Source organism: Ruegeria sp. CDSB029 (genome assembly GCF_059611125.1).
The window spans coordinates 55,390-166,567 of sequence record NZ_JBXWOX010000007.1; the positions used below are offsets into that span (position 1 = coordinate 55,390).

Annotated in this window: 116 protein-coding genes and 1 pseudogene (2 of these 117 running past the window's edge); 56 read left to right on the top strand and 61 right to left on the bottom strand. The window is 57.9% G+C overall.

Going from position 1 to position 111,178, the window contains the following annotated elements; translation table 11 throughout:
* The 6 genes from AC2FI8_RS10335 to AC2FI8_RS10360 all read right to left on the bottom strand — a co-directional run.
* Window positions 1-558: the 5' portion of a M3 family metallopeptidase gene (locus AC2FI8_RS10335; protein ID WP_496778889.1), read on the bottom strand. The gene continues 1,458 nt to the left of window position 1, outside the view; 558 of the gene's 2,016 nt are visible here — the first part of the coding sequence; it begins with the start codon at window positions 556-558; its stop codon lies off the left edge, out of view.
* 105 nt (window positions 559-663) lie between these two features.
* The gene (locus tag AC2FI8_RS10340) at window positions 664-1,713 is read right to left on the bottom strand and encodes a HesA/MoeB/ThiF family protein (RefSeq protein WP_496767451.1); all 1,050 of its coding nucleotides are present in this window, start codon (window positions 1,711-1,713) and stop codon (window positions 664-666) included.
* Entirely contained in the window at window positions 1,713-2,168 is a 456-nt protein-coding gene (gene dut / locus AC2FI8_RS10345) for a dUTP diphosphatase (RefSeq protein ID WP_496767453.1), read from the bottom strand. The genes AC2FI8_RS10340 and dut overlap by 1 nt, the downstream gene beginning before the upstream one ends.
* Before the next feature lie 15 nt (window positions 2,169-2,183).
* The gene (gene coaBC / locus AC2FI8_RS10350) at window positions 2,184-3,380 is read right to left on the bottom strand and encodes a bifunctional phosphopantothenoylcysteine decarboxylase/phosphopantothenate--cysteine ligase CoaBC (RefSeq protein WP_496767456.1); all 1,197 of its coding nucleotides are present in this window, start codon (window positions 3,378-3,380) and stop codon (window positions 2,184-2,186) included.
* Window positions 3,381-3,442: 62 nt separating this feature from the next.
* The gene (locus AC2FI8_RS10355) at window positions 3,443-4,258 is read right to left on the bottom strand and encodes a ChaN family lipoprotein (RefSeq protein ID WP_496778891.1); all 816 of its coding nucleotides are present in this window, start codon (window positions 4,256-4,258) and stop codon (window positions 3,443-3,445) included.
* Window positions 4,255-5,133: an RNA polymerase factor sigma-32 gene (locus AC2FI8_RS10360; RefSeq protein WP_496738943.1), complete on the bottom strand. Its 879-nt coding sequence runs from the start codon at window positions 5,131-5,133 to the stop codon at window positions 4,255-4,257. Before AC2FI8_RS10360 ends, AC2FI8_RS10355 begins: the two co-directional genes overlap by 4 nt.
* 100 nt (window positions 5,134-5,233) lie before the next feature.
* On the opposite strand from AC2FI8_RS10360, the gene cobU reads away from it, so the two are divergent.
* From cobU to AC2FI8_RS10380, 4 genes are read left to right on the top strand one after another with little or no spacing between them, the layout of a single operon-like run.
* Window positions 5,234-5,755, top strand: coding sequence for a bifunctional adenosylcobinamide kinase/adenosylcobinamide-phosphate guanylyltransferase (gene cobU / locus AC2FI8_RS10365; protein ID WP_496738942.1), 522 nt, complete (start codon window positions 5,234-5,236; stop codon window positions 5,753-5,755).
* Complete coding sequence (locus tag AC2FI8_RS10370) at window positions 5,752-6,330, top strand: histidine phosphatase family protein (RefSeq protein ID WP_496767461.1); 579 nt, start codon at window positions 5,752-5,754, stop codon at window positions 6,328-6,330. Before cobU ends, AC2FI8_RS10370 begins: the two co-directional genes overlap by 4 nt.
* Before the next feature lie 58 nt (window positions 6,331-6,388).
* Complete coding sequence (locus tag AC2FI8_RS10375; protein WP_496767462.1) at window positions 6,389-7,273, top strand: glutathione S-transferase; 885 nt, start codon at window positions 6,389-6,391, stop codon at window positions 7,271-7,273.
* Window positions 7,274-7,318: 45 nt separating this feature from the next.
* The gene (locus AC2FI8_RS10380) at window positions 7,319-8,833 is read left to right on the top strand and encodes a YifB family Mg chelatase-like AAA ATPase (RefSeq protein WP_496767465.1); all 1,515 of its coding nucleotides are present in this window, start codon (window positions 7,319-7,321) and stop codon (window positions 8,831-8,833) included.
* On the opposite strand, the gene gshB is transcribed toward AC2FI8_RS10380, so the two are convergent.
* The 3 genes from gshB to rsmI all read right to left on the bottom strand — a co-directional run bounded on the left by gshB (window position 8,830) and on the right by rsmI (window position 11,054).
* Window positions 8,830-9,762, bottom strand: coding sequence for a glutathione synthase (gene gshB / locus AC2FI8_RS10385; protein WP_496725863.1), 933 nt, complete (start codon window positions 9,760-9,762; stop codon window positions 8,830-8,832). The genes AC2FI8_RS10380 and gshB overlap by 4 nt on opposite strands.
* 61 nt (window positions 9,763-9,823) lie before the next feature.
* On the bottom strand, window positions 9,824-10,195 hold the full coding sequence (locus tag AC2FI8_RS10390) for a YraN family protein (RefSeq protein WP_496725862.1): 372 nt from the start codon (window positions 10,193-10,195) through the stop codon (window positions 9,824-9,826).
* A 1-nt stretch (window position 10,196) separates the two neighbouring features.
* On the bottom strand, window positions 10,197-11,054 hold the full coding sequence (gene rsmI, locus AC2FI8_RS10395; protein WP_496767469.1) for a 16S rRNA (cytidine(1402)-2'-O)-methyltransferase: 858 nt from the start codon (window positions 11,052-11,054) through the stop codon (window positions 10,197-10,199).
* A gap of 88 nt (window positions 11,055-11,142) precedes the next feature.
* Between rsmI and AC2FI8_RS10400 the strand changes: the two genes are divergently transcribed.
* Genes AC2FI8_RS10400 through murJ form a run of 3 tightly spaced genes read left to right on the top strand, consistent with a single transcriptional unit; the run spans window position 11,143 to window position 16,632 of the window.
* The gene (locus tag AC2FI8_RS10400) at window positions 11,143-12,315 is read left to right on the top strand and encodes a penicillin-binding protein activator (protein ID WP_496778893.1); all 1,173 of its coding nucleotides are present in this window, start codon (window positions 11,143-11,145) and stop codon (window positions 12,313-12,315) included.
* Entirely contained in the window at window positions 12,275-15,094 is a 2,820-nt protein-coding gene (locus AC2FI8_RS10405; RefSeq protein WP_496778895.1) for a [protein-PII] uridylyltransferase, read from the top strand. The genes AC2FI8_RS10400 and AC2FI8_RS10405 overlap by 41 nt, the downstream gene beginning before the upstream one ends.
* Window positions 15,091-16,632 (top strand): murein biosynthesis integral membrane protein MurJ, encoded by a 1,542-nt coding sequence (murJ, locus tag AC2FI8_RS10410; protein WP_496778897.1) that lies wholly within the window; start codon window positions 15,091-15,093, stop codon window positions 16,630-16,632. The genes AC2FI8_RS10405 and murJ overlap by 4 nt, the downstream gene beginning before the upstream one ends.
* Here murJ and AC2FI8_RS10415 read toward each other — a convergent pair whose 3' ends face one another.
* On the bottom strand, window positions 16,633-17,319 hold the full coding sequence (locus tag AC2FI8_RS10415; RefSeq protein ID WP_496778899.1) for a rhomboid family intramembrane serine protease: 687 nt from the start codon (window positions 17,317-17,319) through the stop codon (window positions 16,633-16,635).
* A gap of 86 nt (window positions 17,320-17,405) precedes the next feature.
* Here AC2FI8_RS10415 and trpS point away from each other — a divergent pair, with 86 nt between their 5' ends.
* The 13 genes from trpS to AC2FI8_RS10480 all read left to right on the top strand — a co-directional run bounded on the left by trpS (window position 17,406) and on the right by AC2FI8_RS10480 (window position 28,976).
* Window positions 17,406-18,434, top strand: a complete 1,029-nt coding sequence (gene trpS, locus AC2FI8_RS10420; RefSeq protein WP_496778901.1) for a tryptophan--tRNA ligase — start codon at window positions 17,406-17,408, stop codon at window positions 18,432-18,434.
* 59 nt (window positions 18,435-18,493) lie between these two features.
* On the top strand, window positions 18,494-19,357 hold the full coding sequence (locus AC2FI8_RS10425) for a branched-chain amino acid aminotransferase (protein WP_496767480.1): 864 nt from the start codon (window positions 18,494-18,496) through the stop codon (window positions 19,355-19,357).
* Between the two features lie 65 nt (window positions 19,358-19,422).
* Entirely contained in the window at window positions 19,423-19,878 is a 456-nt protein-coding gene (locus tag AC2FI8_RS10430; protein WP_058273504.1) for a universal stress protein, read from the top strand.
* A gap of 9 nt (window positions 19,879-19,887) precedes the next feature.
* Complete coding sequence (locus AC2FI8_RS10435; protein WP_496767483.1) at window positions 19,888-20,481, top strand: 2-hydroxychromene-2-carboxylate isomerase; 594 nt, start codon at window positions 19,888-19,890, stop codon at window positions 20,479-20,481.
* Between the two features lie 69 nt (window positions 20,482-20,550).
* A complete protein-coding gene (locus AC2FI8_RS10440) occupies window positions 20,551-21,114 on the top strand; it encodes a NifU family protein (protein WP_058273506.1) in 564 nt (187 codons plus the stop codon).
* A complete protein-coding gene (gene tsaB / locus AC2FI8_RS10445; RefSeq protein WP_496725852.1) occupies window positions 21,104-21,688 on the top strand; it encodes a tRNA (adenosine(37)-N6)-threonylcarbamoyltransferase complex dimerization subunit type 1 TsaB in 585 nt (194 codons plus the stop codon). The genes AC2FI8_RS10440 and tsaB overlap by 11 nt, the downstream gene beginning before the upstream one ends.
* Window positions 21,688-22,101 (top strand): GNAT family N-acetyltransferase, encoded by a 414-nt coding sequence (locus AC2FI8_RS10450; RefSeq protein WP_496725851.1) that lies wholly within the window; start codon window positions 21,688-21,690, stop codon window positions 22,099-22,101. Before tsaB ends, AC2FI8_RS10450 begins: the two co-directional genes overlap by 1 nt.
* Before the next feature lie 159 nt (window positions 22,102-22,260).
* Entirely contained in the window at window positions 22,261-23,259 is a 999-nt protein-coding gene (locus tag AC2FI8_RS10455; RefSeq protein WP_282152454.1) for a BMP family lipoprotein, read from the top strand.
* Between the two features lie 89 nt (window positions 23,260-23,348).
* Window positions 23,349-24,878, top strand: coding sequence for an ABC transporter ATP-binding protein (locus tag AC2FI8_RS10460; protein WP_496778903.1), 1,530 nt, complete (start codon window positions 23,349-23,351; stop codon window positions 24,876-24,878).
* A gap of 1 nt (window position 24,879) precedes the next feature.
* On the top strand, window positions 24,880-25,974 hold the full coding sequence (locus AC2FI8_RS10465) for an ABC transporter permease (RefSeq protein ID WP_496778905.1): 1,095 nt from the start codon (window positions 24,880-24,882) through the stop codon (window positions 25,972-25,974).
* Window positions 25,974-26,942 carry an ABC transporter permease gene (locus AC2FI8_RS10470; RefSeq protein ID WP_058278769.1) on the top strand — a complete coding sequence of 323 codons (969 nt, stop codon included), beginning with the start codon at window positions 25,974-25,976 and terminating at the stop codon, window positions 26,940-26,942. The genes AC2FI8_RS10465 and AC2FI8_RS10470 overlap by 1 nt, the downstream gene beginning before the upstream one ends.
* Window positions 26,943-27,288: 346 nt before the next feature.
* On the top strand, window positions 27,289-28,209 hold the full coding sequence (locus tag AC2FI8_RS10475) for a sulfite exporter TauE/SafE family protein (protein ID WP_496767492.1): 921 nt from the start codon (window positions 27,289-27,291) through the stop codon (window positions 28,207-28,209).
* A 2-nt stretch (window positions 28,210-28,211) separates the two neighbouring features.
* Window positions 28,212-28,976: a TIGR02186 family protein gene (locus AC2FI8_RS10480; RefSeq protein ID WP_496767494.1), complete on the top strand. Its 765-nt coding sequence runs from the start codon at window positions 28,212-28,214 to the stop codon at window positions 28,974-28,976.
* 7 nt (window positions 28,977-28,983) lie between these two features.
* On the opposite strand, the gene AC2FI8_RS10485 is transcribed toward AC2FI8_RS10480, so the two are convergent.
* The 7 genes from AC2FI8_RS10485 to AC2FI8_RS10515 form a co-directional block, all read right to left on the bottom strand.
* The gene (locus AC2FI8_RS10485) at window positions 28,984-29,712 is read right to left on the bottom strand and encodes an SDR family oxidoreductase (protein WP_496778907.1); all 729 of its coding nucleotides are present in this window, start codon (window positions 29,710-29,712) and stop codon (window positions 28,984-28,986) included.
* Window positions 29,709-31,241: an ATP-dependent DNA helicase gene (locus AC2FI8_RS10490; protein WP_496778909.1), complete on the bottom strand. Its 1,533-nt coding sequence runs from the start codon at window positions 31,239-31,241 to the stop codon at window positions 29,709-29,711. Before AC2FI8_RS10490 ends, AC2FI8_RS10485 begins: the two co-directional genes overlap by 4 nt.
* Before the next feature lie 60 nt (window positions 31,242-31,301).
* Entirely contained in the window at window positions 31,302-31,940 is a 639-nt protein-coding gene (locus tag AC2FI8_RS10495) for an acyl-homoserine-lactone synthase (protein ID WP_496778911.1), read from the bottom strand.
* A gap of 84 nt (window positions 31,941-32,024) precedes the next feature.
* On the bottom strand, window positions 32,025-32,744 hold the full coding sequence (locus tag AC2FI8_RS10500) for a helix-turn-helix transcriptional regulator (protein ID WP_496778913.1): 720 nt from the start codon (window positions 32,742-32,744) through the stop codon (window positions 32,025-32,027).
* Window positions 32,683-32,901, bottom strand: a complete 219-nt coding sequence (locus AC2FI8_RS10505; RefSeq protein WP_058278773.1) for a hypothetical protein — start codon at window positions 32,899-32,901, stop codon at window positions 32,683-32,685. Before AC2FI8_RS10505 ends, AC2FI8_RS10500 begins: the two co-directional genes overlap by 62 nt.
* Before the next feature lie 207 nt (window positions 32,902-33,108).
* Window positions 33,109-34,395 (bottom strand): crotonyl-CoA carboxylase/reductase, encoded by a 1,287-nt coding sequence (ccrA, locus tag AC2FI8_RS10510; RefSeq protein ID WP_496725843.1) that lies wholly within the window; start codon window positions 34,393-34,395, stop codon window positions 33,109-33,111.
* A 113-nt stretch (window positions 34,396-34,508) separates the two neighbouring features.
* Window positions 34,509-35,897: a 1-acyl-sn-glycerol-3-phosphate acyltransferase gene (locus tag AC2FI8_RS10515; protein ID WP_496778915.1), complete on the bottom strand. Its 1,389-nt coding sequence runs from the start codon at window positions 35,895-35,897 to the stop codon at window positions 34,509-34,511.
* Window positions 35,898-36,038: 141 nt separating this feature from the next.
* Between AC2FI8_RS10515 and AC2FI8_RS10520 the strand changes: the two are divergent.
* From AC2FI8_RS10520 to deoD, 3 genes and pseudogenes are all read left to right on the top strand, one after another.
* A pseudogene (locus AC2FI8_RS10520) lies at window positions 36,039-38,009 on the top strand (protein meaA); the annotation flags it as partial.
* A gap of 124 nt (window positions 38,010-38,133) precedes the next feature.
* Window positions 38,134-38,448, top strand: coding sequence for an H-NS histone family protein (locus AC2FI8_RS10525; protein ID WP_496734370.1), 315 nt, complete (start codon window positions 38,134-38,136; stop codon window positions 38,446-38,448).
* Window positions 38,449-38,472: 24 nt separating this feature from the next.
* Entirely contained in the window at window positions 38,473-39,183 is a 711-nt protein-coding gene (deoD, locus tag AC2FI8_RS10530; protein WP_496725840.1) for a purine-nucleoside phosphorylase, read from the top strand.
* 554 nt (window positions 39,184-39,737) lie between these two features.
* Here deoD and AC2FI8_RS10535 read toward each other — a convergent pair.
* Window positions 39,738-40,517: a succinate dehydrogenase iron-sulfur subunit gene (locus tag AC2FI8_RS10535; protein WP_058273522.1), complete on the bottom strand. Its 780-nt coding sequence runs from the start codon at window positions 40,515-40,517 to the stop codon at window positions 39,738-39,740.
* A 163-nt stretch (window positions 40,518-40,680) separates the two neighbouring features.
* Between AC2FI8_RS10535 and AC2FI8_RS10540 the strand changes: the two genes are divergently transcribed.
* A complete protein-coding gene (locus AC2FI8_RS10540; RefSeq protein ID WP_496778917.1) occupies window positions 40,681-41,736 on the top strand; it encodes a glycosyltransferase family 4 protein in 1,056 nt (351 codons plus the stop codon).
* A 646-nt stretch (window positions 41,737-42,382) separates the two neighbouring features.
* On the opposite strand, the gene sdhA is transcribed toward AC2FI8_RS10540, so the two are convergent.
* From sdhA to AC2FI8_RS10580, 8 genes are all read right to left on the bottom strand, one after another.
* Window positions 42,383-44,191, bottom strand: a complete 1,809-nt coding sequence (gene sdhA, locus AC2FI8_RS10545; RefSeq protein WP_496778919.1) for a succinate dehydrogenase flavoprotein subunit — start codon at window positions 44,189-44,191, stop codon at window positions 42,383-42,385.
* Between the two features lie 24 nt (window positions 44,192-44,215).
* The gene (gene sdhD / locus AC2FI8_RS10550; RefSeq protein WP_496778920.1) at window positions 44,216-44,587 is read right to left on the bottom strand and encodes a succinate dehydrogenase, hydrophobic membrane anchor protein; all 372 of its coding nucleotides are present in this window, start codon (window positions 44,585-44,587) and stop codon (window positions 44,216-44,218) included.
* 11 nt (window positions 44,588-44,598) lie between these two features.
* Complete coding sequence (sdhC, locus tag AC2FI8_RS10555) at window positions 44,599-44,982, bottom strand: succinate dehydrogenase, cytochrome b556 subunit (RefSeq protein WP_108860867.1); 384 nt, start codon at window positions 44,980-44,982, stop codon at window positions 44,599-44,601.
* 200 nt (window positions 44,983-45,182) lie between these two features.
* Entirely contained in the window at window positions 45,183-45,845 is a 663-nt protein-coding gene (locus AC2FI8_RS10560) for a DUF1194 domain-containing protein (protein WP_496778922.1), read from the bottom strand.
* Window positions 45,846-45,902: 57 nt separating this feature from the next.
* Entirely contained in the window at window positions 45,903-46,931 is a 1,029-nt protein-coding gene (locus tag AC2FI8_RS10565; protein ID WP_496767526.1) for a MaoC family dehydratase, read from the bottom strand.
* Window positions 46,931-47,137 (bottom strand): DUF1737 domain-containing protein, encoded by a 207-nt coding sequence (locus AC2FI8_RS10570; RefSeq protein WP_496778924.1) that lies wholly within the window; start codon window positions 47,135-47,137, stop codon window positions 46,931-46,933. The genes AC2FI8_RS10565 and AC2FI8_RS10570 overlap by 1 nt, the downstream gene beginning before the upstream one ends.
* 13 nt (window positions 47,138-47,150) lie before the next feature.
* On the bottom strand, window positions 47,151-47,705 hold the full coding sequence (locus AC2FI8_RS10575; RefSeq protein ID WP_496778926.1) for an NnrU family protein: 555 nt from the start codon (window positions 47,703-47,705) through the stop codon (window positions 47,151-47,153).
* A gap of 6 nt (window positions 47,706-47,711) precedes the next feature.
* Window positions 47,712-48,569 (bottom strand): HpcH/HpaI aldolase/citrate lyase family protein, encoded by an 858-nt coding sequence (locus AC2FI8_RS10580; RefSeq protein ID WP_496778928.1) that lies wholly within the window; start codon window positions 48,567-48,569, stop codon window positions 47,712-47,714.
* Between the two features lie 170 nt (window positions 48,570-48,739).
* Between AC2FI8_RS10580 and AC2FI8_RS10585 the strand changes: the two genes are divergently transcribed.
* Window positions 48,740-49,039, top strand: a complete 300-nt coding sequence (locus tag AC2FI8_RS10585; RefSeq protein WP_282120109.1) for a hypothetical protein — start codon at window positions 48,740-48,742, stop codon at window positions 49,037-49,039.
* Here AC2FI8_RS10585 and AC2FI8_RS10590 read toward each other — a convergent pair whose 3' ends face one another.
* Complete coding sequence (locus AC2FI8_RS10590) at window positions 49,040-49,795, bottom strand: sulfite exporter TauE/SafE family protein (protein WP_058273684.1); 756 nt, start codon at window positions 49,793-49,795, stop codon at window positions 49,040-49,042.
* A gap of 160 nt (window positions 49,796-49,955) precedes the next feature.
* On the opposite strand from AC2FI8_RS10590, the gene mdh reads away from it, so the two are divergent.
* The 10 genes from mdh to lpdA all read left to right on the top strand — a co-directional run bounded on the left by mdh (window position 49,956) and on the right by lpdA (window position 61,417).
* Window positions 49,956-50,918: a malate dehydrogenase gene (gene mdh, locus AC2FI8_RS10595; RefSeq protein WP_058273532.1), complete on the top strand. Its 963-nt coding sequence runs from the start codon at window positions 49,956-49,958 to the stop codon at window positions 50,916-50,918.
* A gap of 363 nt (window positions 50,919-51,281) precedes the next feature.
* Window positions 51,282-52,475 carry an ADP-forming succinate--CoA ligase subunit beta gene (sucC, locus tag AC2FI8_RS10600; RefSeq protein WP_058278788.1) on the top strand — a complete coding sequence of 398 codons (1,194 nt, stop codon included), beginning with the start codon at window positions 51,282-51,284 and terminating at the stop codon, window positions 52,473-52,475.
* Window positions 52,476-52,558: 83 nt separating this feature from the next.
* A complete protein-coding gene (sucD, locus tag AC2FI8_RS10605) occupies window positions 52,559-53,440 on the top strand; it encodes a succinate--CoA ligase subunit alpha (RefSeq protein WP_496725829.1) in 882 nt (293 codons plus the stop codon).
* Window positions 53,441-53,443: 3 nt separating this feature from the next.
* A complete protein-coding gene (locus tag AC2FI8_RS10610) occupies window positions 53,444-54,145 on the top strand; it encodes a hypothetical protein (RefSeq protein ID WP_496725828.1) in 702 nt (233 codons plus the stop codon).
* 34 nt (window positions 54,146-54,179) lie between these two features.
* Window positions 54,180-54,722, top strand: coding sequence for a DUF805 domain-containing protein (locus AC2FI8_RS10615; RefSeq protein WP_496725827.1), 543 nt, complete (start codon window positions 54,180-54,182; stop codon window positions 54,720-54,722).
* The gene (locus tag AC2FI8_RS10620) at window positions 54,719-57,676 is read left to right on the top strand and encodes a 2-oxoglutarate dehydrogenase E1 component (RefSeq protein ID WP_496767546.1); all 2,958 of its coding nucleotides are present in this window, start codon (window positions 54,719-54,721) and stop codon (window positions 57,674-57,676) included. The genes AC2FI8_RS10615 and AC2FI8_RS10620 overlap by 4 nt, the downstream gene beginning before the upstream one ends.
* Before the next feature lie 3 nt (window positions 57,677-57,679).
* Window positions 57,680-59,194: a 2-oxoglutarate dehydrogenase complex dihydrolipoyllysine-residue succinyltransferase gene (gene odhB, locus AC2FI8_RS10625; protein ID WP_496767547.1), complete on the top strand. Its 1,515-nt coding sequence runs from the start codon at window positions 57,680-57,682 to the stop codon at window positions 59,192-59,194.
* A 2-nt stretch (window positions 59,195-59,196) separates the two neighbouring features.
* Window positions 59,197-59,466, top strand: a complete 270-nt coding sequence (locus tag AC2FI8_RS10630; protein ID WP_058273540.1) for a hypothetical protein — start codon at window positions 59,197-59,199, stop codon at window positions 59,464-59,466.
* An 83-nt stretch (window positions 59,467-59,549) separates the two neighbouring features.
* Window positions 59,550-59,939: an MAPEG family protein gene (locus AC2FI8_RS10635; protein WP_496767549.1), complete on the top strand. Its 390-nt coding sequence runs from the start codon at window positions 59,550-59,552 to the stop codon at window positions 59,937-59,939.
* An 89-nt stretch (window positions 59,940-60,028) separates the two neighbouring features.
* Complete coding sequence (gene lpdA, locus AC2FI8_RS10640; protein WP_496778931.1) at window positions 60,029-61,417, top strand: dihydrolipoyl dehydrogenase; 1,389 nt, start codon at window positions 60,029-60,031, stop codon at window positions 61,415-61,417.
* 19 nt (window positions 61,418-61,436) lie between these two features.
* On the opposite strand, the gene AC2FI8_RS10645 is transcribed toward lpdA, so the two are convergent.
* Window positions 61,437-62,015, bottom strand: coding sequence for a TetR/AcrR family transcriptional regulator (locus tag AC2FI8_RS10645; protein WP_496767553.1), 579 nt, complete (start codon window positions 62,013-62,015; stop codon window positions 61,437-61,439).
* A gap of 102 nt (window positions 62,016-62,117) precedes the next feature.
* On the opposite strand from AC2FI8_RS10645, the gene AC2FI8_RS10650 reads away from it, so the two are divergent.
* Window positions 62,118-62,711 carry an NAD(P)H-dependent oxidoreductase gene (locus tag AC2FI8_RS10650; protein ID WP_496767555.1) on the top strand — a complete coding sequence of 198 codons (594 nt, stop codon included), beginning with the start codon at window positions 62,118-62,120 and terminating at the stop codon, window positions 62,709-62,711.
* A 126-nt stretch (window positions 62,712-62,837) separates the two neighbouring features.
* Here AC2FI8_RS10650 and AC2FI8_RS10655 read toward each other — a convergent pair whose 3' ends face one another.
* The 5 genes from AC2FI8_RS10655 to AC2FI8_RS10675 all read right to left on the bottom strand — a co-directional run bounded on the left by AC2FI8_RS10655 (window position 62,838) and on the right by AC2FI8_RS10675 (window position 66,868).
* Window positions 62,838-63,875 (bottom strand): sterol desaturase family protein, encoded by a 1,038-nt coding sequence (locus AC2FI8_RS10655; RefSeq protein WP_496778933.1) that lies wholly within the window; start codon window positions 63,873-63,875, stop codon window positions 62,838-62,840.
* Between the two features lie 87 nt (window positions 63,876-63,962).
* Entirely contained in the window at window positions 63,963-64,568 is a 606-nt protein-coding gene (locus AC2FI8_RS10660; RefSeq protein WP_496778935.1) for a pyridoxamine 5'-phosphate oxidase family protein, read from the bottom strand.
* Window positions 64,555-65,295, bottom strand: coding sequence for a lysophospholipid acyltransferase family protein (locus AC2FI8_RS10665; protein ID WP_496778937.1), 741 nt, complete (start codon window positions 65,293-65,295; stop codon window positions 64,555-64,557). The genes AC2FI8_RS10660 and AC2FI8_RS10665 overlap by 14 nt, the downstream gene beginning before the upstream one ends.
* Window positions 65,295-66,194 carry a cell division protein FtsX gene (locus AC2FI8_RS10670; protein ID WP_496725817.1) on the bottom strand — a complete coding sequence of 300 codons (900 nt, stop codon included), beginning with the start codon at window positions 66,192-66,194 and terminating at the stop codon, window positions 65,295-65,297. Before AC2FI8_RS10670 ends, AC2FI8_RS10665 begins: the two co-directional genes overlap by 1 nt.
* Entirely contained in the window at window positions 66,191-66,868 is a 678-nt protein-coding gene (locus AC2FI8_RS10675) for a cell division ATP-binding protein FtsE (protein WP_496725816.1), read from the bottom strand. The genes AC2FI8_RS10670 and AC2FI8_RS10675 overlap by 4 nt, the downstream gene beginning before the upstream one ends.
* Before the next feature lie 184 nt (window positions 66,869-67,052).
* Between AC2FI8_RS10675 and AC2FI8_RS10680 the strand changes: the two genes are divergently transcribed.
* Window positions 67,053-67,772 (top strand): zinc-ribbon domain-containing protein, encoded by a 720-nt coding sequence (locus tag AC2FI8_RS10680; protein ID WP_496778939.1) that lies wholly within the window; start codon window positions 67,053-67,055, stop codon window positions 67,770-67,772.
* Window positions 67,773-67,778: 6 nt separating this feature from the next.
* Here the strand turns inward: AC2FI8_RS10680 and AC2FI8_RS10685 are convergent, their stop codons facing one another.
* From AC2FI8_RS10685 to argH, 5 genes are all read right to left on the bottom strand, one after another.
* The gene (locus AC2FI8_RS10685) at window positions 67,779-70,325 is read right to left on the bottom strand and encodes a TIGR02302 family protein (protein WP_496778941.1); all 2,547 of its coding nucleotides are present in this window, start codon (window positions 70,323-70,325) and stop codon (window positions 67,779-67,781) included.
* A gap of 36 nt (window positions 70,326-70,361) precedes the next feature.
* Window positions 70,362-71,627: a diaminopimelate decarboxylase gene (lysA, locus tag AC2FI8_RS10690; protein ID WP_496778943.1), complete on the bottom strand. Its 1,266-nt coding sequence runs from the start codon at window positions 71,625-71,627 to the stop codon at window positions 70,362-70,364.
* A 53-nt stretch (window positions 71,628-71,680) separates the two neighbouring features.
* The gene (locus AC2FI8_RS10695; protein ID WP_496722927.1) at window positions 71,681-71,830 is read right to left on the bottom strand and encodes a hypothetical protein; all 150 of its coding nucleotides are present in this window, start codon (window positions 71,828-71,830) and stop codon (window positions 71,681-71,683) included.
* An 82-nt stretch (window positions 71,831-71,912) separates the two neighbouring features.
* Entirely contained in the window at window positions 71,913-72,095 is a 183-nt protein-coding gene (locus AC2FI8_RS10700; protein WP_496738898.1) for an argininosuccinate lyase, read from the bottom strand.
* The gene (gene argH / locus AC2FI8_RS10705) at window positions 72,095-73,483 is read right to left on the bottom strand and encodes an argininosuccinate lyase (protein WP_496778945.1); all 1,389 of its coding nucleotides are present in this window, start codon (window positions 73,481-73,483) and stop codon (window positions 72,095-72,097) included. Before argH ends, AC2FI8_RS10700 begins: the two co-directional genes overlap by 1 nt.
* Before the next feature lie 21 nt (window positions 73,484-73,504).
* On the opposite strand from argH, the gene AC2FI8_RS10710 reads away from it, so the two are divergent.
* From AC2FI8_RS10710 to yddG, 10 genes are all read left to right on the top strand, one after another.
* Window positions 73,505-74,071 carry a TlpA disulfide reductase family protein gene (locus AC2FI8_RS10710; RefSeq protein ID WP_058273552.1) on the top strand — a complete coding sequence of 189 codons (567 nt, stop codon included), beginning with the start codon at window positions 73,505-73,507 and terminating at the stop codon, window positions 74,069-74,071.
* Between the two features lie 92 nt (window positions 74,072-74,163).
* On the top strand, window positions 74,164-74,493 hold the full coding sequence (locus AC2FI8_RS10715) for a hypothetical protein (protein WP_058278908.1): 330 nt from the start codon (window positions 74,164-74,166) through the stop codon (window positions 74,491-74,493).
* Window positions 74,494-74,553: 60 nt separating this feature from the next.
* On the top strand, window positions 74,554-74,940 hold the full coding sequence (locus tag AC2FI8_RS10720; RefSeq protein ID WP_496778947.1) for a hypothetical protein: 387 nt from the start codon (window positions 74,554-74,556) through the stop codon (window positions 74,938-74,940).
* Window positions 74,937-75,908 carry a sterol desaturase family protein gene (locus AC2FI8_RS10725; RefSeq protein ID WP_058278810.1) on the top strand — a complete coding sequence of 324 codons (972 nt, stop codon included), beginning with the start codon at window positions 74,937-74,939 and terminating at the stop codon, window positions 75,906-75,908. Before AC2FI8_RS10720 ends, AC2FI8_RS10725 begins: the two co-directional genes overlap by 4 nt.
* A gap of 90 nt (window positions 75,909-75,998) precedes the next feature.
* The gene (locus tag AC2FI8_RS10730) at window positions 75,999-76,187 is read left to right on the top strand and encodes a hypothetical protein (protein WP_113792041.1); all 189 of its coding nucleotides are present in this window, start codon (window positions 75,999-76,001) and stop codon (window positions 76,185-76,187) included.
* 103 nt (window positions 76,188-76,290) lie between these two features.
* The gene (locus AC2FI8_RS10735; RefSeq protein WP_496738892.1) at window positions 76,291-77,124 is read left to right on the top strand and encodes an EAL domain-containing protein; all 834 of its coding nucleotides are present in this window, start codon (window positions 76,291-76,293) and stop codon (window positions 77,122-77,124) included.
* Between the two features lie 183 nt (window positions 77,125-77,307).
* Window positions 77,308-78,483, top strand: coding sequence for an acetyl-CoA C-acetyltransferase (locus AC2FI8_RS10740; RefSeq protein ID WP_496767575.1), 1,176 nt, complete (start codon window positions 77,308-77,310; stop codon window positions 78,481-78,483).
* 187 nt (window positions 78,484-78,670) lie between these two features.
* Window positions 78,671-79,393 (top strand): acetoacetyl-CoA reductase, encoded by a 723-nt coding sequence (gene phbB, locus AC2FI8_RS10745; protein WP_109312925.1) that lies wholly within the window; start codon window positions 78,671-78,673, stop codon window positions 79,391-79,393.
* A 303-nt stretch (window positions 79,394-79,696) separates the two neighbouring features.
* Window positions 79,697-80,644, top strand: coding sequence for a transcriptional regulator GcvA (locus tag AC2FI8_RS10750; RefSeq protein WP_496707309.1), 948 nt, complete (start codon window positions 79,697-79,699; stop codon window positions 80,642-80,644).
* The gene (yddG, locus tag AC2FI8_RS10755) at window positions 80,641-81,507 is read left to right on the top strand and encodes an aromatic amino acid exporter YddG (protein WP_058273561.1); all 867 of its coding nucleotides are present in this window, start codon (window positions 80,641-80,643) and stop codon (window positions 81,505-81,507) included. Before AC2FI8_RS10750 ends, yddG begins: the two co-directional genes overlap by 4 nt.
* On the opposite strand, the gene AC2FI8_RS10760 is transcribed toward yddG, so the two are convergent.
* The 3 genes from AC2FI8_RS10760 to AC2FI8_RS10770 form a co-directional block, all read right to left on the bottom strand.
* Window positions 81,504-81,668, bottom strand: a complete 165-nt coding sequence (locus tag AC2FI8_RS10760; protein ID WP_082649277.1) for a YdcH family protein — start codon at window positions 81,666-81,668, stop codon at window positions 81,504-81,506. The two genes, yddG and AC2FI8_RS10760, sit on opposite strands and share 4 nt — an antisense overlap.
* 121 nt (window positions 81,669-81,789) lie before the next feature.
* Window positions 81,790-82,563 carry a tRNA1(Val) (adenine(37)-N6)-methyltransferase gene (locus AC2FI8_RS10765; protein ID WP_496778950.1) on the bottom strand — a complete coding sequence of 258 codons (774 nt, stop codon included), beginning with the start codon at window positions 82,561-82,563 and terminating at the stop codon, window positions 81,790-81,792.
* Window positions 82,560-82,775 carry a putative signal transducing protein gene (locus AC2FI8_RS10770; protein WP_037316655.1) on the bottom strand — a complete coding sequence of 72 codons (216 nt, stop codon included), beginning with the start codon at window positions 82,773-82,775 and terminating at the stop codon, window positions 82,560-82,562. The genes AC2FI8_RS10765 and AC2FI8_RS10770 overlap by 4 nt, the downstream gene beginning before the upstream one ends.
* Before the next feature lie 56 nt (window positions 82,776-82,831).
* Here AC2FI8_RS10770 and AC2FI8_RS10775 point away from each other — a divergent pair, with 56 nt between their 5' ends.
* Window positions 82,832-83,830 carry a polyprenyl synthetase family protein gene (locus AC2FI8_RS10775; protein ID WP_496778952.1) on the top strand — a complete coding sequence of 333 codons (999 nt, stop codon included), beginning with the start codon at window positions 82,832-82,834 and terminating at the stop codon, window positions 83,828-83,830.
* Here the strand turns inward: AC2FI8_RS10775 and AC2FI8_RS10780 are convergent.
* The 4 genes from AC2FI8_RS10780 to soxR form a co-directional block, all read right to left on the bottom strand.
* The gene (locus tag AC2FI8_RS10780) at window positions 83,823-84,644 is read right to left on the bottom strand and encodes a 4-(cytidine 5'-diphospho)-2-C-methyl-D-erythritol kinase (protein WP_496778954.1); all 822 of its coding nucleotides are present in this window, start codon (window positions 84,642-84,644) and stop codon (window positions 83,823-83,825) included. The genes AC2FI8_RS10775 and AC2FI8_RS10780 overlap by 8 nt on opposite strands.
* The gene (locus AC2FI8_RS10785) at window positions 84,634-86,346 is read right to left on the bottom strand and encodes a tetratricopeptide repeat protein (RefSeq protein ID WP_496778956.1); all 1,713 of its coding nucleotides are present in this window, start codon (window positions 86,344-86,346) and stop codon (window positions 84,634-84,636) included. Before AC2FI8_RS10785 ends, AC2FI8_RS10780 begins: the two co-directional genes overlap by 11 nt.
* Before the next feature lie 104 nt (window positions 86,347-86,450).
* Window positions 86,451-88,097 carry an electron transfer flavoprotein-ubiquinone oxidoreductase gene (locus AC2FI8_RS10790; RefSeq protein ID WP_282152499.1) on the bottom strand — a complete coding sequence of 549 codons (1,647 nt, stop codon included), beginning with the start codon at window positions 88,095-88,097 and terminating at the stop codon, window positions 86,451-86,453.
* Between the two features lie 135 nt (window positions 88,098-88,232).
* Window positions 88,233-88,688, bottom strand: coding sequence for a redox-sensitive transcriptional activator SoxR (gene soxR, locus AC2FI8_RS10795; protein ID WP_496767593.1), 456 nt, complete (start codon window positions 88,686-88,688; stop codon window positions 88,233-88,235).
* Window positions 88,689-88,776: 88 nt separating this feature from the next.
* Between soxR and AC2FI8_RS10800 the strand changes: the two genes are divergently transcribed.
* The 3 genes from AC2FI8_RS10800 to AC2FI8_RS10810 all read left to right on the top strand — a co-directional run bounded on the left by AC2FI8_RS10800 (window position 88,777) and on the right by AC2FI8_RS10810 (window position 90,876).
* On the top strand, window positions 88,777-89,157 hold the full coding sequence (locus AC2FI8_RS10800; protein WP_282152501.1) for a VOC family protein: 381 nt from the start codon (window positions 88,777-88,779) through the stop codon (window positions 89,155-89,157).
* Window positions 89,158-89,398: 241 nt separating this feature from the next.
* Window positions 89,399-89,869, top strand: a complete 471-nt coding sequence (gene greA / locus AC2FI8_RS10805) for a transcription elongation factor GreA (protein WP_496767595.1) — start codon at window positions 89,399-89,401, stop codon at window positions 89,867-89,869.
* Between the two features lie 14 nt (window positions 89,870-89,883).
* Window positions 89,884-90,876 carry a hypothetical protein gene (locus AC2FI8_RS10810; protein WP_496778958.1) on the top strand — a complete coding sequence of 331 codons (993 nt, stop codon included), beginning with the start codon at window positions 89,884-89,886 and terminating at the stop codon, window positions 90,874-90,876.
* Here AC2FI8_RS10810 and AC2FI8_RS10815 read toward each other — a convergent pair whose 3' ends face one another.
* From AC2FI8_RS10815 to AC2FI8_RS10835, 5 genes are all read right to left on the bottom strand, one after another.
* Entirely contained in the window at window positions 90,877-92,142 is a 1,266-nt protein-coding gene (locus AC2FI8_RS10815) for a molybdopterin-binding protein (protein ID WP_496725798.1), read from the bottom strand.
* Window positions 92,139-92,630, bottom strand: a complete 492-nt coding sequence (mobB, locus tag AC2FI8_RS10820) for a molybdopterin-guanine dinucleotide biosynthesis protein B (protein WP_496778960.1) — start codon at window positions 92,628-92,630, stop codon at window positions 92,139-92,141. The genes AC2FI8_RS10815 and mobB overlap by 4 nt, the downstream gene beginning before the upstream one ends.
* The gene (gene mobA, locus AC2FI8_RS10825) at window positions 92,627-93,271 is read right to left on the bottom strand and encodes a molybdenum cofactor guanylyltransferase MobA (RefSeq protein WP_496778962.1); all 645 of its coding nucleotides are present in this window, start codon (window positions 93,269-93,271) and stop codon (window positions 92,627-92,629) included. Before mobA ends, mobB begins: the two co-directional genes overlap by 4 nt.
* A gap of 59 nt (window positions 93,272-93,330) precedes the next feature.
* Window positions 93,331-94,284 (bottom strand): AEC family transporter, encoded by a 954-nt coding sequence (locus AC2FI8_RS10830; RefSeq protein ID WP_496778964.1) that lies wholly within the window; start codon window positions 94,282-94,284, stop codon window positions 93,331-93,333.
* A 111-nt stretch (window positions 94,285-94,395) separates the two neighbouring features.
* Window positions 94,396-95,337 (bottom strand): formate dehydrogenase accessory sulfurtransferase FdhD, encoded by a 942-nt coding sequence (locus AC2FI8_RS10835; protein WP_496778966.1) that lies wholly within the window; start codon window positions 95,335-95,337, stop codon window positions 94,396-94,398.
* Between AC2FI8_RS10835 and AC2FI8_RS10840 the strand changes: the two genes are divergently transcribed.
* Entirely contained in the window at window positions 95,336-96,052 is a 717-nt protein-coding gene (locus AC2FI8_RS10840) for an AzlC family ABC transporter permease (RefSeq protein WP_496778968.1), read from the top strand. The two genes, AC2FI8_RS10835 and AC2FI8_RS10840, sit on opposite strands and share 2 nt — an antisense overlap.
* Window positions 96,049-96,381, top strand: coding sequence for an AzlD domain-containing protein (locus AC2FI8_RS10845; RefSeq protein WP_058273577.1), 333 nt, complete (start codon window positions 96,049-96,051; stop codon window positions 96,379-96,381). The genes AC2FI8_RS10840 and AC2FI8_RS10845 overlap by 4 nt, the downstream gene beginning before the upstream one ends.
* Here AC2FI8_RS10845 and AC2FI8_RS10850 read toward each other — a convergent pair.
* From AC2FI8_RS10850 to AC2FI8_RS10880, 7 genes are all read right to left on the bottom strand, one after another.
* On the bottom strand, window positions 96,370-97,002 hold the full coding sequence (locus tag AC2FI8_RS10850) for a hypothetical protein (protein WP_472722817.1): 633 nt from the start codon (window positions 97,000-97,002) through the stop codon (window positions 96,370-96,372). The genes AC2FI8_RS10845 and AC2FI8_RS10850 overlap by 12 nt on opposite strands.
* Window positions 97,003-97,020: 18 nt before the next feature.
* On the bottom strand, window positions 97,021-97,155 hold the full coding sequence (locus tag AC2FI8_RS10855; RefSeq protein WP_058273578.1) for an aa3-type cytochrome c oxidase subunit IV: 135 nt from the start codon (window positions 97,153-97,155) through the stop codon (window positions 97,021-97,023).
* Window positions 97,156-97,223: 68 nt separating this feature from the next.
* A complete protein-coding gene (locus tag AC2FI8_RS10860; protein ID WP_496767609.1) occupies window positions 97,224-97,784 on the bottom strand; it encodes a hypothetical protein in 561 nt (186 codons plus the stop codon).
* Window positions 97,771-99,609, bottom strand: coding sequence for a glycerophosphodiester phosphodiesterase (locus tag AC2FI8_RS10865; protein WP_496778970.1), 1,839 nt, complete (start codon window positions 99,607-99,609; stop codon window positions 97,771-97,773). The genes AC2FI8_RS10860 and AC2FI8_RS10865 overlap by 14 nt, the downstream gene beginning before the upstream one ends.
* A 64-nt stretch (window positions 99,610-99,673) precedes the next feature.
* Window positions 99,674-100,126, bottom strand: coding sequence for a DUF6173 family protein (locus AC2FI8_RS10870; RefSeq protein ID WP_058273581.1), 453 nt, complete (start codon window positions 100,124-100,126; stop codon window positions 99,674-99,676).
* Between the two features lie 4 nt (window positions 100,127-100,130).
* Window positions 100,131-101,177, bottom strand: coding sequence for an MBL fold metallo-hydrolase (locus tag AC2FI8_RS10875; RefSeq protein ID WP_496778972.1), 1,047 nt, complete (start codon window positions 101,175-101,177; stop codon window positions 100,131-100,133).
* Window positions 101,177-102,880, bottom strand: a complete 1,704-nt coding sequence (locus AC2FI8_RS10880) for an acyl-CoA dehydrogenase family protein (RefSeq protein ID WP_496767617.1) — start codon at window positions 102,878-102,880, stop codon at window positions 101,177-101,179. The genes AC2FI8_RS10875 and AC2FI8_RS10880 overlap by 1 nt, the downstream gene beginning before the upstream one ends.
* Window positions 102,881-103,017: 137 nt before the next feature.
* Between AC2FI8_RS10880 and AC2FI8_RS10885 the strand changes: the two genes are divergently transcribed.
* On the top strand, window positions 103,018-103,968 hold the full coding sequence (locus tag AC2FI8_RS10885) for an L-threonylcarbamoyladenylate synthase (RefSeq protein WP_496778974.1): 951 nt from the start codon (window positions 103,018-103,020) through the stop codon (window positions 103,966-103,968).
* Here the strand turns inward: AC2FI8_RS10885 and AC2FI8_RS10890 are convergent, their stop codons facing one another.
* The gene (locus tag AC2FI8_RS10890; protein ID WP_496778976.1) at window positions 103,969-104,523 is read right to left on the bottom strand and encodes a YqgE/AlgH family protein; all 555 of its coding nucleotides are present in this window, start codon (window positions 104,521-104,523) and stop codon (window positions 103,969-103,971) included.
* Window positions 104,524-104,668: 145 nt separating this feature from the next.
* On the opposite strand from AC2FI8_RS10890, the gene AC2FI8_RS10895 reads away from it, so the two are divergent.
* Window positions 104,669-105,475, top strand: coding sequence for a protein-disulfide reductase DsbD domain-containing protein (locus AC2FI8_RS10895; RefSeq protein WP_496778978.1), 807 nt, complete (start codon window positions 104,669-104,671; stop codon window positions 105,473-105,475).
* Between the two features lie 13 nt (window positions 105,476-105,488).
* On the top strand, window positions 105,489-105,908 hold the full coding sequence (locus AC2FI8_RS10900; RefSeq protein ID WP_496767623.1) for an NUDIX hydrolase: 420 nt from the start codon (window positions 105,489-105,491) through the stop codon (window positions 105,906-105,908).
* Here the strand turns inward: AC2FI8_RS10900 and AC2FI8_RS10905 are convergent.
* The 3 genes from AC2FI8_RS10905 to moaB form a co-directional block, all read right to left on the bottom strand.
* A complete protein-coding gene (locus AC2FI8_RS10905; protein WP_496778980.1) occupies window positions 105,905-109,303 on the bottom strand; it encodes an efflux RND transporter permease subunit in 3,399 nt (1,132 codons plus the stop codon). The two genes, AC2FI8_RS10900 and AC2FI8_RS10905, sit on opposite strands and share 4 nt — an antisense overlap.
* Before the next feature lie 5 nt (window positions 109,304-109,308).
* Window positions 109,309-110,763, bottom strand: coding sequence for an efflux RND transporter periplasmic adaptor subunit (locus tag AC2FI8_RS10910; protein ID WP_496767628.1), 1,455 nt, complete (start codon window positions 110,761-110,763; stop codon window positions 109,309-109,311).
* Window positions 110,764-110,869: 106 nt separating this feature from the next.
* Window positions 110,870-111,178: the 3' portion of a molybdenum cofactor biosynthesis protein B gene (gene moaB, locus AC2FI8_RS10915; protein ID WP_496778982.1), read on the bottom strand. Its footprint extends 234 nt past the window's final position; 309 of the gene's 543 nt are visible here — the last part of the coding sequence; the start codon falls outside the window, past its right edge; it ends in the stop codon at window positions 110,870-110,872.

A 111,178-nucleotide genomic window follows, 5' to 3' on the forward strand; every position in this document is an offset into this window, starting at 1 on the left:
GGACATGTCCATTGACCATTCCCGTTCGTCCGCCAGAAGATTTTGGGTGAACGAAGTCCCCAGCGAGGCAAGGCGCGACTTGATCTCCTGCATGCGGGTGTCATCGTCGCCATCCAATGCGGCACCTGCACGCACGAAACCACGATGCGTTAACATCAGAACGCGGGCTTGTTCGTCGGTCAGCTTCAACTGATCCTTGCGCGCCCACAGGTCCGCGACCCGCTGAAACAGTGCTTTGTTCGAAGAAATCCCTGAAAAATGCGCCGACAGTTTGGGCGAAAATGCACGCTGCAGCTCTTCCCGCGCCGGGTTGCTGTCAGCCCCAGCAACAGTAAAAAAGACAGACAAAACCTTGTCCATCTGCTCTCCGGCCGCTTCAAGTGCCTCGATTGTATTGGCAAAACTGGCCGGTTCGGGGTTGTTTGCAATCGCGTAGATCTGCGCGTTATGGGCTGCCATCGCCTGTTCCAAAGCAGGAGCGAAATCGTCATCCGAAATCCGGGCGAATGGCGCGATTTCAAATGGGGTGGTCCAGTCGGACAGGATCGGATTGGTCATGCGGATCTCCTTTGCTGGTCAAGCTAGGGAGGCGGGGTGGAATGGTCCAGAGGCCGTGCCTGCAATACATCGAAATTCTACTGCAATGCTGGCGCGACGATTGCCCTACGCGTCTTCTGCTCGGCAGATGGGGCAATCTGAGCGTCGGGTCAGTGTGATCTTGCGGCTTTCGCCATAAAGCGCGTCATAGATCAGCATTTCGGCGCGCAGCGCCTGCCCGGCGCCCGTGATTACTTTGATCGCCTCAACCGCCATCATCGAGCCCACCACGCCGGGCAACGGGCCAATGACACCGGCCTCGGCACAAGATGGGGCCAAGCCAGGAGCCGGGGCCTCGGGGAAGATACACTGATAACACGGGGCACCGTTGGCCGGGTCAAAGACGCTCAGTTGGCCTTCCCATTGTGACAGAGCACCCGAAATCAGCGGTTTACCCAGCGCCACCGCAGTGCGATTGGCCAAATAGCGTGTGTCGAAATTGTCGGTCCCGTCGAGGATCAGGTCAAAATCGTCGAACAGGTCCGCTGCGATTTCATCGGTCAGGCGGCGATGGTAAGGCAGGACAACGACGTTTGGGTTCTGGGCCTGCATGGCCTGCTGGGCCGAGAAAACTTTAGGCATCCCGATATCGGCGTCGCGATGGATCACCTGCCGCTGCAGATTGGCGTTTTCAACAATATCGTCGTCGATCACGCCGATGGTGCCCACCCCAGCCGCCGCAAGATACTGCAATGCAGGCGCACCAAGACCGCCCGCGCCGATCACCAGCACACGGGCCTGTTTCATCTTTTTCTGCCCCGGCCCGCCCAGTTCGCGCAGGACGATGTGGCGGGCATACCGCTCCAACTCGGTCTCAGAGAACTTGTCAGACTGCATCGCGGTTTCCTCGGCTGGCTGTGGCGCGGCACGGTTGCGCAGCGTTTTGAGCACCTTGCCATAGCTCAATACCAAAACCGCTGCGCCCCCCAGGATCAACCACAATGCCGCAGACCCGCCGGTTGCCTCGCGCAGCGGGTGCCCACCCGGCAACGTCACTTGGATAACAAGTACTCCGATCAGCAAAACGCTGACCGACACGGAGCGAGCAGTTCGGGACACCCCCGCTACGTACCCAATGCCCCATAGAGCACCGGCAAGGATCAGAACTAGAAGCATCAACCGCGTCCAGTCGAGCCAAAACCGCCTGCGCCGCGATCTGTGTCGCTGAGCACCTCAACGGGTTCAAACGCAGCCTGCACGACTGGGGCGACGACCAGTTGCGCGATGCGTTCACCATGCGCAATCTCAAAACTTTCCTGACCGGCGTTCAGCAGAATCACCCCCAGCGGGCCGCGATAGTCACTGTCGATCGTGCCGGGCGTATTAGGCAGGGTAATCCCGTGTTTCAGCGCAAGGCCAGACCGGGGTCGAACCTGCACCTCGTACCCGTTTGGGATCTCGATCCGTAACCCCGTGGGGACCAAGGCGCGTTGTCCCGCCGCCAGCGTGATAGGCGCGCCATCGGGCAGGTTTGCCCGGACGTCCGCCCCCGCCGCTCCGGTCGTTTCATAAGACGGCAAAGCGATGGCCGGATCAGCCCCGTCTTCGCGGATCACACGAATTGCTACCATCACTGCACCTCTTGTTCAGCTTGCCAAAGCGTCGGCGATCTTTTGCGCCAGACGTTGCGCCACGGCATCCTTGCCCATACGCGGCCATTCTTCAGCCCCATCGTCCGAGATCAGGGTAACCGCGTTTTCCGAGCCCCCCATGATGCCGGTCGCCGGGCTGACATCATTGGCGACGATCCAATCACAACCTTTTCGCGCACGTTTTGCGGTCGCGTGTTCAAGCACGTTGTCAGTTTCTGCGGCAAAGCCAACTACCAACGTCGGCCGCCCCGCATCCAGCCTGGACACGCGTTTGAGGATGTCCGGGTTCTCAGCAAACTCAAGCACCGGAAGACCATCGCGGCTTTTCTTAAGCTTCTTGTCCGAAGCAGCCGCCATGCGCCAATCCGCAACCGCAGCAGCAAACACACCCGCATCTACCGGCAGTGCAGCGTCGACCGCGTCAGACATCTGCTGCGCGGTTTCCACGCGGATCACCTGCACACCTTCGGGCGGCGAAACATCGGCAGGGCCGGTGACAAAAACCACATCAGCACCCAGCGCAGACAACGCCCGTGCCACCGCAGTGCCCTGCGCGCCCGAGGACCGGTTGGCGATGTAGCGCACAGGGTCGATCGGTTCATGTGTCGGGCCGGAGGTGACCAGAATGCGCTTGCCCTTCAGCGGACCGTTGCCAAGTTGCGCCTCGACCGCGGCCACAATCTCAAGAGGCTCCGACATTCGACCTGGGCCGTACTCTCCACAAGCCATGTCGCCTTCATTTGGGCCAACGAACCGGATGCCATCTGCCTGCAGTTGCTTGAGGTTGCGCTGTGTTGACGGATGGTCCCACATGCGAACGTTCATCGCCGGTGCGCACAAAACCGGGGTATCTGTCGCCATCAGCAGGGTCGAGGCCAGATCGTTGGCCAGCCCAGCCGTCATCTTTCCCATCATGTCCGCTGTTGCCGGTGCGACCACGATCAGATCGGCGGACCGCGATAGTTGGATATGGCCCATCTCGGCCTCGTCCGTCAGGTCAAATAGATCGCGATAAACCTTCTCTCCAGCCAGCGCCGAGACCGACAGCGGGGTTACGAACTCTTCTGCCGCGCCTGTTAGAACCGGTGTTACCGAAGCACCACGTTCTTTAAGCCGCCGGATCAGATCCAGCGACTTATAGGCCGCGATTCCAGCGCCGATGATTAGAAGAATGCGTTTCGATGCCAGCATATTGTGCCCTTCCCGTCCCGGTCGGCCCGACATTAGGCAAGGCCGACGGACAGTTCCAGCGGTTAATTCTGTGTCTCAAACGCCAGACAAGGGTCTTCACGTTCGTTGCCGGGGCTGTCGATCACAGCGTCGAACTCACCGTCGATGACGCCATCCTCGGACTGACCCAGTACGAAAACTTTCAAACCGGGGCGTAGTCGGGACAGAAAGGTTGGAATCCCTCTGTCCTTACGGGCATGACCATTGCCGGTGATCACTGCAACAGGTCCGCCCGCATCATCCGAAGCGCGCAAAATGGCCCTTGTCAGAACCGCATCCCGCAACCGTTGGATTGCGACCAGTTGCGGCAGCGCAGTCTCTGGTATTGCGTTGCAATGGGCAGCGAGTTGATCAGCCTCACGCTCGGCCTGCTCATCCTTCGGCAGTGGCACCGTCAATCCATAACGGGCAGCATCAGCACCCAGAGCCGTGGCGGCGCCACGTTCCATTGCCGCGCGGGCCGCCGCACGCGGAACCATGGCACCGTAAACCGGCGCGTCTGAGGCCTGAAAGACCGGGTAGTACATGCTAAGCGGCGGCCAACCGGATTCGAGCCACTTCAGAATTCTGGCAAGCTCTTCCGGATCGGAAATGGCCTTGTCCGCCAATTTCTGAGCACCTTCTTCAGTCACCATTTCCCAGACAACCGCCGAGGGATTGATGGCCTTCAACGCCTCGGCCTGAATGATGTGGTGCTGCGGGTTGTCGTGAATTTCGCCTAATATGACGACGTCCGCAGACGTCATCGCAGACACAACGTCGTCGGGTATCAACTCATCGGCATGGCCAGGGTTGGCCATAACCACCAGTACACAAAGCAGAATCGCAAGATGTTTCATGCGATGAAGTGTTGCACCTCACGCGATTGGGCTTCAAGGTTCTTGCGCATTTTCACAAAAGCCGCAGCCTCAAGCTGACGCACGCGCTCCTTGGACAAACTCAGTTCCTGACCAAGGCTTTCCAGCGTTCGGGCGGGTTCGCGCAACTTGCGTTCGCGGACAATGAACCTCTCGCGATCATTCAAAGCCTGCATTGCCGTCACCAGCCATTCACGCAATTGCTGGGTATCGTGACTGTTTTCGACCGCCTCCGCGGCTTGTTCGCGCTCATCTTCCAGCGCATCGATCCATTCCCGGCCGTCTTCATCTGCCGATTGAACGGCATTCAACGAGAAATCAGAGCCTGACAGGCGGCCTTCCATCATTTCAACGTCCCGCAGCGGCACGCCTATTTCGGCGGCGATCATCTGATGCAGCTGATGCCGGTCCAGATCCATGCCATCGGTTGCGGCCTCACGCTCTAGTCGGGCTTGCACACGTCGCATGTTAAAAAACAGTGATTTTTGCGAAGATGTGGATCCGGTCCGAACCATGGACCAGTTGCGCATCACATAGTCCTGAATGCTCGCCTTGATCCACCAGACCGCGTAGGTCGAAAACCGCACCCCCCGATCGGGATCAAACTTGTCGGCGGCCTTCATCAAGCCCAGACCTGCCTCTTGGATCAGGTCATTCATCGGCGCGCCATAGCGTTTGAACTTGGCCGCCATTGAAATAGCCAGGCGCATATAGGCTGTGATCAACCGGTGAAGGGCCTGTTCATCGCGGTCATCCCGCCACGCATATGCCAACTTCAATTCTGTTTCCGCATCCAGAAGTTCAGCTTTCATTGCCCTCCGGGACATCGAGAAGTCGTTCGCATTGTCCAGTGCCATTGAAATCTCCCCTTTTCACAGGCGCGGGCCGGGGTTGCTTTGCCGACCTATGAACGATACGCAAAACAAAACCGGGTGGATCACATGGAAGGTAATTATCGTGAGTCCGGATTTAACCTTTGTGTTGGGCGGCGCGGCCTCGGGCAAGTCGGCTTTTGCCGAACATCTTGTTGTTTCATCAGGAAAAAAGAGAGTTTACCTAGCGACATCACAAGTGTTTGATGATGAGATGCGAGGTAAGGTTCAGCGCCATATTTCCCAACGGGGCGAAGGCTGGAAGACGATCGAGGCACCGCTTGACCTTGGCCCGACATTGGCAGATTTGTCCCCGAACTCTGTTTGTCTGATCGACTGCGCCACCATGTGGCTGACCAATCACTTGCTTGCAGAAAACGATCTGGAGCAGGCGCAAAGCGCGCTCTTGCAGTCCCTACGCTTGTGTTCCTCACAGGTCGTCATCGTCTCGAACGAGGTTGGACACGGGATCGTCCCGGACAATGCGCTATCCCGTCGGTTCCGCGAGGCGCAGGGGCGGCTGAACATCGCGTTGGCCGCCGAGGCCGATCTGGTGGTGCAGGTAACGGCCGGATTGCCAATTGTAGTGAAGGGACAACTGGATTGACACGTCTGCATCTTGTGCGTCATGGCCCAACTCATGCCAAAACGATGGTCGGTTGGTCCGACCTTCCCGCCGATCTGAGCGATCGCGCAGCCGTTGCCCGCTTGCATGATCACCTACCCGCCAAGGCACTTGTTGTTTCCTCTGATCTGAGCCGGGCCGCAGATACCGCCTCAGCCATACAGGGCAGTCGCCAGCGATTACCGCATCGATCCGCGCTGCGCGAAATCAATTTCGGCACGTGGGAACTGCGTGCTTTCAAAGAGATCGAGGCCGAAGACCCCGAGCTTGCATTCGCATATTGGGATAGCCCCGGCGACGTACGCCCCCCCAACGGGGAAAGCTGGAACGAGGTTCGCGGACGCGTCAACGCAGCCGTAGACGAACTAATCGCGCGCCACAGCGGGTGCGATATTGTGGTCGTGGCGCATTTTGGCGTGATCCTGACACAGGTCCAAAGGGCGCTGGACGTCGACGCGCAAGAGGCTTTCAGCCATCGCATCGACAACCTTTCGGTTACCGAAATCACGCATCACGGAAAACACTGGTCCGTTGGGCAGATCAATCATCTTCCGTGATGCAACCGCGCACAAATCACTGATTTACTGAACGGGTCGGCCACGCCATCCTTGCCGTATGACTTATGAATTGTTTATTGGAGACCGCCTGTTTTCCAGTTGGTCCATGCGCGGGTGGCTGATGCTTGAGAAGTTCGGTCTGCCCTATCGTTCCCATATGATCGGCCTTTATTCGGGGACCATGGCCGAGGATATGAAACCCCTCGCCCCTGCGCGCCTTGTCCCCGCCCTGCGATTGCCCGATGGCACCGTTGTTGGGGAAAGTCTGGCGATGGCGGAAACGCTGGCCGAGTTGCATCCGGAAGCCGGGTTGTGGCCCGAAGATCCTGCCGCGCGCGCCACCGCGCGATGGCTTTGCGCGGAAATGGTAGCTGGATTTGGCGCATTGCGCGGGCAGTGTCCGATGCAACTCAAACAGTGTTGGCAAGGGTTCGTTCCTTCGTCAGAGACGCGCACCGATCTGGCAAGGATCGAGACCTTGTGGGCTCGTGCCCGTGATGTGTCAGGCGCAAATACCGGTCCTTTGTTCGGTCGCTATTCGCTGGCTGACGTGTTCTACACACCAGTCGCAGCGCGGATCATCGGCTACGGCTTGCCCGTGTCTAATGCCAGTCGCGAATACTGTCTTGAGTTGCTGTCAGATGGACCCGTCCGCCAATGGCGTGCGATGGGACTGACGGTCGAATACGACCCGTTTCCCTACCCAATGGATCTGCAATCAAAACCTTGGCCAATCGGCGGCACGTCGCAGGCAAAGGCGGTGCATGGCACGACGTCAATCAATGACACCTGCCCCTATTCCGGCAAAGCCATTACTGCAGTTCTTGAACTCGACGGCCAACGCTGGGGGTTCTGTAATTCGTTCTGCCGTGACAAAACTGTCGCTGATCCCGGAGCCTGGCCGAAATTCACCGAAATGACCCGCGTTGTTAACGATTCTTAAACCGCGACCGTGGCAGCAACGACCTGTTAACCAAAAAGGTCATTCATGGTTGCCCGCGCCCATACTGTTGCTTTTCAAGGGGTTGATGCCCGCCCGGTCGAGGTGCAATGCGCCGTCTCGCCGGGATTGCCCGCCTTTTCCATCGTAGGATTGCCCGACAAAGCTGTGTCCGAAGCGCGGGACCGCGTCCGCAGCGCGTTAAGTTCCATGGCCATCGCATTGCCGTCGAAACGGATCACGATCAACCTGTCACCCGCCGACCTGCCCAAAGAAGGCAGCCATTTCGACCTTCCCATCGCGGTCGCGCTGCTATCTGCGTTAGAGATCATTCCTCGGGACGCCGCCGAAGGGTCGGTGTCGCTGGGCGAACTGTCTCTGGACGGCTCTCTGGTACCTGTTGTTGGCGCCTTGCCTGCCGCAATGACCGCTGCAGCAGAGGACCGCGCTTTGCTTTGCCCGCGCGCGTCAAGCGCCGAGGCTGCTTGGGTCGATGCGACGCAGGTCATCGGGGCTGGGTCTCTTGGGGACGTGGTGCGGCATTTCTCGGGCCAGTCCCCTCTGCCCGCCGCGCAACCCGGCGAAGTTACACTTGAGCCCAGCGCGAGGGATCTGCGCGACGTCAAAGGGCAAGAGCGCGCCAAACGCGCCTTGGAAATCGCCGCGGCCGGGCGACATCATCTGATCATGACCGGCACGCCCGGATCAGGGAAATCTATGCTGGCTGCTAGGCTGCCCGGAATTTTGCCGCCGCTCACGCCAGCAGAGGCCTTGGAAACCTCAATGATCCAATCTCTGTGCGGGCTCTTGGACGAAGGCGGAATCAGTCGCAGCCGCCCGTTTCGCGAACCTCATCACACGGCGTCCATGGCGGCGATCGCTGGTGGCGGCAGGGGGGCAAAGCCGGGCGAGATTTCGCTGGCCCACAACGGCGTTCTGTTCATGGACGAGTTCCCGGAATTTCCGCGCACGGTTCTGGAGACACTACGCCAGCCGATTGAAACTGGAGAGGTCATGGTCGCGCGTGCAAATGCCCATGTGAAATACCCCTGCCGGTTCATGTTGGTCGCGGCGGCCAACCCTTGCAAATGCGGCTACCTCACCGATCCCGGGCGCGCTTGTTCCCGCGCACCTGTTTGCGGAGAGGATTATCTGAGCCGAATCTCCGGGCCGCTGATGGACCGGTTTGATTTGCGGATTGAGGTGCCCCCGGTCAGTTTCACCGATCTGGACCTACCACCCTCGGGTGACGGTTCCGCCACCGTTGCCGCGCGCGTCGAACAAGCCCGGTCGATTCAGGCAGAGCGGTTTCGCGACACACCTTCCACCCGTCAGAACGCCGATGTCGAGGGTAAATTGCTGGATGAAATCGCTGCCCCGGATGTTGAAGGCAAAGACCTGTTGCTGAAGGCGGCCGAGCGATTTGGCTTGTCCGCCCGCGCCTTTCACCGAATCCTGCGTGTGGCGCGTACCATCGCTGATCTGGACGGGGCACCGGATGTCCGGCGCCCTCACATTGCCGAGGCGCTCAGCTTTCGTATCAGCGCCAAGGCCGCGTCTTAAAGCTTGGCCTCAATCGCCTGCCAGATCTTTTCAGCGACGTTCACGCCGTTAAACCGCTCAAGTTCCTGAATGCCGGTCGGCGAGGTCACGTTGATCTCTGTCAGGTAGTCGCCGATCACATCGATACCCACAAAGATCTGGCCTTTTTCTTTCAGCAACGGTCCAATCGCGGCACAAATTTCCAAATCGCGCTCAGACAGGCCGATTTTCTCAGGGCGACCGCCCACATGCATATTCGAACGCGTTTCGCCCGCGGCCGGTACGCGGTTGATCGCACCGACTGCGTCACCATCGACCAGAATCACACGCTTATCGCCATTGCTGACATCCGGCAGGAATTTCTGAACAATCAAAGGCTCGCGCGAGAATCCGGTGAACAGTTCATGCAATGAGGTCAAGTTGCGATCATTCGCATCCAGTCGGAAAACTCCTGCACCACCGTTTCCATAAAGCGGTTTGAGGATGACGTCGCCGTGCTTTTCCTTGAACGTCTTGATGGTCTGCAGGTCGCGCGCAATTGTTGTCGGCGGGGTCAATTCCGGGAAATCCAGAACCAGCAGTTTCTCGGGGTAGTTCCGTACCCAGAACGGATCATTCACAACCAACACCTGGCCCTTAAGACGGTCCAGCAGGTGGGTCGATGTGATGTAATGCATGTCAAACGGCGGGTCCTGGCGCAGCCAGATCACGTCGAACTCTGCCAGGTCCACTTCATGTTCCGGGCCAAGTTCAGCCGGATTGCCTGCCACGCGCTGAACTTTCATGTCCTGACCGCGTGCGGTGATCCGCCCCTCTTGATAGGCCAGCTGATCCGGGCTGTAGAAAAACAGCGAGTGTCCGCGCGCCTGCGCCTCTTCGGCCAGACGGAATGAGCTGTCGGCATTGATATCCACGGCCCCGATCGGGTCCATCTGAAAGGCGATTTTCATGGCGTGTCCCTCAGTTTCACGCCAGATACATGGCCCAGCCACGTCGGGGGTTCAATGGGGATCAGGTTAAACCGAAGGCGTTTTCGATAATTTGAACGGCGCCCGAGGCATCCACCAAAGCCGCGTCAAACCGCACATTGGTCAATTGCCCGTCTGGTTCGGTTTCCAGGAATTGGGCCGCAGATGCGCAGATGCGATCCATCTGGCGGCGATTGATCCGGGCGGCGGCCGCATCGAAACTGATGCTTTTCTTAACCTCGACAAAGACAACTCCGCGAGCGTCGCGCGCAATAAGATCGATCTCCCCACCGGCGCCGCGCCAGCGGCGATTTAGAATGGAATAGCCGCGTTGTTCATAATTTGATGCAACCTGCTGCTCCGCAGCCTGCCCGGCATGAAAAGACACCGAACTTCGAACGGATCGTGCGGCCATGTCATCCCTTTCCCAATTTCAGAGCCTTCTGATAGATCGGGCGGCGTGGCAGCTTGTACATCTCTGATACCAGATCGGCCGCGTCGCGAACCGAATGGGTTTCCAAGGCTCGTTTCAACGCCTCTTCTACGTCAAATTCGTTAACAGTTTCCGAATGTCCGCGGTCCACGAGCAGAACAATTTCACCTTTGACTGTCTGCCCTTGCAGGTCGGCCGCCAGTTCATCCAACGTCCCGCGGCGAACTTCTTCGAATTTCTTCGTCAGCTCGCGGCACATTGCGGCCTGACGGTCATTGCCCAGCACGGTTGCAAGATCCGACAAGCACGCCGCCACGCGTTTCGGAGATTCGTAAAACACCAATGTGCCCGGCACGTCTCGCAATGCCTCGATCCGCGACCGGCGCGCGCCGGTCGCGTTCGGCAAAAAGCCCGCAAAAAAGAACGCATCTGTCGGCAGCCCGGCCAGTGTCAGCGCCATCAGCGCCGCTGACGGTCCCGGTGCACAGGTCACCGTATGACCCGCTTCGGCGGCCTGCTTCCCCAAATCGTATCCCGGATCGGCAATCAGCGGCATTCCGGCCTCGGAGGCATAAGCGACAGACTTCCCGTCCTGCAACGCATCAAGGATTTTGCCGCGCGCGCCTACGCCGCTGTGATCGTGATAGGCCAGGATTCGCCGCCTATCCAGCGGGACTCCGTGAATCTCCATCAACCGACGCAGGCTGCGCGTGTCTTCGGCGGCGATGACATCCGCCGAAGCGAGCACATCCAGCGCTCTAAGCGTGATATCGCGCGCCGCCCCGATCGGAGTGGCAACAAAATACAGGCCAGCGCCCAATCTTACTTTTTGGAAATTCAAAGCTGGACCCTCACAGCGTGACGTTTATTATCGCGGCATAACAGATTGGTGGTACCCCAAGCCGCCGGGACAGGGAGTTTTCATTTAGATGTTTACCGTTTGCAAGCCCGTTCGCAAGCTGGCGAAATCCGCCGCGATCCTGGCAACCGCCGCATTCCTCGCTGCATGTGAGCCCGGCGGCCTTGGTGGAGGCCCATCCATTAACACGTCGAAACCCGTTCCGGTCGCACTTTTGGTTCCGGCGGGATCGGGAAATTCGGGCGACGCTCAACTTGCACGGAGCCTTGAGAACGCAGCGCGTCTGGCAATGGCTGATCTGCAGAATGTTAAGATTGATCTGCGCGTTTATGACACGCGGGGCAGCTCGAACACGGCCGCGACAGTGGCGCAACAAGCCGTCGCGGATGGGGCGAAGATCATCATTGGCCCGGTTTACGCGCAGGCAGCAAACTCGGCAGGCCTCGCTGTGCTAAACAACAAGGTCAACGTGCTGTCCTTCTCGAACAATACAAGCATTGCAGGTGGCAACGTCTTTGTTCTGGGCCCGACCTTTCAGAACACGGCTAACCGTTTGGTCAACTTTTCCGGATCACAAGGCAAGACCAGCATGGTCATCGTCCACAGCAACGATGCAGCCGGGCAGCTTGGTCAATCGGCGATTGCAACTGCGCTTGCCAGCAGCCGCGTAGCGAATGCTGGTACGGTTGGCTATGACCGGTCCCAGCAAGGCGTCATCAACTCGGTTCCGACGATCAAGGCAACCGTGGATGCTGCCGGTGCGGATTCGGTGTTTCTGACAGCGACGACGGCTGGTGCGCTGCCGCTGTATTCGCAACTGTTGCCAGAAGCTGGTGTGTCGTCGGCCACCACCCAATTCCTCGGCCTGACGCGCTGGGACATACCGGCACAGACGTTAGAACTGCCGGGTGTTCAAGGGGGCTGGTTCGCCCTGCCCGACCCGGCAAAGGCGCAGGCATACCGCCAGCGGTATAACAACACCTATGGCGAGGCTCCGCACCCGATCAGTGGTCTGGCCTATGACGGCATTGCAGCAATTGCGGCTTTGGTCAGCCAGGGCAAATCCGACGCGTTGACCACGTCAGCCCTGACCCAGAACGCCGGATTCCAAGGCGTTGGTGGCATCTTCCGCCTTCGGTCCGACGGTACGAATGAACGCGGTCTGGCCGTTGCCACGATCCAGAACAAACAGGTAGTAGTGATTGACTCCGCCCCTCAAAGCTTCTCTGGCGCCGGTTTCTGATCAGCCGGTGCTGACACTCACCCCCAAGGGTGAGCTGATCTGCGCGGCCGATGAAATTTTTGACAGTACCGCCATCCTGGCGCAACTGTCGGAAGCCTTTGAAAATATTCAGGACAATGCCGCGCGGCGGAATGAAACCGTGCGCATCCTGCGCGATGCCCAAAAGGCTGGGCGCAAGACCATTGCGGATGCCTTCGCTAAACGCCCCTTTGACGCCAGACCTTTGACACGGTCCTACACCTATCTTACCGACGGGTTGGTCTGCACGGCGATGCAGGTGGCCAGCACCTATCTGCATCGGCTGGCGACGCCGACGCAGGGCGAAAAGATTGCGGTTCTTGCTGTTGGTGGATATGGCCGCGGAGAAATGGCCCCGGCCTCGGACGTCGATCTGCTATTTCTGACCCCGTACAAGATCACCGCCTGGGCCGAGAGTGTCATCGAGTCCATGCTCTACATGCTTTGGGATCTGCGCCTTAAGGTTGGCCATTCATCCCGAACGATCAAGGATTGTCTGCGACTGGGCACCGAGGATTTCACCATCCGCACCGCCATGCTGGAGCAGCGTTACCTGGCTGGCGACGCGGTCCTTGCCGAAGAGCTTGATAGCCGCCTGAAAACCGAGATGTTCAAGGGCAGCGAGCGTCAATTCATCGAGGCTAAGCTGCAGGAACGTGACGAGCGCCACCACAAACAGGGCGAGCGCTATATGGTCGAGCCCAACGTAAAAGAAGGCAAGGGTGGGCTGCGCGATCTTCAATCACTCTACTGGATTGCAAAGTACATCTATGGCGTTCAAGACGTGGCCGAGCTGGTCCCTCTGGGCCTGTTTGAACCCGAGGAATTCAACACCTTTGTTCAGGCCGAAGAGTTTTTGTGGGCGGTCCGATCCCATCTGCATCTGGTAACCGGTCGCGCCACCGAGCAACTGACTTTCGACCTGCAGGTCGAGGTTGCCGAGCGTATGGGTTATGAAGACAGGGCTGGGCGACGGGCTGTTGAAGTTTTCATGCAGCGCTATTTCCGCGAGGCCACTAAGGTCGGTGAACTGACCCGGATCTTCCTGACAAAACTCGAAGCGGCACATGTCAAAGGCGAGGCCCTGCTGGAGCGCATCTTCCGGCGCAGGCCGCGTGTTAAGCCGGGATACAAGGTGGTTCACGGTCGTTTGGACGTGGCGGATCATAAGAAGTTTCTTACCGACAAATTGAACCTGCTGCGTTTGTTTGATGAAGGTTTGCGTACGGGCATGCTGATCCACCCGGACGCAATGCGGCTTGTAACTGCCAATCTGCAACTCATTGACGACGACATGCGCCAAAACAAAGAGGCGCAGCGCATTTTTCTGGACCTCATGCTGAAACACGGCAACCCGGAACGCGCCCTGCGCCGTATGAACGAATTGGGAGTATTGTCGGCGTTTTTGCCAGAGTTCGAACACATCGTGGCGATGATGCAGTTCAACATGTATCACAGCTATACAGTGGACGAGCACACGATCCAGACCATCGTCAACCTGGCCCAGATTGAACGCGGTGAATTGGTCGAGTCACTACCGCTGGCCTCATCGATCCTGAAACGCGGGGTTAATCGCAAGGTCCTCTACGTAGCGTTGCTGCTGCACGATATCGCCAAGGGGCGACCCGAGGACCATTCCATTCTGGGTGCACAGATCGCACGCAAGGTTGCTCCACGGTTGGGTCTGAACAAATCGGACTCGGAAACCGTGGAATGGCTGGTGCGATATCACCTGTTGATGTCCGACATGGCGCAGAAACGCGACATCTCGGACCCGCGCACAGTGCGCGATTTTGCCAAGGCGGTTAAGACGGTCAAACGGTTGGATCTGCTCACGGTTCTGACCGTGTGTGACATTCGCGGCGTTGGGCCCAACACCTGGAACAACTGGAAGGCCACCCTGCTGCGCGCCTTGCACGCTGAAACCAAACGGGCGCTTGAAACCGGTATGGAAGACCTGAACCGGGCCAACCGTGGCGCAGAAGCCAAAAAGGCGCTGCGTTCAGCGCTTGGCGATTGGTCGAAGGCTGACCTGAAGGCCGAAACCGGGCGGCACTATGCGCCCTATTGGCAGGGCTTGAATTTGTCCACTCATATTGAGTTCGCGAAAATGCTACGCGCGCTGGAACACAGCGGCGACCCCGGCGCGATGGAAATTCACCTGCATCCGGATGACGATCGCGACGCTACCCGCGCGTGTTTTGCCATGGCAGACCATCCAGGGATTTTCGCCCGCATCGCCGGCGCGCTTGCGTTGGTTGGGGCCAACGTGGTCGACGCCCGTAGCTATACCACCAAGGACGGGTACGTCACCGATGCGTTCTGGATTCAGGATGCCGAGGGCCACCCTTTTGAGGCCAGCCGATTACCGCGACTGACACAGATGATACAAAAGACGCTCAAGGGTGAAGTCGTGGCGCGTGACGCTCTGAAATCGCGCGACAAGATCAAGAAACGCGAACGCGCCTTCAATGTGCCGACCCATATCATCTTCGATAATGACGGGTCCGAGATCTACACCATCATCGAGGTTGATACCCGCGACCGCCCGGGCCTGTTGTATGACCTGACCAGAACGCTGGCTGCGGCCAATGTCTATATCGCCAACGCCGTGATCGCGACCTATGGCGAACAGGTTGTCGATACGTTTTACGTCAAGGACATGTTCGGCCTGAAATACCATTCCGAAAGCAAGCAACGCGGTCTTGAGACCAAGCTGCGCAAAGCCATCACTGAAGGTGCGGAGCGCGCGATCTCATGAAACAAATCCGGTTGTTTTCAGGCCTGTTCACGGTCGGATTCTGGACTCTGGCCAGTCGAATTTTGGGATTTCTCCGAGAGATTCTGCTGACCGCCTATATCGGGCCCGGTCCGGTGATGGACGCCTTTGTTGCCGCTTTCCGCCTGCCCAACATGTTTCGTCGTTTCTTTGCCGAAGGTGCCTTCAACGCCGCCTTTGTACCGATGTTCTCGAAACGGTTGGAGGGCGAAGAAGACGCCGAAGGGTTTGCTCAGGATGCCTTCAACCTGCTGACGGCGGCTGTTTTGGCACTGGTTGGATTGGCGATGGTATTCATGCCTGGACTTGTTTGGCTGACCGCCGAAGGGTTCTATGGCGATGAACGCTTCGACATGGCTGTCGACTACGGTTACGTCGTTTTTCCCTATATCCTGTTCATGTCGCTGGCCGCGCTGTTTTCCGGCGTTCTGAATGCCACCGGTCGGTTCGCGGCTGCCGCTGCCGCGCCTGTCTTACTCAATATCTTTGCCTGTACTGCTTTGATCGCAGGCGCGCTGTCTGGCGGCGACGTAATCTGGTGGCTGATCACGGTCATTCCGCTGGCAGGGGTCGCGCAACTGGCGCTGGTTTGGGTGGCGACAGAACGAGCAGGTATTCGCATCCGTCCCGGCCTGCCCAAGCTCAGCCCGGAAATGCGACGCATGGTTCGCATTGCAGTGCCCGCCGCTTTGGCGATGGGCGTCACGCAGGTCAATCTGGTGGTTGGCCAGTTGGTCGCGTCCAAAACCGAAAAGGCTGTCAGTTGGCTATTCGCAGCGGATCGGCTGTATCAATTGCCATTGGGCGTGGTCGGTATTGCGGTGGGGATCGTCCTGCTCCCGGATCTGTCCCGCCGCTTACGGGCCGGGGACAAGGGCGGGGCGCGCAATGCCTATTCCCGCGCCGGAGAGTTCACACTGCTGCTGACCCTGCCGTCCACGGTTGCCTTTCTGATCATTCCAATACCTCTGGTGTCGGTCCTGTTCGAACGAGGCCAATTCAGCCCCGAGGACACGGCAGCCACTGCCTTGGCCGTAGCTATCTATGGCGTCGGCCTGCCCGCTTTCATGTTGCAAAAGCTGCTGCAGCCCTTGTTCTTCGCGCGCGAAGACACCCGCTCTCCGTTTCGCTATGCCGTAGTTGCGATGATCATCAATGCCGGGCTGGCCTTTGGTCTTTACCCGTTGGTGGGGTGGATCGCACCGGCGATCGCGGCTTCGACTGCTGGTTGGGCGATGGTTGCCTTGTTGGCGATTGGAGCGCGCCGTTTCGGCGATGAAGCACGGTTTGACGACCGGTTCAAACGACGTGCCTGGCGCGTCGTCGCGGCATCGCTGGGTATGGGCATTGTGCTTTTCGCCGCCCTTCATATTTTTGGCTGGACCTTCCAGGTACCCGGATGGCGTTATCTGGCGCTGCTTGTCCTGGTCATAGTTGCAGCTACCGCCTATTTCTTACTCGGTCACCTCTTCAAAGCGTTCGAGCTGTCCGAATTCAGAAAAGCGCTGCGTCGGTCCTGATCAGTCGCGGCGAATACGTCCCACGATCCGCGCCCATCCGCCGGGTGCCAGGAAAAACGACAGACCAAATCCGGTGGCAAACCCGCCCAGATCGGCAACCCAATCGGACGTGCCGCCAAACAAAAGTCCGAACACCAGCTGGATGCCCATCAAAACCGCGATCAGGCTGAAGGCCCGGGACTGGTTTTCGCCGACCAGTGACAACTTGCGCCACAGCAGCCATGTGAACGCGCCGATCAGACCGTAGACCGGCGGGAACCCTCCGACCAGCGGATAGGCGGGATTCAGCAACAGCCCATAGACCAACGCGCCACCGATACCGGACAAAACGAAAATGATCAGCATTTGAAAACCGCCGAAAACTTCGGCCACCATTTTTCCCATGGCCAGAACGAAGACGCTGACAAAAACCGCCTGGGTAAAACTGCCCGACACGAACGGATAGGTCACGAAACGGATCACATGTTCAAACGGCCAACGTCCATTCTCGATCATCCAGTGAAAAATATCCGGGGAAAAGGTGTAACTCTGCAGGGCATCCAACCGCCAACCTACCGCTGATGGCCCACCCACAAGACCACGTGCACCCAGCGAAAACGCCAATTCGATCCCCATGATGAACAGGACCAACGCCACCACAACGGGCGGCAGAGGGTTCACGGCGGGTGTATAATGCTCACTGCTCATTGGGCTGGCCTTTCACGGCTGTTGACGTCCCTTGACCTCATGGGTAAGCGACGGGGGCTGATTTTTCCAGACGGGAGTTCCCTTCGATGACCGAAACCAAGTTCACGCCGCGCGTGTTTTCCGGCATCCAGCCTTCGGGAAACCTGCACCTTGGCAACTACCTGGGTGCGCTCAAGCGTTTTGTGGATATGCAGGGCGAAGATTTCGAGACCATCTATTGCATGGTCGACCTGCACGCGATCACCGTCTGGCAAGACCCGGCCCGTCTGCGCGAAAAGACCCGTGAGGTCTGCGCCGGATTTATTGCTGCCGGTCTGGACCCTGAAAAGTCCATCCTGTTCAACCAAAGCCAGGTGGCCGAGCACACGCAGCTGGCTTGGATCTTCAACTGCATCGCCCGCATGGGCTGGATGCAGCGGATGACGCAGTTCAAGGACAAGGCGGGCAAGAACGCTCAGAACGCCTCGCTGGGTTTGTTTGCCTATCCGGCGCTGATGGCGGCGGACATCCTGACCTACCACGCGACACATGTGCCGGTGGGCGAAGACCAGAAACAGCATCTGGAACTGACCCGCGACATCGCCATCAAGTTCAACCATGACTACGGCGTGGATTTCTTCCCGGTGACCGAGCCGGTCATCGGCGGCCCCGCGCCGCGTGTGATGAACCTGCGCGACGGCTCTCGTAAAATGTCATCTTCGGACCCGTCCGACATGACCCGGATCAATATGACCGACGATGCCGATGCGATCGCCAAAAAGATCCGGAAGGCCAAGACCGACCCGGATGCGCTGCCTTCAGAAACCGATGGTCTGTCTGAACGCCCCGAGGCCCGCAATCTGGTCAACATCTACGCCGCGCTCAGCGATCAAACGGCGGAACAGGTTTTGGCCGAATTCGGCGGCAAGCAATTCGGTGAATTCAAACCGATGCTCGCTGAGCTGGCGGTCGCCAAACTGTCGCCGATCTCGACCGAGATGGCCCGTCTTATGGGTGAAGAGGCCGAGATTGACCGGATTCTTGCACGCGGCGCGGAAAAGGCGCGGGCGATAGCGGCCCCGATCCTGCAACAGACCTACGACATCGTGGGTATGGTTGGCGCAAAACAAGGCTGATTGCGCTGGACCTTCCCGTGACGCCTTCCTAGGTTGCCCCAAGGGCAAAGGAGGGCGTCATGGCAGTCGGCAAAAATATCCGCACCTATTTTGATGGTCAGTGGCACAACGGGGATGCCCCGATCATGCGTGCGGCAGACCATGGCGCTTGGCTGGGGTCTTCGGTCTTTGACGGCGCGCGATTCTTCGACGGGCTGACCCCGGATCTAGTGGCCCATTGCGAACGGGTCAACCGCTCGGCCGAGGCGCTTTTGCTGACACCGACCGTGACGACCGAACAGATGGTCGAAATCGTCCGCGAAGGGCTGGATGGCTATGCCAAAGGTTCCGCCGTCTATATTCGGCCGATGTATTGGGGCATCGACGGCGATGCGACAGCCATCGTTCCTCAGCAGGACAGCACCGGCTTTGCTATCTGTCTGGAAGAAATACCAATGGCACCGGAAACAGCTTCGGTCACGCTCACCACCACGCGATTCCGCCGACCGGTTCTGGAATCATCCGTTGTGAATGCCAAAGCCGGATGCCTGTATCCCAACAACGCCCGAATGTTGAAAGAGGCCAAGTCCAAAGGGTTCTCGAACGCACTGGTGGCGGACGCCTTGGGTCATGTAGCGGAAACCGCGACCGCAAACATCTTCATGGTTCGCGATGGCGAGGTCTTCACCCCTACGCCCAATGGAACTTTTCTGGCCGGAATCACCCGAGCGCGACATATCAAAAACCTGCGCGCCGACGGCGTGACGGTCCACGAATCCGTCCTCAGCTTTGAAGATTTTCATAAGGCGGACGAGGTGTTTATGACCGGTAACATGAACAAATTAACCCCCGTCACGGCGTTGGAGGACACTCAATATCAGGTCGGACCGATTGCACGCCGCGCGCGCGCGCTCTATTGGGACTGGGCTGCAAGCACTCGGTAGTCATACGCCGTGTTGCCAGCCCGCATTTGGTCGGGCATGATCCCCCTAAATACACGAGGACACCCATGCGTAAGTTTCTAGTCATTCTGGATGACAGCCGCGAATGCCTTAACGCGATGCGTTTTGCTGCAATGCGTGCAGCCCATACCGGTGGAGGGGTAACGATCCTGTCCGTCATCCCACCCGATGAATTCAATCACTGGATCGGTGTGGCCGAAACCATGCGCGAAGAGGCGCGCGAACGCATCCATGCGCATTACGAAGTTTTCGCCAAATGGATGCGCGACAAACAAGGGATCGATCCCGAGCTGTCAATTCGCGAAGGCGACCCTGTCCCTCAGATCATCGAACATGTCCAGTCAGACCCGGACATCGGCGTTCTGGTCCTGGGGGCTGGCATCGAAAAGAAAGGGCCCGGTCCACTGGTGACGCAGCTGACCAAAAACTCGGGCAGCCTGCCGATTCCGATCACAATTGTGCCCGGCGACCTAAGCAAGGAAAAGCTGGAAGCCATCACCTGAGGCCACCCAATGCAATGCCGCATCCAGTTCTGGTTCGAATTCGCATCGACCTATTCCTACCTCAGCGCCATGCGAATCGAACAGGCTGCGGCACAGCATAACGTCGCCGTAGAATGGCATCCCTTTCTTCTGGGGCCCATTTTCGCGGCGCAGGGCTGGAACAATTCTCCGTTTAACATTTACCCGGCCAAAGGGCGCTATATGTGGCGCGATGTGGAGCGTTTGACGACGCAGCGCGGCCTGCCCTTCCGGCAGCCGGACCCGTTTCCGCAAAACGGCCTGAAGGCTGCGCGCCTCACGCTGGCTATTGAAAATCAGACCGACAGGGCGCGATTTGTTCGGGCGGTCTATAAAGCCGAATTCGCACAAGGTCAGAATGTGTCGGACGATGCAGTTCTGGTTGATTGCCTGAAATCCGCCGGTTTGCCTGACGACCTTTTGGACAGAACCCGAGACCCCGAGATCAAGTCAGCTCTGATCGAGCAGACCAAAACCGCACAGGCCAAAGGACTGTTCGGTGCGCCGAGTTTTCTGGTCGGCGACGAACTATACTGGGGAGATGATCGGTTGGATGATGCGATCCGGTTGGCGGCCAACATTTAGAATCGTTCCAAATCTTGACTTATCCGGCCCGGACCCGCATATCAGAAGCAACTGAAACGGAGCCGTGACATGTTCATCCAGACCGAATCCACGCCGAACCCTGCAACCTTGAAATTTCTGCCCGGCCAAACCGTGCTGGAAGCGGGCACTGCGGATTTCCCATCGGCTGAAGCCGGTGAAAAATCACCTTTGGCAAAACGGATTTTTGCGGTTAGCGGAGTAACGGGTGTATTCCTCGGCAATGACTTCGTGACCGTCACCAAGTCCGATGATGTCCAATGGGATCACATCAAGCCTGCGATTCTGGGTGCGGTGATGGAGCATTATCAATCCGGCCAACCGGTCATCGGCGCTGGTGAAACAGCCGCATCGGGCCATGCAGAGCACACCGGCGAGGATGCAGAAGTAGTTAATCAAATCAAAGACTTGCTTGATAGCCGCGTCCGTCCGGCAGTTGCTCAGGATGGCGGCGACATCACGTTCCACGGGTTTGACCGGGGCGTTGTCTACCTGCACATGCAGGGTGCTTGCGCGGGCTGCCCGTCTTCGACCCTGACGTTGAAGATGGGTATCGAAAACCTGCTGCGCCACTACATCCCCGAAGTGACCGAGGTTCGTCCTGTTGCCGTCTGACCCCATTATTTTGGCGTTTGATACATCGGCCGCGCATTGCGCGGCCGCTTTGTTGTGCGGCAACCGGATCGTGACTTCGCGCATCGAAGCCATGTCGCGCGGTCAAGCCGAACGTCTGATGCCGTTGCTGGAAGAAGTTCTGGCCGATGCCGGATATGGGTGGAAAGACCTGTCCGCGATCGGTGTCGGCGTTGGACCCGGAAACTTTACCGGCATCCGAATCTCGGTTTCTGCGGCGCGCGGCCTAGCCCTAGGGCTTGGCGTTCCAGCGGTAGGCGTGTCCGGGTTCGACGCTTTGGCCGAAATGCCTACGGACGCCCTGCCTGCGATCCGCGCCCCGCGTGATCAGGTTTACGTGGCGTTCCCGGACCAAGGTCCGATGCTAATGCCTCAAACTGAGGCAGAATCACTTGGCCCTCTGATCCTGAATGACGACGCCGATGCACAGGTTCGTGCTATTGCCCGGGTCGCCGGGCAAAGGTGGCAAACCGAAACTGCGCAGCCAGCGCCACTCTATGTTCGGCCTGCGGATGCGGCCCCTTCCAAAGACACACCCCCGGTTTTGCTGGACTGATGAGCCCCGAGGAACTTGCCAAAACACACGCGGCGGCATTTACCCAGTCACGGTCGTGGGCTGCGGTCGAATTTGCGGATCTTCTGAACAATCGGTTCATACATATCGTTGGAAATACTCAATCTTTTTCGCTGTTCCAGGTGATCGGCGATGAGGCTGAATTGCTGACAATCGCCACGCATCCAGACGTTCAGCGGCAGGGCCTGGCCCGAGCGTGCATGCAAGAGTGGCATTCCAAAGCAAAGGCTTTGGGCGCGACGCGCGCTTTCCTGGACGTCGCTGCGGATAACCTGCCCGCCATCGCGCTGTATGAACACAGCGGTTATCGCGCCTGTGGTTTGCGCAAGGGGTATTACCTGCGCGAAAACAATCAGAAAATCGATGCTATCGTGATGGAATCCGCGCTGGATTGACCGCTTAAGACATATTTTTTCGACCAAATGGTCAAAAATCTGTTGACCACGGCGGTTGCAAACGTCCTTAATTCCCGCCATCACAACAGTTATGCTCGCTAACAGTGGGTGAACGGGGCTATCTTCGCCCCGACCGATAATAACAAACGGGAGTATAAAATGACCCTGATGAAATCCTTGATGGGTGCCACCGCCGCAGTCGCACTTACGGCTGGCGCTGCGCTGGCAGATCCTGCCCTGATCTTTGATCTCGGCGGCAAGTTCGACAAATCGTTTAACGAAGCCGCCCACAATGGCGCGTCGCGTTGGGCCGAAGAAACAGGCGGCACCTACAACGAGATCGAAATCCAGTCCGAAGCACAGCGCGAGCAAGCTCTGCGCCGTTTCGCTGAATCCGGCTCAAACCCAATCATCACGATGGGATTTGGTATGGCAGATCCGCTGTCCGCCGTGGCTGCTGACTACCCGGACACCAAATTTGTTGCAGTTGACGTCAACTGGTTGGACATCCCCAACATCCGTCAAATCGGTTTTGCCGAGCATGAAGGATCATATCTGGTCGGCATGATGGCCGCGATGGCATCGGAATCCGGCACCGTCGGCTTTATCGGTGGCATGGATATCCCGCTTATCCGCCACTTTGGCTGCGGTTATGCGCAGGGTGCCAAGGCGGTAAACCCTGACATCAATGTTGTTGCCAACATGACCGGCACCACCCCGGCAGCATGGAACGACCCGGTGAAGGGTTCGGAACTAACCAAAGCACAAATCAGCCAGGGCGCTGATGTGATCTATGCGGCCGCTGGCGGCACCGGTGTTGGCGTACTGCAGACCGCGGCAGACGAAGGCATCCTGTCGATCGGCGTGGACAGCAACCAGAACCACCTGCACCCGGGTAAGGTTCTGACCTCGATGCTGAAACGCGTTGATGTTGCCGTTTATGACGCGATGTCAGCGGGCGAAGGCCTGGAAACCGGCGTGTTCCAGATGGGTCTGGCCGAGGAAGGTGTTGGCGTCGCCATGGATGACAACAACGCACCTCTGGTCTCGGACGAGATGAAAGGCGCAGTCGACAAAGCGCGTCAGGACATCATCGACGGTAACGTTTCTGTTGTCAGCTATTATGAGAACGACAGCTGCCCGGCACTGCAGTTCTGATATCGCGCAAGGCGGGGGTACAACCTCCGCCTTGCCCCCGACTCTGCCGCGTATGACACCGCGGCCCTTTCGGCAATTGAGGACAAGACATGACCGTCCCCGCCATTGAGCTCAAAGGGATATCCAAAGCCTTTGGGCCGGTTCAGGCCAATAAAGACATTTCTATCAGCGTCGCCCCCGGTACGATCCATGGGATCATCGGTGAAAACGGTGCGGGCAAATCCACGCTGATGAGCATCCTCTACGGCTTTTACAAAGCCGATAAAGGTGAAATCTGGATTAACGGCAACAAGACCGACATCCCTGACAGCCAGGCGGCCATTGCTGCCGGGATCGGGATGGTGTTCCAACATTTTAAACTGGTTGAGAATTTCACCGTTCTGGAAAACATCGTTCTTGGTGCCGAGGATGGCGGGCTGCTGGCCCCGTCCTTGTCCAAAGCGCGCAAAGAACTGAAAGCTTTAGAAGAAGAATACGAGCTGTTCGTTGATCCCGACAAGCGCATCGACGAGATCGGTGTCGGAATGCAGCAAAGGGTCGAGATCCTGAAGGCCCTGTACCGCAAGGCCGAAATTCTGATTCTGGACGAACCCACCGGGGTTCTGACCCCGTCCGAGGCTGACCAGCTTTTCCGCATCCTTGACCGCCTGCGGGCCGAAGGAAAAACGATCATCGTGATCACGCACAAGCTGCGCGAAATCATGGAAAACACCGATACGGTTTCGGTCATGCGGCGCGGTCAGATGACGGCGACGGTGAAAACAGCCGACACCAGCCCCGAGGAACTGGCCGAGCTGATGGTGGGCCGCAAGGTGCTGCTGCAGGTCGACAAAGTACCTGCGCAACCCGGTAAGCCCGTTTTGGAAATTGAAAAGCTCAGCGTTTTCGATTCGGCCGGGGTCGAACGGGTCAAGGGTATCGACCTGACCGTTCGGGCCGGTGAAATCGTCGGTATCGCTGGCGTGGCCGGAAATGGCCAATCGGAGCTTCTGGAAGTTCTGGGCGGCATGCGTCCGGGTCAGGGTTCAATCAAACTGAATGGCAGCCCGCTCGCGCTCAGCGGTCCGGGATCGGACGGTCAGGCGCGTCGGGCCCAACATATCGCACACGTGCCCGAAGACCGTCAGCGCGAAGGCCTTGTGATGGACTTTCACGCTTGGGAGAATGTGGCCTTTGGCTATCACCGTGATCCTGCCTACCAGAGCGGGATTTTCATGAACAACGCCGCCCTGCGCGCCGATACCGAGCGCAAGATCGAGAAATTCGACGTCCGACCACCTAATGCGTGGCTTACAGCCAAGAGCTTCTCGGGCGGGAACCAACAAAAGATCGTTGTCGCACGCGAAATTGAACGGAACCCGGATCTTCTATTGGTCGGACAACCAACGCGCGGCGTCGACATCGGCGCGATCGAGTTCATTCACAAGCAGATCGTTGCGCTGCGCGATCAGGGTAAGGCAATCTTGCTCGTCTCGGTTGAGTTAGAAGAAATCTTCTCGCTATCGGATCGCATCGCTGTGATGTTTGACGGACATGTCATGGGCGAACGTCTGCCCCATGAAACAGATGAAAAAGAACTTGGCCTGTTGATGGCCGGTGTTGCGGGAGAGGCCGCGTAACATGGAAAAGATGCCCAAATGGGCCGATGTGGTGCTGATCCCGCTGATCAGTCTGATATTGGCCGCAATCTTGTCCGCCTTGGTCATTCTGGCCATCGGTGAAAACCCGATCGAAGCGGTGAAACTGATGGTGACCGGTGCGCTCGGGTCGACCTACGGTTGGGGGTATACGCTGTATTATGCCACCAACTTTATGTTCACCGGGTTGGCTGTGGCTGTCGCCTTCCACGCCCGACTGTTCAACATTGGGGGCGAAGGCCAGGCCATGCTGGGCGGGCTTGGTGTTGCCATGGTATGCCTCTACATCCCCTGGCCGCATTGGAGCATCGCGCTGTTGGCGGCCTGCGCGGGTTCGATGCTGTTTGGTGCGGCATGGGCGGCCATTCCGGCCTATCTGCAAGCCAAGCGTGGCAGTCACATCGTGATCACAACGATCATGTTCAACTTTATTGCGGCGGCATTCCTGAACTACGTGTTGGTCAATCTTATGCGACCACCGGGCGCGCAAGACCCCTCGTCTGCGCGTTTCCCCGAGGCCGTTCACCTACCCACATTTCAGTCGATGTTCTCAACCGCCGAAAACGTGGTGTTCAAAGGGACCCCTGTTAATATCACGTTCTTCATTGCGGTTTTAGCCTGTTTTATCGTCTGGGCACTGATCTGGCGGACACGACTGGGCTATGAAATCCGGTCCTACGGAAAGACCGAAACCGGCGCCGTCTATGCAGGCATTTCTCCGGTGCGCATCACCATCATCGCGATGCTGATTTCGGGCGCGCTGGCGGGGCTGATGGCCATCAACAACGTGATGGGCGAGGCCGAACGCCTGGTTTTGAACGCAACTGAAGGCGCAGGTTTCATCGGCATCGCTGTGGCCCTGATGGGCCGGTCGCACCCGTTTGGTGTATTCCTTGCGGCGATCCTGTTCGGGTTTCTCTATCAGGGCGGTGCAGAATTGGCTTTCTGGACGTCGATCCCGCGCGAACTGATCGTTGTCATTCAGGCCCTGGTGATCCTGTTCACCGGAGCATTGGACAACATGGTCCGGATGCCGCTTGAAAAGCTGTTCCTGAGCCTGCGGAAGGGAGCGCAGTGATGGAGTTCTTCATTACCTTCATCCAGGTCCTGGACTCGACCATCCGTCTGGCTACACCGCTATTGCTGGCTTGTCTGGCTGGGCTCTATTCCGAACGTGCAGGCATTTTCGACATCGGTCTTGAAGGCAAGATGCTGATGGCCGCCTTCTTCTCGGCAGCCGTCGCGGCTGTGACCGGGTCGGTCTGGTTGGGGCTGCTGGCGGGGATCGCCTCTTCTCTTGTTCTTTCCGGACTTCACGGTTTGGCCTCGATCACCTTCCGAGGCAACCAGTTGATATCCGGAGTCGCAATCAACTTCCTTGCGGCAGGTATGACGGTCCTTGTCGCGCAAAGCTGGTTCGAACAGGGCGGGCGCACGCCCTCGCTGTTTGGTGGCGGTCGTTTCACACCGATCAATTTCCCCTTTGCCGAATCACTGAGCGGGGTGCCGATCATCGGGCCGATCTACTCCGAGCTGCTCTCGGGCCATTCGATCCTGGTTTACGTCGCGTTCCTGATGGTGCCGGCAACATGGTGGATTCTGTATCGCACACGGTTCGGCTTGCGCCTCCGCGCTGTGGGGGAAAACCCTGCTGCCGTGGACACTGCCGGTGTCTCGGTCGTTGGCTTGCGCTATGCCGCTGTTGCCATCTGTGGCGTGCTGTGTGGCATCGCCGGGGCTTATCTGGCCACTGCGTTGCAGGCCGGGTTCGTTAAGGACATGACTGCAGGCCGTGGGTTCATCGCGCTGGCAGCTCTGATCTTTGCGAAATGGCGCCCCTGGCATGCAATGGGCGCTTGCCTGTTGTTCGGTTTGTTGCAGGCCATCGCGCTGCGGTTCCAGAACATCGATCTGGGCGGCGTGGTCATCCCTGTGCAGGCGATGGACGCCCTGCCTTACGTCCTTACCGTGGTCATTCTGGCCGGGTTTGTCGGCAAGGCGGTTCCGCCGCGCGCCGGTGGCGAACCCTATGTGAAAGAGCGCTGATAAGTCCAGTTTCGGACTCAGTTCAGTCCTGTTCGCTGCAGAGCGGCATGCGGAGTTGATTTTGCATGCCGCAACCGTTCTAAAGGGGTATGCATGTGTCGCCAATCATACCCTACGACTCGGAATACACCCGGACCGTGTATTTGGGAACGCATGAACACCTCAGTACTGAGGAAAACCAGACATTTAGCCGTATCAGGCTGCTGGCATGACGCCCAGCGATCCGACTTCCGCCATGTGGCCACGGGGCACTGCCGCCGCGCGTCGCATTAAACCTACACCACTTTACCTTGAGGCGGCCCTGATCACTCTCTGTGACCCGCCTACCCTCATCCAGTAGCTCGATATGCAAATTTACCTTCCTATCGCCGAAGTTTCTGTCAACGCCTTCCTTCTACTGGGGCTTGGGGGGATGGTCGGCATTCTTTCGGGCATGTTCGGTGTCGGCGGCGGTTTCCTGATGACGCCCCTGCTGTTCTTCATCGGCATTCCCCCGGCCGTTGCGGTTGCAACCGAAGCCAACCAGATTGTTGCCTCTTCATTCTCTGGGGTTCTGGCGCATTTTCGACGAAAAACAGTCGACCTAAGAATGGGGACCGTCCTATTGATAGGCGGCTTAACGGGTGCTGCACTTGGGGTGGTGATATTCAACTACCTCAAAAGCCTCGGGCAGGTCGATCTGCTTGTGACGTTGTGCTACGTCGTGTTCCTTGGCGTCGTGGGCGGTTTAATGTTCATCGAAAGCCTGAACGCGCTCCGTAAATCCAAGAAAGGCGTGTCCGCACCCCCCAAACGCCGTCAGCGCGGCTGGGTGCATGCGATGCCGTTCAAAATGCGGTTCCGGACTTCGGGCCTGTATATCTCGGTCATTCCGCCTGCGCTGGTTGGCCTGTTCGTTGGCGTTCTGTCGGCCATTATGGGCGTTGGCGGCGGGTTCATCATGGTGCCTGCGATGATTTACCTGTTGGGAATGCCCACCAAGGTCGTGGTCGGAACATCCCTGTTCCAGATCATCTTTGTCACCGCCTTTACGACCATGTTGCATGCCACTACCAACTTTACAGTTGATGTCGTTCTTGCCGTATTGCTTCTGGTTGGCGGCGTCATCGGTGCACAGATCGGAACGGTGATCGGCGCGCGCATGCCTGCCGAGCAGTTGCGGGTGTTGCTGGCAGCGCTAGTTCTTGCGGTTTGCGGAAAGCTGGCTTTGGATCTGCTGATTGAACCATCCGAGCTGTTCTCGCTTGGCACCGGCGGAGGGCACTAATCATGCTGAAACGCTTGCTTGTTGCGCTGGCCCTTTGCGCCAGCCCCGCTCTGGCCGTTGAGGAAGAGGTCGTTCTGGGCCTCAGCCAGGATCGCGTGGCCATCACCGCCAATTTTGACGGATCTGAGATCCTGGTCTTTGGCGCGGTCAAACGCCAAGCTCCCATTCCGCCGGGACCACCACTTGAAGTGATTGTCGCAGTGTCCGGTCCATCCAGTCCTGTCACCGTTCGGCGAAAAGAGCGCAAGCTTGGAATCTGGGTCAATACCGACAGTGTCCTCGTAGACGAAGCCCCCAGCTTCTATGCGGTTGCGACCAGCGCGCCCTTGAATGAGATTCTGTCAGATACCGAAGACCTGCGGTACAGCGTGTCAATCGAACGTGCCATCCGATCTGTTGGTGCTGCGATGAACATCCGCGGCGCGCAGGAATTCGCGGACGCTGTTATTCGTATCCGAGAGAACGAAGGTCTGTATTCCATTCGCGAAGACACCGTGGCCGTTGATGAACAAACCCTGTTCCGTACCTCAATCGACATGCCTGCGGATCTGACCGAAGGCGACTATGTGGCGCGCATCTTCCTAACCCGCGGCGGCGAGGTCGTTTCACAATTTGAGACCACCATCGACGTGCGCAAAGTAGGGTTGGAGCGGTTCTTGTACAACATGTCCCGCCAGCAACCGATCTGGTACGGCCTGATGTCTTTGGTCATTGCCATTGCAGCGGGTTGGGGTGCGTCAACCGCGTTCCGCCTATTGCGCGAGTAACTGATCGTTACCCGCGTCCGATATAGGGCATTGTCGTGGCCATCACGGTCATGAACTGAACGTTTGCCTCAAGCGGCAGGTTCGCCATGTGAAGAACGGACCGCGCTGCATCTTCGACGGCCATTGTTGGGTCGGGCTGCTGCCCGTCGGCAATGGCCGCGTCGACCAGGCCCTGCACCATCTGTGTTCGCGCATTGCCGATATCGATCTGCCCACAAGCGATATTGAAGCCCCGCCCGTCCAAAGACAGGCTGCGGGTCAGGCCCGTAATGGCGTGTTTCGTCGCCGAGTAATGCACCGAGTTGGGGCGCGGCACATGGGCGGCAATTGAGCCGTTATTGATGATGCGCCCGCCTTGCGGCGATTGGTGGCGCATGATCCGAAACGCCTCACGGGCACACAGGAACATGCCGTTCAGGTTGACGGCGACGCTTTGGTACCAATCGTCCAACGCGATCTCGTCAATCGTTCCCCCCGGCGCGAATATTCCCGCGTTGTTGAACAGAACATCCAAATGGCCCGCCTTACCCTGAAAGTCACCAAAGGCGGCCTCAACCGCTTGTGCATCGGTGACATCCGCGACCAATGGAATTGCGTTTGCGTGCTCTGCAGCCATTTCGTTCAGCTTGTCAGCACTGCGCGCCAATAGACCAACCGTCCATCCTTGGGCCAGAAACAATTCAGCCGTGGCGCGCCCTATGCCAGAACTTGCGCCGGTCACAATAATGGATGTCATGTCTCTTCTGCCTCCAAGGTCAGTGAGGCCGCCGGGACAGCGCGCAGGTCGTCCACACGCAGCGGATAAGTCGGCTTGGCAAGCCGGTTGCGTACGACCCAGATCAGCCTTTCCTGCGCGCGCGTGATGGCGACATAGGCCAAACGTTTCCACAGTGGTTGTCCAGCCTCGGTGCGGCCCATACGGGCAGCGGCATAAATATCCGGAGCGAAAACCTGAACAGTGTCCCACTGCGACCCTTGCGCCTTGTGAATGGTGACTGCTGCACCGTGCAAAAAGGTGGCGCCCATGCGCGCGGCAAAGGGAATGAACGGCTCTTCCTCGTCCGGTTTTTCAATCTTGACGATGGATGCGGCGCTGACCTGCGGGTCTTCTGCCCCCATCACGTGCAACCTGGAAAACCCCGGTTTGCGGCCAGGACCCAGATAGATGACCTGAGCGCCCTTGATCAGGCCGCGCGCCTCAAGATCCAGCCGTTTCTTGCGATGTTTCAGAGGTAATTCGATACCGTCGCAGATAAGCGGTTCGCCTTCCAACAATTCGGTATCCGGCGCGCCGTGAACGTTTCGAAAAGCCTGAATCAACCGAATACGGGTTGCATTGCGCCAGACCAGAACGGGACTGCGGGCCATCAGATCAACCTCGACCCGCTGCCCCCAGACCACACGGTCGTCCTGACGGGCGGTCTGTTCGACCATGCGCTCAAAATCTTCGAACCCCATCTGCGGGTCAGACAGCGCATGGGCAAGGTCCAATATCGGGTTGTCCGCATCCTGTCGGTGAACCCGGTGAAGGATCTGTTTGCGCGGCTCGGGCAATGCTTCGAACACCATGCTGCCCGACTGATTGACCGGCGCCAATTGTGCCGGGTCACCAAACAGTAGAAGTGTTGGGAAGATTTCCTGCAGGTCTTCGAACTGCCGGTCATCCAGCATCGAGGCTTCATCCACAAACCCGATGTCCAACGGCTCGTCCCGGCGCTTCCAGCCGGTGATAAAATCAGAGCCCCGTAACCCTGCCGCGGCCAGAGCACCCGGGATGGACTTGTTGTTCTGGTAAAACGCCGCGGCGCGATCCAGCGCCTCTTCGGTCAGGCCCTCGATTTCGGGACGTTCGTCATTGCCTGCCAGCCATTCGGCGATCCGTTCGTATTCCGGGTCGTAGACGGGTGTGTAAAGGATACGGTGGATCGTTGTCGCTGGCACCCCGCGCAGACGCAATACGCTGGCCGCTTTGTTCGTCGGGGCCAGGATCGCCAGACTGCGTTTTTCACGAGCTTTGCGGCTTTCGAAATCGCCGGACACAATCTGAACGCCGGTGTCCGCAATGGCCTTATAAAGCTCGGCCAGCAGCAGGGTTTTTCCGGACCCTGCCTTTCCAATCACAGCCATCACACCGGATTTACTCGATCCCGGAAGCTTCAGCAGCGCGTCATCGTCAAGGTCAACACCTGCCGATTTCAGCATCTCAGAGATGCTGTCATACGCGGCGGCCTGGTCGTCAGAGTAAGTCACAGAGGGCAAAGACATGGCGCGACCCTACAAGCCCGCGCCAGCTATCACCAGATGTGGAATTCGGTTTTCACCCTGTCAGGCTGACAATGCAAACGGGTGCTGTCTGCCAACGCCGAAAGCCGTCTTGAACCACAGCCGCGACAATTCACGCGGGATGCCCGCGCGCTTGGCCACGCGGTTGCAGTCGTCCGCCGAATACGGCCACATCCCGACCGAGATTTGATCACGCCCTTTACCTTCGGTGCCCAGCACGATCGGAGATGATCCGATCAGGCGATAGATGCGAATCATACGCGCATCGAAAACACCCGCAATGTGGGTTAGACCAAACCCCTCCATCATCTCGCCGCCGCTAAGCATGATGGCCCCGGCCGTGTGCGGGCTTGCCGTGCGCGACAGGCAAAAGCGCGTCACTTCCCAGATCAAGGGGTTGTTGATTGGTTTGCCGCCCGTCAGGTGTCCAAACACCTCGTTCACCATAACCGGACCGGTGGTCGGCATCACGCGCATGGAGCCGCCGTGGCTGCCATCCGGTTCTTCCCAAATGACATAGATCGGGTTCAGATCATCGTACTGATCCCGCTCTTCCCCCTTGTCGTTGACATGAACATCCCAGCCCAGCCGGGTTTTGAATTGATCGGCGCGGTCCCGAAACATCCCCTCAGCCAGTTTTGGATATTTGTGCAATTCGTCAGCATAGACATAGCGCAACATGACTCTTTTCCCCTTGTCGTCCTGTGCAAGAACGAAGGGGGTACAAAGTCGTGGTTAATTTCCGGTTCTTACTGCGCGCGCGCCTTAAACGACTATTAACCCGCGGCTCAAGGCCGTTGCGATAGCATGAGTTGTGTTTTGCGCACCCAGCTTGGCGCGTGCGCTTTCGATATAAACCCTCAGCGTGTGTTCCGAGATCGACAAGGAATGAGCGACCTGCGCCCTGCTATAACCCAGGGCGAGCAAGGTCATGGCGTCCACTTCACGCGGCGACAATCCACGTGCAGAATCGGGCTGACGATCACTTTCAAACTCCAGCGCCTTTCGGTTGAAGTAATGCGCGATCAGGATCAGTTCGCGCCCATGCGTTTTGATGAACCTCTGCCAGGTGTCATCGTCACAGGTATGATTGACAGTAAACAAAGCGAATTGGCCATTCGGTCCGCGGATCGGAATGGAATAACCTTGATTGCCAACGCCGTGCTCTAATGCATCCTTCAAAAATGTCTTGGCAACCTTGCCCGACCAATCCAGCGTCTTCCAGTCCACAGGATGAAACCGTTGGAAACAGCCCAGTATGACCGGATCGATTCTATGATAGTTACGCTCGCGGTACCGTTCGGCCCAGACGTCGGGATAGGTGGTATAGCCGTATTGATCACCGGCCCCGTCGACCCAATGGTAAATCAGGTTTTCAATCTGCAGCCTGTCCCGCAGGCGAATGGCGACTTCGCTTAGTTCGTCAAGCGAGCTGGTGTTTTCCAAGTCCTCCAGAACCTGGCTCATATCGAGTTTTGTTGCCATCCGCTGGTGCCCGAACCTCATTCTTTCTGGACGAGATTTCAGCTGCGGCGATCAGCTTGGTGTCATCCAACTGCTCGGCAAGCGCGGTCAAACCGTTTTCAACAGCAAAGGCGCTGAGGTCCGACAGTACGTCCAGTATCCACTCATTTTGCGCCATCAGCGTCTCTCCGAAACGGTTAACGAAGGGTTAACACAACCATAGCATGAGGAAGTTTTTTTGGCCTATTCACTGATTTCTACTCCCCAAAAACAGCGGGGTATTCTCGCGTAAGCCTTTAAAAAGGTTAAGACCACCGCCCAAAAAGAAACACCCGCGAGCCAGAAAACCGATTCGCGGGTGTTTTGGATTTTGTCTGAGACGAAGTTAGTCGCGTGCGGCCAGAACCTCTTCCAAGGTGCGCATCCCGGTCTGCGGAGCCTGAACCAGCACCGACATGTTGCCCGGCTTATGCTCGTTCCGCAGCATCTTCATGTGCGCCTCGGGCAGATCATTCCAGGTGAACACTTCGGACATGCAGGGATCCAGGCGACGTTCAACCATCAGCTGGTTTGCAGCCGCTGCCTGCTTGAGGTGGGCAAAGTGCGAGCCCTGCAGACGCTTCTGGTGCATCCACATGTAACGCACATCGAAGGTCAGGTTGTAGCCGGTTGTACCAGCGCAGATCACAACCATGCCGCCCTTCTTCACAACAAAGGTCGAAACCGGGAAGGTGCTTTCGCCGGGGTGCTCGAACACCATGTCGACGTTGTTGCCTTTACCGGTGATGTCCCAAATGGCCTTGCCGAATTTGCGGGCTTCTTTGAACCACTCGGCATATTCTGGTGTGTTCACTGTGGGCAGCTGACCCCAGCAGTTGAAGTCTTTGCGGTTCAGAACGCCCTTGGCACCCAGACCCATGACAAAGTCACGCTTGCTTTCGTCTGAGATCACACCAATCGCGTTTGCACCTGCGGTGTTGATCAGCTGGATCGCATAGGAACCCAGACCACCCGACGCTCCCCAAACCAGAACGTTCTGGCCCGGCTTTAGGTCGTGTGGCTCATGACCAAACAGCATCCGGTAGGCAGTCGCCAGCGTCAGCGTGTAGCAAGCGCTTTCTTCCCAAGTCAGGTGCTTGGGCCGCGGCATCAGTTGCTGGGCCTGAACATTAGTGAACTGCGCGAACGAACCATCGGGGGTTTCATAGCCCCAAATCCGCTGGCTGTCCGAATACATCGGATCACCGCCGTTACAATGCTCGTCATCGCCATCATCCTGGTTGCAGTGGATGACGACCTCGTCACCAACTTTCCAGCGGGTCACTTTTGAACCAACGGCCCAAACGATGCCCGACGCATCAGAACCGGCAATGTGGTAAGGGGCCTTGTGGCCATCGAAGGGCGAAATCGGCTTACCCAGCGACGCCCATACTCCGTTGTAGTTGACGCCGGCAGCCATGACCAGAACCAGCACTTCGTGACTGTCCAGCTCGGGGACGTCCACGACTTCCTGAATCATCGCGGTGTCCGGGTCGCCGTGGCGCTCCTTGCGGATCGCCCACGCATACATTTTCTTGGGCACAAAACCCATCGGAGGGATTTCACCCATCTCATAGAGGTCTTTTTCCGGTGCCTCGTACGACGCGATGCCGCTGTCGGTGTCCAGAGCCATGTTGGCCTCCTTCAGTTCTAAACCTTTGCCGCGATGCAGAATCGCGTGCATTAACCGATGGAATATTGGCCTTTAGGAAATAATGCAACCGAAATCGGTGCTGTTTTGTAACTTTATGACCCAGCGGATGCAGAAATTTCCTTCGCATCCGCAGCATTTCCCTCGTTTGGTCCCATCGGAACCGAGGCTGCATAATACTCCAGAAGATCAACCCTTTGACCGGACAGGCATATTTTCCCGTCATTGCGCCTGAGAATTCGCCGTTCGACCAACTGATCAATCGCGGCTTCAACCGATGTCTGGTTCTCTTGGTCCGTCATTCCATTGCGACGCATGAGCTCGACAATCACCTGAACGGCATCGGCCTCCGACATCTCTTTTTGCTTTTGCATTAGCCAACACGCGGCGGGTACAGGGACCAGCGGGATGGCAGCGCGGAGTCGCGTCATCAGGTCACGCGCCAAATCGGTCATCAGATCGCGCTGATGATCTGCCCGAAACGCCCGCAAGGAAACGGGCTGACCATATCGGACCGAGGCTAGGCCAAATCGTTTGTAGCGCCCGATCACGCGCCGCCAGAGTTGTTTGAGGATCCATCTGGTGATTACGCCGATCCGCGCGCGAAACCGTCGTTCATTGCCTAATGCGGCACGCGTCAGAACAGTATCTTCGAGCACACGATCATAGTTCAGCGCCACGGGGACGAATACAACATCGCGGCCCTCTTCCGAGGTCCCGTCAATAATATATTTGAGCAAACCCAGCTTTGGACGACCCAGGGCACCAGTCAGACTTAGCCCACCTTCGGGGAACATGGCCTGCGTCACTCCTGCCGCGGTCGCGTGGCGCACATAACAGGACAACACCTGACGATAGAGATCATTGCCGGACTTTCGCCGGATAAAATAAGCCCCCATCGCACGGATCAGACGGCTAAGGGGCCAGACACGGGCCCATTCACCCACCGCATAAGAAAGGGCCGAATGTTGCGCTGCGAGGTAGGTAACCAGCACATAGTCCATATTGCTGCGATGATTCATGACGAAAACCACAGTGGCGTCGGGGTCAATGTTTTCGATAGCGTCTTCGTCCTGATAGCTAAGCTGCACGTGATAAAACGCATTGCTCAGCAAACGAGCCAGACGGATCGCAATGCTGAAATAGGCAACGGCTGAAAACGAGGGAACGATCTCACGCGCGTATCGCTGCGCTTGCTCGAACGCCACAGCATCGGGGACACCCGTTTCGCGTGCGTGATCCTGAACGGCCTGACCAACCTGCGGGTCATAGATCAGGCGCTGAATCATATCGTGACGGTGTGCCAACTTGAACGGCTGGATCGGCCGCTTCAGGCGCGTGTTCAATCGTTTCACCGCTCGTTCGAGTCGACGCCTGAAAAACCACCGCACCGACGGGAACAGAAAATGTGATGCCAAAGTGACCACGGCAAACACCAGGATCAGCAAAAAAAGCCAAAGCGGAAGTTCCACGGTCTGAGTCATGCGTGCACCCTGCCACCAAACGCTGCGTCCTACAATCTGAAGAACCTAATATGCCGCGACGCAGCGAATTGACATGTCCCGAAAATTGCGCTTTAGAGGCCGGGAACGTAATTTTCTTGCCCAACCGAGACACGAGGTCCAGCTATGACGCAGACGCAGAAAGATCGCCCCTGGCTCATCCGAACCTATGCCGGTCATTCCACCGCCAAAGCGTCGAATGCGTTGTATCGCGGGAACCTCGCAAAAGGCCAGACGGGCCTTTCAGTGGCCTTTGATCTGCCCACGCAGACCGGATATGACAGCGATCATACACTTGCGCGCGGCGAAGTCGGCAAGGTTGGCGTACCCGTCGGCCACCTAGGCGATATGCGGGTTCTGTTCGACCAGATTCCGTTGGAACAGATGAACACCTCGATGACGATCAACGCGACAGCGCCTTGGCTGCTTGCGCTCTACATCGCTGTGGCCGAGGAACAAGGCGCAGATATCTCCAAGCTGCAGGGCACAGTTCAGAACGACCTGATCAAGGAATACCTGAGCCGCGGCACCTATGTCTGCCCGCCTAAACCCTCGCTCAAGATGATCGCCGACGTGGCCGAGTATTGTTATACCAACGTGCCGAAATGGAACCCGATGAACGTGTGTTCCTATCACCTGCAAGAAGCTGGCGCGACACCGGAACAAGAGCTGTCTTATGCGCTGGCCACAGCCATCGCCGTTCTGGACGAACTGCGCCCTCGTGTACCCGCCGACGATTTCCCAGCGCTTTGCGGACGGATTTCGTTCTTTGTGAACGCAGGTATCCGGTTTGTCACCGAAATGTGCAAAATGCGCGCTTTCGTCGATCTTTGGGACGAAATCCTGCACGAACGCTATGGTGTTGAGAATCCGAAATTCCGCCGATTCCGGTATGGCGTTCAGGTCAACTCGCTTGGGCTGACCGAGCAGCAGCCCGAAAACAACGTCTACCGCATCCTGATCGAGATGCTGGCCGTGACTCTTTCGAAAAAAGCCCGCGCCCGCGCAGTTCAGCTGCCCGCATGGAACGAGGCACTGGGCCTGCCCCGCCCGTGGGATCAGCAATGGTCGATGCGGATGCAACAGATTCTGGCCTATGAGACCGACTTGCTGGAATATGGCGACCTGTTCGACGGCAACCCCGCTGTTGACGCGAAGGTTGAAGAATTGAAAGAGGGCGCACGCGCCGAACTCGCCAATCTGGATTCAATGGGCGGAGCAGTAGCGTCAATCGAATACATGAAGTCACGGCTTGTTGATTCAAACGCTGAACGCCTGAACCGCATTGAACGGAACGAAACTGTCGTTGTCGGTGTGAACAAGTGGATCGAAGGCGAACCCTCGCCCCTGCAGACCGAAGATGGCGGCATCATGGTCGTTGACCCTGCTGTCGAACAAGAACAAATCGCGCGCCTGAATGAATGGCGGCAAGATCGCGATGACGCAGCTGTCGCGGCGGCTCTGGCCGCGTTGCGCGAAGCGGCGCAAAACGGCACCAACGTCATGGAGCCCTCAATCGCAGCTGCCAAGGCTGGCGTAACCACGGGTGAGTGGGCCGAAGAAATGCGCAAAGTCTACGGTACCTATCGCGGACCTACGGGCGTATCGGGCTCGGTCTCGAACAAGACAGAAGGCTTGGAAGATCTGCGGGCTGCAGTGGATGCGGTCAGCGACAAGCTTGGTCGCCGTCTGAAGTTCCTGGTCGGCAAGCCGGGGCTGGACGGTCACTCGAACGGGGCCGAACAGATCGCATTCCGCGCCCGGGATTGCGGGATGGATATCAGTTACGAAGGTATTCGCCTGACTCCCGAGGAAATCGTAACCGCCGCTGCGGATGACGACGCACATGTGATCGGTCTATCTATTCTGTCAGGCAGCCACATTCCGCTTGTGCAGGACGTCATGAACCGGCTGCGCGAGGCCGGGCTGAATCATATTCCGGTGATTGTAGGTGGCATCATCCCCGATGACGACGCCGCAAAGCTTACTGCAATGGGTGTTGCAAAGATCTATACGCCCAAGAATTTCGAACTGAATGCAATCATGGGCGATATCGTCACTCTTGTAGATCCTCAAAACCTGGCTGCCGAGTAACTCCGGTCAATTTGAACTGATCCTGTTTCTATCCCTGAATAAAAGGGGATAGATAATCCTTTTCTTTGGAATTACGGTGTGCCATCGGTAACGCCGTTAATGACTATTTCCTGGGAGAGGGTGAATGTCGGGGACAAATCTGGAAAATATGTCGCGCAAGGATCTACTTGAATTGCGCGATCAGGTGGAAAAGGCGCTTATTGGTGCAGAAAAACGCGAACGCAAAGAAGCGCTGAAAGCGGCGGAAAAAGCCGCAGCTGAATTCGGGTTCTCTTTGTCGGAACTGTCAAAAGACAATCCGATATCTGGAAAAGCCACAAAAGCGAAATACAAAAACCCCGCCAATCCAGAACAAACATGGTCGGGTCGTGGTCGAAAGCCGCAATGGATTCATGACGCATTGAATTCCGGCGCAGATATTTCGGATCTGGAAGTCTAATTTCTAATTGGAACGTACCCCAAAATGACAATTCATATTGGAGCCGAAAAAGGCGATATTGCAGAAACGGTTCTTTTGCCCGGCGATCCCTATCGTGCAAAATGGGCGGCTGAAACGTTCCTGGACGACGTGAAGAAAGTCAATGACGTGCGCGGCATGTTGGGCTTTACGGGACGCTGGAAAGATAATCCTGTCACCATTCAAGGTAGCGGGATGGGCATGCCATCCTTGTCGATATACGTCAACGAACTGATCCGGGACTATGGTGCCAAAACGCTGATCCGTATCGGCTCTTGCGGGGGCATGCAGGACAGTGTGAATGTCCGCGATGTGATCCTGGCGATGACCTCGACCACGCTTAGCACACCGTCACGCGGCATCATGAAAGAGCTGAATTTCGCACCCTGTGCTGATTGGGGGCTGCTTCAGGCGGCGGCTCAGGCGGCTGCGGCCAAAGGCACGCCAACCCATATCGGCGGCATCTATTCGTCGGACGTCTTCTATGACGAACGCCCAGATCTGAACGAACAGATGGTACGGCACGGTATTCTCGGGGTCGAGATGGAAGCTGCGGAGCTGTACATTCTGGCCGCGCGGCACAATTGCCGCGCATTGGCTGTTCTAACCGTTTCCGATCACTTGCTGACCGGCGAATCTTTGCCCTCAGCTGAACGCGAAAGCAGTTTTGGCGATATGGTTGAAGTCGCACTTCAGGCGGCATTCCCGGCAGCGTGAATGCAAAAACGTAGGGTGGGAAGCCGCCCTGCTATTGACCCTTCAGACATTGAGTTGGCGCGTCGCTGCCCTGCTGCTGCGCGCCACAGAATGCACACACCCAAACGCCTTCCTTACGGTGCTGCCGCCAGCGGCAGTCCCGGCTCAGGGACGAGGTGCGCGAGCGCCACAGAAAATAGGCAAACACGCCGCCTGCCAAAATAAGAAGCAAAATGGGCATGACCAATGCATGACCCATTTTGAGTGCCGGCCGCAAGCCTGACGTCGACTTAGGCTGCGTTTGCGTATTCGAAAAGCTCAGGTTCGTGCTTTTCTTCCACCTCTACAGGCTCGGGAGTGTAGTAGGTCCACGCTTGATTTATAAGCTCCAGAGCTTCAACAGCGCTCGTTTTGGATTGTTGTCTTTGATTTTGCATCGGAGCGGTCCCGTTTTCGGTCTCATCACTCCTCCCTGATCACAAAGATAGTCTGGATCAGGGGCCATCGCATTACACAAATCTGCAACTGCGACATGCACTTACCGCAAGGCGGCAAGTGCATGATTTTCATACGCTTTAAACTGCGCGATCAACCATCATCTTTTTGATTTCGGCAATCGCCTTGGCCGGGTTCAGACCCTTCGGACAGGTCTTGGCGCAATTCATGATCGTGTGGCAGCGATACAGCTTGAACGGGTCTTCCAACTCATCCAGACGTTCACCAGTGGCTTCGTCACGGCTGTCGATGATCCAGCGATACGCATGCAAAAGCGCAGCGGGGCCAAGGTAGCGATCCCCGTTCCACCAATAACTGGGGCACGAGGTCGAGCAGCTGGCGCACATCACGCATTCATACAGCCCATCCAGTTTCTTGCGATCTTCGATTGATTGCTTCCACTCTTTCGCAGGACGGTTGGTCTTAGTTTCCAGCCACGGCATGATGCTTGCATGCTGCGCATAGAAATGCGTCAGGTCCGGGATCAGGTCCTTGACGACAGGCATATGCGGCAGCGGATAAATCTTAACGTCACCCTTGATTTCATCCATGCCGTAGATACAGGCCAGCGTGTTGATCCCGTCGATATTCATCGCGCAGGAACCGCAGATACCTTCGCGGCAGGACCGGCGGAAGGTCAAGGTTGGGTCGATTTCATTCTTGATCTTGATCAGCGCGTCCAGAACCATCGGGCCGCAGCTGTCCATATCGACAAAATAGGTGTCCACACGTGGATTTTGACCGTCATCCGGGTTCCAGCGATAGATCTGGAATTTACGAACATTGGCCGCGCCTTCAGGCTTTGGCCAAGTTTTACCTGTAGTAATCCGAGAGTTCTTTGGCAGGGTGAGTTGTACCATTTCCGACCTCGCTAAAATCCTGCGTATAGATATACTCGGCGGGCCGGAAAGCCAACCTTTTAACCTTGAAAACACCCAAGAAAATTGGGCAAGTTCACCACAAAATTCCCACGGCGCACAAGGATCGTGCCGCTGAAGAAACGAGTTGAGTTCAGGACAGCGCATGTCGATTAATGTCGTCAACATACCTTACGGCAATAAGAACCCCTACCAGAACATGCTGTATTCGGCCTGTAAGCCAGAGTTCTGCTTGATTGCTTCCAGAAGCGCTCCTTTGTCCGCGTTTGCAAAGGCTGATTTTCAACCCGATCAAAGCATCATTCATATTCATTGGGACGACCGGTTGTTCCCCAAGCCGGAAACGGAAGCGCAGGCTTCTGATTTTCGGTCTACCTGTGACGGCATGAGACAATACCAGGCCAATGGCGGGCGCGTGATCTGGACCATTCACAATCAGTTCGCGCATTCCGAAGGAGTCAAGACAGATTACTTCCGCAATAACCGCCGGGAATTAGCGGAAATTGTCGACCTGATTCACGTTCACACGCCCCATGCCCGGCAACATATGATTGATGAATATGGCACTGACCCCGATAAACTGCGCCTCATTCCGCATCCGAGCTATCTTGGTGTTTACGAGCCGTCAGAGCAAACGTTGAAACGCCCCCTTCCCCTGCGCGAGCGCACCCATTTCTTAAGCTTTGGAACAATGCGGGGCAGCCGTGAATTGGAACGGTTGGAAGATGCCGCAAAAAAAATGACCAATCGTGGTCACGACTTTCAGGTATCAGTCGTCGGGCGGGTGTATCCGTCCGGCCGCCGCCTGATGCGCCGCATGCGATCAAACCGAAATACTACTGTTATGCCTGAACGAATTCCTGATTCCGAAATAACCCAAGTGTTCTCAAATGCGCATGCATACATGCTGCCGTCGACGACCACTTTTACCTCGGGAACGGCAATGCTGGCGCAGACCTTTGGCTTGCCGATTATCGGCCCCGACATTGATGCGCACAAGCATACTACACCAGAGGCCTGTCATGATCTGCTCTATCCCGCGCAAAACCCAAGAGGCTTGATCCGCATGATGATGCGTGTACTCAGCATGTCCGATGAGGAGTTGGCCAAAAAACGTCAGGCCTGTCTCGACTTTGCGGTTGAACGCAGCCCGCACCGAATATCCGGCGACCTGAAACGTGCGCTGTCTGAGCTGACCTAGATGCGGTCACCCGTTACACGATACCCGTCGTACGCGGTAAAAAACTGATTTCATCCAAACCTGGCGCGTCTTTCTGGTAAAAGTCATGAAGAATGTTTCGTGCTCACCTTCGGTAGGCACGCGCCGAACAAATCCACTGTTCTCGCGATCGATGACCCTGCTTTCAATGCCGTTTTCATACGACCAACGCGCATAACACACATCCACGAATTTCTGGCTGGTTTCCACGTACTTGTAGGGCGCAATGTTACGGCCAAGCGCAACCAATGCCTCTGTTCCCAGTCGGTCCACACGCTGCATGTTTTGTAACAGTTGGCCGAACTTAATTGGTGTTCTTTGATGAACGTTTTCGGGAGCCGTACTGGACTAGGTGGTCCCATGCGTGCCGATGACTACTTTGTCCGCGTCGTGGTTTTCTAGGCATTTGACCATGCGCTGAACATAATCATCGCTGTAGCTCAAATCGTCGTCGCCCAAAAACGGGCAGTTAGACAACCTAAATCTTGCAAGCATTTAATGGCAGGCTGGCTGACCCACAATAAAGGGCCGCAGACATCATGTCAGCGGCCCTTTCTATTCTTCGTTTCACTAATCCGCCGCATGTGCCGTCCGATTAGCGAGCCACTTCAAGGCGGGGTCCGCTTGATCAGAACGTCCGCGCTTTGGGCGCGATTTTCTTCAGGCTGATGCCGCCTTCGTCTTCGGTTGTCAGCGGATCGGCAATGACCGGGCGATAGCTAAGATCAACCTTGTTGCCATCAACACGCGACACTGTGTGGACGCGCCAGTTTTCATCATCACGCTCGGTGAAATCCTCATGCGCGTGTGCGCCACGGGATTCCTTGCGCGCCTCAGCGCCAACGATGGTCGCCAAGGCGCTTGGCATCAGGTTGGTCAGTTCCAGCGTTTCCATCAGGTCGCTGTTCCAGACCAGCGAGCGGTCGCTGACTTTCAGATCATCCATCTTGGCGGCGATCGCCGTCATCTTGTCGACGCCCTCGGCCATGGTTTTGGCTGTGCGGAACACGGCGGCGTCTTCCTGCATGGTTTTCTGCATCTCAAGGCGCAGATCGGCGGTCGCGATCTGGCCGCTGGCGTTGCGAACTGCATCAAACCGGTCGAACGCCATATCGACGGACGCCTGGTTCAGAACCGGGTTCGGCGCCTCGGCATCCACAACCTTGCCCGCTTTGATTGCAGCAGCGCGGCCAAACACCACGAGGTCGATCAGTGAGTTCGAGCCCAGACGGTTTGCCCCGTGGACTGAGGCACAGCCCGCTTCACCCACGGCCATCAACCCAGGGACAACGCCCGTCGGGTTGTCAGCGGTCGGGTTCAGAACCTCACCCCAATAGTTCGTCGGAATGCCGCCCATGTTGTAGTGCACGGTCGGCAGAACAGGGATCGGTTCCTTGGTGACGTCTACGCCCGCAAAAACCCGCGCCGATTCCGAAATCCCCGGCAGGCGCTCGGCCAATGCCTCAGCGGGCAAGTGGCTAAGGTTCAGGTGAATGTGGTCGCCACCGTCACCATGGCCACGGCCTTCGCGGATCTCCATCGTCATCGAACGCGAGACGTAATCGCGAGGTGCGAGGTCCTTGTACTGGGGCGCGTAGCGCTCCATGAACCGCTCGCCTTCCGAGTTGGTCAGATAACCTCCCTCACCACGCGCACCCTCGGTGATCAGACAGCCAGAACCGTAAATGCCGGTCGGGTGGAACTGAACGAACTCCATGTCCTGCAGGGCCAGCCCTGCGCGGGCCACCATGCCGCCACCGTCACCGGTGCAGGTATGGGCCGATGTTGCACTGAAATAGGCGCGGCCATAGCCGCCGGTTGCCAGAACAACCATCTTGGCGTTGAAGACGTGCATCGTGCCGTCATCCAACTTCCAGCAGACGACACCCTGACACTGACCGTCCTCGGACATGATCAGGTCGATGGCAAAATATTCGATATAGAACTCGGCGTTGTTCTTAAGCGACTGACCGTACAGCGTGTGCAGGATCGCGTGGCCGGTCCGGTCCGCAGCAGCACAGGTCCGCTGCACGGCAGGACCTTCGCCGAATTCGGTGGTGTGACCGCCGAACGGGCGCTGGTAGATCTTGCCCTCTTCAGTTCGGCTGAACGGAACACCGTAGTGTTCCAGCTCATACACGGCCTTGGGTGCCTCACGCGCAAGGTATTCCATTGCATCGGTGTCACCCAGCCAGTCCGAGCCTTTGACGGTGTCGTACATGTGCCACTGCCAGTGGTCCGGTCCCATATTGGACAGAGATGCGGCGATCCCGCCCTGCGCGGCAACCGTGTGCGAACGCGTCGGGAACACTTTGGTCACGCACGCTGTACGCAGACCCTGCTCAGCCATGCCCAGCGTGGCGCGCAGACCTGCGCCGCCAGCGCCGACAACAACCACGTCATATTCGTGTGTTTCGTATTCGTATGCAGCTGTCATTTGATTATTTCCTTACCGCGCGTTTCACAGAGCCAGCTTGATCAGGGCAAACAGCCCGGCAGCTATCAATGTGTAGCCAAACGCCGCGACGGCCATGAGGCTCAGCTTTTCTGCGACACCATGAACATAGTCTTCGATCGCAACCTGCGTCTCACGTACCAGATGGATGATAGCGACGACCAAAGTCAGGCCGGTTACAATCGCCGGGAATGGGCGGCTGTAGTAGGTCAGAACCTCTTCGTATGATCTGCCCAAGCCGCTTGCGAAGACAAAAACGAAAAGTGGAACCAGGATGACCAGAGCGGCCGAGCTGACCATCATCTGCCAGTGATGATGCGTACCTTCGCCGCCAGCACCGGTACCCTGCGCGCGTTTGCGGTCAGTGAGGTAATTCATGGCCAATCTCCTTAAACCGCAATTGCCGTGATGAAGGCGAGGATGGTGGCCAGCACCAGCATGCCGATCCCCATCTTTTCGGAGATACCGACATCTACGCAATACCCCAGATCCCAGATCACGTGACGCAGACGACCCAGCATGTGATAGAAGATCGCCCAAGTTGCAGCGAACATCACCAGATCACCCAGCCAGCTTCTCATCAGACTGTCGATGAAATTGAACGATGCCTCGGATGTTGCGGCGGCCAGGAACCACCACACAACAAAGAATGCGATCGCAAGTGATGCAATACCCGTGATGCGCACAAGGATCGACGTCATCGAAGTAAGTTGGGGGCGGTAGATCGTGAGGTGAGGTGAAAGAGGGCGATTGCCCCGATTTACATCGGCCATGTTGGCTCCTTTACGGTTAGCTTCCGAAGGTTTTACCGTTTTTTGCCGTTCTGTCACGTGCTGCAGGTGCAAAAAAGTTCACAATTGCCGCAAAATGGCGGATATTTGCATTATGTGATCACACAAAATAAGCTCGTGATCACAAAATGTTTTCCATCCATCACGATGTTAGCGCCTGCAAACCCGATTCTGTTGTGCGGCTATTTCAAATCAGCTGTTTGTTGGGTCACTTCGCGCAGCAGCTTCTTTCGAATCCGCTCGGGATAATCAGCGAACCCCGAGGCCGAAACGACAAACGCACCCTCGCCAACAATAACGTTCTCAAAGAAATACGCGGTCAAATCCGGTTCACTTTCTTCGATTGCAATCGCGTTGACCGTTACACCGCGTGTCCGCAAAATTCTGTGCACGTCCGATGGTTCAACCCCCTCGTTCGACACCCCATCGCCGGAGATATCGATCAGGTGGCGTTTACAATCCGACACCGTATCAAAATAGGACATGGTCGTTTCCAGCGCCTCGCCAATTGCGGTGGAAAAGTTGCGCCAGACCCTTGGATCGTTGGCCACCTTCACAGCAAACTGATCAATTGCCTCGAAACTGTCGATCTGTGTCCACGGAACAGTGACCATCTGACGAGAGGACCCTGTCCACTGCACTAGCATCACGCGGGCTTTCCCACGCACCAGCGCCTCGGACACAATTGGATCGCGCAACCCCGCAGCAAGGCCATCCATCTGAATTCGATACTCGGTCGAATCCACCGAGCCTGAGACATCTACAGCTAGCGCTAATGCCAGATCGCAGGCATAAGCGGGTGGCGTCAGACAGGCGCAGGCAACTATCGTGCGAAGCAAGGTCATGACAACAGCCTAACACGATTGGCGCTGGCTGCGATCAAATGAATGTCACCACGAGTATCAGATCGGCATCAAGGCCCAGTAATCCAGATCAAGCAGGACATTGGGCAGATAACGACCGTCTTCGTTTTTCAACTCAAACGGCGCGCCGCCCTTTGTGGCGACCAGCCGCAGGCGAACCGCACCAACACCCGGAATGGCAGTTTCCGCCTTATCCAGAACTTCGGACCAGGCTTTGATCGTATCGCCGGCAAAGCAGGGGTTCGCATGCGCGCCACCGTTCAGGCCAACGATCATCTGTGCGTTAGCCAACCCGTTGAACGACAGGGTCCGCGCCATGGAAATCACGTGACCGCCATAGATCAGCCGCCCTTCGGGGCGGAAGGTCAGATCGAAATGCACCTTGGCAGTGTTCTGCCACAGGCGGGTGGCCAGCATATGCTCGGCCTCTTCGACCGTGACGCCATCGACGTGATCAATGGTCTCGCCAATCTCATAGTCGCCCCAGCGATGCGCCTCACCAGCCTGAGCGAAATCGTACTGAGAGAAATCAAGGCCCTCGGGCGCGATCAGATCCTTCGCGTCCAGCGCCTTTTTCAGTTCCGGCACCACAGTCTCGGGTGCGGGCGCATCCAGATCCGATTTCCGCACCATGACCCAGCGCACATATTCGATGACTACTTCATCGCGCTGATTCAGACCACGCGTGCGCACCCAGACAACACCGGTTTTGCCATTCGAGTTCTGTTTGAGACCGATCACCTCGGATTCCGAACGCAGCGTATCGCCGGAATAGACCGGCTTTAACCAGCGCCCCTCGGCATAGCCCAGATTGGCCACGGCATTCAGCGAAATATCCGGGACAGTCTTGCCAAACACGACATGAAACGCCGCCAGATCATCAATGGGACTTTGCGGCAGACCACAATTCCGGGCGAATTCGTCCGAGGAATACAGCGCATGCCGCGCCGGATAGAGCGCATGGTACAGCGCCCTCTCGCCATTGGTCACCGTGCGCGGCACGGCATGGTGCAACACCTGACCGATGGAATAGTCCTCGAAAAAGCGGCCCGGATTGGTTTTTGCCATTATTGCTGTCCCAGTTTCATGTCAGGTGAATAGTCGGCCTCAACCTCTTTGGTCACGGCTTGCGCGCAGCGCATCATGCGGCTGTTTTCGTCATAAGCATAGGACGGGTCGCCATACAGCTCCCACCCTTTTGCTAGTGCGTCTGTTACTTTGTGGCAGAAGGCGGATGTGTCTTCTTCGGTCAACAAACGATAGAGTTTTGCCATGATGTCAGATCCCTTACGAGGCGAACGGTGACGGACCGACCAGCCCGTGAACGTAACCGATGACACCCATCAGCACGATCGAGGCCACAAAGAACATCGCGTCCTTGCCATAGGTGCCGGGTTCACCGGGCGTCCAGTCAGGTTCAGACTTGTTGATTACGATCACCTCAACCACAGCCCAGGCCAACAATCCGCCAAACAGGATGATCGAGGCCAGATCTCCATTCACCAGCAAATGCGCAAAAGCCCACAGCTTGAACCCGCCAAGCATCGGATGGCGGAGCTTGTTCAGAATACGGCCCTTGGTTCCGGCGGGGCTCAACATGAAGATCGCGATCAACACCAGCAGGTTGTTGATGTGAATCATAAAGGCAGGCGGGGCCCAAACATAGATGAAGTCGGTCATGCGATAACCGAAGATCATCAGCAAGATCGACGCGACCAGAGCTAGCGCAACCGCGCCCTTGCCAGCGTCGCCCATTGCGGCGCGCCGCGCCGGCATCACACGTTTGAACAGATGAGCGGCCCACCATAGTGCCACGCCGAGAATCAGAAGAACAAAGCCCATGCTGGCTTACCCCGCTTGCAAAGCTGTAATCGCCTCCGCTTTTGCCAGAATTTCGCGGGCAGTTACAACGTGCAGATTTTCCACGATCTTGCCATCGACCACGGCAACGCCCTGCCCTTGTGCCTCGACCTCTTCAAAGGCGGCAATCTGGCGGCGGGCCAGATCAATCTCGGTCTCGGACGGTGCATAGGCTGCGTTGGTGACATCGACCTGCGCGGGGTGGATCAATGTCTTGCCGTCAAAGCCCATGTCACGGCCCTGCGCACATTCGGCGGCCAAACCTTCGGCGTCTTTAAATGCGTTATAGACACCGTCGACGATGATCAGCCCTTCGGCCTTGGCGGCCAGCAGGCACAGACCCAGCGAAGTCATCAGCGGCAGGCGGTCCGGGCGGAAGCGGGTTTGCAGTTCTTTCGAAAGATCGTTAGTGCCCATGACGAACCCGGCCATCAACGGATGAGCGGCGATCTCGGCGGCGTTCAGCATGCCGCGTGGGGTCTCCATCATCGCCCAGATCGGGATATCGCCAGTGATTGCGGCAAGCGCGTCCACATCCGCTGCAGAATTCACCTTGGGCAAAAGAACAACGTCGGCGTCCATCTCGCGCACAGCTTCGGCATCGGCGTGACCCCATTCGGTATCCAGGCCATTGATGCGGACAATCTTGACCCGATCACCATAGCCGCCTGCAGCTAGTGCAGCCTTAAGCGTTTCGCGCGCATTGTTCTTTTCGTCGGCGGACACCGCGTCTTCGAGATCAAAAATGATTGCATCCACAGGCAAAGTGCGTGCCTTGTCCAGCGCCCGGCCTTTCGAACCGGGGATATAGAGAACAGAGCGATAGGGGCGCTGGCGCGAGTCCATTGGCTTCTCCCGAAGAAATAAAGTTGCGCGGAATGGGGCATTTTTTGTCGGAAAGTTCAAGCGCAAAATCGCCGCATCGCAGCATTTGCGACGCAACGTGCGTTCCTTTAACCGGATTTCGGTCCAACGACGGCACCCTGACCGGCAAATGAATTCGAAAAGGGTCGAAGATGCACAAGACACTGCTGAAGATGACGATGGGCCTCGGAATCATGGTTCTGGCTGCACAACAGGCCCACGCCCGCAACTGCGCACCACGTGACGAGGTGATAAAACGGCTGACCGAAACTTACGGCGAAACGCGCCAGGGGATCGGCATCGCGCGTCAAGGCGCGGTGATGGAGCTTTATGCGTCGGACCAAAGCGGCAGCTGGACGATCACCGTGACACTGCCGGATGGAATGACCTGCCTTGTTGCCTCGGGTCAGGCTTATGAAATGATCGCCGATGCCCTGCCGCCCAACGTCTGATCAGGTCAAAGCGTCCCAGATCAGTTTACTGCCCGTGAGCGTCAGCAGCACATAGGCGATGCCAAAGAACAGGCGCTCGGACAGCATGAAATGCGCCCGCACCCCCAACCATGCTCCAAGAATCGCGAACGGGGTCAGCAACAGATCAGCCCAAGCGGTGTGCCACGTGAAAAGGCCGAGATAGGCGTAAGGCACAAATTTCGTGATGTTGATGACCCAGAAGGCCAATACAGTGCTGGCCTGAAACTCGGTCTTCGACAGGCGTTGCGACAGCAGGTAAACGGCGGCTGGCGGGCCGCCCGCATGGCTAACAAAGCTGGTGAAGCCAGCAACCAGTCCAGCGAACAGTCCGGCGGGGGCAGGCAGTCTGTTTGTGAAGCCGCGCACCCAGCCTTTGGATTGACTGACGTGCCAAACGACAAAACCAATGGAAATCCCCCCGATCAGTAGGCGCAGCAGATCATCATCGGTGGCGCGATAAAGCCATGCGCCCAACGCCACGCCAGGCACGGCCCCAAGGATCAACAGGCGCGAATCCGGCCAGCTCCAGCGTTTCCAATAGGGCCCAAGTGTTGCAACATCGATCACCATCAAGATCGGCAGCATGAGAGCCAGTGCCTGCCCCGGCTCCAATATCAACGCCAGAATCGATGAGGACGCAAAGGCCACGCCTGAGCCAAAGCCACCCTTCGAAATACCCGCAAATATCACAGCCGGTATCGCTACAACAAAAAACATCAGGTTCAATTCGAACATGCAGCGCCCCGGTTTCGGCCTGTATCCTTGGCCGTTTAGCGCAATCAGCCCAGGCAGTGCAAACGGTATGCGGTTGCATGCCGCGCCGCTGAACACTTGCGCGAAAGCCATTTAGCGACTAGCACAGCCGCGATTTCAATTCCGACCGGAGATTTTCCAAATGGCCAGACCCAAGATTGCGCTTATCGGCGCTGGGAACATCGGCGGCACGCTTGCGCACCTCGCAGCTGTCAAAGAACTGGGTGACGTTGTCCTGTTCGACATCGCAGACGGGCTGCCGCAGGGCAAAGCGCTCGACATCGCCGAATCCGGCCCTTCGGAAGGGTTCGACGCAGCCATGTCCGGCACCAGCGACTATGCCGATATCGCAGGCGCAGACGTCTGCATCGTCACCGCTGGCGTGGCCCGCAAACCCGGCATGAGCCGTGATGACCTGCTGGGCATCAACCTGAAAGTCATGAAGTCGGTCGGCGAAGGCATCGCAGCCCACGCACCCGACGCGTTCGTGATCTGCATCACCAACCCGCTGGATGCGATGGTCTGGGCTCTGCGCGAATTCTCGGGTCTGCCGCACAACAAGGTCTGTGGCATGGCTGGCGTTCTGGACTCAGCCCGTTTCGCGCACTTCCTGTCGGAAGAGTTCAACGTCTCGATGCGTGACGTCACCGCGTTTGTTCTGGGCGGCCACGGCGACACAATGGTGCCGTCGGTGCGTTATTCGACCGTAGCAGGCATCCCCCTACCCGATCTGGTCGAGATGGGCTGGACCACACAGGACAAGCTGGACGCCATCGTTCAGCGCACCCGTGATGGCGGTGCCGAAATCGTTGGCCTGCTGAAAACTGGCTCGGCTTACTATGCGCCTGCCACTTCGGCGATCGAAATGGCCGAAGCCTATCTGAAAGACCAGAAACGCGTTCTGCCCTGCGCTGCATATTGCAGCGGTGAGCTGGGCGTAGACGGTCTGTATGTGGGCGTACCCACCGTGATCGGTGCCGGTGGTGTCGAACGGATCGTCGACATCAAGCTGAACGAAGACGAACAAGCCGGGTTCGACAATTCGGTCAACGCCGTCAAAGGCCTGATCGAAGCGTGCAAGGGCATCGACAGCTCGCTGGCCTGATCCCTCTGCAGCGGTAATTCAGAACCCGGTTCACCATTGGTGAGCCGGGTCTTTCTTTGGACGATTACGGCGCCATTGAATCCACATGTCCCCGGCGCAGCTGCCATGAAAACGTTTGAATCCGCCGTCTCGGCGGACTGGCTAGGTTTAGCGCTAGCTGAAATCTCTCTTTATTCTAAAGGCCGTCATCGACGACGAATCAAAGGGGTGACCTTCATTGCATTTTGTGATCACACCCAAAAAAACCGTGATCACAAATAATGAAAATCTTTGTGAAAAACTGCTTCCCTGTCAAAAAACCCTTTAAACTTGCCCCCTAGACACCCCTATAACGGTGTAACGCAGTCAGACAGGACAGTTTCGATGAACATTCACGAATATCAGGCCAAAGCGCTTCTTCGCAGCTATGGCGCTCCGGTCTCCGAAGGTCGCGCGGTTCTGCGCGCTGAGGAAGCCAAAACCGCAGCCGGTGAGCTGGATGGCCCGCTCTGGGTTGTCAAAGCACAGATCCACGCGGGTGGCCGTGGCAAGGGCTCCTTCAAAGAGGCTGACGCCGGTGAAAAAGGCGGTGTTCGTCTGACCAAGTCGGTGGAAGAAGCATCCGAGGAAGCCAAGAAGATGCTGGGCCGTACGTTGGTCACGCATCAAACCGGCCCCGCGGGCAAGCAAGTCAACCGCATCTACATCGAAGCCGGTTCCGGCATCGAACGTGAACTGTACCTTGCCCTGCTGGTGGATCGCCAGACCAGCCGCATCTCGTTCGTCTGCTCCACAGAAGGTGGCATGGACATTGAAGAGGTTGCTGCTGCAACGCCCGAGAAAATCCTGTCCTTCTCGGTCGATCCGGCAACAGGCTATCAGCCCTATCATGGCCGCCGCATCGCCTTTTCGCTGGGGCTGGAGGGCGCGCAGGTCAAACAGTGCGTCAAACTGATGAGCCAGCTGTACGCCGCCTTCGTCGAGAAGGACATGGAGATGCTGGAAATCAACCCGCTGATCGTGTCCGACAAGGGCGACCTCAAAGTGCTGGACGCCAAGGTCGGCTTTGACGGTAACGCGGTTTACCGCCATCCGGATATTGCCGAGCTGCGCGACACGACCGAGGAAGACCCCAAGGAACTTGAAGCCTCTAAGTACGACCTGAACTACATCGCGCTGGATGGTGAGATCGGCTGTATGGTGAACGGTGCCGGTCTGGCGATGGCGACAATGGACATTATTAAGTTGTATGGCGCCGAGCCTGCCAACTTCCTCGACGTTGGTGGTGGTGCCACCAAAGAGAAAGTGACCGAAGCGTTCAAGATCATCACCTCGGACCCGCAGGTCAAAGGCATTCTGGTCAACATCTTCGGCGGCATCATGCGCTGTGACGTGATTGCCGAGGGCGTTGTCGCCGCGGTGAAAGAAGTCGGCCTCAAAGTTCCGCTGGTTGTGCGTCTTGAAGGCACGAATGTCGAGAAGGGCAAAGAGATCATCAACACCTCTGGCCTGGACGTGATCGCGGCGGACAACCTGAAAGACGGTGCCGAGAAGATCGTGAAGGCCGTCAAAGGCTAATCCCAATTCCGTGGGGTGGGATTTGCCCACCTTTCCGACGAATTCAGGCAGGCTCAGGCCCGCTTAAAACAGGAGAATGCCAAATGGCAGTCCTCATCGACGAAAATACCAAAGTGATCTGTCAGGGCTTTACCGGCTCGCAGGGCACATTCCACAGCGAACAGGCCATCGCTTATGGCACCAAGATGGTTGGCGGCGTGACCCCCGGCAAAGGCGGGATGACCCATCTTGACCTGCCCGTGTTCAACTCGGTCCACGAAGCCAAACACGTGACCGAGGCCAATGCCAGCGTGATCTATGTACCGCCGCCCTTTGCAGCGGACTCGATCCTGGAAGCGATTGATGCCGAGATGGAGGTGATCGTCTGCATCACCGAAGGCATCCCGGTTCTGGACATGATGAAGGTGAAGCGCGCGCTGGAAGGCAGCAAGTCACGCCTGATCGGCCCGAACTGCCCCGGTGTCATCACGCCGGATGCCTGCAAGATCGGCATCATGCCCGGCCACATTCACAAACGCGGGAGCGTGGGTGTCGTTTCCCGCTCGGGTACGCTTACTTATGAAGCTGTGAAACAGACAACAGACGTAGGCCTGGGCCAGTCCACCTGTGTGGGCATCGGCGGTGACCCGATCAAAGGCACCGAGCATATCGACGTGCTGGAATGGTTCCTGGCCGATGATGAGACCGAGTCGATCATCATGATCGGTGAGATCGGTGGCTCGGCCGAAGAAGAAGCCGCGCAGTTCCTGGCGGATGAGGCCAAGAAGGGCCGCAAGAAGCCGACCGCCGGTTTCATTGCAGGCCGCACAGCCCCTCCGGGCCGCCGCATGGGCCACGCGGGCGCGATTGTCGCCGGTGGCAAAGGCGGTGCCGAGGACAAGATCGAAGCCATGCGCTCAGCCGGTATCGTTGTGGCGGAAAGCCCGGCAACGCTGGGTGAGGCCGTGCTGGAAGCGATTGGGTAAGGCATGACCCTCGACCGGCTCAGCATCCATTGGGGTTTGACCATTTGCATAGGTGCTGTCGTGAACTTCACGAGTCCAGCAGTTGCACAAACCGCCATTGAGCGTGCCGCATTCGCGTGCATGCAATTGGATGAAGAGTCGGCTTACGCCAAATTGCAACGTCTCGGCTGGCAACGATTAATGCCAGTCGAACTCTCGGCAGAAGAAAAAGAAGTGCTTTCGACCGAGCATTTCCTGTTTAAAGCCCAGAGACCTAATAACCCCCATAGGCAGCAATCCTTCGAAGAAACCGCCAAGATTGCGACTAAGCGCGTCGAGCAACAGATGGCTCGCAACGCTTCCGCTTCAGACTTTTCGGGTGGCGCTGTTTTGAGGAACCGTTCCACGCAAGATTTAGTTAGTGTGCAAACTGAAAACCATAGAAAGTTTGAAAGAACATCTTGCACCTTTTTCTATACGCAACAAACTTCGCCGGGGCTCTTCGCACATGTGCAACGAAATCTTAAGTCATCTGGCTTTGGGAACTCACTTGTGGCTCGGATTGGAGCTTGGGACAACTACAAAAATGGTATTGAGCAAAGCGTAGAAGTTTACCTTTGGGACACTGCGCGCATCAGCGTGGCACTCCAACGAGAGTTTCCCGGAGAACTCATGGTTGTAGCCTCGGTTTGGCAACATGCTGAAAACAAGAAGGGGGATGAATAATGTCTCTCGGTCTTGAGATCAGATTGGGACTGCTATGACCTTCTCTGACGCCATCCGCACCTGTTTCTCCAAGTTCTTCACCTTCTCGGGGCGTGCCTCACGGCCCGAATACTGGTTCTTTTTCCTGTTCATCGTGATCTGGAACATCATCGCCGGGATCATCGACTGGCAGTTCTTCACGCAAGTCTCGGTCAGCCAGACCGACGAGGTTAAAGCCGTCACCGCCACGTCCTCTGCGCCAGTACAAAGCATCGTTGGCCTGATCGTATTTTTCCCTCATCTGGCCGTCGCGTGGCGGCGGATGCATGATACCGGGCGCAGCGGGCTTTTTGCCTTGCTACCGATCCTGCTGATCCTCGGTGCCGGGGCGGTTCTGTTCTTCGGCATCGGCCTTGCCTCCAGTTTCCAGCATGGCGGCAATCTGGACATCCTGTTCACCCGCGCCACGTTGCTGGTCGTTATCCCGACACTGCTTGTTTTGTTTGTGTCGCCCCTCCTGGTTCTGTGGTGGCTGACCCGCCCCAGCCAGCCAGGCACCAATCAATACGGTCCCAACCCACATGAGGTAGCCCAATGACCGAACATACGCCCAACTCTGCCTTTCATGCCTCAAGCTTTATGCAGGGGCATAATGCCGAATATCTGGAGCAGCTATATGCCCAGTACACCAAGGACCCGAACGCGGTGGATGCTGCCTGGGTCGAGTTCTTCCGGCAGATGGGCGACGCCACACCGGACGTCCAGCGCGAGGCCGAAGGGCCGTCCTGGGCACGGACCGACTGGCCTCCGATGCCGACGGATGATCTGACTGGTGCATTGACGGGAGAATGGGCCGAAATCGATGCTAAGGCAGCGGGCGACAAGATCAAGGACAAGGCCGAGGCCAAGGGCGTTCAGGTAAGCGAAGATCAGATCAAACGTGCGGTTCTGGACAGTCTTCGCGCCCTGATGCTGATCCGGGCCTATCGCATCCGGGGCCATCTAGCCGCTGAACTGGACCCGTTGGGCATGCGTGCCGCCAGCACTCACCCCGAGCTGGACCCGAAGACGTATGGCTTTACCGAAGCCGACATGGACCGCCCGATCTTTATCGACAACGTGCTGGGTTTGCAGATGGCCAGCATGCGCCAGATTGTCGAGATCGTTAAGCGGACCTATTGCGGTACGTTCGCGCTACAGTACATGCATATCTCAAATCCGGAAGAAGCCGCATGGCTGAAAGAGCGGATCGAAGGGTATGGCAAGGAAATCCAGTTCACCAAGGAAGGCCGCAAGGCGATCCTGAACAAGATGGTCGAGGCCGAAGGCTTCGAAAAGTTCCTGCACGTGAAATACATGGGCACCAAGCGGTTTGGTCTGGACGGAGGCGAGGCGTTGATCCCCGCGATGGAGCAGATCATCAAGCGCGGCGGTGCGCTGGGTGTCAGTGATATCGTCATCGGTATGCCCCATCGCGGCCGGTTGAACATCCTGGCCAACGTGATGCGCAAACCCTATCGCGCTATCTTCAACGAGTTTCAAGGCGGCAGCTTCAAACCCGAAGATGTAGATGGTTCTGGCGATGTGAAATACCACCTCGGGGCCTCAAGCGACCGCGAGTTTGATGGCAATTCCGTCCACCTGTCGCTGACAGCAAACCCGTCTCACCTTGAGGCGGTGAACCCGGTCGTACTGGGCAAGGTCCGCGCCAAGCAGGATCAGTTGGGCGACGAAGATCGCACCAGGGTCATGGGCATCCTGTTGCACGGTGATGCAGCTTTTGCTGGTCAGGGTGTTGTGGCCGAAGGGTTCGGCCTGTCCGGCCTCAAGGGCCACAAGACCGGCGGCACAATGCATATCGTGGTGAACAACCAGATCGGTTTTACCACCGCACCACATTTCAGCCGTTCCAGCCCCTACCCCACAGATATTGCCCTTATGGTTGAGGCACCGATCTTCCATGTAAACGGTGACGATCCCGAGGCTGTGACCCACGCTGCCAAAGTGGCGACCGAGTTCCGTCAGAAGTTCCACAAGGACGTTGTCATCGATATCTTCTGCTATCGCCGGTTCGGGCATAACGAGGGCGATGAGCCCATGTTCACCAACCCGATCATGTACAAGAAGATCAAGACACATAAGACCACGCTGTCGCTGTACACCGAACGTTTGGTCAAAGATGGCCTGATTCCCGAGGGTGAGATCGAGGATTTGAAGGCCGCCTTCCAGGCCCATCTGAATGATGAGTTCGAGGCGGGCAAGGACTATAAACCCAACAAGGCTGACTGGCTGGACGGGCGTTGGTCGCATCTGGACAAAAACAAAGAAGAATATGTCCGCGGCGACACTGCAATTAAACCAGAAACACTGGCCCAAATTGGCAACGCGCTGAGCCACGCACCCGAAGATATCGCAGTGCACCGGACCGTCGCGCGTCTTCTGGATCACAAGAAACAGATGTTCGAAAGCGGCAAAGGATTTGATTGGGCCACTGGAGAGGCACTGGCCTTCGGTTCGCTGCTGACCGAAGGCTATCCTGTCCGCCTGTCAGGGCAGGATGCGACACGCGGGACGTTCAGCCAGCGTCATTCGGGTTTTGTGCATCAGGAAACTGAAGAGCGGTACTATCCGCTGAACAACATTCGCGAAGGCCAGTCTAAATACGAAGTGATTGACTCGATGCTCAGCGAATATGCGGTTCTGGGTTTTGAATACGGGTTTTCGTTGGCCGAGCCAAATGCACTGACCCTGTGGGAGGCACAGTTTGGCGATTTTGCCAACGGCGCGCAGATCATGTTCGACCAGTTCATCAGTTCGGGCGAAAGCAAGTGGCTACGGATGTCCGGTTTGGTTTGCCTGTTGCCGCACGGTTTCGAAGGGCAAGGACCGGAACACTCGTCCGCACGTCTGGAACGGTTCCTGCAGATGTGTGGTCAGGACAACTGGATCGTGGCCAATTGTACGACACCGGCGAACTATTTCCACATCCTGCGCCGTCAGTTGCACCGCACCTTCCGCAAGCCGCTGATCCTGGTGACGCCGAAATCGCTGCTGCGCCACAAGATGGCGGTCAGCAAGGCAGAAGAGTTCACCACAGGCTCTAGCTTCCACCGCGTGTTGTGGGACGACGCACAACAAGGAAATTCGGACACCCAACTGGTCAAGGACGACAAGGTTAAACGCGTGGTGATGTGTTCCGGAAAGGTCTACTACGACCTGCTGGAAGAACGCGATGCGCGCGGTATCGACGATGTCTATCTGATGCGGATCGAGCAGTTCTATCCCTTCCCGGCGCATTCGCTGATCAACGAGCTTGAGCGCTTTAAGGGTGCCGAGATGATCTGGTGTCAGGAAGAGCCCAAGAACCAGGGCGCCTGGACCTTTATCGAGCCGAATATCGAGTGGGTTCTGACCCGCATCGGTGCCAAGCACACCAGGCCGCGTTATGTCGGCCGCGCCACATCGGCCTCTCCCGCGACGGGTCTGGCCAGCCAACACAAAGCCCAACAAGAAGCGCTGGTCGACGAAGCGCTGAGCATTGAAGGAAAATAATCGATGTCCATTGAAGTTCGAGTTCCCACGCTTGGCGAGTCGGTGACCGAAGCCACGGTTGCGACATGGTTCAAAAAACCCGGCGACGCCGTAGCCGTTGATGAAATGTTGTGCGAGTTGGAGACCGACAAGGTCACAGTCGAAGTTCCTTCTCCCGCTGCTGGCGTGATGGGCGAAATCGTCGCCGCCGAAGGTGAAACCGTTGGCGTTGACGCGCTGCTGGCCACTATTGCCGCAGGCGAAGGCGCAGCCCCTGCCCCGGCAGCAGCTCCGGCCCCGACTGCGGCGGCAGCTCCGGTGGCGTCGGGCGGCAGTGTCGACGTGATGGTGCCAACCTTGGGTGAATCCGTGACCGAAGCGACTGTTTCGACATGGTTCAAGCAGGTCGGTGACAGCGTCGCGCAGGATGAGATGCTGTGCGAGCTGGAAACAGACAAGGTCTCGGTCGAGGTTCCCGCCCCGGCTGCAGGCGTTCTGGCAGAAATCGTCGCCCCCGAAGGCGCGACAGTCGAAGCTTCGGCCAAACTGGCGGTGATTGCAGGCGCAGCGGCTGGGTCAGCTGCTGCTCCGGCTCCTGCGGCAGCAACCCCGGCTGCAGCAGCAAGCACCGGCAAGGACATTGCCAACGCCCCGTCCGCCGAAAAGGCTATGGCAGAGGCAGGTTTGTCTGCGGATCAGGTCACCGGCACCGGTCGGGATGGCAGGATCATGAAAGAAGATGTGGCCCGAGCAGCGGCAACAGCAGCTGCCCCGGCGCCCGCTGCGGCAGCTCCGGCCCCGGCACAAGCGCCACGGGCACCGGTTGCGGCGCAGGATGCGGCCCGTGAAGAGCGCGTGCGGATGACCCGCCTGCGCCAGACCATCGCCAAGCGTTTGAAGGATGCGCAGAACACGGCTGCAATCCTGACCACCTTCAATGAGGTGGACATGACCGAGGTGATGGCCCTGCGCAACGAATACAAAGACCTGTTCCAGAAGAAACACGGTGTGAAGCTGGGCTTTATGTCCTTCTTCACCAAGGCGTGCTGCCACGCGCTGAAAGAGGTTCCCGAAGTCAACGCCGAGATTGACGGCACAGACATCGTCTACAAGAACTTCGTTCACATGGGCGTCGCCGCCGGTACGCCTCAGGGTCTGGTTGTTCCGGTCATCCGAGACGCCGACAGCATGTCCTTTGCCGATATCGAAAAGGCCATCGCCGAAAAGGGCAAGCGCGCCCGTGATGGCAAATTGTCCATGGCAGAGATGCAGGGCGGCACCTTCACTATCTCGAATGGTGGTGTCTATGGCTCGCTGATGTCGTCGCCGATCCTGAACCCACCACAATCGGGTATCCTTGGCATGCACAAGATCCAGGACCGTCCGATGGTCATCAATGGTGAGATCAAGATCCGCCCGATGATGTATCTGGCACTGTCCTATGACCACCGGATTGTTGACGGCAAGGGCGCGGTGACGTTCCTTGTACGTGTGAAAGAGGCGCTGGAAGACCCGCGCCGTCTGCTGATGGATCTGTAATCATGGCGACACATGTACTCTGGCAAGCCGACGTGGCCGACTTTGATGTCTGGCTGAAGGTGTTTGAAGAAGACAAACCGATGAGAGAGGCCGCGGGCATCCGCGACCTCCATATCTGGAAAGACCCTGATCGCAAGGACCACGCGGTCGCGTTGTTCGAGATCACCGATCTCGACCGAGCCCAGAGCTTCATCGAATCCGAAGAGCTGGCCATGCACCACGAACGTGGTGGCGTGGCACATATCCAGACCAAGGTTCTGGACCCTGTCTGAAAGCATTAGGCTGCGCCTCCCATTGGGGGCGCGGCACAAACGGGTAACGCGATGACTTTCGACAGCTCAAAGGGAACCACTGGATGACCACGGAACTAACCGTCCTGACCCTTGCCGCATTACTTTGGGTCGCGCAATTCGTGGTCTATCTGGCTGCCGGGCACGGTAAGATTGACCTTGGCCTTGCGGTTGGCCCGCGAGATATTCCTTTTGACAAACCGGGGGTTTCGGGGCGTCTGCACCGTGCCCTCAGCAACCACACCGAAGGGTTGGTTCTGTTCGCAATTGCGGCGCTTGTCGTGACGGTTTCGGGCCAGTCGAACGGGCTCACTGCGGCCTGTAGCTGGATCTATTTGATCGCCCGCATCCTCTACGTCCCCGCCTACGCATTGGGTTGGACGCCTTGGCGAACTGTGATTTGGATTGTTGGCTTGTTGGCCAACACCGTAATGTTGCTGGCGGCTGTCTTTTGATTCAGTCGCTGGCGTGGATAAAGTAATGGGGAAACGCCCTGGCGCGCATACAAATGTCGCCATCCCCGTAATCGATAAGGACCTGACACATGGCAAATTATGACGTTATCGTAATCGGATCAGGCCCCGGCGGCTATGTTTGCGCCATCCGTTGCGCTCAGCTGGGCCTGAAGACTGCCTGCGTCGAAGGGCGTGAAACTCTGGGCGGCACGTGCCTGAACGTGGGCTGTATCCCGTCCAAGGCGCTGCTGCATGCCAGCCATCAACTGCACGAGGCCGAGCATAACTTTGCCAAGATGGGCCTGAAGGGCAAAAGCCCCTCGGTCGATTGGAAACAGATGCAGGGCTACAAGCAGGAAACGATCGACGGCAATACCAAGGGTATCGAGTTCCTGTTCAAGAAAAACAAGATCGACTGGTTGAAAGGCTGGGGCTCGATCCCTGCCGCGGGTCAGGTCAAAGTGGGTGATGAGATTCACACCGCAAAGAACATCATCATCGCATCCGGGTCCGAACCGTCCTCTCTGCCCGGTGTCGAGGTGGACGAAAAGGTTGTGGTGACTTCGACCGGAGCTTTGTCCCTGAACAAGGTTCCAAAGAAGTTGGTGGTGATCGGCGCGGGCGTGATCGGACTGGAATTGGGCTCGGTCTATCAGCGTCTGGGCGCTGAGGTGACTGTGGTCGAATTCCTCGACGCGATCACCCCCGGCATGGACCCCGAAGTTCAGAAGACCTTCCAGCGCATCCTCAAGAAACAAGGCCTTAAATTTGTCATGGGTGCGGCGGTTCAAAAGACCGAAGCCACCAAGACCAAGGCCAAAGTGACTTACAAGCTGCGCAAGGATGACAGCGAACATGTGATCGAAGCTGATACAATTCTGGTCGCCACCGGGCGCAAACCGTACTCGGATGGTTTGGGTCTGGAAGCGTTGAGTGTTGAAATGACACCGCGTGGTCAGATCAAGGTGGGGGCCGATTGGCAGACAAACGTGCCGGGCATCTACGCTATCGGTGACGTGACCGAAGGCCCCATGCTGGCGCACAAGGCCGAAGATGAAGGTATGGCCGCAGCCGAGCAGGTTGCGGGCAAGCATGGGCACGTGAACTACGGCGTCATCCCGGGTGTGATCTACACATGGCCCGAGGTCGCCAATGTTGGCGAAACCGAAGAGACGCTGAAAGAACAGGGGCGCGCCTATAAGGTCGGCAAGTTTATGTTCATGGGCAACGGCCGCGCCAAAGCGAACTTAATGACCGATGGGTTTGTCAAAATCCTGGCCGACAAGGAAACTGATCGCATTCTGGGCTGCCACATCATCGGCCCCGGTGCGGGCGATCTGATTCATGAAGTCTGTGTGGCGATGGAGTTCGGCGCCTCGGCCGAAGATCTGGCCCTGACCTGCCACGCCCACCCAACTTATTCGGAAGCCGTGCGTGAGGCTGCGTTGGCCTGTGGCGACGGACCGATTCACAGTTAATATTAAACCCCGGCCGCCGTCAGGTTGCCGGGGTTAACCACGCGTCCAGATAGATTTCCAACCTGTCTGAAAAACTCTCTGCTTCATGCAGAGCGCAGAACTTCAGCGACATTGACTGAATAGCAAAAGCCTGAACCCCCTCGGCCAACAAGTCGGGGGAAATGTCCTTGCGCACCTTCGCGGTTTCCAACCAACCAGCGACCAGTCGGACATAGCGTTCGAAGCAACGCGCTATGGGCCCGATCTCGGTTATTGCGGTAGCGCCTGAGTACCGGATGATCAGATCGAACACATAACGCTCTGACGTCATGAAGGCGTGGATCGGTTGCAGGGCATCGGCGATTTCGGGGGCTGTGCGTGGGGCGGGGCCCTGTTCGACCTGATCGAAACAGGCAACCAGCCTCTCACCAATCAGCATTTCCATCAGCGCGTCTTTGTCCCGGAAATGCGCAAAAAAGGTTCCCTTTGCGACCCCGGCTGCCTGAACCACGTCTTCCACTCGCAAAGCCTGATAGCCGTTTCTTTCGATAACGTCCTCTGCCGCCTCAATTAATCGGGCGCGCGTTTTAAGGGTTCTCTTTTGAACTGTCTTTTGCATATGCCCTGTTCGCATGTTTTTTGACCGTGGTCAAATTTTGTAATTGACCGTGGTCATTTTTTCCACTTATAAACTGACCATGGTCATTTTTGGAGATTCGCGATGCAACCTAAGAAAATCCTGATCCTCGACGGACACCCAGGCGAAACCAGCCTGTCCCGAACATTTGCTGAAACCTATGCTGACGCGGCCAAACGACAGGGGCACGACGTTCGCATGATTCACCTAAGCGACCTGCAATTTGACCATGACTTCGGTCAGGGAAACTATGAGGACTTCAAACCGTTGGAACCCGCATTGGAACAAGTGCTGCAGGATCTTGAATGGAGCGAACACCTTGTCCTGACGGCACCGATGTGGTGGGGCGGCTTGCCGGCCAAGCTGAAAGGTTTGATTGACCGGGCATTCATCCCCGGACGCACCTTCGACACGCGGAATACTACAAGGATCGGCTTTCCAGCACCTATGCTGACAGGGCGCACAGCGCGGGTCATCCTGACCTCGGACACGCCGGGCTGGTTCATGCGTTTGATCTACAGGCAAGCCCTGATCCGCCAGATCCGCGATCAGATTCTGGGATTTGTCGGCTTCAAACCGACCCGGTTCACTTACTTTTCGGGCGCCAGCTATCCCAAACCCGGCAGCGTGGATCGTTGGATATCAAAGGTAGCCCGGATCGGTGCCGCGGCAGCCTGATCCCGTGCTTACCCGACCTATTCAAGGCCGCTCATAAAGTTGCGCTCGCCTACGGCGGCAGGTCGATCCAATAGTGAATTCAATATGGGACAACCCGGGCGCAACCGGGTGGTCGACCGATTAACATTATTCCGCTGGCTCGTTGGTGACAGAGTTAGATTGAGCCGACGGCTTTTTGGGCCGGAACAGACGCCACGCATCCTGGAACGGCAACACGTACAGTTTCAGGCAAGAGTCCAACCTCAGGCCGTTGTCCTTTTCCGTTACACCAAATTTCACGTCCCTGTTGTCTTCAGGCATCACGTAAGTGCCGAAAACCACATCCCAGAATGGGAACATGAAAGCAAAGTTCTTGTCCAGGTGATCCGGGTGACAGCTGTGATGCACGTGATGATGCGCGGGTGACGGAAATACTTTTGACCAAACACCGGGCCAACGCAGCCATATATGGGAATGGCGCAAATTATAGCCCGCGAAGTTAAACAGGAACATAAAAACCGGAACGCCCAAAATAACAGGAAGGTTGGGGTGATACCCCAAGATCCGGAAAGTGAAGCCGGTGATAGCCCCCCCGCCCAAACCAATCAAAATATTGTAAAAAAAATTATCAATCGGATGCTCGCGGAAGTTGGAAATCGGGTGCATCACTTCAGCGCTGTGATGGACTTTGTGAAATTGCCACAAAAGCGGGATTTTATGCTGTAGATAGTGCGCAAAAAAGCCAAGAAAATCTGCGACAAGGAACAGTACAGCCATATACGCAACGGTGATACCGGCGCCTGTCCAACCCTCTAAGGATTGTGCCGGAGCAGCTTCATTGATACTGAACCCGCCGCTCGCCCAATAGTAGGACAGAGCCGCAGCAGCAGCGGACAGGCCAATCATCAAGAAGTGACCAATAAACATATGAAAAAAGAAGTATCGGACATCAAGCCAAGCTGAAGGGTGCCTCCAGACCTTTTTAGGGAACAGAAAACCAACAAAGCTCTTTTCGCCCAAAACCTCAGATGTGTTTTTTCGATTTCTGACGTAAATCCAGAACGCGATCAAAACCGAACTGCACAAATAAACGTAGTAGATTCGATTAACGGGATCGAACGGATACATAAGTACATTCCGAACGTGTTCAAAAAACGAGTTCAGAAGGGATTGTAACTGCTGCATTGTGGCCTCGGATCGTTTTTTACATCCTTAATTTTGGCCGAGCATTTGTCCACACTAGTGACAATTCCGTGACGATTTGTGGTCAGTTCACCACATCGTCTTTGCGGCGCGCGCACCCCATTCGCGATCATATTGCGTGCCGCCTTCGTCGCCGTCTGACGCCTCGGCGAGGATTTCACCGACGGTCGGCACATGCGCAGTCTCGTCGCCGCTGACCCAAGTACGGGCCCGCATCAAGGCGCGGGCGCATTGGGTGTAAATCTCAGTGATTTCGAAAACGATCACTGTTGCTGGTCTTTTGCCCTGCTTTTCGAACCGCGCGCGCAAATTTTCATCAGCTGTCACATGCGCCGTGCCATTCAATCGCACGACACTGTTGGACCCCGGCACCATGAACATCAACGACACTCGCGGGTCGCGCACGATATTGCGCAGACTGTCCAGCCGGTTATTTCCGCGCCAGTCAGGCATCGCCAGTGTGTGCGGATCAAGTTCCAGTACAACCGGGCCGTCGTCACCTCGCGGGCTGCCATCGACACCCTCGGGCCCAACGGTGCTGAGGATGCACAGGCGCGACGCCATGATCCACTTGCGATAAAGCGGTGTGAGTTGTCTGGCCACTTTGCGCATTGCAGGCGCGCCCGGCGTCCCGTAGAGCGCCTCGAGCGATTCGATGTCCTTAATGAACTCCATCCGGTTCAAACCCCACTTCTCGCATCAATGCATTGGATCGTGTTTCGATCACGTCTTCCAGACGTCCAAGAAATTGATCCCGCCCCACACCCGGTTCGATCGGGTCAAGAAAGTCGACGATTGCAAGACCAGGTTTGCGCATAACCCCGGTACGCGGCCAGAAAACACCAGCATTCGTCGCAACCGGCACACAAGGAAAGCCCAGTCCTTCATACAGAACTGCCGTCCCAACTTTGTAAGGTTTCTTCGCCCCCGGTGCGACGCGTGTGCCCTGCGGGTAAATCACAAGCTGCCCGGGTTCAGAGAACTCTTTAGCCACGTCTTTGACCATCTTGGCGACGGCAGCACCCTTTCTGCCGCGATCAACCGGTATGCACCCAAGGCGACGGGCATAGAGACCGATAACCGGGGTATACAGCAGTTCCCTTTTCATAATGAACTTGCCGTGCGGAATGGCGCTGAAAATCATGATGATGTCGAGAAAGGACTGGTGTTTGGCTCCAATTACGACCTCGTCCACTGGAATGTTTCCGCGAACCTCACAACGGATGCCAACCATCCAGCTTGCCAACCAGATCGTCGATCGCGCGTAGGTTTTACAGGCCTGCAATGCCCCACGTTTTGCAAACAACGCGTAAGGGGCGAAGACGATACCAAGGATCAGCATCCACGCATAAATCACGATCATGAAGATCAAAGAGCGCACCCATTGGATCGCTGTAGCCATCACGAAAGCTCCTTCAATTTGCGCACGGCCGCTGTCCAGGTGGCCAAGAACGCCACCGCAGCCCCCAGCAGAGGTATCAGCGCAGGCAACAGCCAGCCAACCCCCTGAAAACCCAATCCAGTCAGAAACCCGCCCTCTACCGAGGCTTCGGGCAACAGAAGAACACCGGTCATGCCGAACAGCACCCCGACCAGCGCACCGAAGAAAGCGCGATATGTGAACCGCCGTACAAATGCGCTGGCGATAAAACGATCACGGGCACCGACCAGACGCAGGACTTCGATGATCTGCGCATTGGCCGCCAATGAGGCATTGGCCGCCAGCGTGATCATCGCCGCGGTTGCGCCTCCGATCAGCAGGATAGACACCCAGCCCAATCGCCGCAGCGAGTTTGCCGCCTCGACCAGCGGCTCGCGCCAGCGTGAATGGTCGTCCAGCACGGCGCCGGGCACTTCGGCACCAAGTCGCAAGCGCAAGCCAGCGGTATCTAGACCCGGTTCGCCCTCGATGATTTCTATTAGTTGCGGAACAGGCAGAGTATCCAGCGGCAAATCAGGACCGAACCACGGGGACAAAAGCGCGACCTGTTCCTCTGCGGCCAGGGCGCGTGCCGACGCAACGCCAGGGGTTTGGGCCAGCACGGTCAGCGCGGCCTCGGTCTGGGCGGAAAGTTGTTCGGCGGGCGCGTTAATACGCAATGTGGCAGCCCCCGCCAGTTCCGATGCCCAACGGTCGGCCAGCCGGCCTGATGCCAGCGACAAGGCAAGCGCGAAAACGGCCAGAAAGGCCATCGCACCGGAAACGAACAGTGTCAGCTGCGCCGTGTAGCCGGATGGTGGAACAACCCGATCTGCGCGTTTGTCGCGCACCAGCATGCTGCGGATGGTGCCCTTGTTCATAGATCCGCCCCCGCCAATTGAATCTGGCGCTGCGATATCCGAAGGACGCGGGCCTGAACCTGGCTTTTGGCCGCGCGGATCAGGCTCAGGTCATGGGTTGCGATCAGCACGGTCTTGCCCATTTTGTTCAACTCGACCAGCAGGCGCAGCAATCGCTGGGACATTTCCCAATCCACATTGCCGGTCGGCTCATCTGCCAGCACAACGTCCGGTGACAGGATGACAGCCCGCGCCAATGCCGCGCGCTGACGCTCACCCCCGGAAAGTTCCGGTGGAAGCGCATCGAGCCGTGTGCCCAGCCCGACCCAGTTCAGCAATTCCAGCAGGTCCTCTTTCTGCGCATTCTCGCCTTTGCCGGACACCATCAATGGTAACGCGACGTTCTCAGCCAAGGTCATATGGTCCAGAAATCGGCAATCCTGATGCACGACCCCGATCCGGCGACGCAGCAGCGCCATCTGATCTCGGTCCAGGCGTGCAATATCCTGCTCAAATGCGCTCAGCCGTCCTGATGTGGCCAGCAACGCTCCATAACACAGCTTGAGCAAGGTCGTCTTGCCCGCACCCGACGGACCGGTCAGAAAATGGAACGACCCCGGCTGCAACTGAAGCGACACGTCGCTCAGCAACTCACCATCACCATAGGTGTAGCTGACGTTTTCCAGCTCGATCACAAGGGCCCCCAATTATTGTTGCCGCCCTTCTTGCCCGAGCGCGGTTGTGGTTTCAATGCCTGCACCGGGTCGAATTGGTGACACTTGCCGTGTGAAACCGAAAACACCCTTTGCGGTCAGGTCTTAACGGAATAACATCCCTGAAAAAACTATTATCAGGTCGGGCCCCCGACCGGGAGGCAGCATGCGTCTTACTTGTCCGAATTGTGGTGCTCAGTACGAAGTGCCAGACGAGGTCATTCCCGAGGAAGGCCGCGATGTGCAGTGTTCCAACTGTGAAAAGACTTGGTTTCAGGCCAAATACCCCGAAACTGCATCTGAACCGGTAAGGCCGGAACCGCCCGCGGACGAACCCGCGGCAAAGGCGGAAACGCCAGAGATTGTCGCGAAACCTATCGAAGAGCCCGAACCTGCCGCAGCTTCCTCGACCGGCAATGTCGACCCGGCGGTTGCCAACATCCTCAAGGAAGAAGCGGCCCGCGAAGCAGACCTGCGCGCCCACGAAGGCAGCAGCCTTGAGACGCAGACCGATTTGGCTCTCGACGCGCCGCCCGAAGTGGAAAAAGCCGCCAAGGACCTGATCGCGACAGAAACCGCAAAGGATTTCGGTCAGAAAGACGCGCTGCCGGATGTCGAGGCAATCAATTCCAGCCTGCGCAGCGACGATCCCTTGCCAAAGCTGGACGAGGACATGCCCCCGCCCCGCAAGTCTGGCGGGTTCCGGCGCGGGTTCCTTCTGATTCTGGTTGTCGGGGTGACCCTGCTGCTGATCTACAGCAATTCCCAGAAGATTTCCGAAGCGGTGCCGCAGGCTGATCCGGTTCTCAACAGCTATGTCTCTCTGGTGGATCAGGCGCGTTTGTGGCTTGAGGCGCAGACCGGGTCTGGCACCTCTCAGAACTGACTAAGATCAGAACCTTTCTAACAGGCGTTTGAGGTATTCCAGTTCGATCTGGGGGCGATCCGATTCCCCAGTCCGGCGGCGGATTTCGTCCAGCAATTCGCGGGCGCGACGATAGACATCTTCACCCTGCAACAGGTTTTCATCGGTCGAGATTGTGCCATTGGCCCCCGGGCTGCGTCCCAATGGGTCACGGTTGTCGGCTTGCATATCTCCTTCCTGCGACCCTTGGCCCGGCTGGTTCTGCTGGTTTTGGGCCAGTGCTTCGCCCAGAGATCGCATCCCCTCGCGCAGAGCCTCCATCGCTTCGGATTGTTGGTCGATTGCTTCGGCCAGATCATCGCCGCGCAGGGCTTCTTCGGCGCCCTCCATCGCGCGCCCGGCTCGGTCCAGCGCATCGCGCGCGGCGTCACCTTCAGGGGTTCCGGTACCGGGCAATCCTTGCTGCTGGCGGTTCAGCTCATCGCGTAAGGCCTGTTGGCGATCTGCAAGTGACCCCTGGCCTTGCTGGCTGCCGCTGCCCTGTTCGTCAGTCCCCTGACCCTGACCGCCTTGTCCTTCGTGGCTCTGGCCCCGGCCCTGCCCACCCGAGCGGCCTTCGTTGCCCTGGCTTTCGCCGGCTTGCGCGCCGGGGTTGAACTGTTCCTGCAGATCACGGAAGGCTTGATCGCTCAGACCTTGCTGTTCGCGCAGAGTTTCGGCCAATCCTTCCATCGCCTGCTGGCCTTCGGACTGTTGTCCCTGACCCTGGCCCTGGGTAACGCGCATATTCTCCATCATCTGCTGGAACTCTTCCAGCGCTTGCTGCGCCTCGGCCATGCGGCCCTGTTCCATCAGCTCCTGAATTCGGTCCATCATGCGTTGCAGGTCGTCCTGCGTCATTTGCATGGACTCGCCGTCCTGACCTTGCTGGTTCTCGTCGAACTCGCCGTTTTCCTGCGCCAGACGTTGCAATTGGCGCATGTAGTCCTGCGTTGCCTCGCGCAGTTCCTGCATCAACTCGGCGATCTCTTCATCCGTGGCACCGTTTTTCATCGCCTCTGTCAGGCGCTCCTGCGCCCGGCGCATGCGTTCCAGCGCGTCGGCAAGGGTACCGTCTTCTATCAGAACGCCTAGCTCCCAAAGCGCCTCGGCGATTTCTGCCTGCTGTTCCGGTTTCAGGCCGTACTCGTTGAACATCTCCAAACGGCGCAGGATCACGCGCAGGCGCAGATAGGCGGTGTCGGACCGGAAAAGCTCTTCGGGCAAGTGCGATACCGCCCGCAGCATTTGCGAAACCCGGGTCGCGTTTTCGCGCGTCCACAGCAGATCGCGGCGCTGTTCGATCACGGCGGCGGCCAGCGGGTCAAAGAACCGGCGCGCGGGCAGCGCAGTCGCATAAGGCTCGGATTGCCCCTCTTGATCCGCCGCGTCTCGGGCCATCAGGGTTACTTTTACCGGCAAATGCGCCCATGGATGCTGTGAAAAATCCTCGATTAGATCTTCGGTGAAATCCGCCCGATCACCGGTGATCGGCATGGGCAGTTCAACCTTGATGACCTCGCGCGGCTCAGGCGCAGAGGTCAAACCATATCGGCGGTCGACCGAGGCCAGATCCAGTTCGATCACCGCCGAGCCGGATACCACGCCATAATCATCGCTGGCAGCAAATGGCAGTTTCATCTGACCGCCGGCCTCGGACTCGGCGGAACCGGCCACGGCCACCTGTGGGCGGGTATCCGCAATAACGTTCAGCGCCCAATCGCGGCCCGATGGGCCGTCGATTTTGAACTGGCCCGAGCGTTCGACGACAAAATCCTGGTCCGGCTCGGTGGCCGCCTCAGTGCCCAAAGGCGTGGTGGTTTCCGTCAAACTGTGCGCGCCGATTTCCCCGTAGAAGCGAAGAGTGATACGACTGCCCTGCGGAACGGACAACGTCGGATCGGATTGATCAGCCAGATACAGCGTCGGTAGCCCGGTGTAACGCGGCGGCTCAACCCAGCCTTCCCAGCTGGGCCCTTGCCCTGCCACAGCAGCGCCCGGCGTCATCTCGGCCACCGAGCCGATGCGCCAGAACGACCCGAACATCGCCGCGATCACCAGCGCCAGCAGTGCTGAATAACGCAGCGCATAAGGGTCGCGATCCGCCAGCCGCAAATCGGGTTTGACAGGTTCCGCCTGCGCAACACGTCGCGCCATCCTATTCTGGTGCGCGCGCCACAACGCGACAGAATCCGTGTCCATCGCGCCGATGGCCTGATCATCTATCAAAGCTTGGATAGGCCGCCCCGGCATCGCCGCATCCAGCCGCATCAGCGCTTCGGCACGTGAAGGGAAATGGAATCGCCTTGCACCAACAAACAGCGTAGCGGCCAGCCCCAACAGTGCGACAGCGCCCACACCCCAGACGATTTCAACGCGGACCTCGTCCTGCAAGCCCAGCATCAAAGCCGCCAGAATCGCCATCAGAACCGAGAAAAAGGGCCAAAACGCGCGCAAAAACTGCTCGGCCAGCATCCCTGCGTGCGTCAGCCACAGGGACAGTCTTGGGATCGGCAGGTTGTGTTTTGCGCGCAAAGCGGGCCTCCTGATCGGGCCCACGCGCCTATCGCGTCAAAGCCACTCAGGTATGGTATCGCGGTTTATGATTTCGTCAAAGCTTGGCCGTTCACGAATAACTGCAAATTGATCCCCGTGCACAAGAACCTCTGGGATCAGGGGACGGGTATTGTACTCGCTGGACATCACCGCGCCATAGGCCCCGGCACTGCGGAAGGCGACCAGATCGCCCGGTGAAAGGGGCGGCATGTTGCGTTCCTTGGCAAAGGTATCGCCGCTTTCGCAAACAGGGCCGACAATGTCATAGGGTTGCTGTTCAACGCCCGGAGCGGGTTCATTTACGGCAACGATGTCATGATGTGCCTCGTACATCGCCGGACGGATCAGGTCGTTCATCGCGCCGTCGAGGATCAGAAAATCACGGCCCTCGCCAGATTTCACGTAAATCACCTTGCTGACCATCAAACCCGCATTACCGGCAATAAGACGCCCGGGTTCGATCTCGATCTCGCAGCCCAGATGGCCCAGCGTTTTCTTGATCAACGCGCCATATTCCACTGGCAACGGTGGTGCGTCATTCGCGCGGGTGTATGGAATGCCCAAGCCCCCGCCCAGATCAAGGCGGCGGATATTGTGTCCCTCGGACCGCAACTTTTCGGTAAGTTCGGCGACTTTGGTGTAGGCTAGCTCGAACGGCTCTAACTCGGTCAATTGCGAGCCGATGTGGACGTCGATACCGATCACCTCCAGCCCCGGAAGGCAGGCTGCGTGGGCATAAACCTCAGATGCGCGGGCGATCGGGATGCCAAACTTGTTCTCGGACTTGCCAGTCGCGATTTTGGCGTGGGTTTTTGCGTCAACATCAGGATTCACCCGAACGGTGATCGGTGCAACCACGCCCAGTTCCAAAGCGATGGCGTTGATCACTTCCATCTCAGGCTCGGATTCAACATTGAACTGGCGGATACCGCCGCTCAGCGCAGCGCGGATCTCATCCGCGGTCTTGCCAACACCCGAGAACACGATCTTGTCGCCCGGCACGCCCGCCGCCTTGGCACGCAGGTATTCCCCGCCCGAGACCACGTCCATTCCCGCACCGGCCTGTGCCAGCGTCTTCAGGATCGCCTGATTGCTGGCCGCCTTCATCGCATAGCAGACCAGATGATCCATGCCGTCCAGCGCATCGTCGAACAGCTGGAAATGCCGCAATAGCGTCGCGGTGGAGTACACATAGAACGGTGTTCCGACCGCAGCTGCGATTTCGGAAATCGGGACATCCTCGGCGTATAGCGCGCCGTCGCGGTAGAGAAAGTGATCCATGACTGCGCGCTTAGACCAAAATGGCCACGCGGATCAATGGATTCCGCGCAAGATCAGTTCGATGTGGAAACACCGACCCGGCCATAGCCAGAGATTTTGATGCCGTTCCCGGTTGATGTCTCTGCGGGCTCAGGGCGGGGTTTATATGTTGGGTCGCAGGCTGCCAGTACGACTAGCGAGAGGATCAGGCCGATGGTTTTCATTGTCTTGACTTCTTTTTTGAATTTGGCGCTCGGCCACTATGCCGTTCAAATATGCATGGTTATGCGAGATTGCTATCGACGATTACAGCCCCAGGAAAACGCCGAGCCCGCCGCGTCGTAGGCCGACCCCGACACCGCCATAGGTGCCGCTGCTGCCGACACCGATATTTGCGCTCATCGTGGGTTGGATCGGTTCGCCGTCCGCTCCGCAGCCGGCCAGAAGAGCCCCGGCCGAAATAAGAAGCACCACACGTAGTATCCGCATCACACCAGCGCCTTCCACCGCTTGACCTGGGCACGCACCTGATCTGGTGCCGTGCCGCCATAAGACTGGCGTGAGTTTACCGAATTTTCGACGGTAAGGACAGAATAGACATTGTCGTTGATGTCCGCATGGACCGATTGCATGTCTTCCAGCGTCAGATCAGGCAGGTCACAACCCTTGCTTTCCGCCATGGCGACCAGCGATCCGGTAACGTGGTGCGCGTCGCGGAACGGCAGGCCCGGCACACGGACCAGCCAATCGGCCAGATCGGTCGCAGTCGAAAAACCAGACCCTGCGGCGGCAGCAAGGCTTTCGCGGTTGGCCGTCATGTCCTTGACCATGCCTTCCATCGCGGCCAGAGCAAGCATCCAGTTATCTGCGGCATCAAAGACCTGTTCCTTGTCTTCCTGCATGTCCTTGGAATACGCCAGCGGCAAGCCCTTCATAACCATCATCAGCGCAGTATTCGCACCGTAAATCCGACCTACTTTGGCACGGATCAGTTCCGCGGCATCAGGGTTCTTTTTCTGCGGCATGATCGACGATCCGGTCGAGAACCGGTCAGAAAGCGTAACAAACCGGAACTGAGCCGAAGACCAGATGACCAGCTCTTCGGCAAAGCGCGACAAGTGCACAGCGCAGATTGAGGCGGTCGACAGGAATTCGAGCGCGAAATCACGGTCGCTGACCGCATCCAGTGAGTTGGCGGCGGGGCGGTCAAAGCCCAGCGCCTCAGCCGTCATCTGACGATCGATGGGGAAGGACGTTCCAGCCAGCGCGGCTGCACCCAAGGGGGATTCGTTCATCCGGGCGCGGGCATCGCGGACGCGGGACAGGTCACGGCCGAACATCTCGACATAAGCCATCATATGATGGCCCCAAGTCACTGGCTGGGCGGTTTGCAAGTGGGTGAAGCCAGGCATGACCCAATCAGCGCCAGCCTCAGCCTGCGCCAAAAGCGCGCGGATCAGGGCCAGCAGACCGGATTCAGCCGCATCAAACTGATCACGGACCCATAGTTTGAAATCGGTCGCCACCTGATCATTGCGCGACCGGCCTGTGTGCAAACGGCCTGCGGGTTCGCCAATCACCTCTTTCAGGCGCGCCTCGACATTCATGTGGATGTCTTCCAGCGCGGTCGAGAACTGAAATTCTCCGTTCTGGATTTCTGACAAAACGGTGAGCAGCCCTTCCCGAATAGCCTGCGCATCACTATCAGTAATAACACCTGTGGCAGCCAGCATGGCGGCATGGGCACGCGAGCCTGCAATGTCCTGGGCTGCCATCCGCTGATCGAACCCGATCGAGGCATTGATCGCCTCCATGATCGCGTCTGGACCGGCGGCAAAGCGGCCGCCCCACATCTGGTTCGAAGATTGATCGGTCATGTAAGAAAACCCGGAGTTGATATGCGCCTATTTCGTCTGATCCCCCTTTATATGGCCCTCGCGTTGGGTGCAAACGCGGCTTTGGCCACGGATGCCGAAACTCTGGCACCGCTCCGGGAGGACTCCTTAAAACGGCTGATCCTGCACAAAGAGCCAAAGCCAGTCGAAGCAGTTGAATTTCAGCTTGAGGATGACGGCGGCACCGCGACGCTTGCGGATTACAAGGGCAAGTATGTTCTGTTGAACTTCTGGGCCACCTGGTGCGCGCCGTGTCGCAAGGAAATGCCCCAGATCGCCGAGCTGCAGGAAGAATTCGGCGGCGACAAGTTCGAGGTCGTGACACTGGCCACCGGGCGCAACTCGCCAGCCGGGATCAAGAAGTTTTTCGAGGAAAACGGCATCGACAACCTGCCACGTCATCAGGATCCCCAATCGGCAGTTGCACGCAAAATGGGCGTGATCGCCCTGCCAATCACTGTCATTCTGGACCCCGACGGCAACGAGATTGCCCGCCTGATCGGAGATGCCGAGTGGAATTCGGACAGCGCCAAGGCCATCGTTTCAACCCTTGTCGAGGGCAACAGCTGAAGCATCAGGCCTTCCTGAACGTTTTGTGTTATGCTGAAACCGGCCCAGATGGGCCGGTTTTCGTTTGCAACCTGAAGGAAGGGGAGACGACGATGAAACCGGTAGTTCTGTTGATTGGAAAATTGCCCAACGTGATCGGTGATGTTGCGCGTCAATTGGATCACCTTCCGATCCAATGGCTTGGCGCGCATGATCAGGAAGAAGTCAAACGGCAGCTGGACGAAGAGCCGCGCATCGCCTGCGCGATCATGGGTGCCGGTCTTGATGACAGGATACGCGGCGAGATGGTGGGCATCATCGCGGCGCGCAGGCCCGATATCTGTATCCACCTAAAGGATCGCGCCTCGGGGCCGGACGGGTTGGTGCCGTTTGTCCAGCGAGTTGTCCAGTATGAGGTTCTGGACAGTCTGGAACATAGCTGACGCGACGCCACCTTTGACAGCCTGCCTGCCGCTTTGCACTCTGCCGCGCAGGAGGACGGAATGCCGCTTGAAATTCTATTGGTTCTGGTGGTCGGAGGCATCGCCGGGATAACCCTGTTGCTGCACCTGACAGGCAGATCCCGATTGCGCGTGCTATCGCCCGAATTGGCGTGGTCAGAATGGCTGCGTCATGCGCCGGATGATTCGATCATCGATGTCACCCTTGCACATGACGGGCACGCGGCCCTGATCCGAACCGAAACAGGAAATGGTCTGCTGTGGTCATTCGGCGCGGACACCGTTGCCCGACATCTGCTGGATTTTGATCTGCTGGACCACCCGCAAGGGTTCGAGGTTCTATTCCACGACTTCGGAACGCCCAAGGCCATAATCCACCTTGACGAACGCGAACGCCGCCACTGGCAGCACCTGATGGAGCCCGCATGACCGACCACGTGACTTTCCCGGACGCCGTGCAGTGGGCCGTCCCCTTTTTCATAGCTGCCATTCTGGCCGAGTTTCTGTGGATCGCCGTCAAAGGACGCGGTGGCCGCTATGAGACGCGGGACGCTGTCACATCGTTGATCATGGGGGCTGGCAACATCGCATCCGGCTTTCTGTTGGGGTTCATCGCCTATGCATTCTTCATGTGGCTGTGGCAGATCACGCCGCTGAACCTGGGCACCTCTATCCCTGTTATCCTTCTGTGCTTTGTGCTGGATGATTTCCGCTATTACTGGGTGCACCGCTTTGGTCACCGCATTCGCTGGGTCTGGGCCAGCCACGTGAACCACCACAGCTCGCAACACTACAACCTTACCACCGCCCTGCGTCAGACATGGACCTATACGTTTACCTTCATGATGGTAGTTCGCGCGCCTCTGATCCTACTGGGTTTCCATCCGGCGATGGTGCTGTTCGTGGGTGGTCTGAACCTGATCTATCAGTTCTGGATTCACACCGAGGCGATTGGCAAAATGCCCCGCTGGTTTGAGGCGGTGATGAACACGCCCAGCCACCACCGCGCCCATCATGGTCGCAATGCACGCTACCTGGACTGCAACTATGCCGGCGTTTTCATCATCTGGGACAAGCTGTTCGGGACCTTCGTGCCGGAACAGGAAGACGACCGCGTCGACTATGGGCTGGTTCACAATATCGGCACCTTCAACCCGCTGCGTGTGGCCTTTCACGAATGGGTTGGAATTTGGCGCGACGCGACACAACCGGGCCTGACAATGCGTCAGCGACTGGCTTATTGCTTTGCCCCCCCCGGCTACAGCCATGATGGCAGCCGGGACAATTCCGAACAGATTAAAGCCAAGCATCTGGACCGCCACCCGGAAGATCGTGGAACGCCAGGATTCGAACAATTCGACACCAAACAGCCCAATACGCAGGCAAAACAGGCCTGATGCCGCCGACCTATCCGACCTGATTCTTGAAATCCGGCCCTCGCGTCCCATATCCAATCGATGTGTGCAGTGCGAGTAACCGGAGACAACATGACCAGACTGACAACCCTTTCCACCGTTATGGGCCTTACCGGAGTGGTGCTCGCTATGTTGACGGCGTTGGCTGGAGGTGCGACGGGGATCGTCGCGTTGGGCTTTGGCATGATGCTTTTGGGCTTCATGGGTGCGCTGGTTGGTGGCTTTGCAGCGCTGGGACGCATCTGGGAAACGACACGGTAACCCAAGCCTGACCTTAAACAATTACGTTTGTCTTAACCGCAGATTCATACCTTTCCTCTGAAATCGTCACCAGACCGGCGGCGCTAAAGGAAACGGGTTGTACATGCGGAAGAAGGTACTGGCAGATTTGCCCGAAGGTGGGGACAGCCCCTTGAACGCGGCTGTCAAATCCCGCGATGCCTCAACGATTGAAATGGCGACCGAGGCGGTGAAGCACAAACAGTGCAAACTGGCCTTTCAACCGGTGATGCAGGCGAACAGGCCGCATGACGTGGCCTTCTACGAAGGCTTCATCAGAGTGCTGGACGAAACCGGTCGGGTCATCCCCGCGCGCGAGTTCATGCCACAACTGGAAAACACTCCAATCGGGCGCGAGCTGGACTGTGTCGCGCTTGAAATGGGATTGCGGACGCTGACCAAAAACCCCGACATTCGCCTGTCCATCAACATGTCAGCCCGTTCGATCGGTTACGCGCGATGGTCACGTGTGCTGGAGCGGTTTTTGAAGAAAGATGCCAATATCGGCGAAAGGTTGATCATGGAAATCTCAGAAAGCTCGGCCATGACGGTGCCTGAGCTGGTGATCGATTTCATGGACCGGCTGCAGCCGCGCGGAATCGCCTTTGCGCTTGATGATTTTGGGGCAAGCAATTTCAGCTTTCGAAATTTTCGCGAGTTTTTCTTTGATGCCGCCAAGATTGATGGCCAATTCATCCACGGAATCGGCGAAAATCCGGACAATCAGGCGCTGGTGCGGGCCTTGATCGCCGTGGCGCGGGAATTCGAGATTCTGGTGACCGCCGAATCAGTCGAAACACAGAAGGATGCCGAATTCCTTATCGCCAACGGCGTCGACTGCCTGCAGGGGTTCCTGTTTGGCGCCCCTACCGTTTCCGCCCCGTGGAAGGCGGAAAAGCGCAAACATACAGCCAGTTAGAGTGATTTATCCGGTCCACGCCCGACCTGAGGCAAGCTGACCGTTGCTGCAACTGCAGCGTTGCGCTATGCCATGTGGAGTTGGAGCGGGGAACATGAGGCGCTCTTACTGCCACAGAGTTATCTTTGTGCGATCCGCGCCGTCGAATATCCCGCAGGACCTTGACGGTAAAGGATTGTCTAAATGACCAACGTAGTAATCGCATCCGCCGCGCGTACCGGAGTGGGCAGCTTTGGCGGCTCGTTTGCAAACACACCAGCGCATGATCTTGGGGCCGCCGTACTGGAGGCCGTAGTAGAACGCGCAGGCGTGGAAAAGGGCGAAGTCAGCGAAACCATTCTGGGACAGGTGCTGACGGCAGCTCAGGGTCAGAACCCCGCCCGTCAGGCACATATCAACGCCGGTCTGCCACAGGAAAGCGCAGCATGGGGCCTCAACCAGGTTTGCGGCTCTGGTCTGCGGGCCGTTGCTTTGGGTGCTCAGCACATCCAACTGGGCGACGCTGATATCGTGGCTGCCGGTGGTCAGGAAAACATGACCCTTTCGCCCCACGCCGCCGCTCTGCGTGCAGGTCAAAAGATGGGCGACATGAAGTACATCGACACGATGATCCGCGATGGTCTGTGGGATGCTTTCAATGGCTATCACATGGGCCAGACCGCTGAAAACGTCGCCGAGAAATGGCAGATCAGCCGTGACATGCAGGACGAATTCGCCGTCGCGTCGCAGAACAAGGCTGAAGCCGCGCAAAAGGCTGGCAAGTTCGCCGACGAAATCACCCCCTTTACCATCAAGACCCGCAAGGGCGACATCGTGATGGACGCTGACGAGTACATTCGCCATGGCGCCACCATGGAAGCGATGGCAAAGCTGCGCCCGGCCTTCACCAAGGACGGTTCGGTCACGGCCGCAAACGCATCCGGCCTGAATGACGGCGCGGCGGCGACCCTGCTAATGTCCGCCGAAAATGCTGAAAAGCGCGGAATCGAGCCACTGGGCCGTATCGCATCCTATGCAACCGCCGGTCTGGACCCGTCGATCATGGGCGTAGGCCCGATCTACGCTTCGCGCAAAGCGCTGGAAAAAGCGGGCTGGTCCGTTGACGATCTGGATCTGGTCGAGGCGAACGAAGCGTTTGCCGCACAGGCCTGCGCCGTGAATAAGGACATGGGCTGGGATCCGTCGATCGTGAACGTGAACGGCGGCGCCATTGCCATCGGTCACCCGATCGGCGCTTCGGGCTGCCGCGTTCTGAACACGCTGCTCTTCGAAATGAAACGCCGCGACGCGAAGAAAGGTCTCGCCACTCTCTGCATCGGCGGCGGCATGGGCGTCGCCCTGTGCGTGGAGCGCGACTAAGTGCTTTGACAAGCGAATAGAAAAGGGCGTCCCTTGGGCGCCCTTTTTTGTTACATTGGGCCCTTAACCCAAAGATGCGACGATATTGCCACGCGGAATTTAGAAAATCATGACGAAACAATATTGCGCACGATCACCTCTCAAAGTAACAGCATTACCAAGACGACTTTAATTGGAGGATTCCTAAATGGCACGTACAGCACTCGTTACCGGCGGCTCTCGCGGCATCGGCGCAGCAATTTCCAAGGCGCTCAAGGCCGAAGGGTACAATGTTGCAGCCACCTATGCGGGGAACGACGAAGCCGCCGCGAAGTTCACCGAAGAGACCGGCATCGCCACCTACAAGTGGAACGTCGCTGATTACGACGAATCCAAAGCCGGAATTGAAAAAGTCGAAGCCGAGGTTGGCGCGATCGACATCGTGGTTGCAAACGCGGGCATCACTCGCGACGCACCCTTCCACAAGATGACCCCCGAACAGTGGCACCAGGTAATCGACACCAACCTGACCGGCGTGTTCAACACAGTGCACCCTGTCTGGAACGGCATGCGCGAGCGTAAGTTCGGCCGCGTCATCGTCATCAGCTCGATCAATGGTCAGAAGGGCCAGTTCGCTCAGGTGAACTATGCCGCGACCAAAGCAGGCGATCTGGGCATCGTGAAATCGCTGGCGCAGGAAGGCGCGCGTGCAGGCATTACCGCCAACGCGATCTGCCCCGGCTATATCGCAACCGAGATGGTGATGGCTGTTCCTGAAAAAGTCCGCGAATCCATTATCGGCCAGATCCCAGCAGGTCGCCTGGGTGAGCCCGAAGAAATCGCGCGCTGCGTGGCGTTCCTGGCATCCGACGATTCTCAGTTCATCAATGGCTCGACCATCTCGGCCAACGGTGCGCAATTCTTCGTCTGATTTGAAGCGTAGAAAAGACAACGGGCCGGTCCATTTCGGACCGGCCCTTTTTTATCCCGTAAGAACGCGCGCGCTGCGCTCAGCGGGAACCGAATAGCCACATAAGGGCGTGTTTGATCATCTTGCCACGTTCAGCATGGGCCCGCTGAAAGGCGCGGGCAGCTGCGGGGTTGGTCGTCATTTCGATCATGGCAGTCATCCTTTCAGTTCAGCTATGTTTGACTTGAACCCAATATGCGCCTTATCAAGAAAGGCGACAAACGAGCTTTCTTTGGGTTTCAGTTAAGATATTCTTGCGTATTGATGAGCGATTACCTTCCCCCGCTAACTGCCCTGCGTGCCTTCGACGCAGCAGCACGCCACATGTCCTTTGCCAAAGCCGCAGAGGAGTTGCGCGTGACCCCGGCAGCCCTGTCTTTCCAGATCAAGTCACTGGAGGAACATCTGGGCCGGCCCTTGTTTCACCGCTTGAACCGCGCGGTTGAGCTGACCGAGGCCGGACGCGCCCTTGCCCCCGGCGCGGCCGAAGGATTCGCCGCACTGCAGACGGCATGGCAAGCTGCGCGCCGACAGGGCAACGATACCTCGCTGACCGTGACAGCAGGCCCGGCGCTGACAGCCAAATGGCTGGCACCGCGCCTGTATGAATTTGCACGGGCGCATCCCGAGATTGACCTGAAATTCTCGGCAACGTTGCGGATTATGGATCTTGAACGTGATGACGTGGATGTGGCCATTCGATTTGGTTACGGGGGGGATGAAGGATTGTATTCCCTGCAAGTTCGCAAGGAATGGCTGACACCGGTGATGACACCAGATCTGGCCGAGCAATTCCCCACCCCCGACAGCCTGCGGGACGCACCATTGATCTTTGACGATTCGATTGCGTTCCTACAACCGCCCAGCGATTGGCCGACCTGGTTCCGCGCGGTCGGAGTGGAATATGCCCCAACGCATGGCGCGCATTTTTCGAACGCAGACCACGCAATTGATGCAGCGGTTGCGGGCGTTGGCGTGGTACTGGGTCGCCGGGCTATGATCTTGAAGGACCTTACCGAGGGACGTCTTGTTGCTCCGTTCAAAACGGCTATCGAAACACAAGGCCGGTTTCGGTTTCTGTGCTTGCCAGGTGCAGAAAATAGGCCCCAAATCGCCGCCTTCCGCGACTGGTTCATGGCCGAGATCGAAAAGACCGCGCATATCTCGGACGAATTCAACATCATCCCGGTCCAAGAGGTTCAAAGCCTATGACCAAATCGCGCGCTACAGCCATCGGGTTTGCCGCCGTCTTGCTGTGGTCGCTGCTGGCCTTGTTCACCGTCGGGTCATCCCCCACGCCGCCACTGTTGCTGAATGCAATCTGCTTTTCGATTGGTGGAACACTTGGCCTGATCTGGACTTGGCGCAGCGGTGGGTTGCGGCAATTGCGGGACGTGCCGTGGACTACCTATCTGTTCGGCACAATCGGGTTGTTCGGCTATCACGCGCTATATTTCTCGGCCCTTCGCATGGCCCCGGCGGCCGAGGCTGGTCTGATCGCATATCTCTGGCCGTTGCTCATCGTGTTGTTTTCCGGGCTTTTGCCGGGCGAACACCTGCGCATCGGACATTTGTTCGGCGCATGTCTGGGGTTTGCAGGGGCTGCCGTGATCATCGCCGGAGGCGGCAGCACAGGGTTTCAGACCGACCACCTGCCCGGCTACGCCTTGGCCTTGTTATGCGCGTTGACGTGGTCTGGATACTCGGTCCTGTCGCGTCGGCTGGGCGATACGCCAACTAGCTCTGTCGCCGTTTTCTGTATTGCGACCGCCATAGCATCCAGTTTGCTGCACCTTGCTGTCGAAGATACCGTCTGGCCTGACAGTGCCTTTAGCTGGACGTCCGTGATCGCACTGGGCCTGGGGCCGGTGGGGTTGGCGTTCTATGTCTGGGATATCGGGGTCAAGCAAGGCGACATACAGCTCTTGGGGACGGCGTCGTACGCGGCACCCTTGTTGTCTACGCTAGCTTTGGTTGTGGCCGGGATCGCCGCCCCGTCCTGGGGTCTGGCGATCGCGGCCCTATTGATTACTGGCGGCGCGGCCATTGCCGCGCGGGCGAGTATGAAAACCTAGGCTGACAGGCGTTCGATCTCTTCTTTTAGCCTTAGTTTTTGTTTTTTGAGTTGAGCGATATGGAGATCATCGATACCTGGCGCGCGTTGGGCTTGTTCAACTTCAAGACCGAGAGTTTCGTGCTTTTTCTTCAGTTCGGTCAGATGTGCGCTCACGCTCATGGCGATACTCCTTCGTTGGTGTCTCAGGTTCACGTAAGAAGTTGACCACATCGTTTCCAGCCTGTCACGCCGCAGACGCACAGAATCTGTAATAAATCCGACAAATTCGGCTGGTTAATGCCTATTGATCAGAAAACCCCGGCAGCGAGGCCCCTTCGCGCAATACGTCGGAGACCTTTGGCGTATAACTTTCCCCATCACGTTCGTGCCGATCCCCGTCGTGTAAAACGACCGGCGCATGCAGCTGAAAATCGGCGCGGCCACCCTTTCTGGCCCGTAAAATTACCAGTTCGGCCTTACGACCGGCTCTGGCAGCCAGCGGCAGGATTTCGACCGATCCCAATCGCCCTTCGCATGCCATCAATATGTCGGGAAGACGGTTGGCTTTCTGGATCATATGCAAGTACCCGCGAGGCGCGAGGCGCTTGGCCGCGCAGTCAATCCATGTCTCCAAAGGCGTTTGCTCGCCCAATGCAATACTACGCCCCGTGTCATCGGCCGGGCTATGCGCGCCAGCACGGTAATAAGGCGGGTTTGCGAGTACATGATCGAATTGCCGCTGTTTGAGCGTAGCTGGCAATGCACTGATATCGGCCTCGACTACCTCCAGCGGCGCGTCATTTTCCGCGGCGTTTCGGCGTGCCAATTCTGCATAGCTTGCCTGTAACTCGACCCCAACGGCCTGCAGACCCGGCACGCGGGCCAGCAGGCACAGGATCGCGGCACCCGCGCCACAGCCCAGTTCCAACACGGTGTGACCACGTGTCGCCGGGACGACCGCTGCCAGCAAAACCGGGTCAACCCCCGCGCGATATCCTGCGCGCGGCTGCAACAAACGCACACGCCCGCCCAGAAAATCATTTTGGGTCAATTCACTATCGGAAAACAGGTTCATCTGCCCAGAGGGATTTCGTTGTCGCGCATTACCCGTTCTGCGCGGGTCAGGTCATCGGCTCGCACCATCAGGCGGCGCGGAAAGATTCCTATGCCTCCTTCGAGGATGCTCATATTTACGTCCATCTGAAAGCAGTCTATATCCTCGCCCTCAAGAAGGGCGGAAGCAAAGGCCAGAATCGTCGGATCGGTGCTGCGCAAAAGTTCTTTCATGGGGATGGATGTAAGGGCAAGGCAAGGCGGAAGTCGAGCCTTGTATCAGGAGAGTGATGAACATCGACACGATCTCGAAACCGCATGAGCGCCTGGCCGAGATTCTGGACGGCGAATTGGATGCCGTAAACCAGTTGATCCGTACGCGCATGGCGTCGGAACACGCACCGCGCATCCCGGAAGTGACTGCGCATCTGGTTGAAGCAGGCGGCAAGCGTCTGCGCCCAATGCTTACGCTGGCGGCAGCCCGGATGTTTGGCTATCCGGGTGATCATCACGTGCGACTGGCCGCGACAGTCGAATTTATTCATACCGCGACCCTGTTGCACGACGATGTCGTTGATGAAAGCGCCCAGCGGCGTGGCCGTCCCACGGCGAACCTGTTGTGGGACAATAAATCCAGCGTTCTGGTCGGCGACTACCTGTTTTCCCGCAGTTTCCAGCTGATGGTTGAAACCGGGTCGCTGCGGGTGCTGGACATTCTGGCCAATGCCTCGGCCACCATCGCCGAGGGCGAAGTGCTGCAGATGACCGCAGCCACCGATCTGGGCACTTCCGAGGCCATTTACCTGCAGGTCGTGCGCGGTAAGACCGCCGCGCTGTTCTCCGCTGCAACCGAGGTAGGCGGCGTGATTGCTGGCGCGGCTGAGGATCAGGTCAAGGCGCTATACGAATACGGCGATGCGCTGGGAATTGCGTTCCAAATTGCCGATGACCTGTTGGATTATCAGGGTGACAGCAAGGCAACCGGCAAGAATGTCGGCGACGACTTCCGCGAGCGCAAACTGACCTTGCCCGTCATCAAAGCCATCGCACAGGCCACCCCGGAAGAGCACGCCTTTTGGGAGCGTACAATTGGTCGAGGCCGTCAGGAAGACGGCGATCTGGACCATGCGCTGAGCCTGATGAACAAATACGGCACGCTGGACGCCACACGGTCGGATGCATTTGGGTGGGCCACCAAAGCCAAGACCGCGCTGGATGCGCTGCCGAATCACGAGATCCGGTCGTTGCTGCGCGATCTGGCTGACTACGTGGTTTCGCGCCTCAATTAAGCTGCGTGGCGCGGCACCACCAATCGGGGTGCGCAGCGCCAATCTCGTAAACTGCGAAATGGGCGGCTTTCATGGTTGGGTAGAGCGCAAAACAGGTCGAACCCGAACCTGACATCCGAGCCAGCAGAACATCTTTCGTATCCGACAGATCATCCAGCACCCGGGCAACCTCGGGTGCGATACTCTTTGTCGGTGGCTCCAAGTCATTGCGTTGTTCCCGCAGCCAATCCGCGCATGCCTCAGACGTCTCAAAGATCGGGATATCATCAGGCATTGGCGGGTTGTCGCGGCTCTGCAAAGCAGAGAATACGGCGCCGGTTGGGACTTCGACACCGGGATTGACCAAAAGCGCGGGCAATTGCGGCAATGAGACCGGCTGCAACCGCTCGCCGATGCCCCGCATCCGGGTGGCCCTTGCCATCATGCAAACCGGCACATCCGCACCAAGGGTCAGGGCAGTTTCGCTGGGGATAGCTACACCCTGATCTGCGATCATGCGCAGTGTCGCCGCGGCGTCGGATGATCCGCCGCCAATGCCACCACCGTGGGGCAGCGCTTTGTTCAGGTTGATATGCCCGGTCCATCCAGCGGCGGCGGCGGCTTTCCAGACTAGATTTCGGTCGTCCGCCGGAACGCCCTTGGCGTGTTCACCGGCGATTGACAGCGACAGCTCTGGCCCCGGCGTGAATTCCAGCTTATCCCCGACATCTGCAAACACTACGAGAGAGTCCAGCAGATGATATCCATTATCGCGTCGGCCGGTCACATGCAGGGTCAGGTTGATCTTGGCGGGCGCGAAACCCTCAATTGCCATTGGCGACTTTCAATGGATCGGCGCCTTCTTCGGCCAAGACCGCGTCCAAGCCCACCTCAATCTTGCGACGAATGCGCTCGGGGTCGGCCTCACCATCTGTGTCGTCGGGATCAACAAAGGACAGAGCACGCTTCCACTGAAATTCAGCTTCGCGCGCGCGGCCCACGGCCCAATAGACATCGCCAAGGTGGTCATTTACCACAGGATCAACCGGCATCAGTTCGACCGCACGCTCCATATGAGCGACAGCTTCGTCGTAGCGGCCCAATCGGAACAAAACCCATCCCAGACTGTCGACAATATAGCCGCTGTCGGGGCGCGCCGCGACAGCGCGTTCGATCATGTTCAGTGCTTCGTCCAGCTTTTCCTGCCGTTCGACCAGCGAGTAGCCCAAATAGTTCAGAACTTGTGGTTGATCAGGGTTCAGTTCCAGCGCGCGACGGAAATCGGCCTCAGCCGCTTCCCAGTGCTTGAGACGTTCATGCGAGATACCGCGGGCGTAATACAAAAACCAGTTGCCGCTGACACCCTGCTCGGTCAGTTCGATAGCAGTGTCATAGGTCCCAACGGCATCGACATAGTTTTCTTGCCGCCGTTGCAGATCAGCCAGGGCTACATGCACACTGGGCAGGCTGGGGCTTTGCGCCGCGAGGTTATGCAGAACTTCGGCGGCTGCATCCGTTTTTCCCGAACGGCTCAGAACTTCGGCCCGGCCCAACTCGGCCGCGTGGTAATCGCTGCTGGTGGACGGCACCATGCGATAGGCTTCGACGGCCAGGTCATATTGTTCCAGCGCATCCAGCAATTCGGCACTCAGAAGGATTGCGTCCACGTGGTCGGAACGCAGGAACGCAGCAATCCGGGCATAGAGAAGCACATAATCCTGTGACGCCTCACTGCTGAGCGCGGCACCGACAGCGAAGAACACTTCAGCCATACCGTCCTGCGCCGACTGTATGTGCGTAAACGGCAACGTTTCACCCGCCTTCAAACGCGCCACGTAACCTTCGATGGATGGGTCGCTACCCGCCGCAAAAACGTCTTCCAGATATTGCAGGGCGTCTTCGTTGCGGTCCAGCTGCGACAGAACTTCGGTCCGGGCCAAGGCCGCGCGGCGCGAGAACCGCGACACCGCTCCGTTGTTTGCCGCAAAAATCTCTTCAGCCCCTTCGAAGTCACCAATCGACGCCAGCGCCAACGCCTTGTGGTAAAGCGCGAATTCCAGAAGCCCCTCCTGGGTGCCGACCTCGTCGAACTTTTCCATCGCTTTGGTCATGGCACCTTGCGCCACATAGACCCAACCCAGAATCAAACCATCTACTAATGGCCCAACGCCTTGGGTTTCAGGATCACGAGCAAGCAGCTCATCCAGCTTTCCGTCGTCAATCAGGTTGGCCATGATGACCATCTTTGCCGCCTGACTTGGCAGTTCAAGCGCCTCAATTGACTGCGCAACCGGCAGCGCGCGCCCAATCTCACCCAATGCAAGACGCGCTACAACGACGTTTTCCAGAAGTTTGCCATTTTCAGGGTCGGCGCGCAGGGCCTGCGCATAATATTTCTCGGCAGAAATATAATCGCTTTGATAAATCGCCTGACGCCCGGCCAAATACGACCCAGAGCCAGAGTCCGACAGCGCCGGGAATGCAAATGACGAGGTTAAAAGCGCGGCAAATGCCGCGCGACGAACGAGGGAAGCCACCAAAATCCTGCCTTGCTATCGTTGACTGGACAACAAGCTAGGGCTTTGACCGGAAAGAGGCAATGGCAGAGCCTTCACGACCCCGCCATTGCCCATGTTTTCGCTTACATGTTGGGATAGTTCGGTCCATCCCCGCCCTGCGGCGTGGTCCAGGTGATGTTCTGACTGGGGTCCTTGATGTCGCAGGTTTTGCAGTGGACGCAGTTCTGGAAGTTGATGACGAATCGCGCGCCATCTTCATCCTCGACCATCTCGTACACGCCTGCCGGGCAATAGCGCTGCGCCGGTTCATCGTATTTGGGCATGTTTACTTTGACCGGGATTTCCGGATCAGCCAGCTTCAGGTGGCAAGGCTGGCTTTCCTCATGGTTGGTCATCGCAAAGGACACGTTGGTCAGACGATCAAAGGACAGTTTGCCATCGGGCTTTGGATAATCGATGGGCTTGTGCTTGCTGGCCTCTTCGGTCGATTCAGCATCGTTCTTGCCGTGACCCAGCGTGCCCAGCAGCGAAAAGCCCAGCGTGTTGGTCCACATGTCCATGCCGCCCAACATCAGGCTGGCGGTCAGGCCGTATTTCGACCACAGCGGCTTGACGTTGCGCACCTTCTTCAGATCTGCGCCAATTGCACCTTCGCGCACGTCGGTTTCATAGGCGGTCAGTTCATCACCCGAACGTTCGGCCTTGATGGCGTCAAACGCCGCTTCAGCCGCCGCTTTGCCCGACAACATCGCGTTGTGGTTGCCCTTAATGCGCGGCACGTTGACCATGCCTGCGGAACAACCCAACAGAGCCACGCCCGGCGCAACCAGCTTGGGCATTGACTGATAACCACCCTCGGTGATGGCACGGGCGCCGTAAGCGACGCGCTTGCCGCCTTTCAGCAGCTCGGCCACCATCGGGTGGTGCTTAAAACGCTGGAATTCCATGTAGGGGTACAGGTGTGGGTTCTTGTAGTTCAGGTGAACCACGAAACCGACGTAGACCTGATTGTTTTCAAGATGATAGATGAACGACCCGCCGCCCGCGTTGCTGCCCAGCGGCCAACCCATCGTATGCGTGACCGAGCCTTCCTTGTGCTTGGCCGGGTCGATCTCCCAGATCTCTTTCATGCCCACGCCGTATTTCTGCACCTCTTTGCCAGCAGAGAGGTCATACTTGGCGATCACTTCCTTGGACAGCGAACCGCGCACACCTTCCGACAGGAAGACGTACTTGCCATGCAGTTCCATGCCAGGCTCGGTTTGCGGCCCGTATGATCCATCAGGCTCTAGGCCGAAGACACCGGCGACGACGCCTTTGACTTCGCCATTGTCGCCATAAACCAGTTCCGAACACGCCATGCCGGGGAAGATTTCCACGCCCAGCTCTTCCGCCTGTTCAGCCATCCAGCGGCAAACGTTACCCATCGAAACGATGTAGTTGCCGTGGTTGTTCATCAGCGGCGGCATTGGGAAGTTGGGAATGCGAATCTTGCCCGCCTCGCCCAGCATGTAGAAGTTATCTTCATGCACCGGCACGTTCAGCGGCGCGCCTTTTTCTTTCCAGTCCGGGATCAGTGCGTCCAGCCCGCAAGGGTCCAGAACCGCGCCCGACAGGATATGTGCGCCCACTTCCGAGCCCTTTTCCAGAACCACGACGTTCAGGTCGGCATCCAGCTGTTTCAGACGGATGGCCGCCGACAGGCCCGCGGGGCCTGCACCCACGATCACCACGTCGTATTCCATTGCTTCGCGTTCAATCTCGGCCATCGCGGGCTCCCTAGCTAACTTTCCGAATTGGCGCTTTCACTGCATGCTCTGCGCAATTTTGTTTCTCGGCTGATTACATGGTCGCAAACACCTTGGTCAATCAAAACACGGCGTAACTTTGCTGCAATGCGGCAGTTATGCCTCGGGTGAGTCTCCCATCAGGTACCTGGGACCGCTACCATGGGATTTTGCGCGGTCATCCGGGTTGTAGAGGGCGCATTTCGGCAGGCTGAGACACCCGCAGCCGATGCAGCCATCCAAATTGTCGCGCAAACGCGTCAGGGTATCGATTCGCTGGTCCAGATGGGCCCTCAGCCCTTTGCTGATGTCCTGCCAATCCTTCGGTGTTGGCGTGCGGTTTCCGGGCAGGCCAGACAGTACCTCGCGAATCTCGGGCAGAGTCAAACCGAACTGCTGTGCAATCATCACAAAACTCAGCCGTCTGATGTCTGCACGCTGATATCGCCGCTGCCCGCCCGCATTGCGCCAGGGTGATATCAGACCTTGCGCCTCATAGTACCGGATCGCCGAAACGGCCAAGCCTGTGCGCCGGGCCAACGCGCCAATTGCCAACCCTTCCGAAGCTGCCATCACATCCTCCTGAAGAATCTCTTGATCTAAAGTTAGGTTTAGGAATTATGGTGAGTCGGGACAAGCCTCAAAACACGAAGGAGATCCCATGATGGCGACACTTGAACACACCAATTTCACCGTTCGCGACCCGCAAGCTTCGGCTGCGTGGATGCACAAGGTATTTGGTTGGAAAACACGCTGGGAAGGCCCGGCAATTGCAGGCGGCTACACGGTCCACGTGGGCTCCAAGCACACCTATCTGGCGCTTTACGCGCCCAGCGATCCACAACCGTCCGGGGAAAGTAGCTATGACATCGTCGGCGGGCTGAACCATGTGGGTGTTCTGGTCGAAGACATCGACGCGATCGAGAAAAAGGTGATCGACGCCGGCTTCACGCCGAAGTCCCATGCTGATTACGAACCGGGTCGGCGGTTCTATTTCAATGACGACAATGACATCGAATTCGAAGTGATTAGCTACGATTAAGGTGTTCTGGGAAGCACCTGATAGAATCTTCATCGTCAATGCCCGGAGGGCGCGAAGCGCGGCAGGGTATTGGCGATTCAGGCTTTTCCCGATCACCATAGGCCGTAATCCGCGCGTTGCGCGACCAAGCCCCCTTGCAATTCACGCCTCATTTGGGTCAGGTATTCGACGACCCATCAATTCGCCCCGACGCTTGTCTCATGCGGCGGGGCGAAACAATTTATGCGTGGACGACAAGAACATGGAAAAGATTCCAATGACGCCTACGGGCAATGCCGCTCTCGCGGCGGAGCTGAAGAACCTCAAATCGGTCGAGCGCCCGGCGATCATCGAAGCTATTGCCACAGCGCGCGAGCTGGGCGACCTGAAGGAAAACGCCGAGTATCATTCAGCCCGCGAAAAGCAGGGCTTCATCGAAGGGCGCATCAAAGAGCTGGAAGGCATTCTGTCGCTGGCCGATGTGATCGACCCCGCCAAACTGAACGGCGCGATCAAATTTGGCGCAAAGGTCACCCTGGTGGATGAAGACACTGACGAGGAAAAGACCTGGCAGATTGTTGGCGAATACGAAGCCAACATTGAAAAAGGCCTGCTGAATATCAAATCCCCCATCGCGCGGGCATTGATCGGCAAGGAAGAAGGCGACAGTGTCGAAGTACGCACCCCCGGCGGTGTGCGGTCCTATGAAGTTCTAAGTATCGAGTATGCCTGACCGGAGCCTTGACCATGTCAGAGCCCAATCCCGAACAAGATCCCGAACGGCCAACCCCTTTGGGGATATATGACAAGCCTTCGCATCCTTCGGTAACCGAGATCGAGATCGTTGCCGTCGCGCTTAGCGTGGTTTGGCTGATCGTGTCGATTGTGTTTCTGGTGCTTCCCGACAAGGTCGATGGCGGCGGATTCGCCGTGACTCTGCTGGCTGTTTTCATGCCGGTGGCGATGATTTGGGTCGCCGCTATGGCTATGCGCGCCAGCCGCGTCATGCGCGAGGAAAGCGCCCGGCTGCAGACCGCAATAGATGCAATCCGTCAGGCTTACGTGATTCAGCAACAGCGCGCCGCCAGTTTGCAAGAACCCGGTGTCAGCAAAAAGCTGGACGAAATCGCCGAGACCGCCAAAAAAGCAGAAACCGCGCTGGCGACGTTTTCGTCGAAACGGACCGAGCCGGTTCGCGGCGAAGCATCAGTTGCCACAGGCGACCAGACATCTTTGGAACTGGGCACTCCGGCCGAAGATATCGCGCCGCCATTGACGACCGATACCTTCATTCGGGCGCTGAACTTTCCTGAAACACAGGATGACGCCGAAGGGTTCGATGCCCTCAGGCTGGCGCTACGGGATCGCAAGACCGCCCAACTGGTGCAGGCTTCGCAGGACGTGCTTACACTGCTGAGCCAGGAAGGCATCTATATGGACGATCTGCGCCCGGATATGGCGCGTCCCGAAATCTGGCGACAGTTCGCACAGGGCGCGCGCGGCCGCGCGGTTGCCGCGTTGGGCGGGATCAGGGACCGGTCTTCGCTGGCACTGACGGCAGCGCGGATGAAGCAGGACCCGATATTCCGGGACGCCGTGCATCATTTCCTACGCCGTTTTGATCACATGATCGTTGAATTTGAACCGGTTGCCAGCGACGCGGACCTGACTGCATTGGGCGACACACGAACCGCCCGCGCTTTCATGCTGCTTGGGCGCGTCGCGGGTACATTTGACTGATCACAACCCAAAGCTGCCATAAGGAATGAACCGCACCAGATCACCCGGCCTGATGTGACATGCGCCATCCTGAATCTCGACCAGCCCTTCGGCCCAGCTAAGGCCGCTGATACGACCCGATCCTTCCGATGCAAAAACCTCGACCTGACCGTCTCGGACACGGGCGCGCAAGTATTCGCGCCGCCCCGGTTTTTTTCGTTTTTCGAAACCAGCAGGCAAATTGAACGCCTGCGGTTCGGACCAGCCCTCGCCCGCCATCAGACCCAGTGCAGGTCGGGCAAAGATCAACGTACAGACTTTGGCTGCGACGGGATTACCCGGCAGGCCAAATACGGGCGTTTCGTTCCACATACCCAGCGCCAATGGGCGGCCGGGCTTTAGCGCAATGCGCCACTCCTGCATCGCACCGGCCTCTCGCAATAGGGCTGAGACATGATCTTCATCCCCGGCGGACGCGCCGCCGCTGGTCAGAATGACGTCGGCCTGTTCTGACGCCTTGTCCAGCCTGTCACGCAGATCTTCCCGGTCGTCGGACACGCGCCCCATATCCACCGGCTCATAGCCCAGTCGCGCGATCATCGACAACAGCATCGGACGGTTGGCGTCAAATATTTGGCCGGGTCCGGCAGAGTTTCCAGGCTCGACCAGCTCATCCCCGGTCGAGAGAACCGCAACGCGCAGCGTCTTGCGTACCGCGACCTCGGATATCCCGGTGGCCGACAAAAGGGCCATGTCAGCAGGGGTCAATCTGCGCCCGGTAGGCAGAACCAAATCGCCCTCGGCCACGTCTTCGCCAGCTTTGCGGGTATTGGCGCCCTGTTTCAGCGGGCCGTGAAAGGCGATGTGACCATCCTGAACGGTCACGTCTTCTTCCAGTATGACCGTATCCACACCGGTAGGCAGCGCTGCGCCGGTCAACACGCGCAGTGCCTTGCCGTGTGGCACCGCGCCATCAAACGGAATACCAGCCGCAGCGCGCCCATCCTGCAGCGGCATCACTTGGGGACCCACGGGGGCGGCCCCGGAAAACCCATAACCATCCACGGCCGTGTTTGGCTGCGGTGGGTTTGAACGTTTCGCAAAAACGTCTTCTGCCAGTATCCGCCCCACAGCCTGCCCGATCAAAGCCGTTTCGACCAAAGTCACCACCGTCAACCGAGATCGCAACAAGGCCAGCGCGTCGTCCACTGGTGTCCAGTTGACCCCGGCAGGCAAGGCAAAACAATCATTTCGCAGGGGCGGAGGCGTGATGTTTGGCGGCGTCATAATCCGACCTCTTTCAAGATGAAATCCGCGACTGCGGCGGTGTTGTCCAGATCAAACACCGGAACCTGTACCTGCAGGGGCGTATCGCTGGCGACAGCGCGGATCGTACTGTTTTCCGGGGCCATCAACGCATTGCCGGCCTCGGCACGAAACGCTTCGACCTTGGGGTGGCTTTCTCGTTTGAAACCTTCGATCAGTACGAGATCGACCGGAAGCAGCCGAGCCAGAAGATCAGCCAAAGGCGGCTCAGGTGCCCCGCGCAGTTCCTGCATCACCGCAATGCGCTTGCCGGATGCCAACAGCACCTCGGACGCACCGGCTTCTCGATGGCGGAAGCTATCGGTGCCGGTCTGGTCGACATCGACCGCGTGATGGGCATGTTTGACCGTCGAAACTGAAAAGCCGCGCCCGGTTATCTCGGTCACTAACCGCTCCACTAGGCCGGTCTTGCCTGCGTTTTTCCAGCCGGTGACGCCGTAAACCCTCATGCCTGCTCCAGCAGCTTTTGCGCCCGCGCCAAATCGTCGGGCGTGTTGACGTTGAAGAAGGGATCGAAAGGTTCCGCAGGAAACAAAGCTTCACGACCGTCATGTTTGTCGGTCCACAGCACAACCTTGCGCAGCCCGTCATTCAAGGCATCCCGCAGATCATCGCGCAGCGCGACAGGCCAAAGGCCAAAAGTGGGGTGTCGGTTGACCCGATTGCCGCCGCCGGATTTCAAAGCCTCATCCCCGGTGCGCGGCGTGGTGGCCAGCACCAGAGGATGTGTTTGCCCTTGGGCAGCGTCGGTCAGCCGCGCCACAAGATCGCGTGGAAAAAACGGCGTGTCGGCGGCGGCTGTGACTATGCTGTCGGCGCCTTGCTTAGCAGCCCAGTCGAGCCCCGCCAGCACACCCGCCAAAGGCCCGGCGAAACCTTCGATGGTATCGGGCAGAACCGGCAGGTTCAGATCGGCGAACCGCTCGGGGTCGCCATTGGCGTTCAGCGCCAGACCATCGACCTGCGGGCCAAATCGGTCAATGACATGAGACAGCAGGCTTTGGCCTCCGATCTGCAACAGACCCTTGTCGCCCCCACCCATTCGGGTGGCGAGGCCGCCTGCGAGGATTACGCCCAAAGGGGTGTTCATTGCTGCACCTTGTTGCTTGCATCCAAGTGATCAATAGATCGCAACTTTGTAGAGCGAACTCAATTCAATTGGAACGCGGTAGGATGCAGATGATGCAGGACAAACAGCCACAGGATCAAAGTCCCGACCGCCAGGAACGAGGTCGCCGACACGATGTGAGCGGCGAGTTGCGGCTCCTGATCATAATGTTTGGCCAGCAAAAAGATGCTCTTCGCCGTGGGCGCTGCTGCAGAGACCGTCGCCGCAATGATCCAAAGCGGATCCAGCCCAATCAAATGCCCAGCAATCAGCACCACCCCCGGAACAACGAGAAGTTTTACTACCGTCAAAAACAGGATCATCGGTCCAGTCCGAACAATTGTGCGAACACTTGTGGTAAACCCGATCGCAAACAGCGCAACAGCTGCAAGCGCCTGGCTCATAAGCTCTAAATAATCCGAGACGGCGTCAGAAAACCCAATACCTGTGAAAGAGTAAAGAACGCCCAACAACGTTGCCGCGATTATCGGGTTTTTCAAAACATTAAGAAGGATCTTGTAAATTGGTGTCTTGGCGCTTGCCTTGTGCCCGGCCGAGGTTTCTAGAATGGTGGTCATGATCAACAGCAGAATGGCGACCACCAGATTTGCCAATACAGCCGGCAGCGCCCCCTTTGATCCAAAAATCGAATGAAGGATGGGCAACGCAACCAACGCTGTGTTCGAGGCAACGCCAGCAAAGGCCAATACGGTTGCTGATCCGACCTGAAAACTCGTCAGCGCTTTCAAACCGATGAACAGGACGGCAAAAAGAGCCAGTATCGTACCGCCATACGACACGTAGAAACCGTAGTTCAGAAGGTTCTCAAACTCCTCCTGACCAATCAGGTAAAACATGATGGCGGGGATCAGGACGTAAACCGCAAACTGCACCAGAGATTCTGACGTGTCTTCACCCAGAAGATTCGTCCAAGAAAACACGTACCCCGTCAAGATCACCGCGAAGACCGGTGCAATTAAACTGATTAATTCCATAGCTTCCCTACGTGGCAACCATCCAAAATTCCACTCTGAGTTGCTCCACCTTAGTGTATATCTTCTGGAACTTGCAGAGTTTTCTCAGAACGACTGGTTACCCAACGGATTTCAGGACTGGGAACTTTTCCTTTTGTGTTTCTTATCTTCGACCGCCACAGTCGCTGGATCCACATCACGCATCAGTCGGTCTTCGCCTGAAAGACATACAAAGCGCTGCCCACGCATACGGCCGATCAATGTCAGTCCGACTTCGCGAGCGATCTCTACGCCCCATGCGGTGAAGCCCGATCGAGACGCCAGAACCGGGATGCCCATCATCGCGGTCTTGATCACCATTTCCGAGGTAAGGCGTCCAGTGGTGTAGAGGATTTTGTCTTCAGCCCCCTCACCTTCTGACAGCATCCAACCCGCGATCTTGTCGACCGCGTTGTGGCGGCCCACGTCTTCCATATAGACCAACGGGCGGTTCTCGTGACACAGCACTGTACCGTGGATCGCCCCGGCCTCAAGATACAGCGACGGGGTACGGTTGATCTTGGCCGCCAGATCATAGAGCCACGACGTGCGGACCGAGACCTGCGGCAGGCGCACGTTCTCCAATCCTTCCATCATGTCACCGAACACCGTGCCGACCGCACAGCCGCTGGTTCGGGTCTTTTTCTTCAGTTTGTCCTCATACGAGGTCTCGCGCGCAGTGCGTACCACTACGGTTTCCAGATCTTCATCGTAATCGACGCGCGTGATGTCGTCATCGACCAGCAGCATCCCCTGATTGCGCAGGAACCCCAGCGCCAGATACTCGGGGTAGTCACCGATCGTCATCGCCGTCACGATCTCTTGCGAATTCAGGAAAATCGTCAGCGGGCGTTCCTCGACCACCGAGATCTCGCTGACCTCACCATTCTGGTCCACGCCTTCAACGGCGCGGGTCAGGCGGGGCGCACCGGGATCTGGGGCGATGATGTAGCCTGACTGGTTCTGTTCCGTGGCCAATTGCAACCCTTTCCCAAGACCGCTACTGCTGCGGGGATCACCATAGGATTTAGCCATGGCAGACACCACATCCAAGTCATACTTCTGGAGGGGTTTTCGCGACGGGACCCCGTTCATTTTTGTGGCGATCCCGTTCGGCACCCTGTTCGGCGTCTTCGCGACCGAGGCCGGGTTGAATATCGTGCAAACCATGGCCTTCACGTCCACTGTCTTTGCGGGTGCTGCGCAGTTTGCCGCGCTGCAATTGCTGCAGGATCAGACGCCGACGGCCATTATTCTTGTTTCTGCCCTGGCGGTGAACCTGCGGATGGCGATGTATTCAGCGTCACTGACGCCCTATCTGGGCGCTGCGCCGATGTGGCAGCGGGCCTGTGCCGCCTACCTGACCGTCGATCAATCTTACGCCTGTTCAATCGTGCAGTTTGAAAAAGAACCCAGGATGACGGTGCCCCAGCGCATGGCTTATTTCGTGGGCTCGGTCACCCCCATCACGCCGCTATGGATATTTGCGACCTATCTGGGCGCGGTTCTTGGCACGCGCATTCCCGAAAGCTGGGCGCTGGACTTTGCCTTGCCGATTACATTTCTGGCAATGATCGGGCCGATGATGCGCACCCTGCCCCATGTGGTGGCTGCGCTGGTGGCCATTGTCGTTTCTTTGATGACCGCTGGCATCCCATACAATCTGGGCCTGCTGATTGCCGGATGTGCCGGCATGATGGCCGGCGCTCAGGCCGAATTGTTCGCCGAACGCAAAAAGGCCACACAATGACCCCTGTTGATCCGGTCACGATCTGGTCCATCATCATTGGACTTGCCATTGGCAGTTATAGTTTGCGGTTTGTCTTTATCGGCCTCGTCGGGGATCGTCCGATGCCTCCCTGGCTGTTGCGCCACTTGCGCTATACCGCTGTCGCCATCCTGCCAGCCCTGATTGCACCGCTGGTTGTTTGGCCAACCGCAACTGAAGGGCAGCCCGACATTCCACGGATGGCGGCCGCCGCGGTTGCGCTAAGCGTTGGAGTGATCACAAAGAATGTGCTGGCAGCAATCTTCAGCGGCGCCGCAACACTGTACGGGTTGCTGTACTTATTGGGTTGAGACCGTTTCCAGTTGGTTCAGTGCCGCATTGTTGGCGGCCAGACCTTTTTGCAGGTCGGCATCGTCGTTCTCACGATACTCCGTTGTCACAACACCCGGAAGCTGACCGAATTGATCCGACAGCTTGACCGGAAAAAAGGTCACGTCGATCTGTTCGAACCCCGGAACCTGCTTCAGCAGCGACGCGGTGGAATTCGCACAATAGGCACCTGCGACCGGACCGGATTGCTTGGCCAGCTGCAATGCGATCTCAGCCTGTTGCGGGCTGACTTGAATCGTCTGGATACGCGCATAATGTGTCTCGCGCGCGTGCGAGCTGCGATAGGCGCGCTCGACATTCGGGGTGATACCGTACAGTACGTCGTCCTTGATCGGAACCACATCTGCGCGGAAAGACCCCGCAGGATCAAAGATCACCCGCTCGCTGCCGCTGATCATCAACGAAGTATGGGCACCAGACCCGGTGCGCGTGCTGATCATCGTATACAGCGTCAGGGTCGAAGGCCCCGGATCACGATAGGATCGGGCAACGACCTCGGCCCGGTCGGCTTGCGGGCGCTGCGATCCCGTGCAGCCAGCAACAGTTGCTGCCAGCAGGCAGGCAATCAAAATCCGGATCAAGGTCAACCCCGTATTGGATTATGCGGCGAAGACCGCCAGGAACAGGCAAAGGAGGGCGATGGCAACCACACACCATGTGGTGGCTTTGACGAACCCATCAAAGGTTTTGGTTTGAACAGTGATATCCATTTCGCCGTGCTTGTGTTCAGCCATGAGTCTCAGAATCCTAATTCGCGTGTTTGAAATGTTGGATAATGGAAAATCCGGGGCCTGTCACCACGTCATTCGCGCGCAGGGGCCAAAGGTGGGAACACCGAGCACCCCGGATACCCAAAACCCCAACGCCAGGGCAGGCCCGAACAGGGGCCGCCGCCAAATCGGACCGCCGCGTACATCGCCTCGGCCGTGACAGAATGAGCAGTACGGATTTGTTCGGCCGTCATGTCATAGCGCTCGGCATATTCCTCGGCATGGTCTGTTCCATGCTGTTTGACGCAAGCACGCAAGGTGTCGTCCGCGGACAAGCGCGCGTCATAGCTGTCTTCGGCCCGCAAAGCGCCGCCCGCATGATGATAGGCGCGATCATGGGTCACACAGCAGTATTCCCACGGTGGGTGCGCCTCATACAGTCCCCGAAAGCTGGGAAATGTATCCGCCACAAAACGCCAGCTGGCCGAAAGACCACCCGAACAGCCATCCGTTTCAAACGGAGTCAACTCTGCGTTGCTGCGCTCTGCCATCAGGGAGCGATGCGCGGGCAACTCAAAGCTGCGCATGACGTCTTGCGCGGAGGCTGGCGCGGCACTCAACAAAAGGATTGCTGCCAGTTTAAGGGCTTTCATCGCGCATCGCCTCAGTATCAAAGGACATGCCAAAGGTCGTCGCCAGCCATAGCAACAAACGCTCTGCCGGCCCCATTTCGGCGCGCACACGCAGAATTTCATTCGCCATCGCTGGTCGGTCCGTGATCAGCCCATCCACCCCCATCGACGCCATCGCCGACATTTGCAGCGGATCATTCACTGTCCAAACATAGATGTCCTTACCCGCCGCATGGACCGAATTGACCAAACCCGGCGTCGCCATCGCGGCGTTCACCGCAACAAAATCACCTTCGAGACCTGAGAGATTACCCACAGCAGTCGCGGCCAGAACTCCGGCGCGCCAGTCGGGGCGAATCTTCTTCATCTTTTGCACTGCCGGGTACTTCAGGGACATCGTCGCAATGTCGTCCTGCATGCCCATCTCTTCGACCAGAGCGACAACCCGATTCTCAAGGTCTACGTCGTGGCCGTAGTATTTCAGTTCGATAATGACCTTGGCCTTGCCCTTCGCGGCCTCCAGCACGTCACGCAGCGTCGGCGTCCGCTCATCTGCGTATTCAGGGCCAAACCAGCTGCCGATGTCGATCTGATCGATATCCTCCATCGTGGCATCCCACACCTTTAGGTTAACACCGGCCAGTTTCATGAAATCACTGTCATGGGCGACGATGACTACATCATCCGCTGTTTCCTGCACGTCGATCTCAACCCAGTCGGCCCCGTCCTCAATCGCCTTGAGAACCGAGGCCATCGTGTTTTCGGGCTTCAGCGCGGCAGCGCCGCGATGACCGATAACCTCTGCGCGGTCCGGTGCCTGCACCCTTTCCAGAAGGTGCTGCCCGAACCATATCCCAACAAGAACAGCAACGATGGCGGCCCCAACAGCCGTGACCATTGTTCTGCGCAGGTTGCGCGGCTTTGGAGGGGTTGGTTCTGATGTCTGGATATCAAAGAACCCATCGAGCAGCACTGCCAGTGCGCCCAAAGCCGTGGCTGCCAATACCAGTCCGGCCAGTGACCAGATACCGGCAACGGCGAGGCTGTAAATCAGGGCCAATCTCAGGTTGGCTGCGCCTTGCAGCGGCACCAGCGCGAACAAAAGCCCGGCCAACCAGGCGATCACGGCGGCGATGATAAGGCGCACAGCCAGCCAGATGGCCAGCTCTATCTTGAGGCGTCCGCGCTTACCTTCCATCCGACTGGCGCTGATGCCAAACGCATGTCCGGGGTGAACGCCCTCGAACAAAACCAAATGCAACGACAAAGCCCAGGCTGACAGGCGTCGGATAAGCACCCAGGCCATAGCCAGCGCAACCGCCCCGATCAACACCACAGCCACCCAGAATGAGGGCGGGTGGAATGTCAGATAATAGTTGATGTCATATTCAGTCAGCGTCCACCACGCGATCACGGCAGAAACGATCGCAAAGGGCAGAACCAACAGCAAAACCCGCACAACAAAGCGCACGGCAAACCCGAACAGGGATGGAAGCCGCGACAGGATCAGCCTGATCGAAGAACTGCCAGCGCGCCATGGGTCCGGCTCTGCCATCCGCAGCGACCCGGCCATGACCGAGAAGACAAACACCTCGGCCAGTAGAAACAGGCTGAGAACCACAACGGCCGCAATAAACCCGGCAGGTGAGAGGATGAATGCAGCGATCGCCTGATCAGTCAGCGCCGTCTGGTTGGATAGCGATACGGCAAGATTCACCGTGATCGCCACGCCGGGCGCAATCAGCGCAACCAACAGCAGGCGCACAACAAGATAGATAGGCACAAATACACGGCGGCGGGCCCACGATCCTTTGTAGGCACTTGTAACGGCAGAGAAAGTGGTCACGTGAGGCCCCCTTGAATGGTAAACTCATTCAAGGCTGCGCAGACGTGAATTGCAAGTCAGGTGATCAGCTTTCTTCCAGATCCGCCGCCAGACGGAACCCGATCCGGTTGGCTGGTTTATCCTCAACCGATTTGGGCAGGGCCCGCAGCATCACGTTCAACTGGCTGACATGTTGTACAAGCTGAGTGCGCGCGCCGGTCGCATCGGACCCGTAAAAGGTGATGATATCGGGATCGAAATACCCCATCCCCTCGATCCGCATGACGCCTGCGTCGCCGCCGGTGAATCCCATCGCGACCTCTTGGTCGCCGGTCAGCGTCTTTTCGAAATTCTGGATATAGAGAATCAGCCGCTCATAAGCCCACTGCGCGGGGCTTTTCGTTTCGACCGGCTTTTGCAACGGGCCAGGCAGGTCTTTTGCGCCTGACTTTGCTTCGGGGTCGGAATGCACTTCGTAGCAGCGCGGCAAAGCTGCGGCTTCGGCGGCCTCGGCCGAGGTTTCGATTTGATCCTGCATGGCTTTACCCTTTGCGCTGAAACTCCCACGCCCCGTCCGCGCGGCGCGTCCGGGTGACAGCTCCAATGTGGTAAAGATGGTTCAGATGTGCAACCGCTTCGACCAGCGCAAGCCCATACTCGCCACCGCTGATCTGACGTTTGAACAAAGGCAGGAAACACTCGGCTGCGGTCTTTGGTTGGTCCAGATAATTCTGCAAACGATCCAATGCACTGTGGTGGTTGTCGATCAGTTGCCTCATCCGAATGGGCAGCCCGGTGAATGGCAGCTTGTGCCCGCCCAGCGCCAGATGATCGGGTCGCGCCAGCCCCTGAAGCCGTTCGCAGGCCTCAAGCCATTCCGCAACCGGATCCGCCAAAGGTTCGGTGACATAGACACCCAGATTGGGACTGATCGAACTGAGGATCTGATCGCCGGTGATCACCAGATTGTCGTTTCGGCTCCAGAACGTGGCGTGTTCGGGGGCATGGCCGTTGCCCATGTGGACATCCCAGTCGCGCCCACCAATGCGGATCACGCTACCTTGCTTGATCCGGGTGAACCCCAACGGCATCGGATAGACAGTGTCGCAATAGTTGAAGGGGCGCTCGGCCATCCGCTTGGCCAGAATGTTGGGTGCCATTCCTGCACTGCGGTAGTAGTCCAGCGTTTCCTGCGGCCAGCTTTCCTGAACGTCCAGCTGCAGCATCCGCGAAAACAGCCAGGAGGTGCGCGACGCCACCAGTTCCACACCATGCTCAGATTGAAACCAACCCGCATTGCCCACGTGATCGGGGTGATGGTGGGTCACGACCACCCGCTTGATGGGCTTGCCCGCCAACGGGCCTGCCATCAGCTTTTCCCAGATGCGCCGTGTTTTGTTCGACGACATTCCTGTGTCGATCACTGTCCAGCCGTCACCATCGTCCAGCGCATAAATGTTAACGTGATCCAGCGCCATGGGCAGCGGCAAACGCATCCACAGGACACCTTCGGCGATCTCGGTCGCCTCGCCTTCGGCCGGAGGCTCAGACCAGGGATATCTGATCGCCAAAGGGGTATCACCGTCCATCAGACTACAAGCTCTTCAGCACTTAGACCGAACACATCGTCTGCGCCGGTCTGAGCCTGTACCAACAGCCCAGCGTATTCAGGCAACAGTGCATTGATATAATACCGGGCCAGTTTTAAGCGTGGGCCATTTGGTTCAGCCAAAGCAGATTTCAGGTGGTAATGCGCACCCAGTACACGGGCGAAGGCGTGCAGGTACGGCACCGCACCGGCAAATCTGTTGTTCATATCGGACTGCGCGACCATCCACTCGGTCGTTTCGCGCAGGCTTTCGGTGGCTTCCCAGACGGGGCCAGCCAGTTCGGGCATGGTCGCCCGGGCCTGTTCTGCATGATCTTCGATCTCATCCAGCAGGCGCGCGGCCGCCTCTCCGCCATCCATCATCTTGCGCGCCACCAAATCCATCGCCTGAATACCGTTGGTGCCCTCGTAGATCGCGGTCACGCGGACGTCGCGATAATACTGAGCCGCACCGGATTCCTCGATGAAGCCCATACCGCCATGGACCTGAACACCGGTCTCAGATACGCGCATTCCCGTCTCGGTGCCAAAAACCTTGCCAATCGGCGTCAAAAGAGCGGCACGTGACATCCAATCGGCGTCGCCCGTTGCGTTGGCCATATCGATGGCTGCGGCGTTGGCCAGCATAATCGCACGCGCAGCGAAAGTGTCAGCACGCATGCTCATCAACATCCGACGCACATCCGCGTGGTCGATAATGGTGCCCGAGGGGGTTTTGCCCTGTTTCCGCTCCAACGCATAGGCCAGCGCGTGCTGATAGGCACCTTCGGCTGCACCCACACCCTGACCACCGACGCCCAGACGCGCGTTGTTCATCATGGTGAACATCGCGGCCATGCCGCCATGTTCCTTGCCTACAAGCCAGCCTTTGGCACCGTCAAACTGCATCACGCAGGTTGGTGAGCCGTGCAGGCCCATCTTGTGCTCGACCGATACGACCTTCAGGTCATTGGCCACACCGGGATTGCCGTTCTCATCTGGCAGCAGTTTGGGCACCAGGAACAGCGAAATACCCTTGGTTCCGGGAACGCCATCGGGCAGGCGCGCAAGTACCAAATGGCAGACATTCTTAGCAAAATCGTTGTCACCCCATGAGATAAAGATCTTCTGCCCCGTGATGGCATATGTGCCGTCACCATTCGAGATCGCTTTTGATGTCAACGCCCCCACATCTGACCCAGCCTGCGGCTCGGTCAGGTTCATCGTCCCCGACCATTCACCCGCCATCATCTTAGGCAGATAGAGCGCCTTGAGCTCATCGCTGGCGTGATGTTCCAGAGCTTCGATCTGGCCCTGTGTCATCAGCGGCGCAAGTTGCAGCGAAAGGCAGGCGGCAGACATCATTTCATTCACGGCGGTGGTCAACGTCATCGGCAGACCCATGCCGCCATAATCCGGATCACCACTCATTCCGACCCAGCCGCCTTCGGCTATGGCTTTCCAGCAATCAGCATACCCGGTCGAGGTACGCAGCACGCCGTTTTCCAAGCGCGCGGGCTCAAGATCACCGGGGCGTTGCAGAGGGGCCATCACCTCTTCGCACAGTTTTCCGGCTTCGGTCAGAATGGCACTGACCACATCGTCGCTGGCTTCCGAGAATTTCTCGGTAGCAGCGATCTTGTCAAAATTGACCGCGTGGCGGAACAAGAATTCATAATCAGAGATTGGGGCGCGATATGGCATGTCTTCCCTCTGGGCTGTCTGATTGCGTTTACGCTGACGGGCTTGGAATTTCCACCGCCCACCTTTATGCATCTGGGTTCCACCGATTAGGTATCGGTCTAAATGCTATACGCAATCAAAACGCGGCGTCACCACCAATGATCCCCAACGGCACTCTGACATTAAACGCCGATCCTGCCGGAATCGCGCAGGCGGCAGACTTGCTGCGCCAGGGTCTTCTGGTGGCTTTCCCGACCGAGACGGTCTACGGCCTGGGCGGCGATGCCCGTAACGGAGAAGCAGTGGCAAGCATCTATGCCGCCAAGGGACGACCCAGTTTTAACCCGCTGATTGCGCATGTAGCTTCGGCCGAAGCTGCACGGCGTTTCGTGACATGGTCCGATAATGCCGAGGCTTTGGCGGCCGCGTTCTGGCCCGGGCCGCTGACTTTGGTGTTGCCGCTGCGGCCGGATCACGGGATATCCTCGCTGGTAACTGCCGGGCTAGACACGCTCGCGGTGCGGGTTCCAGCCCATCCTACGGCGCGCGCGTTGCTGTCCGAGTTTGACGGCCCGGTCGCCGCGCCTTCTGCCAACCCATCCGGACAAATCAGCCCAACAACCGCCGCGCACGTCCTGTCCGGGTTGAATGGGCGCATTGCCGCGGTGCTGGATGACGGCCCATGCGGGGTCGGGTTGGAAAGCACCATTGTGGGTCTAGCGGGCGAGCCTGCCCTTTTGCGCCCCGGCGGTGTTGCGCTGGAACAGATCGAGGTGGTTCTGAAGACTCAGTTGCACCACCACCAACCGGGTGATGCGCTGAACGCGCCCGGTCAGTTGCAATCGCATTATGCGCCGGATGCGCCCGTCCGTCTGAACGCCGGCACCGCCCAAGGCGACGAAGTTCTGCTGGGGTTTGGCGCGGTAGACTGCGATCTGAACCTGTCAGCGAAAGGTGATCTTGCCGAGGCCGCTGCCAACCTGTTCGCCGCGCTGCACAGCCTGAACGACACCGGCAGACCAATTGCTGTGACGCCCATTCCGATAAATGGTTTGGGTGCGGCCATTAACGACCGTCTGCGCCGCGCTGCGGCCCCGCGTAACGGCTGATCAGGCGCGCCCGGACTCGGCTGACAGGATCAAGGGGTCAACGCCCAAAGTCGCAAGCGCACCTCCCCATTTTTCATCGTCGGCTACATCGAAGACCAGCTTGGACGACGCCTCGGTCGTGAGCCAGCCGTTCATCGCTATCTCATCCTCAAGCTGCCCAGGTCCCCAGCCCGAATAGCCCAGCACCAAGGTGGAGTTCAAAGGCCCGCGCCCCGAGGCAAGATCCTCGAGGATATCCAGCGTTGCGGTCATGCTGAACTCATCCGTGATGTGCATGGAATGCAAGTTCGCCTCGTAATCCGAGCTATGCAGGACAAAACCACGCGACATCTCGACCGGGCCGCCGAAATGGACCAAACGTTCACCCACAACCGGAATCCGGCAGGGGATGTTGAGCTGACTCAACAGAGTTTTCAGCCGCAGATCCGAAGGTTTGTTGATAATCAACCCCATAGCACCATCTTCGCCATGGCTGCACAGGTACACCACTGAATGGTCAAAACGCGGATCGCCCATGCCGGGCATCGCAATCAACAGTTTTCCGGTAAGTTCCATGGGCGGACATCTCTTAACAGGTCTGTTTCAACAATGACCCTTGCTCACCCGGAATGGCAAGGGATCAGCACACATTTCCGCAGATTTCATCCTAGTGACCGGAACGTGACTTGGAATCTGCGCCGCAACCGCGCATTTATGAACCATGAGCGTTAAAAAGATATTGCCGGCGATCGCCCTTGCCATCGGCGTGGCCTTACCTGCGGCGGCGCAGGTAAAAGGCCCTGTTGCTGAGTTGGACATTCTGGACGGCGGACGTACAGCGAAGGGTACATATTTGAGCGCCGTGCGCGTGACGCTGAAAGACGGTTGGAAAACCTATTGGCGTGCGCCGGGGGATGCTGGAATCCCACCGGAATTCAACTGGAGCCGCTCGGAGAATGTTGGCGATGTGTCGATTACGTGGCCCGCACCGGATGTCTTTGACCAGAACGGGCTGCAGTCGATCGGCTATGAAAACCAACTGGTTCTGCCGGTCGAGATCACGCCGAAAAACCCGGCGCGGCCCGTACGGCTGCAAGGAACAATGGACCTCGGCGTCTGCAAGGATGTCTGTATCCCCGAACAACTTGAATTTGACCATACTCTGGACGCAGAAGCCGGGCGCAACCCGACCATCGCCGCAGCGCTTGCCCAGAGACCCTTTTCTGAACGAGAAGCCAACGTGGCCCAGGCAAGCTGTCACCTGTCGCCAACAGCCGACGGGATGCAGATCGAGGCACGGGTGACCATGCCTTCTGCCGGCGGGCGGGAGGTTGCGGTGATCGAACCGGGCAATCCTGCTCTCTGGGCCTCTCAGACGCAGACAAGGCGGACGGGCAATACTCTGGTCGCAACCTCCGAGGTAATCAACGCATCCGGAGGGCCATTTGCGCTGGACCGATCGGAAATCCGTATCACTGTCCTGGGTGCAAATCACGCGGTCGACATTCAGGGCTGCAGCGCAGGCTGAGCCCGGTGATTTCATGACGCAAACCCCAAAAATCGGCGCCTTGGCGGTTGTTCTGCATCAGGACCATGTGCTGCTGGTGCAGCGCAGCAAGCAACCCGATGCTGGCCTGTGGGGCTTTCCCGGTGGCCATGTCGAATGGGGCGAAACCGTTCTTGAGGCCGCACAAAGAGAGCTGCGCGAGGAGACCTCAGTCATCGCTGAACCACAGCACTATCTGGACAATCTCGATTTACTGCGCCTCGACGACAGTGGCGAAGTCCTGACCCACTACCTGCTGGTGGGGGTTGCCTGTCAGTATCGATCCGGCAGGCCCTTGGCGGGTGACGATGCGCTGGACGCCCGCTGGTTTCCGGTGGATCAGATCCGCCGCGGTGAACTGGAGATGAGTAACCGCGTCATCGACTTACTGGAAACTGCGCTGCGGCGGGCTTAAGTCGCAGGTCTTCTTAGCCGGACATAAAGCAGGCTTGAGATGATCACGCTGACGCACAAAATCAGCGCAGCACCCGCAACGAAGGCACCCAGTCCCATGCGAAGAATGGCCATGCCGTCGTCGGGTGCATAAAGCCCGGACAAGACCCCGATAGGTGCGCCGTAAAACACGGGCCAAACCATCGTGAGCGCAAACCACAAAAGCACGGTAAGACCCGTACATGCCAAAGCCGCCTGCACCACTCGGTCCGGGGCGCGTGCCGCCCGGCGCATCGCTGTCATTGGGCGGGACAGATCGTTCAGAATCGCAAGCAACGCCGGGACCAGCAGCAGGACCAGCAACATTCCAAAGCCCAGCCCATAGACCAAAGTAATGACGGTGGGTTTCAGAAACTGCGCCTGTTGCGACCCTTCATACAGTAGCGGGGTCAGACCCAGAACTGTGGTCAGCGTCGTCAGCATCACAGGCCGCAACCGGTCTGCGGTGCCTTCAACTATCGAAGGCACAAGCCCGCGCTCTTTCTGGTAATCGTCGATGGTCGTCACCAAAACAATCGAGTCGTTGATGATGATCCCCGTCATCCCCAACAGGCCGACAACCGTGAACATGCTCAGCGGGACGTCCCACAGATAGTGTCCCCATATCGCGCCGACCAATCCAAAGGGAATAATCGCCATCACCACCAGTGGCCGCGTCCAGCTGGCAAAGACCCAGGCCAGTACAAGATAGATCCCTGTCAGACACAGGATCAGACCAGTACGGGCCTCGGACAGGAACTCATCTTCCTGTTCGCTCAAACCGGCCATGCGCCATTCGACCTGTCGTTCCGAGGCAATTTTAGGCAGGATTTCCTCGCCCATGGCACGTGCAATCTCTGCCGCGCGCGTCGGATCGTCTTCCGATATGTCACCGTTTACCGAGATTACACGCAGGCCATTTTCGCGCCGGACGGTCGAGAATCCGGACTTTCGCTCGACCGAAACGATATCGGCCAACGGCACATACACTCCATCGGGTGTACGCATCAGAGTGCGCTCCAAGAAATCGGCGGTCAGCTCTCCCTCAGGCAACTCTACCCTGATCTCGGCACTGCGCGGGCCATCCGGGAAGGTCGCCGCCTCGATCCCGTTCAGACGATCCCGTAACACACGACCCAGCGTTTCAATCCGGAACCCCAGCGCCTGACCCTGTGCCGTCAGGTCCAGAATGTACTCTTCCTTGTCATAGGCAAGGTTGTCTTCCAGCGCCGAAACCTCGGGATATTTTGACAGCTCGTTCTGCAAATCCTCGGAAGCAGATTTGAGCGTGTTCACATCCGCGCCATAGAACTGGACATCAATGGCATCACCACCGGGACCCGAGCGCCATCCCCGGAAGCTGAGCAGTTCGACCTTCGGGTGGCGAGGAACAAAATCCTGCAACTCACCCACAAACTCAAAGCTGGAATAGGGGCGCAGATCCGCATCAATCAGCTCGATAGAAATACCACCCAGCAAATCAGCATCTTTACCATCGGCAGCAGCCAGCCCCCAACCTGCGGACCCGCCGACCTCGGCCAGAACATAGTCGATCGGGTTGCGACCGTGGCGGTCTTCATAGATTTGGCCCAACTCTTCGGTCGCACGTTGCAACTCGTGCATCATGGCCACAGTCTCGGCGCGGGTGGCACCTTCGACCATTATGAAGTTGCCCGTGACCGAGCCACGCTCGGGCGCGTTAAAGAACCGCCAGTTCACGTCGCCGCGAATGAACAGGGCAATCTGACTCGCCAGGATCACCACCATCATGGCAACCACCACATAGCGTGCCCAGACGACCCAGGCGATCAATGGGCGGAACAAATGGTCCCGCACCCAGCGGAACCCGCGATTGACCACGCGGTTGGGCAGATCATACCAGTGTTCTTTGGTGGAATGCGCGATGGCATGCGCCATGTGGTTTGGCAAAATGAGGAAGCATTCGATCAGTGAGGCAATCAATACCGCGATAACAGTAAAGGGGATGTCGCGGATCAACTCGCCAAACCGGCCGCCAACCAGGGTCAGACCAAAAAAGGCGATCACGGTCGTCAGGGTCGCCGCAAAGACCGGCATCGCCATACGCCGTGCCGCCCGTTCAGCGGCCACCATCGGTGCCTCACCCAACCGGCGCGCGCGAAAATCGGCATGTTCACCCACGACGATGGCGTCATCCACAACAATGCCCAGCGTGATGATCAGGCCGAACAGGGACACCATGTTGATGGACAGCCCGCCGATATACATGAAGGCGATCGCGGCAGACATGGCAACCGGAATACCTGCTGCGACCCAAAAGGCAATCCGCGCGTTCAGGAACAGAAACAGCAAACAGACAACAAGGCCCAATCCGACGAGACCATTGTCGACCAGAATATCCAGACGATCGGTGATCGCCTGGGCGCGGGTTCGGATCAATTCGATCGTCACCCCTTCGGGAACGCTGGCTTGCATTTCCTTTACGACGTCTTCGACGGTGTGCTGAATTTCGATCGCGTCACCTAGATTCGAGCGATCTACGCGCACGGACATCGCCGGATTTTCGCCCACGAAGTAGCTGCGATTGCGATTGACCCCCTCCACACGGATCTGCGCCACATCACCCACCAGCAACTTGGATCCATCCGCAAAATTGCGCAGGGCGATGCCTTCGATTTCTTCGGGTGTGCGCTTTTCCGTACCTGTACGGATGCGGGCATTCGCCCCGGCAACATCGCCTGCGGGGTTTGCGTTGACCTCAGCCGCGACGGCCGATGCGACCTCGGACAGTGTGATGTCGTTGGCAATCAGTTGTGCGGTCGGTATCTCGACCACGATGCGTGGCGCGGCAAGCCCCCGGATTGTGGTGCGCGTCACCCCGACCGCGAACAATCTGTTGATCAACTCGTCCGTGAACTTGGCCAGTTGATCAGGATCGACAGGCCCTGTCACAACCACATCTGTAACCCGATCCCGCCAGGCGCCCCGCCGGATTGTCGGTTCTTCGGCATCGTCGGGCAGGCTGGTTACACTGTCGACGGCAGTCCGGACCTCCTCGACAGCGCGGGACATGTCCCAGTTCGGCTCGAACTCCAGCCGAATGCTGGCGCGCCCCTCGCGCGAGGTTGCTTCGGTGCTGGCGACACCCTCGACCGCCAGCAAGGCGGGTTCAAGCACCTGAATGATCCCGTTGTCCACATCTTCGGGACCGGCCCCATCCCAGTCCACACTCACGTCGACACGTTCCAAAACCACATCGGGAAAGAACTGCGCCCGCATATTCGGGATTGCCGCCGCACCCAGTACCAGCATCACCAGCAGCAGCAGGTTTGCCACCGTTCTGTGACGCGTGAAGTAACTGAGGATGCCGCCTGCCGCGCTGGGGATCTCGCGCATCATGGCGCTTAACCCCCCGCCCGGTTTTCAAGCCGCTGAACCAGCGCGGCGGGCACCTTGGCCTCGCTCAACTGACCCAGAACCCGTTCTTTGACGTCCTTTGACATGCGCGTGCTGGCCTCGACCTGAGCGACCAGCCGGGCGCGCTGTTCCTCGGACAGCTCAACCAGATCCGGTGCAGCCCCGGCGCTGTCATCTATCCGCAGGGGCCGGACACGTACGCCCGATCCCAGTAGAGGTGTCCGGCCGATCACGACCTCACGCCCCGCCAGCCCATCGCCGCGCAGCAAAACCTCATCGCCCTGGCGCCGGATCAGTTGCACCGGAAGCGCTTCGAGCCTGTCATTTTCATCCAAAACCAACACCGTTCCGACCGCATCCAAGGCCGACGATGGCAACCGCACTACGTTGTCCAACGGTTGTTCCTGCACGGTGACAGTAACAAAGTCACCCGGCTTGAACCCCGACGCCTCATCCAGTCGGGCATAGATCAAACGCCCGGTCTGGCCTTCGCCCGCCGATCCGCTGTCGCGGCTAATGCGGCCTTGTGCGGTCAGGTCGGTGCCCGTGACCTCAAGCGAGATTGTCACCGGTGCGTCGATCAGATCACCGGCTGCGTCCAGCAATCGGACGTATTGCGCGGTTGAGACGCGGAATGCCACCTCCAATGCATTGGGGTCGACAAGTTCCGCCAGCTTTTCGTTCGCGGACACCAACCGTCCTTCGACCAGTGTTACATCCGTCAATGTGCCCCCGAACCGGGCGCGGATTGTCATATCATCCAGATCGCGTTCAGCAGCCTCAAGCGCAATGCGGGCTCGTGACAACAGGGTGGTCGCCTGATCGACGCGGGATTCTGCCTGAGCCAGCGCAATCCGCCGCGCCAGCACGGCCTGCTGCGCAGCTGCTTTTGCAAGCTCTGCCTCTTCCACAGATGCTGCGGCCCCGACGCCACGTGTCTGCAAATCCTGCTGACGCTGCAGGGCGCGCCCACGCAGCTCTGCCTGTGCCTCGGCCGAATTCAATTCATCCTGCGCCAGCAGCAGCGACCGCTCCGCGTCACGCTCTTCAAACTGCGCGTCCAACAAATCAGATTTTGCCCGGTCCAACGCGGACTGGGCGTCTGCGGGATCAAGTTCAACCAGGACTTCGCCTGTTGTTACCACACCGCCATCTTCAAAATCTTCGGCCAGCCCGACAACACGCCCGCCCAGCGCGGCGCGCAGTTCTAACCTGCGACGGCTTTGAACCTCGCCAAAGGCTTCGAGATATGGGGTGACGGTTTCCAATTCCGCGGACCGAACAGAAACGGCAAAGACACGCTCGCGCGCCTGCGGCGCGGATTCTTCCCGCGTCAGAACGTCTTGCACGGCACCCGAAATCATCTGCGCAGCCACAAACAACAGGGCCACCGTCAACGACGTCAAAAAGACTCCAACAAGGCTTTGCCTCAGAAATCGCATATATAAATCACCCCGGTTGCATCAGGCTGCCATTAGCAAAAGGTAGCTGGGCAGCAAAAAATGCCAAGCCACAAAGCGGTTATGAACGGTTTAACGTGCGACCAGTCTACTTCCGTCGCAAATGTTCGTCCAATCTGGGCATTATTTCGACGAAATTGCAGGGACGGTGGCGGTAGTCGAACTGTTTTTCCAAAATGCCGTCCCAGGCGTCCTTGCAAGCGCCCGGGCTGCCGGGCAATGCAAATAGATATGTGCCGCCTGCGACCCCACCGGTCGCACGTGATTGCACGGCCGACGTACCAATCTTCTCCATTGAAACGACTGTGAACACCGTGCCGAAAGCCTCGATTTCCTTCTCATAGACATCGCGATGCGCTTCGACCGTTACGTCGCGGCCCGTCAGGCCCGTACCACC

What these genes read in the sequence shown, in the direction of transcription:
- AC2FI8_RS10340 (WP_496767451.1), bottom strand. Translation starts at nt 1,713, where the DNA reads ATGCTTCTAGTTCTGATCCTTGCCGGTGCTCTATGGGGCATTGGGTAC.
- dut (WP_496767453.1), bottom strand. Translation starts at nt 2,168, where the DNA reads ATGGTAGCAATTCGTGTGATCCGCGAAGACGGGGCTGATCCGGCCATC.
- coaBC (WP_496767456.1), bottom strand. Translation starts at nt 3,380, where the DNA reads ATGCTGGCATCGAAACGCATTCTTCTAATCATCGGCGCTGGAATCGCG.
- AC2FI8_RS10355 (WP_496778891.1), bottom strand. Translation starts at nt 4,258, where the DNA reads ATGAAACATCTTGCGATTCTGCTTTGTGTACTGGTGGTTATGGCCAAC.
- AC2FI8_RS10360 (WP_496738943.1), bottom strand. Translation starts at nt 5,133, where the DNA reads ATGGCACTGGACAATGCGAACGACTTCTCGATGTCCCGGAGGGCAATG.
- AC2FI8_RS10375 (WP_496767462.1), top strand. Translation starts at nt 6,389, where the DNA reads ATGACTTATGAATTGTTTATTGGAGACCGCCTGTTTTCCAGTTGGTCC.
- AC2FI8_RS10380 (WP_496767465.1), top strand. Translation starts at nt 7,319, where the DNA reads ATGGTTGCCCGCGCCCATACTGTTGCTTTTCAAGGGGTTGATGCCCGC.
- gshB (WP_496725863.1), bottom strand. Translation starts at nt 9,762, where the DNA reads ATGAAAATCGCCTTTCAGATGGACCCGATCGGGGCCGTGGATATCAAT.
- AC2FI8_RS10390 (WP_496725862.1), bottom strand. Translation starts at nt 10,195, where the DNA reads ATGGCCGCACGATCCGTTCGAAGTTCGGTGTCTTTTCATGCCGGGCAG.
- AC2FI8_RS10400 (WP_496778893.1), top strand. Translation starts at nt 11,143, where the DNA reads ATGTTTACCGTTTGCAAGCCCGTTCGCAAGCTGGCGAAATCCGCCGCG.
- murJ (WP_496778897.1), top strand. Translation starts at nt 15,091, where the DNA reads ATGAAACAAATCCGGTTGTTTTCAGGCCTGTTCACGGTCGGATTCTGG.
- AC2FI8_RS10415 (WP_496778899.1), bottom strand. Translation starts at nt 17,319, where the DNA reads ATGAGCAGTGAGCATTATACACCCGCCGTGAACCCTCTGCCGCCCGTT.
- trpS (WP_496778901.1), top strand. Translation starts at nt 17,406, where the DNA reads ATGACCGAAACCAAGTTCACGCCGCGCGTGTTTTCCGGCATCCAGCCT.
- AC2FI8_RS10425 (WP_496767480.1), top strand. Translation starts at nt 18,494, where the DNA reads ATGGCAGTCGGCAAAAATATCCGCACCTATTTTGATGGTCAGTGGCAC.
- AC2FI8_RS10430 (WP_058273504.1), top strand. Translation starts at nt 19,423, where the DNA reads ATGCGTAAGTTTCTAGTCATTCTGGATGACAGCCGCGAATGCCTTAAC.
- AC2FI8_RS10435 (WP_496767483.1), top strand. Translation starts at nt 19,888, where the DNA reads ATGCAATGCCGCATCCAGTTCTGGTTCGAATTCGCATCGACCTATTCC.
- AC2FI8_RS10440 (WP_058273506.1), top strand. Translation starts at nt 20,551, where the DNA reads ATGTTCATCCAGACCGAATCCACGCCGAACCCTGCAACCTTGAAATTT.
- AC2FI8_RS10450 (WP_496725851.1), top strand. Translation starts at nt 21,688, where the DNA reads ATGAGCCCCGAGGAACTTGCCAAAACACACGCGGCGGCATTTACCCAG.
- AC2FI8_RS10455 (WP_282152454.1), top strand. Translation starts at nt 22,261, where the DNA reads ATGACCCTGATGAAATCCTTGATGGGTGCCACCGCCGCAGTCGCACTT.
- AC2FI8_RS10460 (WP_496778903.1), top strand. Translation starts at nt 23,349, where the DNA reads ATGACCGTCCCCGCCATTGAGCTCAAAGGGATATCCAAAGCCTTTGGG.
- AC2FI8_RS10465 (WP_496778905.1), top strand. Translation starts at nt 24,880, where the DNA reads ATGGAAAAGATGCCCAAATGGGCCGATGTGGTGCTGATCCCGCTGATC.
- AC2FI8_RS10470 (WP_058278769.1), top strand. Translation starts at nt 25,974, where the DNA reads ATGGAGTTCTTCATTACCTTCATCCAGGTCCTGGACTCGACCATCCGT.
- AC2FI8_RS10475 (WP_496767492.1), top strand. Translation starts at nt 27,289, where the DNA reads ATGCAAATTTACCTTCCTATCGCCGAAGTTTCTGTCAACGCCTTCCTT.
- AC2FI8_RS10480 (WP_496767494.1), top strand. Translation starts at nt 28,212, where the DNA reads ATGCTGAAACGCTTGCTTGTTGCGCTGGCCCTTTGCGCCAGCCCCGCT.
- AC2FI8_RS10485 (WP_496778907.1), bottom strand. Translation starts at nt 29,712, where the DNA reads ATGACATCCATTATTGTGACCGGCGCAAGTTCTGGCATAGGGCGCGCC.
- AC2FI8_RS10490 (WP_496778909.1), bottom strand. Translation starts at nt 31,241, where the DNA reads ATGTCTTTGCCCTCTGTGACTTACTCTGACGACCAGGCCGCCGCGTAT.
- AC2FI8_RS10495 (WP_496778911.1), bottom strand. Translation starts at nt 31,940, where the DNA reads ATGTTGCGCTATGTCTATGCTGACGAATTGCACAAATATCCAAAACTG.
- AC2FI8_RS10500 (WP_496778913.1), bottom strand. Translation starts at nt 32,744, where the DNA reads ATGGCAACAAAACTCGATATGAGCCAGGTTCTGGAGGACTTGGAAAAC.
- AC2FI8_RS10505 (WP_058278773.1), bottom strand. Translation starts at nt 32,901, where the DNA reads ATGGCGCAAAATGAGTGGATACTGGACGTACTGTCGGACCTCAGCGCC.
- ccrA (WP_496725843.1), bottom strand. Translation starts at nt 34,395, where the DNA reads ATGGCTCTGGACACCGACAGCGGCATCGCGTCGTACGAGGCACCGGAA.
- AC2FI8_RS10515 (WP_496778915.1), bottom strand. Translation starts at nt 35,897, where the DNA reads ATGACTCAGACCGTGGAACTTCCGCTTTGGCTTTTTTTGCTGATCCTG.
- AC2FI8_RS10525 (WP_496734370.1), top strand. Translation starts at nt 38,134, where the DNA reads ATGTCGGGGACAAATCTGGAAAATATGTCGCGCAAGGATCTACTTGAA.
- deoD (WP_496725840.1), top strand. Translation starts at nt 38,473, where the DNA reads ATGACAATTCATATTGGAGCCGAAAAAGGCGATATTGCAGAAACGGTT.
- AC2FI8_RS10535 (WP_058273522.1), bottom strand. Translation starts at nt 40,517, where the DNA reads ATGGTACAACTCACCCTGCCAAAGAACTCTCGGATTACTACAGGTAAA.
- AC2FI8_RS10540 (WP_496778917.1), top strand. Translation starts at nt 40,681, where the DNA reads ATGTCGATTAATGTCGTCAACATACCTTACGGCAATAAGAACCCCTAC.
- sdhA (WP_496778919.1), bottom strand. Translation starts at nt 44,191, where the DNA reads ATGACAGCTGCATACGAATACGAAACACACGAATATGACGTGGTTGTT.
- sdhD (WP_496778920.1), bottom strand. Translation starts at nt 44,587, where the DNA reads ATGAATTACCTCACTGACCGCAAACGCGCGCAGGGTACCGGTGCTGGC.
- sdhC (WP_108860867.1), bottom strand. Translation starts at nt 44,982, where the DNA reads ATGGCCGATGTAAATCGGGGCAATCGCCCTCTTTCACCTCACCTCACG.
- AC2FI8_RS10560 (WP_496778922.1), bottom strand. Translation starts at nt 45,845, where the DNA reads ATGACCTTGCTTCGCACGATAGTTGCCTGCGCCTGTCTGACGCCACCC.
- AC2FI8_RS10565 (WP_496767526.1), bottom strand. Translation starts at nt 46,931, where the DNA reads ATGGCAAAAACCAATCCGGGCCGCTTTTTCGAGGACTATTCCATCGGT.
- AC2FI8_RS10570 (WP_496778924.1), bottom strand. Translation starts at nt 47,137, where the DNA reads ATGGCAAAACTCTATCGTTTGTTGACCGAAGAAGACACATCCGCCTTC.
- AC2FI8_RS10575 (WP_496778926.1), bottom strand. Translation starts at nt 47,705, where the DNA reads ATGGGCTTTGTTCTTCTGATTCTCGGCGTGGCACTATGGTGGGCCGCT.
- AC2FI8_RS10580 (WP_496778928.1), bottom strand. Translation starts at nt 48,569, where the DNA reads ATGGACTCGCGCCAGCGCCCCTATCGCTCTGTTCTCTATATCCCCGGT.
- AC2FI8_RS10585 (WP_282120109.1), top strand. Translation starts at nt 48,740, where the DNA reads ATGCACAAGACACTGCTGAAGATGACGATGGGCCTCGGAATCATGGTT.
- AC2FI8_RS10590 (WP_058273684.1), bottom strand. Translation starts at nt 49,795, where the DNA reads ATGTTCGAATTGAACCTGATGTTTTTTGTTGTAGCGATACCGGCTGTG.
- mdh (WP_058273532.1), top strand. Translation starts at nt 49,956, where the DNA reads ATGGCCAGACCCAAGATTGCGCTTATCGGCGCTGGGAACATCGGCGGC.
- sucC (WP_058278788.1), top strand. Translation starts at nt 51,282, where the DNA reads ATGAACATTCACGAATATCAGGCCAAAGCGCTTCTTCGCAGCTATGGC.
- sucD (WP_496725829.1), top strand. Translation starts at nt 52,559, where the DNA reads ATGGCAGTCCTCATCGACGAAAATACCAAAGTGATCTGTCAGGGCTTT.
- AC2FI8_RS10610 (WP_496725828.1), top strand. Translation starts at nt 53,444, where the DNA reads ATGACCCTCGACCGGCTCAGCATCCATTGGGGTTTGACCATTTGCATA.
- AC2FI8_RS10615 (WP_496725827.1), top strand. Translation starts at nt 54,180, where the DNA reads ATGACCTTCTCTGACGCCATCCGCACCTGTTTCTCCAAGTTCTTCACC.
- AC2FI8_RS10620 (WP_496767546.1), top strand. Translation starts at nt 54,719, where the DNA reads ATGACCGAACATACGCCCAACTCTGCCTTTCATGCCTCAAGCTTTATG.
- odhB (WP_496767547.1), top strand. Translation starts at nt 57,680, where the DNA reads ATGTCCATTGAAGTTCGAGTTCCCACGCTTGGCGAGTCGGTGACCGAA.
- AC2FI8_RS10630 (WP_058273540.1), top strand. Translation starts at nt 59,197, where the DNA reads ATGGCGACACATGTACTCTGGCAAGCCGACGTGGCCGACTTTGATGTC.
- AC2FI8_RS10635 (WP_496767549.1), top strand. Translation starts at nt 59,550, where the DNA reads ATGACCACGGAACTAACCGTCCTGACCCTTGCCGCATTACTTTGGGTC.
- lpdA (WP_496778931.1), top strand. Translation starts at nt 60,029, where the DNA reads ATGGCAAATTATGACGTTATCGTAATCGGATCAGGCCCCGGCGGCTAT.
- AC2FI8_RS10645 (WP_496767553.1), bottom strand. Translation starts at nt 62,015, where the DNA reads ATGCAAAAGACAGTTCAAAAGAGAACCCTTAAAACGCGCGCCCGATTA.
- AC2FI8_RS10650 (WP_496767555.1), top strand. Translation starts at nt 62,118, where the DNA reads ATGCAACCTAAGAAAATCCTGATCCTCGACGGACACCCAGGCGAAACC.
- AC2FI8_RS10655 (WP_496778933.1), bottom strand. Translation starts at nt 63,875, where the DNA reads ATGCAGCAGTTACAATCCCTTCTGAACTCGTTTTTTGAACACGTTCGG.
- AC2FI8_RS10660 (WP_496778935.1), bottom strand. Translation starts at nt 64,568, where the DNA reads ATGGAGTTCATTAAGGACATCGAATCGCTCGAGGCGCTCTACGGGACG.
- AC2FI8_RS10665 (WP_496778937.1), bottom strand. Translation starts at nt 65,295, where the DNA reads ATGGCTACAGCGATCCAATGGGTGCGCTCTTTGATCTTCATGATCGTG.
- AC2FI8_RS10670 (WP_496725817.1), bottom strand. Translation starts at nt 66,194, where the DNA reads ATGAACAAGGGCACCATCCGCAGCATGCTGGTGCGCGACAAACGCGCA.
- AC2FI8_RS10680 (WP_496778939.1), top strand. Translation starts at nt 67,053, where the DNA reads ATGCGTCTTACTTGTCCGAATTGTGGTGCTCAGTACGAAGTGCCAGAC.
- lysA (WP_496778943.1), bottom strand. Translation starts at nt 71,627, where the DNA reads ATGGATCACTTTCTCTACCGCGACGGCGCGCTATACGCCGAGGATGTC.
- AC2FI8_RS10695 (WP_496722927.1), bottom strand. Translation starts at nt 71,830, where the DNA reads ATGAAAACCATCGGCCTGATCCTCTCGCTAGTCGTACTGGCAGCCTGC.
- AC2FI8_RS10700 (WP_496738898.1), bottom strand. Translation starts at nt 72,095, where the DNA reads ATGCGGATACTACGTGTGGTGCTTCTTATTTCGGCCGGGGCTCTTCTG.
- argH (WP_496778945.1), bottom strand. Translation starts at nt 73,483, where the DNA reads ATGACCGATCAATCTTCGAACCAGATGTGGGGCGGCCGCTTTGCCGCC.
- AC2FI8_RS10710 (WP_058273552.1), top strand. Translation starts at nt 73,505, where the DNA reads ATGCGCCTATTTCGTCTGATCCCCCTTTATATGGCCCTCGCGTTGGGT.
- AC2FI8_RS10715 (WP_058278908.1), top strand. Translation starts at nt 74,164, where the DNA reads ATGAAACCGGTAGTTCTGTTGATTGGAAAATTGCCCAACGTGATCGGT.
- AC2FI8_RS10720 (WP_496778947.1), top strand. Translation starts at nt 74,554, where the DNA reads ATGCCGCTTGAAATTCTATTGGTTCTGGTGGTCGGAGGCATCGCCGGG.
- AC2FI8_RS10725 (WP_058278810.1), top strand. Translation starts at nt 74,937, where the DNA reads ATGACCGACCACGTGACTTTCCCGGACGCCGTGCAGTGGGCCGTCCCC.
- AC2FI8_RS10730 (WP_113792041.1), top strand. Translation starts at nt 75,999, where the DNA reads ATGACCAGACTGACAACCCTTTCCACCGTTATGGGCCTTACCGGAGTG.
- AC2FI8_RS10735 (WP_496738892.1), top strand. Translation starts at nt 76,291, where the DNA reads ATGCGGAAGAAGGTACTGGCAGATTTGCCCGAAGGTGGGGACAGCCCC.
- AC2FI8_RS10740 (WP_496767575.1), top strand. Translation starts at nt 77,308, where the DNA reads ATGACCAACGTAGTAATCGCATCCGCCGCGCGTACCGGAGTGGGCAGC.
- phbB (WP_109312925.1), top strand. Translation starts at nt 78,671, where the DNA reads ATGGCACGTACAGCACTCGTTACCGGCGGCTCTCGCGGCATCGGCGCA.
- AC2FI8_RS10750 (WP_496707309.1), top strand. Translation starts at nt 79,697, where the DNA reads ATGAGCGATTACCTTCCCCCGCTAACTGCCCTGCGTGCCTTCGACGCA.
- yddG (WP_058273561.1), top strand. Translation starts at nt 80,641, where the DNA reads ATGACCAAATCGCGCGCTACAGCCATCGGGTTTGCCGCCGTCTTGCTG.
- AC2FI8_RS10760 (WP_082649277.1), bottom strand. Translation starts at nt 81,668, where the DNA reads ATGAGCGTGAGCGCACATCTGACCGAACTGAAGAAAAAGCACGAAACT.
- AC2FI8_RS10765 (WP_496778950.1), bottom strand. Translation starts at nt 82,563, where the DNA reads ATGAACCTGTTTTCCGATAGTGAATTGACCCAAAATGATTTTCTGGGC.
- AC2FI8_RS10770 (WP_037316655.1), bottom strand. Translation starts at nt 82,775, where the DNA reads ATGAAAGAACTTTTGCGCAGCACCGATCCGACGATTCTGGCCTTTGCT.
- AC2FI8_RS10775 (WP_496778952.1), top strand. Translation starts at nt 82,832, where the DNA reads ATGAACATCGACACGATCTCGAAACCGCATGAGCGCCTGGCCGAGATT.
- AC2FI8_RS10780 (WP_496778954.1), bottom strand. Translation starts at nt 84,644, where the DNA reads ATGGCAATTGAGGGTTTCGCGCCCGCCAAGATCAACCTGACCCTGCAT.
- AC2FI8_RS10790 (WP_282152499.1), bottom strand. Translation starts at nt 88,097, where the DNA reads ATGGCCGAGATTGAACGCGAAGCAATGGAATACGACGTGGTGATCGTG.
- soxR (WP_496767593.1), bottom strand. Translation starts at nt 88,688, where the DNA reads ATGGCAGCTTCGGAAGGGTTGGCAATTGGCGCGTTGGCCCGGCGCACA.
- AC2FI8_RS10800 (WP_282152501.1), top strand. Translation starts at nt 88,777, where the DNA reads ATGATGGCGACACTTGAACACACCAATTTCACCGTTCGCGACCCGCAA.
- greA (WP_496767595.1), top strand. Translation starts at nt 89,399, where the DNA reads ATGGAAAAGATTCCAATGACGCCTACGGGCAATGCCGCTCTCGCGGCG.
- AC2FI8_RS10810 (WP_496778958.1), top strand. Translation starts at nt 89,884, where the DNA reads ATGTCAGAGCCCAATCCCGAACAAGATCCCGAACGGCCAACCCCTTTG.
- AC2FI8_RS10815 (WP_496725798.1), bottom strand. Translation starts at nt 92,142, where the DNA reads ATGACGCCGCCAAACATCACGCCTCCGCCCCTGCGAAATGATTGTTTT.
- mobB (WP_496778960.1), bottom strand. Translation starts at nt 92,630, where the DNA reads ATGAGGGTTTACGGCGTCACCGGCTGGAAAAACGCAGGCAAGACCGGC.
- mobA (WP_496778962.1), bottom strand. Translation starts at nt 93,271, where the DNA reads ATGAACACCCCTTTGGGCGTAATCCTCGCAGGCGGCCTCGCCACCCGA.
- AC2FI8_RS10830 (WP_496778964.1), bottom strand. Translation starts at nt 94,284, where the DNA reads ATGGAATTAATCAGTTTAATTGCACCGGTCTTCGCGGTGATCTTGACG.
- AC2FI8_RS10840 (WP_496778968.1), top strand. Translation starts at nt 95,336, where the DNA reads ATGGCAGACACCACATCCAAGTCATACTTCTGGAGGGGTTTTCGCGAC.
- AC2FI8_RS10835 (WP_496778966.1), bottom strand. Translation starts at nt 95,337, where the DNA reads ATGGCTAAATCCTATGGTGATCCCCGCAGCAGTAGCGGTCTTGGGAAA.
- AC2FI8_RS10845 (WP_058273577.1), top strand. Translation starts at nt 96,049, where the DNA reads ATGACCCCTGTTGATCCGGTCACGATCTGGTCCATCATCATTGGACTT.
- AC2FI8_RS10855 (WP_058273578.1), bottom strand. Translation starts at nt 97,155, where the DNA reads ATGGCTGAACACAAGCACGGCGAAATGGATATCACTGTTCAAACCAAA.
- AC2FI8_RS10860 (WP_496767609.1), bottom strand. Translation starts at nt 97,784, where the DNA reads ATGAAAGCCCTTAAACTGGCAGCAATCCTTTTGTTGAGTGCCGCGCCA.
- AC2FI8_RS10870 (WP_058273581.1), bottom strand. Translation starts at nt 100,126, where the DNA reads ATGCAGGATCAAATCGAAACCTCGGCCGAGGCCGCCGAAGCCGCAGCT.
- AC2FI8_RS10875 (WP_496778972.1), bottom strand. Translation starts at nt 101,177, where the DNA reads ATGGACGGTGATACCCCTTTGGCGATCAGATATCCCTGGTCTGAGCCT.
- AC2FI8_RS10880 (WP_496767617.1), bottom strand. Translation starts at nt 102,880, where the DNA reads ATGCCATATCGCGCCCCAATCTCTGATTATGAATTCTTGTTCCGCCAC.
- AC2FI8_RS10885 (WP_496778974.1), top strand. Translation starts at nt 103,018, where the DNA reads ATGATCCCCAACGGCACTCTGACATTAAACGCCGATCCTGCCGGAATC.
- AC2FI8_RS10890 (WP_496778976.1), bottom strand. Translation starts at nt 104,523, where the DNA reads ATGGAACTTACCGGAAAACTGTTGATTGCGATGCCCGGCATGGGCGAT.
- AC2FI8_RS10895 (WP_496778978.1), top strand. Translation starts at nt 104,669, where the DNA reads ATGAGCGTTAAAAAGATATTGCCGGCGATCGCCCTTGCCATCGGCGTG.
- AC2FI8_RS10900 (WP_496767623.1), top strand. Translation starts at nt 105,489, where the DNA reads ATGACGCAAACCCCAAAAATCGGCGCCTTGGCGGTTGTTCTGCATCAG.
- AC2FI8_RS10905 (WP_496778980.1), bottom strand. Translation starts at nt 109,303, where the DNA reads ATGATGCGCGAGATCCCCAGCGCGGCAGGCGGCATCCTCAGTTACTTC.
- AC2FI8_RS10910 (WP_496767628.1), bottom strand. Translation starts at nt 110,763, where the DNA reads ATGCGATTTCTGAGGCAAAGCCTTGTTGGAGTCTTTTTGACGTCGTTG.